A 112132-nucleotide genomic window follows, 5' to 3' on the forward strand; every position below is an offset into this window, starting at 1 on the left:
ATGAGCATTGTGGAGTGCGACGAGGCCCCGCTCACCGACGACGCCGCCGGTGAGGTGACCCCCGAGGGCGCGGCCTGGCTGGTCTCGGCCGCCACGCATCCGCGCAGCACCCTCGCGCTGTGGGAGGCGCGGCCGACCGCCCCGCTCGTGCTGCCCTGCGGCACCGCGTTCGACGTGGTCAGCGCGCCCTCGGTGTTCGGGCGGCGGATGCTCGACCGGCTGTGGTCCCAGGGCGCGGGCGTCGGCCCGGTCGCCCGGCACCGGGGCCGCCTGCTGCTCTTCGCCGCCCCCGGCACCGCCCACCGCCTGCCGTCCCTGCTGCACTGGGAGGAGTGGGCCGCCGTGCCGCCGCTGCTCTGCCACGGCACCGGGGACGCGGTCACCGTCCCCGCGCTCGAACGCTCCGGGCACCCCGAGGCGGCCCGCTGGGTGGTCGCCCCGCACACCCGCGAGCCGTGGCTGCCGGGCCCGGACATCCTGCTCTGGGCGTGCGTACGAGCGGCCCGCGACGCCTCCGCCGGCGGGCGCCGCTTATCGATTTTTCCTCCCGCCGATCAGGATGCTAAGGTCTACGACGTCAGCAGGCGCCGCTAGCTCAGTTGGTTAGAGCAGCTGACTCTTAATCAGCGGGTCCGGGGTTCGAGTCCCTGGCGGCGCACAGACGGAAGAAGCCCTTCGCGCAAGCGGAGGGCTTCTTCGTTTTCCCGCACCGACTTCCCGCACCGGCTTCCCGCACGAGGCTGCCGCGCGAGAGGCTGCCGCGCGGCGTCCCCGTACAAGCCCCCCCCGACCCTCGCGGAGCGGCCCTCACGGAGTGACCCGCACGGTCCACCCCCCCGACCGCGTCCGCCCCGCCACCTCGATCTTGATCTTCTCGCCCGGCACCGTGTACGTCTCGCCGACGCCCAGCGGCGCGTCCGCCAGCGCCGGGTAGACCGAGTGCTCCCAGCACGCCCCCGTGTCCGGATGCGTGTCCAGGACCTCCACGGGGCCGCTGCCGGACGCGGACCCGCTGCGCACCCGGTAGATCAGCACCCCTTCCGTGCAGGTCGACCGGTCGTTGCCGGTCGCGTCCCGTACCTCGATGGCCAGCGCGCTGTCCGCCGACGTACGCACCACCGCCAGCCGCACGCCCTCCCGGCCGACGCGCTCCGGCGGCGCCGAGAGCGACTCCAGCGTCAGCGTGGAGCCGCGCGCGGGCACGCACGCCACCTGCCGCCGGTCCAGCCACCCCAGCTTCCACTTCTGCCAGCCGAACAGATCGGGCGCCATCCCGAACTGGCTGCCCATCACGTCCCAGTCGCCGACGTACGTGTCCCAGTCGCCCTTGCCGTCCACCGGCCGGTGGTAGAGGTCCGGCAGGTCGAAGACGTGCCCGGTCTCGTGGGCCAGGACGTTGCGGTCCGGCGGGTGCTGTTCGAAGACGGTGACGACCCGTTTGATGTCCGTACCGTCGACCCGCAGCGGCTGGTCGAAGTTGACGACCTTCGTGGCGTCCGAGTCGACGCCCGGCGCGTACGGGTCGGCGACCAGGTAGACGATGTCGTACGCGGAGAAGTCCACCGTCGGATCGGCGGCGCCGATCGCGTCGCGCAGGTACTCGGTGCGCTTGTCCGGGTCCCAGTCGCGCTGTATCCGGTACGCCGTGGACGCCTTCGGCATCTTCACCCAGTTCGGCTGCGGATGGGCGGCGAGCTTGAACTTGCCGTACGAGGCCCGGTCGAAGAAGTCGCTGGTCGCCGGGAAGTAGTCGCCCGCCAGCTCCTTCGGCGAGATGGTCGGTGCCGAGTCCGGGAAGGACAGGAAGATCAGCACCGCGTTGAGGGTGTGGACCGGGCGCGGGTAGGCGGAGTTCCAGGTGTCGACGCCGAGCGAGTGGTGGGCGGCGGTGCGGGGCAGCGCGCAGGGCATCGCCGATCCGGCGGCCACGGCGGGGCCCGCCACGAGGGTCGTGGCGGCAACCGCCGTGAGGGAGGTGAGCGCGGCGGCGGCACTGCGCAGCCGGACACGCTCCACTCCCCCGGGTGTCAGCTGACGCTCCACGTCGACCTCCGGGTACGGAATGCGGGACACCTCACCCACCTTGTGCGGGTTTGAGGGATTACGCCCTGTTCCGCTGCCCCAGTCGGGTGAGGGGCCCGACACCAGCCCGACACCCCGATGCCTCACGGAAAGTCACAATTGGTCACATGGGAATCGCCGCTGGCCAGACCCATGCAGAAACGATCGGTCTCGGCGCTCGGGTGCGCATGATCACGGCAGTGGAGCTGGATCGGCTGCTGCGCCTGCCTCTATGATCGGCACACTTTCCTGCGTGGATTCAGCCCGGGCGGCTGTCCTCCACCCGGTCGACGGCCCCGACCACATCTCTGTACGACTCGAATGCACAGCGGGAGCGAGCGGTGAGCGGAACCCCCGAAGGACCGGGATCAGCCCCCGGGACGATCCGGCCGCCGGTCACAGAGCGTCATCCGGAGACCTTCGAGCGGCCCTCGGGACGCCCGCCGGAACGTCACGCGGTCGGCCGTACCACCATCGAGCCGCGCGACCGCACCACGGCGGACCTGCGCGACCTCACCCCGACCGACGTGCGGGACCACCTCGCGCCCGAGGCGCACGACCACCTCACACCCGAGGTGCACCACCACCTCGCGGCCGAGGTACGCGAGTACAGCGCGGCCGAACCGCGCGACTACCGCGCCGCGTTCAACGCCGCGCACCTCGCGATGGCCGTCGTCGACCGGGAGGGCACGGTCATCGCCGCCAACGACGCGCTGGCCGCGCTGCTGGCCGCCGAGCCCGCCGAGCTGTGCGGGCAGGCCGCCGCCGACCTCGTCGACCTCGCCGCCGACGCCCGCACCTGGCACATCTACCGCGAGGTGCTGAACGGCAGCCACTCCCGGTTCCGCTGCACCCGCCGCCTCAAACACCCCGACGGGCACTCCCTTTGGGCCGAGGTGACGGTGGCGCCCGTGCCGGACAGCACCTGTGTGCTGCTCTCGATCACCGACATCAGCGACCGCCGCGAGCTCCAGGCCAGGCTGCGCCACCTCCAGATGCACGACCCGGTGACCCGGCTGCCCAACCGCACCCTGTTCTTCGAGCGGCTCGCGGGCGCCCTGGAGGCCTCGACGTACGGGCGCGGCGGCACCGGCCGGATCGGCATCTGCTATCTCGACCTGGACGGCTTCAAGGCCGTCAACGACACCCTCGGCCACCGCATCGGCGACCGCCTCCTGTCGGCCGTCGCCGCCCGGCTGACCCACTGCGCCGACCAGAGCGGATACGCGCGCAGCGGCGGGCACCTGGTGGCGCGCCTGGGCGGCGACGAGTTCGCGGTCCTGGTCGAGGACTCGACGGGCACCGAGCAGCTGGCGGACCTGGCGAAGTCCGTACTGAGCGCGCTCCAGCAGCCGTTCGACCTGGCCGGGCAGCGGCTGTCGGTCTCGGCGTCGATCGGCGTGGTGGAGCGGGTGGTCGCCGGGACGACCGCGACGGGCCTGATGCAGGACGCCGACACCACGCTGTACTGGGCCAAGGCCGACGGCAAGGCGCGCTGGACGCTCTTCGACCCGGAGCGCAACGCCCACCGCATGACCCGCCAGGCGCTGTCCTCGACGCTGCGACCGGCCGTGGACCGGGGCGAGTTCGGACTCCAGTACCAGCCGCTCGTCAGCATGGCCGACGGAGTCGTACAAGGTGTGGAAGCACTAGTGCGATGGAACCATCCACAGTTCGGCACACTGGCGCCGAATCGGTTCATCGGAATTGCGGAAGAGGACGGCTCCATCGTCCAGCTCGGCCGCTGGGTGCTGCGCACGGCCTGCCGGCAGGCGCGGCGCTGGCAGATCGACCACCCGGGCGTGCCGCCGATCTTCGTGAGCGTCAACGTCGCCGTACGCCAGGTCTGGGACTCCGACCTGGTGGCGGACGTCGCCGAGATCCTGGCCGAGACGGGTCTTGCCCCGCATCTGCTCCAGCTGGAGCTCACCGAGTCGGCGGTCATGGGCTCGGCGGGCCGCCCGCTCCAGGCGCTCCAGGCGCTCTCCGACATGGGCGTACGGATCGCGATCGACGACTTCGGCACCGGGTACTCCAACCTCGCCTACCTCAGCCGGCTCCCGGTCTCCGTACTGAAGCTCGACGGATCGTTCGTGCGGGGCTTCCAGTACGACGAGGGGGGCGCGCACCCCAACCCGGCCGACGAGACGATCGTCGAGGCGATGGTCCAGCTCGCCCACCGCCTCGGCCTCACGGTGACGGCCGAATGCGTCGAAACGGCCCACCAGGCGGAACGCCTGCGCCGCATCGGCTGCGACACGGGCCAGGGCTGGCTGTACTCCCGAGCGATCGCCCCGGAACACATCGGCGTCATGCTGGCGGCGGCTCCGGCGTAGCCGGGAGGTACGGGGTCTTTGCCTGCGGGTCATATCGGGCTGGCCGCGCAGTTCCCCGCGCCCCTAGGAGGGCCCGAAGGGCCCATCTAAGGGGCGCGGGGAACTGCGCGAGCAACCCAGCACGGTCCGCAGAAGAAAACGGGTTCCGGGGCGAAGCCCCGCTACCCACCCACCCGCAGGGGCAGAGCCCACAGCGGGGTGCAGGGGGCGCAGCCCCCGCGAAGGGGTCTGGGGGCGCAGCCCCCGGAGGGGCGGGGTGGGGCAAAGGAGACCGCCCCACCCCCGGCACGGGGTGGGGCGGCTCCGGCTCAGATCGTCGGCATCAGCACGCGCCGAGGTCCTGCCACACACCCCAGTCCCCCGTGGTGCCCGGCTCCTCGCCCTGCGTCCACCACTTGGCCTTCCAGATGTGCCCGTTGTGCGAGACCTGCGTCCCGCCGGTGTAGACCCCGCCCTTGTCCCAGGCCGTCGCCGCGCACCCACCGGCGGGCGGCGTCGTGGGCGGCGTGGTCGGCGGGGTGGTCGGAGGCGTCGTCGGCGGAGTGGTCGGCGGAGTCGTCGGGTCCGGCGTGGACGACGGCGACGAACCGACCGCTGTCACGATCTGGTTGAGCAGCGTGGTCTGGTCGTCGAGCCCGAGCAGCGAGTACATCATCGCCCCCGCGAGCCCCCGGCTGTGCGCGTAATCCGCCCGCGCCTGAACGGACTTCTGGTTCAGGCCGGTGAAGAACTCGCCGTCCTTGTAGAAGTACGACGCCTTCGCCTGGTCGTCCCAGAACGTCGTCGCCGGGTTGTCGACGATGCCGCCGAGCTCCTTGTAGTGCGCGATCCCGGGCTGCTGGCTCAGCGGGCGCGCGGCGGACGGCCCGGTCGCCGTCTGGGCGAGGCCGTTCGCGGAGCCCGCCGGGACGCCCTTCCAGCCCCGGTAGTAGAACTCGTACCCCAGCGTCAGCTTGTTCGCCGGGAACCCGCCCGCGATCCCGTACGCCGCGTTCCCGTCCAGCCAGGAGTCGACCGCGTTGGCGATCGAGTACTTCTGGGTGCCCGGCTTGATGACGTCGGTGGGGTCGTTCGCGCCCGAGTAGAGCGGCGACTGGTGGTAGGTCGGCCCGTTGCCGTTCCAGGCGCCGTGCATGTCGTACGTCATGATGTTGGCGTAGTCGAGGTACTGCCCGACCTTGTCGGTCTCGATGTTCTTGATCTTGTCCTGCCCGGCCGGCATCGCCGCCGTGAGCAGGTACTTCTTGCCGCCGTGCGCGGCCCCGTACTCATCCAGCTGCTTGCGGAACTCGGCGAGCAGCAGCGTGTAGTTCTGCTTGTCCTCGGCCGCGTAGTGGTTGCCGAGGTGGCCGTCGGGCGAGCCGGGGTACTCCCAGTCGATGTCGATGCCGTCGAAGATCCCGGCGGCGGTCCCGGGGCCGCCGAAGCCCTGGTCGGCGGGCAGGTCGCCCTGGATGTACTGCTTGATGCAGGAGGCCACCAGCTTCTTGCGGCTCGCGTCCGTCTTGGCCGCGTCCGAGAAGTACTTGGAGTAGCTCCAGCCGCCGATCGAGATGTTGATCTTCAGCTTGGGGTACTTGGCCTTGAGCTGCTTGAACTGGTTGAAGACGCCGACGATGGGCTGGTTCCAGGTGTCGGCGACCCCGCTGACGCTGTCGGCGGCACTGAAGGACTTCTGGTAGTCGGCGTACGAGTCGCCCGCGCCGTCACCGGCGCTCGCGTTGCTGTCGTCGCCCGCCGCCTTGTTGGCCTCGAAACAGGTGAGGTCGGTGGGGTGGATGTTGCCGAACGAGTAGTTGATGACGTCCAGCTTGCCCGCGATGCCACGGGTGTCGAGCTGCTTGGGGTAGAAGGCGTTCCCGTACACGCTCCACTGGTCGTAGTACGCGATCTTCACGCCACCGGTGGAGGCGGCGACGGTCTGGGCATCCGAGGCGGAGGCGGCGGCCGGGCCGAGGCCCGCGAACGCGGCCAGGGCACCGGCGGCGAGCGTCGCGGTGGTGAGGGCTGCGGCTAGAGGTCTGCGGACGGACACGGACGGGCCTCCGGGGGGTGAGCGGAACGGCGGTTGGAGCAGTGATAGCGATCACGACCGGGACACGTCAATGGTCTGAACCAAATTGAGGACTAGACCAATTTGGGCGCGAAACAGCTCGTCAGGGAGGTGTGCCATACGCACGAACCGCCCGCCACCATCGGTGACGAGCGGTTTAAGGGTGCCTTATGGATCTTGGGCGAGCCGGTGAACGGGCTGGACCACCGATCACCGGAAACCCAGGTTTTACGCCGGCCCGGGCGCCCCGTACACATCCGCGATCAGCTCGTACGAGCGCAGCCGCGCCTCGGGGCCGTGCGCGTTCGCGGTCAGCATCAGCTCGTCCGCGCCGGTCCGCTTCTGCAGCGCGTCGAGCCCGTCGCGCACCTGGTCGGGCGTGCCGGAGACGACGTTGGCGAGCCAGCCGTCGACGAACTCCCGCTCCAGCGGACTGAACGCGTACGCCTCCGCCTCCTCCGGGGTCGGCACGAGACCCGGCCGACCGGTGCGCAGCCGGAGCATCGACAGCGCGTTGGTCCGCGTCTGGCGACGGGCCTCCGCCTCGTCGTCGGCGGCGAGCGCCGAGACGCCGATCAGCGCGTACGGCGCGTCCAGCACCTCGGAGGGCCGGAACGACTCGCGGTAGAGGTCGAGCGCGGGCACCGTGTTGGCCGCCGAGAAGTGGTGCGCGAACGCGAACGGCAGCCCGAGGACACCGGCCAGGCGGGCGCTGAAGCCGGACGAGCCGAGCAGCCAGATCGGCGGCCGCCCGGCCGGGCCCTGCACGGGTCCGGGCACCGCGTGGATGCGGGCGTAGGGGTGCCCGTCGGGGAAGTCGTCGTCCAGGAAACGCGTCAACTCGGCCAGCTGCTGGGGGAATTGGTCGGCGCCCTCATCGAGGTGGTCGGTGCGGCGCAGGGCCGCGGCCGTCGCGCCGTCCGTGCCGGGCGCGCGCCCCAGGCCCAGGTCGATCCGCCCCGGGGCCAGCGCCTCCAGGGTGCCGAACTGCTCGGCGATCACCAGCGGCGCGTGGTTGGGCAGCATGACGCCGCCCGAGCCGAGCCGGATGCGGTCGGTGTGGGCGGCGAGGTGGGCGAGGATCACGGCCGGGGACGAGGAGGCGACGCCGGGCATGGAGTGGTGCTCGGCGACCCAGTGGCGGGTGAAGCCGCGCCGCTCGGCGAGCTTGGAGATCTCCACGCTGGTGCGCAGGGCCCGGGTCGCGGTGTAGCCGCTGCCGACCGTCACCAGGTCCAGTACGGACAGGGGCACGGGCGCGGTCCCGAACGCCGTCCCTCGAATGTCGTCCACGTCCACCGGTCCGCTCCTCCAGTTCGTGCCGTACGGATACGACAGAACGGAACAGGAGGGTGTCTCCGTTTTATTCCCGGCGCCTTTCAATGGCGGCTCCGCGGCCGCTGTCGATCAGCAAACGCGGGTACGAACCCGGTCATGACTGAGCCGACGACAGGCCACGCCGCACTCGCCGATCTGACCGCCCGTCAACTCCTGGACGGATACGGCAAAGGAGACTTCACCCCCGTCGAGGCGACCTCGGCCGTGCTCGACCGGATCGAGGCCGTGCAGCCCCGGATCAACGCGTTCGTCCGCATCGACGTCGAGCAGGCCCTCGCGCAGGCCGAGGCGGCCACCGAGCGGCGCCGGAAAGGGGAGCCACTGGGGCTGCTCGACGGGGTGCCGGTGTCCGTGAAGGACACCCTCCCGACGGCCGGAGGCCCCACCCTGCGGGGCTCCAAGGGGGCGAGCACCAAGGGGAGTTGGGACGTCGACGCGTCCGCCGTGGCACGCCTTCGCGAGCACGGGGCGGTGCTGGTGGGCAAGACCACGACGCCCGAGTTCGGCTGGAAGGCCACCACCGACTCCGAGCTCTCCGGGATCACCCGCAACCCGCACGACCCGAACCGCACGGCGGGCGGCTCCAGCGGCGGCAGCGCGGCGGCGGTGGCGGCCGGGGCGGCGCCGCTCTCGCTGGGCACCGACGGCGGCGGCTCGGTGCGCATCCCGGCCGCGTTCTGCGGGGTCGTCGGGCTGAAGCCGACGTACGGGCGGGTGCCGCTGTTCCCGGCGAGCCCGTTCGGCTCGCTCGCGCACATCGGGCCGCTGGCCCGCAGCGCGGCGGACGCGGCCCTGGTGCTCGACGTGATCGGCGGGGCCGACTGGCGCGACTGGTCGGTGCGGGCGGCCGAGCCCGTCTCGCCGCTGCTCACCGAGGGCGTCAAGGGTCTGCGCATCGCCTACTCGCCGGCCTTCGGCGGCCAGGTGGCGGTGCACCGCGAGGTCGCGGCGGCGGTACGGGCCGCCGCCGCCCGGCTCGCGGGGCTCGGCGCGTACGTGGAGGAGGCCGACCCCGACTTCGCCGACCCGGTCGCCGCCTTCCACACCCTGTGGTTCGCCGGGGCGGCCCGCCTCGCGCACCAGCTGCCGTCCGCCTGGCGGGCCGCGCTGGAACCCGGGCTGCGGGAGATCGCCGATCAGGGCGCGCGCCTGAGCGCCGTGGACTATCTGGCGGCGACCGAGGTGCAGGCCCAGCTCGGCCATCGCATGGCCCGCTTCCACCTCACGTACGACCTGCTGGTCACCCCGACCCTGCCGATCACCGCGTTCGAGGCGGGCGCGGAGGTGCCGAGGGGGTCGGGGCTGCGGCGGTGGACGGGGTGGACCCCGTTCACGTACCCCTTCAACATGACCGGGCAGCCCGCGGTGACCGTCCCGGTCGGCACGGACTCGGCGGGCCTCCCGATCGGCCTCCAGATCGTCGCCGCGCGCCACCGCGACGACCTGGTGCTACGGGCCGCACACGCGCTGGAGCAGTAGAACCCGTACGCAATCAGGCATAGGGGACCCGTACGCATGGTGGCGTGGAAGCCGGGTAGCGGCGCCGCCATGGCTGGAACACGACCGAGAGACCAGATCCGCAGGCGCACGCTCCTCGCCACCGCCGCCGGGGCCGCCGCCACGGCCGCCGTCGGCTGCTCCAGAGTGCCCGGGGGCGACGCGCTCGGGCGGCTCAGATCGCAGGGCACGGTCCGGCTCGGGATCGCCGGTGAGGTTCCGTACGGCTATGTCGACGAGGACGGGAAGTTCACCGGCGAGGCCCCCGAGCTCGCCAAGGTGATCTTCAAGCGGCTCGGCATCGGCCGCGTCCAGCCGGTCGCCACCGACTTCTCCTCGCTGATCCCCGGCCTCAACTCGCAGCAGTTCGACGTGGTCTCGGCCGGGATGTACATCAACAAGGACCGCTGCGCGCAGGTGCTCTTCGCCGATCCCGAGTACCAGATGCTCGACTCCTTCATCGTGCGCAAGGGCAATCCGAAGAACCTGCACACGTACGAGGACGTGGTGCGCAGCCGCGCCCGGTTCGCCACCGGCACCGGCTACGCCGAGATCAAGTACGCGGTCGCCGCCGGGCTCCCGGAGAAGGACATCGTGATCCTCCAGGACCAGGTCGCCGGGTTGAACGCCGTCGAGTCCGGCCGCGTCGACGTCTTCGCCGGGACCGCGCTGACCACCCGGGCGGTGGTCAGGAAGAGCAGCCGGGCCGAGGCCACCACGCCGTTCGCCGCCGTGGTCGACGGAAAGAAGAAGGTCGACGGCGGCGGGTTCGCCTTCCGGCCCACCGACACCGCGCTGCGCGACGCCTTCAACACCGAGATCCACAAGATGCGCGACAGCGGCGAACTCTTCCGGATCCTGCGCCCGTTCGGCTTCACCCGGGCCGAGATGACCACCCTCACCGCCAAGGAGCTGTGCCGATGACGGCGGGACTGTGGCAGCACTGGGTGCTGCCGGGGATATGGATCACGGTCCAGCTGACCGTGTACAGCGCGGCGCTCGCCGCCGCCGTCGCGTTCGGGGTCGGCATGGCCCGTACGCACCGCTCGCGGCTCGTCCGCTTCCTGGCCGCCTGCTACACCGAGGTCTTCCGGGGGATGTCCGCCCTGGTCCTGATGTTCTGGCTGTTCTTCGTGCTGCCCCCGCTGGTGGGCTGGCAGCTGGTGCCGATGTGGGCGGCCGTGCTGGCGCTCGGCCTCTCGTACGGGGCGTACGGCGCCGAGATCGTCCGGGGCGCCCTGAACTCGGTGACGCGCGCGCAGCGCGAGGCGGGCGTCGCGCTCAGTTTCACGCCCTGGCAGCGGATGCGGCTGATCCTGCTGCCGCAGGCCGTACCGGAGATGATCCCGCCGTTCTGCAACCTGCTGGTCGAACTCCTCAAGGGCACCGCGCTCGTCTCGCTGCTCGGCGTCGGCGACGTCTCCTTCGCGGCCTATCTCGTACGCCTCGCCACCCTGGACAGCGCGCAGATCTACAGCGTCACCCTGGTCATCTACTTCGTCCTCGCCTTCGGAATCACCCGTGGCATGAAGGCACTTGAGCGCCGCGCCAAGGCGAACCTGGGGGTGACGGCCAAGTGAGCACCACCGCGCACCACTCGTCCTGGGACTGGTCCGCCGTCTCGGACTTCATGCCGCGCCTGTGGGACGGGATGCTCGTCACCCTCCAGGTCCTGGCGCTCGGCTCGCTGATCTCGTTCTCGCTGGGGCTGGTGTGGGCGCTCGGCCTGCGCTCGCCGGCCCGGCTCGTCCGGTGGCCGGTCGCCGCCGTCACCGAGTTCATCCGCACCACACCGCTGCTGGTGCAGCTCTTCTTCCTGTTCTTCGTGCTGCCCGAGTGGGGGGTGAAGTTCTCCGCCCTGACCACCGGCGTCCTCGCCATCGGGCTGCACTACTCGACGTACACCGCGCAGGTCTACCGGGCCGGGATCGACGCCGTGCCCCGGGGCCAGTGGGAGGCGGCCACCGCGCTCAGCCTGCCCGCGCACCGGACCTGGCTCGCGGTGATCCTGCCGCAGGCGGTCCGCCGAATCGTTCCCGCGCTCGGCAACTACGTCATCTCGATGCTCAAGGACACTCCGCTGCTCGCCGGGATCAGCGTGCTGGAGATGCTCCAGCAGTCGCGCCTCGAAGGGGCGTCGACCTTCCAGTACACCGAGCCGCTGACCGTGGTCGGTGTCGCCTTCGTCCTCATCGCCTACCCGGCATCCCTTCTCGTACGAGCCCTGGAGCGCCGCCTTGCCCGCTGACCGGTCCATCGACCACGCCCCCGCCCCTTCCGCCGACCACTCGCCCGACCGCTCCTCCCCCGATCACCATCCCCTGATCACTTTCGACAACGTCACCAAGAGCTTCGGGGGCACCACGGTCCTGGACGACCTGTGCTTCTCGGTGCGGCCCGGGCGCCATGTCACGCTGATCGGACCGTCCGGTTCCGGCAAGACCACGATCCTGCGGCTGCTGATGACGCTGGAGACGCCCGACTCCGGGACGATCCGGGTCAATGGGGACCGGCTGTTTCCGGCCGCCGAGAAGGAGCGGCGCGAGGCCCGCAAGAAGATCGGGATGGTCTTCCAGCAGTTCAACCTCTTCCCCAACATGACCGTGCTGCGGAACATCACCGAGGCGCCGGTGCGGGTGCTCGGGCTCTCGCCCGACGAGGCCCACGCGCGCGCCAAGGAGCTGCTCGACCTCGTCGGCCTCGGCGACCGGGGCGACGCCAAGCCCGGGCAGCTCTCCGGCGGGCAGCAGCAGCGGGTGGCGATCGCGCGGGCCCTGGCCATGCGCCCCCAGGTGCTGCTTCTCGACGAGGTGACGTCCGCGCTCGACCCGGAGCTGGTGGCCGGGGTGCTCGACGTGCTCCGCGATGTCGCGACGACGACCGACATCACCATGCTGTGCGTCACGCATGAGATGAATTTCGCCAGGGACATCTCGGACGAGGTGATGATGTTCGACTCCGGGAAGGTCATCGAGGCGGGTCCGCCGGAAAAAATCTTTGCGGAAGCAGAGCACGAACGTACGCGCGAGTTCCTGGGTGCGGTGCTCTGACCTCGCATTCCAGCCAAAGACCTTGTCTTTGGCATATGCCAGCGGGATGCGCCCCAGCGCAACGGCCGGGGCGCATCATCAATCTCGTCAACACCCCCACCAGAAAGGGGTCTTGGCGGTTATCGTGGTTGGGCAAGCTTGCGGTCTCGACCTGCTAGGGGGAAACCGTGGCGCTGAAGCCCGAGCCGACCGCGCCGTTCCATTCGGTGCAGTACGCCTTCCGCGTCCTGGAGACGATCTCCAAGCACGCCGGCGGCGTGACGGATGTCCAGATCGCACGAGAGACCGGTCTGCCGACCGCGCATCTCGCCTCACTTCTGCTCATGCTCCGCTGCGAGGGTTACGTGGAGCAGGTCGCCGACGGCGCGTACGTCATCGGCGACTCCACCGTCCTCCTCGGCTCCGGCGCCGTGCGCCAGCAGGCCCTGGAGGCCAAGCTCCAGAGCACACTGACCGAACTGCGCGACTCGGTGGGCGCCGCCGTCTACATCAGCCGGTACATCGACGGCGAGGTGAAGATCACCCAGTACGCGGACGGGCCGCGCGCCCCGAAGGTCAACGAGTGGGTGGACTTCCGCTCGGCGGCCCACGCCAGCGCGGTCGGCAAGTGCCTGCTGACCCAGCTGGACCAGAACGGCCGCCGCGACCACCTCTCGCGCCACAAGATCGCCCGGCTCACGTCCCGGACGATCACCAACGAGCGGATCCTGTTCTCCAAGCTGGACGCCCAGCCGGCGACGGTCCCGGTCCTCGACCTCCAGGAGTACGCGGTGGGCACGGTCTGCGCGGCCGTCCCGCTCACGGCGGGCTCGGCGGTCGGCTGCCTGGCCCTGTCGATGCCGATCGAACACGCCCACCGCCTGCGCTCGGCGGCCGACACCCTGAACCGCCGCGCGGCTCCGGTGGTGCTGTCGCTGGCGATCTAGGCGTGTCGTTTCCCCGCCCCGCGCCCGGTCCGCGCCCAGGGCGGGTCCCGCCTGCGGGTGGTCAGGAGCACCCCCGCGGACCAGGTAGTATTTTCTCTGTCAGCAGGCGCCGCTAGCTCAGTTGGTTAGAGCAGCTGACTCTTAATCAGCGGGTCCGGGGTTCGAGTCCCTGGCGGCGCACAGACAGCAGGAAGCCCCTCGCGAAAGCGAGGGGCTTCCTGCGTTTCCGCGTTCCCCCACGGCGAACACCCTTGGCAAACCGCCGCGCCCGAGCAACGCTGATTACATGATTACAGCCGAACAGCACGAGCAGCTTCGCGGCTGGTTTTCCGGTCGCATACCGGACGATCTCTATGAGCGTCTGGTCGAGGTGGTGGTCGACCGCGAGGAGATCACCGTCATCGGGCGCATCCCCGAGCCCAAGCTCGGCGACGGCGTCTCCGCCGCCGAGCGGGACGCCGCGCTCGACGGGCGCATCCAGGAGTTCCGCGAGCGCACCCGTGACGAGCGGATCGCCGTGGCGCGCGAGGCCGAGCACCGGTACGGGCGCAAGGTGTCCTGGGGGGCGGAGTGCGGTGGGCGACGCGCTCTGTTCACCCATGTCGCGGCCCCCGTCATGACCCGGCTGCGCCAGCCGGAGCGCCAGGTTCTCGACACCCTGGTGGCCGGCGGCGTCGCCCGCAGCCGTAGCGACGCGCTCGCCTGGTGCGTACGACTGGTGCAGAGTCACACCGACGACTGGCTCGGGGATCTGCGCGACTCCCTGGAGAGGGTGCGAGAGGTGCGCGCCCAGGGGCCCGACCGCCAGGCGGAGTCATCGGCACCACCGGCACCACCGGCACAGGAGAGTGAAGACAGCGTATGAGCGACGGCACTCCGGGCACTCCCAGCATCTTCGAGTGGATGGGTGGCCAAGCGGCCCTGGACCGGCTGACCGAGGTGTTCTACGGGCATGTGCACAAGGACCCGGTGCTCGCGCCGGTCTTCGCGGGCGCGCCGCCCGAGCACCCCCACCACGTGGCCGTCTGGCTCGCCGAGGTCTTCGGCGGACCCGCCGACTACACCGCCGCCCACGGCGGCCACGACCACATGGCCGCGCGCCACCTCGGCCGCGGCATCACCGAGGAGCAGCGGCGGCGCTGGATCGCGCTGCTGATGGACGCGGCGGACGAGGTGGGACTCGCGGACGACCCGGAGTTCCGCGCGGTGTTCGCGTACTACATCGAGTGGGGCACCCGGATGGCGCTCCTCTACTCGGGTCCCAACCCGCCCCCGGTGGAGGGGACGGGCGCCCGCGTGCCGCGGTGGGGGTGGAACCAGACCCCTCCGTGGCAGCCGAAGGCGTAACCCCGCCTGAACCCCGCCTGAACTGAACCCCGCCTGCCTCAACTGCCCTGCGTACGGCCCCTTCCCGCACTCCGGAAGGGGCCGTACGCATGTCTTATACATTCGTTCTAGACAACTGTTTTAAACAGCCGTACAGTTCCTGCCATGACGCACTCGCCGAGCACGAACAGCCTCCGCGCGGGCCGCAGGGAATGGACCGCCTTCGTCGTCCTCCTGCTGCCGCTCCTCCTGGTCTCGATGGACGTCTCCGTCCTCTACTTCGCCATCCCGTCGATCACCCGGGAGCTGGACCCGAGCGCCACCCAGCAGCTGTGGATCTTCGACGTGTACGCCTTCGCGCTCGCCGGACTGCTCATCACGATGGGGTCGCTCGGTGACCGGATCGGACGCCGCAGGCTGCTGCTGATCGGGGCGACGGCGTTCGGCCTCGCCTCGGTCACGGCGGCGTACGCGACCAGCGCCGAAATGCTCATCGCGGCCCGCGCCCTGCTGGGCGTCGGCGGGGCGACCCTGATGCCCTCCACCATGGGCCTGGTCCGCAACATGTTCCGCGACGACAAGCAGCGCGGTCAGGCGATCGGCATCTGGTCGGGTGCCATGGCGGGCGGCATCGCGCTCGGCTCGGTGATGAGCGGTGTGATGCTGGAGCACTTCTGGTGGGGCTCGGTGTTCCTGATCAACGTGCCCGCGATGCTGCTTCTGCTGGTCCTCGTCCCGGTCCTGGTCCCCGAGTTCAAGGACCCGGCGCCCGGCAAGTTCGACCTGCTCAGCGTGCCGCTGTCGATGGGCGCGGTGCTGCCGGTGGTGTACGGGCTGAAGGAGTTCGCGGCCGAGGGCTTCAGCTGGGCGCGGCTGCTGTCGGTGGCCGCGGGCCTGGCGATCGGCTGGGTCTTCGTCCGGCGCCAGCGCACCAAGCGCGACGCGATGATCAGCCGTGAGCTCTTCCGCGACCGCGTCTTCGGCGCCGGGATCTCGCTCAACGCCGTCGCCGCCTTCGCGATGATGGGCTCCGCGTACTTCACCACGCAGTACCTCCAGTCGGTCCTCGGCATGGGCACCATGGAGGCGGCCCTGTGGTCGCTGGCCCCCTCGCTCGCGGTGGGCATCGCGGCCCCGACGGCCACGGCGGTCGCGGTGAAGAAGGGCAAGGGCCCGGTCATCGCGACGGGCTTCGTGATCGGCGGCGCGGGCTACGGCATCCTCGCCCTGACCGGCACCGACTCCCTCTGGCTGGTGCTGACCGGCGCCGCGGTGATCGCCAGCGGCATCGTCATGGTGATGGCGCTCGTCTCCGACATGGCCCTGGCCTCGGCCCCGGCCGAGAAGGCGAGTTCGGCGGCCTCGCTCCTGGAGACCGGCCAGGAGTTCGGCGGCGCCCTCGGCATGGCGGTCCTGGGCTCGATCGGCACCGCGGTCTACCGCTCCGACATGCCCGACTCGGCTCCGCCCGCCGCCCGCGAGACCCTGGGCGCGGCTGTCGCGAGCGCCGACCACGCCCTGGTCACCACCGCCCGCGAGGCGTTCGTGCACGGCATGCAGTACGCGGCCGTCGGCGGCACGGTGCTGCTCCTGGGCACGGCGGTCCTGGCGGTGGCCCTGCTGCGCGGCACCCCGGCGGCCGAGCCCGCGCCGGTCGAGGCGACGCCGGCCGACGCGCCGGAGGGCGAACTGGTGGCGTGATCACCCCACGTACGCGATGCGTGCGCGATACGGACCCGATGGCCGGGAAGCTCACCACGAGCCTCCCGGCCATCGCCCGTTCCCGGGATCAGGATCGGAATCAGAACTGGACGTCCGAGCAGGCGTAGAACGCGTTGCCCGTGTCCGCGATCGTCCAGACCGCGAGGATCAGATGGTGGCCCGTCCGGCCGGCGGGGATGGTGCCCTGGTGGGAGAGCGTGGACGGCGGCTGCTGACCATAGAAGGGGACGGTCAGGAACGGCTGCGGGTCGAGCGCGTCGCGGGTGAGCGGTTGGCTCGGGTCCCAGCCCTCTTTGGTGAGGTAGTAACTGAAGTCCGTGGTGGCGTGCCTGGCCGTGAACTGCCAGCGGAAGGTGTACGTCTGACCTGCCGTCAGCTGAGTCGTGGGCCAGCCGGTTCCGCCGCGCGGGTCGTCCAGCTCGGCGAACCGGCTGTTGCCGCCCGCGCAGATCGTGCCGTCGGCGGGACCGTCGTCCGGGAAGCCCTTGGGCCCCTCGACGGACTGCGGCTCCCACTGTATTTCGCCGCAGTCGTGGGCGTCGGCGCACACCTTCTGGCGGCTCAGTGGCTGATCGGTGTACCCGTGGCCGCTCGCGTCGGACGCGGCGAACAGGGAGACCCCCGCCGCCACGAGCGCGACCACGGCCGCGCCCGGCTTCTTCTTTCGCATGCTGACGCTCCTGGAGAACGTGGGGGAGTTCCGGGACCGGGCACGCGCGCGTCCGTGAGAGAGCGTGGCTCAGACTTGGTCTGGACCAACTCCCAGACTATTGAGGGCAGTTGAGCATGTCCAGACCAGTCGCACAGCGGGTTCCCCGCTGCCCCGGGCCCCCTCCGCCCGGGCTCCCTCCTCCTACGCCCCCTCCACCCCACCCCTCCCCGTGTAGAACGCCACCGTCAGGTCCTTGACCAGCGCCCTGCGCTCGTAGTCGTCGAGCTCGACCAGGCCGCGCGAGGTGAGCCGGGTGACCGTGTCCTCGACCGCGTCCACCACCGACGTCAGCACCGTCTCCCGGTGCCGGGCGTCGATCGCCGCGATCCGGCGGCGCCGCATCGCGGCCGCGACCTCGGGCGCGTACTCGATCCCGGTCGGCTGCGCCGAGTACACCTCGATCCCGACCGGCGCCGCCTCCGCCTTCAGCAGCCGGGTCAGCGCGTCCCCGACCGCCTCCGCGTCGCGCAGGGTCGGGGCGTCCTCGTGGAAGGCGTCGGCCGGGAGCTGCGAGAGGACCCGGGCCATCGCCGCCTCCACCTGTTCGCGCAGATAGACGACGTGGTCCTCGACGGCGAGCGCCGCCCGCGCGGTGTCCCTGACCCGCCACACCACCAGGACCACCACCCGCAGCGCGGTGCCGTCCGCGTCGACCGCGGGCATCGGCTCACTGCGCCAGTGCCGCAGCCGTACGTCGACCCGGCGGCGCAGCAGCAGCGGGTTCGTCCACATCAGCCCCGTGCGGCGCACGCTCCCCCGGTAGTCGCCGAAGAGCGACAGCACCCAGGCGTATCCGACCCGGCCCCGCCCGAGCCCGCCGAAGCAGACGACCGCGACAGCCACGCCGAGCACGAGCAGCGCCCAGCGCGTCGGGCCGATCCCCGTACCTCCCTGCGTATACGAGTGCAGGCGCGGCACCCCGGTCAGCGCGGCCGGGAGCACCCGGGCCGACCAGATCACGGCCGCGCACCCGGCGAGCGCGGCGACTCCCGCCCCGACCGCGACCGCCCCGGGCAGCACGGGCCCGGGCCGCTCGACGAGCCCCGGGTCACCGGGCGTCGCGGGCCGAGCGGGCGCGGCCGGCGGCGCGGGCCGGGCCGCACGGCGGGCCGGGACCGGGGCGAGGGGCTGCGGCACCACGGGACCGGTGCCGGTGTCGTCCCGGAAGAGCAGGTGCACGGGGATCTCGGCGGTGGCCTCACCCTTGATCACCGCGACCCGGCGACCCGGGGTACCCCCGGGACCACCGCCGTCGCCGCCGCCGTCCGTCACGTTCGTCGTCTGCTGCTGCTGCTGCATCGATACCTCCGTCATGCGAAGAGCCGTCGCCAGGTCTCGGGGCCGGGGTAGCCGTCGGCCTCGGCGCCGCGCCAGCCCTGGGCACGCTGGAACGCCTCGACGTTGCGGCGGTCGGCCTCTTCCCAGTCGGGTCCGGGGCCGGTTGTGTAGTAGCGGCCGAAGCCCAGCCGCACGAGCCGGCGGCCGAGCTCGGTCACGTACGTACTGGACTGGCCGGGGCGGAAGTACCGCGCGCCGGGGTAGTCCGGCGCGGTCACCAGGGACGCCGGGGTCGCGGTGGCCGGGGTGCGGGCGGCGGGGATGTCCTTGCCCGTGCCCTTGACCAGCAGGCTCCAGGTGTCGGGGCCGGGCAGCCCGTCGGCCTCGGCGCCGCTCCAGCCCTGCGCCCGCTGGAACGCCTCGGTCGCCCGGCGGTCCGCGTCGCCCCAGCGGGGTCCGGGGCCCTCGGTGTAGAAGCGCTTGCCGCCGCGCGCCACGAGCATCTGGCCGAGGCGGGTGACATGGCTGTTGTTCGCGCCCGGCCCGAAGAAGCCCGCGCCCGGGAAGGCCGCGGAGGGCTTGTCCGGGGTTGCTTTGTCCGGGGTTGCTTTGTCCGGGGTTGCTTTGTCCGGGGTTGCTTTGTCCGGGGCGCCGTCCGGCGCGGTGGCCGGGACCGCTCCGGAGGATCCGTTGCTGACGCTCTTGTACCGGTAGGGCAGATAGCGGGTCGAGTTGCTCCAGTACGCGTACGGGGTGGCCTGCTTGCGGGCGTTCGGGGGCGTCTGCTCGTACGCGACGTAATAGGTGTGCGTGTAGTCGGTCCAGCCGCCGAAGAGCACGACGTGCGAGCCCCGGGTCGGGTTGTCGGGGTTGTGGAAGAGCAGCATGTCGCCGGGCTGGAGCTCGTCCTTGGTGATCCGCACCGCGAACGAGGCGAGGCTGCCGGTCCACTCGTTGGTGCCGAGGTTCCAGGCCATGGAGACGAAGCCGGAGCAGTCCTGGCGGTACCCGTCCGACCAGTACTCGTCCATGCTGTACGGGACCTGGGCGGTCACCCACTTCTTGGCCCGGTTGACGATGTCGGCCCGCGTCATCGGCAGGAGCCGGTGCGGCGGCGTCAGCCCGCCGACGCCGCCGGGACTGCCGTGCAGCGCACTGGTCGCACCCTGCGCGGTGACCGGCTCCTCGTCCGCCCCGGTGGCCCCGTCCCCGTCGAGGGAACGGTCATGGGGGGTGGGACCGGGGCGGCCGGGGACGGCATCGGGGGCGCCGACACCGCCCCCCGCGACGGCGGCCCCCGCACCACCGCTCAGCACCACCCCCGCCGCCGTCGCCAGGACGATCGCGCGGCGGGCGCCGTGGGCGGCGGGGTGGCCGCCGGCGCGGAGCGGGGCGGCGGCCGAGCGCCGCCGCTCCGCGCACCCCGGGCACCCGCACGCACCCCCCGGTTCGTACTCCTCGAACTCCGGCAACTCCCGCACCGTCATACGCGTCACCTGCCGCTCTCGGAGATCTCGTGGGCTTTGAAGATCTTTTCTGCGCTTCTGCACGGGCGCCAGCTTTCCAACTGTCCACACAAGTCGCATTTTGACGTATCAAAACGGATGAAACGAACATCTCACCGCGTGGCGCCGGTCAGAACCACCCTTCCGCGTCCGGTAGAGTTCTTTCTGTCAGCAGGCGCCGCTAGCTCAGTTGGTTAGAGCAGCTGACTCTTAATCAGCGGGTCCGGGGTTCGAGTCCCTGGCGGCGCACAGACAGTCGCGACCCCCTCACCATCGGTGAGGGGGTCGCGGTCGTTTCCGGGCGCACGCCCGCGCCTCCGGTGCCGTACGGCGCGTCACACTGTCACGGGAGCTCTACCGAAATCCGCACGCCCTGCACAAGCGCCCCGTAAAGCCCGTGTATGACCGGTAAACAGCTCGTTTCACCCTTGCGATCAAGCCGCTCGACATAGAAACCTGACTGGGGGGCCATCGGCCCCAAGGGGGTGCGCGACTCCACCAGTTGGAGGCTGGGGGAGAGCGCGCGAGCGATTCGGAGGGGAATGTCCCGGTTGCGCGGACCACGGGGTGGGGGCCCCGTTCATGAATCGGTGCCGATGAAGGCATCATGCAACCGGAAGGGTCACGTCCCATGTCTGGAACAGGGGGTGCGGCCCGCCCCTGACTGACCATCAGTACGTCCGCGCCGGTCGAGGGGGACCGACGCGGACGCAGGAACACGACACACACGCAAGCGGACCTTTGCGTGCGGGGGGATGACTCATGACGTCGACGCCGACCGGCGCCCGGCAACACGATGACCCGTCCCAGACCACCCAGCTCCGGATCCCCCCGCATCTGCGGGCCGGAGCGGCGCGGCAGCGGCTGAAGAAGTCGCTGCCCCGATACGACTACGAGCACTACAGCAGGCTCGCCGGGCCGCTCACCCAGCCGGACCCGACGAAGCCGTACCGCGTCCAGTACCGGTCGCTGCTCTCCCAGGAGCCGCACCGGATACGCGCGGCCCTGCTGCTCGGCGCGGCCCCACTGGTCTCGCTCGGTCTGTTCGCCTGGCTGATGCAGCCGGAGCACTGGACCAAGCGCGACCACGCCTCGCAGTCCCTGCTGGTCCTGGACATCGTCATGCTGGTCTCGATCGGTCTGATCGAGCTCTTCCGGACGATGAACGTCCTGTCGAACGCGCACGCGACCCTGGTCGCCCGCGACCCGATTCCCGTGGTGCCCGAGACCGGCACCAAGGTCGCCTTCCTCACCTCCTTCGTGCCCGGCAAGGAGCCGCTGGAGATGGTGACCAAGACCCTTGAGGCGGCGGTGCGCATCCGCCACCGCGGTCTGCTGCACGTCTGGCTGCTCGACGAGGGCGACGACCCGGCGGTCAAGGAGGTCTGCGCGCGCCTGGGGGTGCACCACTTCTCCCGCAAGGGCATATCCCGCTGGAACCAGCCCAAGGGCCCGCACCGCGCCAAGACCAAGCACGGCAACTACAACGCCTGGCTGGAGGCGCACGGCGGCGACTACGACTTCTTCGCCTCGGTCGACACCGACCACGTGCCGCTGCCCAACTACCTGGAGCGGATGCTCGGTTACTTCCGCGACCCGGACGTCGGCTTCGTCATCGGCCCGCAGGTCTACGGCAACTACGACACGTTCGTCACCAAGGCCGCCGAGTCCCAGCAGTTCCTGTTCCACGCGCTGATCCAGCGCGCCGGCAACAAGTACGGCGCGCCCATGTTCGTCGGCACCAGCAACGCGGTGCGCATCAGCGCGCTGAAGCAGATCGGCGGCCTGTACGACTCGATCACCGAGGACATGGCCACCGGCTTCGAGATGCACCGGCACAGCAACCCGGCGACCGGCAACAAGTGGCGCTCGGTCTACACCCCGGACGTGCTGGCCGTCGGCGAGGGCCCGTCCGCCTGGACCGACTTCTTCACCCAGCAGCTGCGCTGGTCCAGAGGCACCTACGAGACGATCCTCAAGCAGTACTGGAAGGGCTTCACCACCCTGCCGTTCGGCAAGCTCTTCAACTACACGATGATGATCATCTTCTACCCGATGTCGGCCCTCAACTGGATCCTGGCGGCGCTCAGTTGCACGCTGTTCCTGGGCCTGGGCGCCTCGGGTGTGCAGATCGACCCCGTCATCTGGATGATGCTGTACGGCAACGCCTCGGCGCTCCAGGTCGGGCTCTACATCTGGAACCGGCGCCACAACGTCTCGCCGCACGAGCCGGAGGGCTCCGGCGGAGTGGCCGGCATGGTGATGTCCGCGCTCTCCGCGCCGATCTACGCACGCTCGCTGATGGACGCCGTGCTGCGCCGCAAGAGCTCCTTCGTGGTGACGCCCAAGGGCGACTCGTCCAGCCCGGACACGCTCTTCGGCACCTTCCGCATCCACCTCTTCTTCATCGTGGTCTTCGGCGGCTCGCTGCTCGCCTCGCTCTTCAACGGCCACAGCCACCCCGCGATGATCACCTGGGCCGCGCTGGCCCTGCTGATCACGGCCGCGCCGATCTTCGGCTGGCGCTGGACCGTACGGGCGGAGAAGAAGAAGCGCGGCAAGCGCCGCCGCTCCGGGCCGCCCGTACCGCCCGCCCAGGCGCAGCCGCCGCATCCGCAGCAGCGCCCGCAGTGGGCCCCGGCCCCCGAGACCCAGGCCGGGCCGCAGACCGGTCCGGGACCGCAGCCGCTCCCGCAGGCCGGGACACCCGCCGGACCGCAGCCGCTCGCGCAGCCCGGACCCGGCGGACCGGTTGACGACCAGACCGTGCAGATCGTTCTTGGGGGACGCAACCCATGAGATACCGTCCGAGCCGCCGTACCCGCCGCTGGGCGATCGGTACGGCGGTGGTCCTCGCGCTCGCGGGCGCCAACGGGCCCTGGCTGTACCGGTTCTCCACGGACCAGTACCACGACTACAAGATCAACCAGCCGGGGTACAAGGCGGACAACGGCCACTGGGACATCGTCGACATGCCCAAGGAGTTCCGCCTCAACACGATCCACGCGGCGCTCCTGCACACCGGCAAGATCCTGCTGGTGGCCGGGTCGGGCAACAACGCCAAGAACTTCGACGCGAAGAAGTTCGACACGGTGCTGTGGGACCCGGAGGAGAACACCTTCAAGAAGATCCACACGCCCAACGACCTGTTCTGCACCGGCCACACCCAGCTGGCCGACGGCAATCTGCTGATCGCGGGCGGCACCAAGCGGTACGAGAAGCTCAAGGGCGACGTCACCAAGGCCGGCGGCCTGATGATCGTCCACAACGAGGACCCGGACAAGCCGATCACGCTGCCCGCGGGCACCCGGTTCACCGGCAAGACCAACGGCAAGACATTCGTCTCCAAGGACCCCGTCCTCGTCTCGCGGGCCAAGAAGATCTTCGACAAGAAGACCGGCAAGTTCCTGCGGACGGAGGCCGGGCTCGGGCGGATCTACGTCGAGGCCGAGGAGTCCGGCACCGAGCACGAGACCGGCACCGAGGACAACTACCGCGTCCAGGGCCTCACCGGCTCCGACACCCGCAACGTCTACGGCATCGCGCAGAAGCTCGCCCTGGACAAGAAGGACTTCCAGGGGATCAGGGACGCGTACGAGTTCGACCCGGTCGCCGAGCGGTACATCACCGTCGACCCGATGAACGAGGCGCGCTGGTACCCGACGCTGACCACGCTGGCCGACGGGAAGGTCCTGGCGCTGTCGGGGCTCGACGACATCGGCCAGCTGGTGCCGGGCAAGAACGAGGTGTACGACCCGAAGACCAAGAAGTGGACGTACACCAAGGGGATCATGCAGTTCCCCACCTACCCGGCGGTGTTCCTGCTCCAGAGCGGCAAGCTGTTCTACTCGGGGTCGAACGCGGGGTACGGGCCGGACAACGTCGGGCGCGACCCGGGCCTCTGGGACTTCGAGACCAACAAGTTCACCAAGATCCCCGGGCTGAGCGACGCGGCCGAGATGGAGACGTCGGGCACGGTCCTGATGCCGCCCGCGCAGGACGAGAAGTACATGGTGATCGGCGGCGGCGGGGTCGGCGAGTCCGAGAAGTCGTCGAAGAAGACGCGGATCGTGGACCTCAAGGATCCCAACCCCCGCTTCGTGGACGGCCCTTCGCTCTCGGACGGCACGCGCTACCCCGAGACCTCGGTGCTGCCCGACGACACCATGCTGATCAGCGGCGGCTCCAAGGACTACCGCGGCCGGGGCGGCTCCAACCTGCACCAGGCCCGTATCTACGACGCCAGGACCGGCACCATGCGGCGGGTCGCGGACCCGGAGGTCGGCCGCAACTACCACTCGGGGTCGATCCTGCTCCCCGACGGGCGCGTGGTCACCTTCGGCGGTGACTCGCTCTTCGCCGACAAGGACGACACCAAGCCGGGCGTCTTCGAGCAGCGCATCGAGATCTACACGCCGCCGTATCTGTACAAGGGCAAGGGCGAGCGGCCCGACCTGGGCGAGGGCCCCAAGTCCCTGGCGCTCGGCGGCAGCGGGGTCTTCAAGTCCAAGGACGCGGCCTCGCTCAAGACGGCCCGCCTGATCCGCCCCAGCGCGACGACGCACGTCACGGACATCGACCAGCGCTCGATAGCCCTGGACCTGACGAAGACCGCGGACGGCGTCCAGGTCACGGTCCCCAAGAGCCGCAACCTGGTCCCGCCGGGCTGGTACATGCTGTTCGTGACGAACGGCGAGGGTGTGCCGTCCAAGGCGGTGTGGGTGGAGGTGCCGTAACGGGCGTGGTGGGCGTGGTGGGCGCTACTTCGTGTTCCGGGCGAGGCCGAGCGCGTACTGTGCCCACCACTCCCCCGCCTTCGGGCCGCCCTTGCAGTCGCCGTCCGACTCGCCGGGGCGCTTGACCCACACGTACGCGTCCACCAGCGGGTCGCCCGTGTGCGTCGTGGGGCGTTCGCCGAGGGCCCGGCCCGGGGGGTTGCACCAGGTCTCCTTCGGGTCGCCGCCGGTGTAGGGGCCGTTGCCGTTGCGGCTGGTGTCGATCACGAAGTGCTTGCCCGAGAGCTTCGCGGACAGCTTGCGGCCGAAGTCCTTGCTGGCCGCCGTCGTCTGGAAGTTGGAGACGTTGACGGCGAAGCCGTCGGCGAGGTCCACGCCCGCCCGCCGCAGCGGCTCGTCCAGCGCGTCCGGCTGCTGCCAGCCCGCGTTGCCCGCGTCCACGTACACCTTCACGCCGGGCTGCCGCTTCAGCCGCTCGACCGCCTTCTTCAGCAGGTCGTAGCGCTCCTCGGCGAACTGCGGCGGGGTGCAGCCGTCCACCAGGTGCAGGACCGCGTCCGGTTCCAGGACCACCGTGGCGCCCCGGTCGCCGATCCCGGCCGCCACCTTGTCCACCCACGCCCGGTACGCGTCCCCGTCCGCCGCGCCGCCCTTGGAGAACTGGCCGCAGTCGCGGTGCGGGATGTTGTAGAGCACGAGCAGCGCCGTGCGGTCCGCCTTCGCCGCCGCCTCGGTGAAGCCCTTCGCCTCCGACTCCGGGTTCTCCGGGCCGATCCACTCCCCGACCGGCTGCTCCGCGATCTTGCCGATCAGCGCGGCGTTGGAGTCGTCGCCGTCCTTGCGGTACGCCGCGACCTGGCGCGAGGCGTTGCCGTCCGGGTTGACCCAGAACGGGTCGACCGACTTGGGCTGCTGCGCCACCGTCGGCTTCTCGCCACCGCCCGACGACGAACAGGCCGTCAGCAGCAGCGCCGCACCCACGGCGACCGCGCCCGCCCGCGCACAGCTCCGGAACATCCGATCCCCCTCATACGTGCTTCCCCGGACGCTTCCCCCGATCCATCGTGGCACACCCAGACGAACCACACCGCCGCGATCCCCACCGAGCGCACACGCAAGGCGACTTGGCGTTATCCGGACCTAGGGCCTCTCCGGTGGATCTGGCCTGGGACGCGGGGGTCTGGCACGCACATCTGCGGCGTTGTCGTCGGTTGCCATGGCTCCGCCATGCCGCCCTCCTCCGCCTTGCAGCATTGGGGTCTCCCCTGCTCGAACGAGGTTGAGAGCTTGGGGAAGCACCAGACCCCCGCTCACCAGCGCCGAAAAGAACCCCGGGCCGAAGGCGGCCAGATCCACCGGAAAGGCCCTAGGCCGAAAGCGCACACCGGTTCTACAGTGGTCGGGTCGGCCCCAGCCCCGGCCGAGTGCGACGCCGTTCCCCTAGAGCCTCCCGTGGCGGCGCCGGGCTTCTCCCGCAGCCCGCGCGCCCACGGTCGAGGACCAGCCCGGCCGGCGGCTCCGGGGGGAGCGGGCCGTCGGCCGGGCCAGGTGCCGGGCACCGAACTGCCCGCGCGTGCTCAGGACTTGGCCGCCGGGCGCGCCCGTACGTCCGTCAGATAGGCGGAGACCACCACGTTCGCCGTGTACGTACGCGCCTTGCGGTCGTACGTGCCCCCGCAGGTGATCAGCCGCAGCTCGGCGCGGCCCGCCTCGCGCGGCCCGTACACCTTGTGCGCGTCGAACCGGTCGCGGGTGAAGACCCGTACGTCGTCGATGGTGAACTCGGCGACCGAGCCGTCCGCCCGGACCACGTCGACCTTCTGGCCGGGGCGGGTGGCGCTCAGGCCGTAGAAGACGGCCGGTTTGCTCTCGGTGTCGACATGGCCGACGAGCAGCGCCGCGCCCGGGGCGCCGGGCTGGGCCCCGGCGCCGTACCAGCCGACCGTGCCCGGCCGGTCGTACGGCGGCGGATCGACCGCGCCCGAGGTGTCGAGGCCGCGCGGCACGACGGGTGCGGCCACCCCTATCGACGGGATCTCGACACGTTGCGGCGCCGCCGCCGTCACCGGGTCGTGCGCGGGCGGCAGGGCCACGCCCAGGGGGCGCCCCACCGCCGCCACATCGCCCGTGGTGGGCGCCGAGCTGCCGCCCGGACCGTCGCTGACCTCGCGGCCCCACAGCCACAGCCCGACCAGCAGGACGGCCCACGCGACCCCGGTGAGCAGCCGCCCGGTGCCGGACGCACGCTCGCTGGACACGGGTCCGCCCGCCTCAGTCGCTACGGCGCCGGCGCCGTACGCCCCGGCCCGCCACGGCGAGGGCCGCGACGGCCGCCAGGGTCAGCCCGATCACGGCGTGCTTGGTGCCCGGCCCCTGCTCGGTGGCCCGCTGGTCCGCCGCGAGCCGCGAGGTGCCGCCGCCGCCCGCGTGGACGGGGGCGTGCGGGGTCGGACGGTCGCGGTGGTCGCCGTCGTGGCCGTCGCGCCCGTCGTGGCGGTTGCCGCCCTGGACGACCGTGACCCGGCCTCTCGCCTGCCCGGCGCTGTCCTTGCAGTTGACCCAGATGTCGTAGTCGCGCGCCTGGGCGTCGGAGCGGATCCGGGCCTGCGCGAAGAGGCCCCCGTCGGCGGCAGGCGCGAAGTTCGCCTGTGCCACGAAGGCCTCCGAGGTCCCGACGGCCTGCCGGCCGCCGCACACGCCGACCCGCAGGTCCACCTCACCGCCCGGCGCGATGGTGGACGGTGTCACCGTCACCGAGCCGTGCGGCTCGGACTCCGCCGTCGCGGCGGACACGGGCATCAGGGCGGCGGCCGCCGCCACGGCCGCACAGAGCGTGACCTGTCGAAAACGCATCGTGAACCTCCTGTAAGGAAGATTCACGCCCGGGGGGTGATTTCGCATCCCGGACGCGCCCGAACGGCGGCATTCAAGGGGTCGCGGGGCCGTGACATTTGCGGCTCCGCCGCGATGGGGGTCCCCCCTGTTCGAGCGGAGCCGAGAACTTGGGGGAGCGACCAGCCCAAGACGGCCGGCAGCGACTAAATGAGCGACACCAGATCGGCGATCGAGTCGACTGTCTTGGACGGCCGGAACGGGAAACTCTCGACGTCCTCGGGCCGAGTGAGCCCGGTCAGCACGAGAAACGTCTGCATCCCCGCCTCCAGTCCGGCCAGGACATCCGTGTCCATCCGGTCCCCGATCATCGCGCTGGTCTCCGAATGCGCCCCGATCGCGTTCAGCCCCGTCCGCATCATCAGCGGATTCGGCTTGCCCGCGAAGTACGGCTTCTTGCCGGTCGCCTTGGTGATCAGCGCGGCGACCGCGCCGGTCGCGGGCAGCGGGCCCTCGGTGGACGGCCCGGTCTCGTCCGGGTTGGTGCAGATGAACCGCGCCCCGCCGTTGATCAGCCGGATCGCCTTGGTCAGCGCCTCGAAGCTGTACGTACGGGTCTCGCCCAGGACCACGTAGTCAGGCTCGTGGTCGGTCAGCACGTACCCGATGTCGTGCAGCGCGGTCGTGAGCCCCGCCTCGCCGATCACGTACGCGGTGCCGCCGGGCCGCTGGTCGTCCAGGAACTTGGCGGTGGCGAGCGCCGAGGTCCAGATGTTCTCGACCGGGACGTGCAGCCCCATCCGGGCGAGCCGGGCCTGGAGGTCGCGCGGGGTGTAGATCGAGTTGTTGGTCAGGACCAGGAAGGGCTTGCCCGACTCCTTCAGCCCCTTGAGGAAGGCGTCCGCACCCGGGATCGGCGTGCCCTCGTGAATGAGGACCCCGTCCATGTCGGTGAGCCAGGATTCGATCGGCTTGCGCTCTGCCATGGGGCGGACTCTCCTGCGGTGTGCGCCGGTGGGCGCTGGGGGCTGGGCGGTGCCGGTCGCACCACAGCGTGCGGTGCCGACAGCGCCCAGCCTAGGGCCTGTCCGGTGGATCTTGCCTGGGCCGCGGGGGTCTGGCACGCACCGAAACGGCGACCCACACCGAAAGCGGCCAGATCCACCGGACAGGCCCTAGTCACGATGCGCGGATTCCGACCTGGTCGATCACCTGGTGGATCGCGCGGGACCCGGATTCACGCGGGACCCGGATTCATCCGGGACCGGGTTCAGCTGCCGGTCGCCGACTTCCACGCGTCCACGTACTCCGGCAGGTGCGTGCTGATGTCGAGCCAGTTCGGATTGAAGATCTCGACGCCCTGCATCAGCTGCGCGAGCGCGGTCGCGTTGGCGTCGGTGGCCTTGACGTCGGTACGGGCCGCGAAGCCGCCGCCGATCGCGCTGACCTCCTGCTGTGCCTGCTCGGTCAGCATGAAGTCGAGCAGCTTCTTGGCGTTGGTGGTGTGCGGGGCCTTCTCGACCAGACCGGCGGCGTACGGCAGGGCGAAGGTGGTGGGCTTGCCGGGGCCGGTCGCCGGGAACCAGATGCCGAGGTTGGGCATGGTCTTGGCCTGGGCGTAGTTCATCTGCACATCGCCGTTGGCGACCAGGAGCTCGCCCTTGTCGACCTTGGGCGCGAGCTTGCCGGTGGAGGCGGACGGGCCGACGTTGTTGGCCTGGAGCTTCTTCAGGTACTCCATGGCGGCCTCCTTGCCGCCGAAGTCGTGCATCGCCTTGATGACGACGGCGGTGCCGTCACCGGCGACGCCCGGGGTGGAGTACTGGAGCTTGTTCTTGTACGTGCCGTCCAGCAGCTCCTCCCAGGTCTTGGGAGCCTGGGAGAGCTCCTTCTTGTCGTAGACGAAGCCGAAGTAGTTGTTGACGACGGCCGTCCACTTGCCCTTGGCGTTCTTCTGCGCGTCCGGGACCTTGTCGGCACCGGCCGGTACGTACGACTGCAACAGGCCCTTGCTGTCGGCCTGCTGGATGAACGGCGGCAGCGTGACCAGCACGTCGGCCTGCGTGTTGGACTTCTCGCGGACGGCGCGCTGCACCATCTCGCCCGAGCCGCCCTCGACGTACTTGACCTTGATGCCGGTCTTCGCCTCGAAGTCCTTGAAGACCTTGTCGTACCAGCCGTCGCCCTTCTCGCCCTTGAGGCCGTCGGCGCTGTAGACGGTGACGACCTTCTCGTCCGCCTTGGAGTCGGCGGAGGAGGAGCCGCCGCAGGCGGAGAGGGTGGCGGCGAGGGCGAGGCTGCCGGTCACGGCGGCGATCGGCTTGAGCGGGCTGGTGCGCATGACGTTTCGAACTCCTGTTGTCTGAAGGCGGTTCTGCGGTCGGTTATCTGAAGGAGGCCTTGGTACGGATACGGGAGACCGCGAGCAGGACGAGCAGCGTCGTCCCCATGAGGACCACGGCGACGGCCGCGCCGGTGAAGAGCGAGCCACGGTCGGTGGCCGCGAAGATCTGTACGGGCAGGGGCGTCCAGTCCGGTGGGTAGAGCATCATCGTGGCGCTCAACTCACCCATGGACAGGGCGAAGCAGAGCCCGGCGGCCGCGGTCAGGGACGGCAGCAGCAGCGGCAGCCTGACCCGCCACAGGACGTACGCGGGCCGGGCGCCGAGGCTGGCCGCGGCCTGCTCGTACATCGGGTCCAGACGCACGATGGCGGCCGAAACCGACTGGTGGGCAAACGCCGTGACAAGAACGGTGTGCGCGAGGATCACGATCCAGCGCGTGCCGTTGAGCAGGACCGGCGGTTTGGAGAACGCGACCAGGATCGCGAGTCCGACGACGACCGAGGGCACGGCGACGGGCAGGACGAACAGCGCGTCCATCGCCCGCTTGCCCCGCTTCCCCAGTGACGCGGCGGCCAGCGCGGCCCACGCCCCGACGGTCAGCGCCAGCAGGCTGGCCGCGACGGCCGTGACCAGGCTGGTGGTGAGCGCGTGGAGCGAGTCGCCGGTGGTGGCCGCGTCGTAGTGGGAGGTGGTGAAGCCGGACGGGAAGGCGCCCGACCAGTTGGTGGCGAACGACGCGGCGACGACGACGAGCAGCGGCAGCGCGAAGATCGGCAGGAACAGGACGAAGAAGACGGCCCAGGTGGCCCAGCGGCCGCCGCGGCTATGCACCAACACGTCGGCTCACCACCCGGTAGAGGCCGTAAAGACCCACGGAGATCGCGATGTTGACGACGGCGACGACACAGGCGGCCGGGTAGTCCGACTCCAGGATCGCCTTGCTGTAGACGAGCATGGGAAGAGTGGTGACCCCTTTCGCCCCGGTGAAGAGCACGATGCCGAACTCGTTGAGGCACATGACGAGGACGAGCGAGCCGCCGGCGGCGAGCGCGGGCAGCGCCTCGGGCAGGATCACCCGCCGCACGATCCGGGCGGGCCGCGCGCCGAGCGACGAGGCCACCTCCAGCTGTGCGGTGTCCAGCTGGGAGAACGCGGCGAGCAGCGGCCGCATCACGAAGGGCGTGAAGTAGGTGATCTCCGCGAGCAGTACGCCCCACGGGGTGGTCAGGAACTGGAACGGCCCCGAGTGCGCGCCGGTCACGTCCGTCCACATCCCGTTGGCCATGCCGACCGTGCCGTAGATGAACAGCAGCGCGAGCGTGATCAGGAAGGACGGGAAGGAGAGGAAGACGTCGATGAACCGGGCGACGGCCTTCCCGCCGGGGAACGGTACGAACGCGATGACCAGCGCGAGGACGAAGCCGAGCACGAGGCAGCCGGCCGTTGCTCCGGCCGCCAGCCACACTGTGGTCGTGAGCGCGTCCCGGAACGCGTGGGACGCGAAGACGTCGGTGTAGGGCGTCAGGGACATCCCGTCGGCGCCGTCGGGGGTCAGCGACTGCTTGACGACGAGTCCGAGGGGATAGAGGAAGACGAGCGCGAGGACCAGGACCGGCGGGAGCGCCCACACCCAACTCGGCCCCGAGCGCCGCGACTTGGCTTCCCGGCCGGTGAGGGCGGCCTCGACCGTTCCACTGGAGAGGCGGTCATCCGGCTGCGGACCGTCTGTGGCTGGTCGCGCAGTTCCCCGCGCCCCTGAAGGGGCCCGGAGCCTAGCCATCGCCGGCCACCCCCGCCCCCAGCAGCACCGCGTCCTCGGACGCGAAGTGGAGCGTGACCTCGTCGCCCAGCGCGGGCGTCGCGCGCAGTTCGCGCAGGTCCGCCTTGATGCGGTGGCCCGCCACGTCCACGTACAGGCGATGCGTGGAGCCGCGCCACTGGACCTCGGCGATCCGCCCGCGCAGGGCGTTGGGGCCGTCGCCAAGACCGACCAGGTGCGGCCGTACGCACAGCGTGGCCGACGCGCCCACCGCGACCTCGTCCGTGGCGACCGCGAGCGCGGTCCCGCCGAACGACACGTACCCCGGCCCCACCCGCACCGGCAGCAGATTGGCGTTGCCGACGAACGACGCCGTGAACTCGGTGCGCGGGCGCCGGTACAGGTCCTGCGGTGTGCCGCAGTCCCGCAGCCGGGCCCGGTCCATCACGGCGATCCGGTCGGCCAGGGTCAGCGCCTCGATCTGGTCATGGGTGACATAGAGGATCGAGACGTCCGGCAACTCGCGGTGCAGCCGGGCGAGTTCGGCGAGCATGCCCGAGCGCAGCTGGGCATCGAGCGCGGACAGCGGTTCGTCGAGGAGCAGGACGCCCGGCCGGATGGCGAGGGCGCGCGCGATGGCGACGCGCTGCTGCTGGCCGCCGGAGAGCTCACGCGGATAGCGCCGCGCGTACGCCGCCATCCCGGTCATCTCCAGCGCCTCGGCCACCCGCCCGGGGATCTCGGCCCGGGGCGCCTTCTGGGCGCGCAGCCCGAACGCGACGTTGTCGGCCACCCGCATGTGCGGGAAGAGCGCGTACTGCTGCACGACCATTCCGATGCCCCGCCGGTGCGGCGGCAGCGCGGTGACGTCCCGGCCGCCGATGAACACCCGCCCGGCGGCGGGCCGCACGAACCCGGCGACCGCCCGCAGCGCGGTGGTCTTGCCGGACCCGGACGGGCCGAGCAGCGCCATGACCTCGCCGGGCTCGACGGTGAGGTCGAGCGAGTCGAGGACGGTGTTCCCGTCGTAGACGACGCTGACCCCGTCGAACCGTATGCCGCCGCCGGTCATGAGGCTTCCGCCCGCGCGATCAGCTCCGGCAGCTCGGCCACCGAGCCGAGCACGTCGCTCGCCCCCGCCGCCCGCAGCGCCTCGGCGTCATGGGCGCCGGTCAGCACCCCGGCGACGATGCCCGCACCGGAGCGCACCCCGCTGAGCATGTCGTACGAGGTGTCACCGGCCACCGCGATCTCCCGCACCCCGTCCACCGCGCCGGTGCGCAGGAACGCCGCCAGCACCATGTCCGGGTACGGCCGCCCCCGGCCCCCCGCGTCGGCCGGGCACAGGGTGAGGTCGACGAGGTCGCGCCAGCCGAGCGCGCCGAGGATGGCGTCCTGGGTGACCCGGGCGAATCCGGTGGTCAGGACGACCGTGCGCCCCTCGGCCCGGAGCCGTTCGATCGCCTCGCGGGCGCCGGGGATCGCGGCGATCCTGCCGTCCGCGACGAGCTCCCCGTACGCCTGCTCGAAGGCGGTGTTCGCGGCCTGTGCCCGCTCCTCCGTGCCGAACAGATGCCGGAAGACGGAGATCTTGGACTCGCCCATGGTGGCGCGGACGTAGTCGACCATCTCGGCCGGATCCTCGCCGAGCCGCCGGGCGGCGGCCGCGAAGGCCTGCTCGACGAGCCCGCCGTCGGCGACGGTGGTCCCCGCCATGTCAAGGACAACCAGCTTGTACGTACGCTCCACAGCGCTCAACTCCTTCACCATCCCAGCTCGTTCGCGGTCCGCTCGGCGATCGCCGGGGAGCAGGTCATCCCGCGCCCGCCCGGCCCGGTCACCAGCCACACGCCGTCGCGCACCTGCTGGCGGTGGACGACGCGGGAGGTGTCGACGCACTGCGCGTACACCCCGGCCCAGCGGTGGCGGACCTTGGGCATCGGGCGGCCGAGGAAGGACTCGACGACCCGGGCCAGATGCTCGTACGGCTCCTCGACGACGTCGAAGGCGAAGGGGTGCTCGTACTCGTGCGTGTCGCCGACGGTCAGCCCGCCGTCCGCGCGCTGCACCATCAGGAGCTGCATCTTGTGCGCGGCGGCCGTCGGGTCCTGCGCCTGGCCCGCGTTGAGCGCGTCCAGCGCGGCGCTCGCGTACGCCGGGTAGTAGCGGAAGCTGTCGGCGTCGGCGACGGACGTGGTCAGGGTCTCGCCCAGCGGCTCGGTCTGCATCATCTGCAGCCGTACGCGGCGGACCGGCAGGTCGGGGACGAGCTCGCGCACGAGCCCGCCGAGCCACGCTCCCGTGCACAGGACGACGGCGTCGCCGGTGTGCGTGTCGCCGTGGTCGTCGCGGACGGCGTTCTGCCCGACGACCTCGCGGACCTCACGACCACCGAGGAAGGTGTACCGCCCGGACGCCAACAGCTCCCGCTTGAGCGCGAGTTGGGCGGTACGGGGCTCGACGGCGGCGTCGCGCTCGCACCACAGGGCGGCGGCGAAGTCCCCGCGCAGCGCCGGGTTGACGGCCCGCGCCTCGTCGGCGGCGAGCAGCCTGTACCCACGGGCGGCGGCATCCTCGCGCGCCAACGCGGCTTCGGCGACGGCCAGTTCGAGATCGTTGCGTACGGGCGTGAGCGAGCCGCAGGCCCGGAACCCCAGCCCGGGCACCCGCTCCCCGACGGCCTCCCACAGCTCCCGGGCCCGCAGCGCGGTGTCCAGCTCCTCGCCCCCGGCGCGGCCGCTGACCCATATCTGCCCGAAGTTGCGCAGAGACGCCCCGCGCGCCTCGCTCTCGCGCTCGATCTGTACGACCTCGTGGCCGCGTTCCACTGCGTGCCAGGCGTGCATGGTTCCCACCACACCGGCTCCAACGACGATGACTCTCACGCCGTGAACAGTCCTCGGGGCGAGTGGACCGCAGGGGGCGGGACAACGACGGGACGGTGAACGCCCCTTCAAGTTTGGCCTAGACCCGTTACTATTCTGTTATCACTTCTTGGCTGCGCCAATGAGCTCCCCGGCTACACCCCGCCCCCCAGACGCGTAGTGAACGAGAACCGATCCCCTCGGTAAAGGGTCCGCACCCGCTCCAGCGGCAACCCACCGGTGTCCCGCGAGACCCGATGAATCAGCAGCATCGGCAGCGCGGGCGGGGTGCCGATGAGCAACGCCTCCCGCGGAGTGGCCAGCACCGTCTCGATCCGCTCATCCGCGTCCCCGAAGGCGATCCCGAGCCGATCGCGCAGATAGGCATAGAACGACGAGTCGGGCTCGAACTCGGCATCAAGCCGCGGCACCCGAGCCACCGCCACATACGTACTCTCAAGCCCCATCCGCTCGTCGTCCGCGAGCAGCACACGCTCCATGTGCCAGACGGGCTCCCCACGTTCGAGACCGGTCTCGGCGGCCAGGGCGGGCGGGCACGGGAAACGGTCCAGGGAGATGAGCGAACGCCCGGGCCGCCGCCCCTGCCGCCGCACCCCCTCCGTATAGCTCGCGAGCGAGAGCGGCTGCTCCAGCTTGGGTCCGGCGACCACCGTGCCGCGCCCCTGCCGCCGCAGCCGCCCTTCGAGCAGCAGCTCGCGCAGCGCCTGCCGCACGGTCTCGCGGGCGACCTCGTACTGTACGGCGAGATCGCGCTCGGTCGGCAGCAGCCCGCCCTCCCCCAACTCGTCGATGAGCGCGGCCACTTGGGCCTTGACGGCGTAGTACTTGGGGATGCGCCCGTGCTCGGGGATGCCGGAGCGGATGGGGGCGCCGGGGGCTTGATCGTTCGGGTAGTCCACGGCGTGATGGTCGCATGCGGGACCGCGCGTCAGCGCCGCCGCAACCGCACCCGCCGCGACCCGATGACCAGCGCCCCGCCGCCGAGAACCAGCGCCCCCGCCGCCCCGGCCGCCCCCGGCCCGAGCGGCGCGCGCGACCCCGAATCGGCCAGCTCACCCAGCTCGTCCAGCTCATCCGGGTCGCCCAGCTCGGCGAGTTGGGACGAAGGCGGCGTCGCCGCGGCCGCGCCCGGCGGGGCGATCCCGAACCGGTAGCCCCCGGACTCCCCGACCCACTCCCCGTTGTCCCCTCGGCGCTGCACGATCGCCGCGTTCACGGTGATCTCGTTGGCCCGGGTGTCGGCGGTGAACCCGAGCCGGACCTTGACCGTGACGGTCTGGCCCGCGCCGATCACGAACCCGGGGAACCCGTCGTCGAAGACCCCGATGTGCTCGTCCTCGTCCGTCCGCTCGAACGGAACGGGGTGCGGGTGCCCGGCCGCCGTGTCGTAGAACTCCATCTTGGCCTGGGAGTTCCTGAGCGTCCGGTCCCGGTCGACGAGGACGACGACGGGGTGGATGTTGCGGCAGGTGCGGGCGGTGGTGTTGGTGAGGTCGACGTACCAGACCTGGGCGCCGTCACCGGGGTGGTACTCGGCCGGCCCGCCGTGGATCCGGGTGGCGAACGGGAAGTCGGGGCTGTTCTTGTCCCCGCAGACCGGCTGATCGGCGGCGAAGAGCGAGGCGTGCCCGTGTCTGCCGCGCGGCTCGCTCTCGTCGGCCGTCGCGGCGGATGTCCCGGACAGGGTCGTGGCCGCGGTCATTCCGATGGCGAGGGCGTTGCGCAGTCGCATGAGGGGCCTTTGCTGGTCGCAGGCGTTCGTGCCTCCGGACCCTGCCACGCGCGCGCGAAGCCCCGCCGCAGCCACGCCCGCCGCCGGGAGATCGGCCCCGCGAATCCATCCGATCAGCCCAATATCGTCCTGTCGGACAGTGTCATGACGTCACCGTCGGGCAGTGTCATGGCGTCACCGCTGCCATGGCGTCACGGTCGTCCTCGCGTCACCGTTACGGCGTCACCATCGCTATCGCGTCACCGCGAGCCGCCGCCCCGGTCCCGCCGCCCCGTGCCCGAACAGCGGCCCCAGGATCAGCCGCGCCGCGCCCTCCGCCACCGCGTGCGGGCCGCCGGGGGTCACCGACACCGGGATCGCGCGGGCGTCGCCGCCGCCTCGACGGGCGCGTTCCTCCAGGACGGCCCGTACCCCGCGTACGAAACTGTCCGGCGCGCCCATGACCGTACGGCCGCCGAGCAGGACGCGGTCGATGTCGAGCAGGCCGACCAGGTTCGCGGCGCCGACGCCCAGGAAGCGGGCGGCGGCCGCGATGTCGCCGCGTGCCACCGACGACAGGCACAGCGCCTCGATACAGCCGCGCGCCCCGCAGCCGCAGGCCGGGCCGCCGAGCAGGATGGTCTGGTGGCCGAACTCGCCCGCGCCCGTCCGCGAGCCGCGCAGCAGGGTGCCGTCGAGGACCAGGCCCGCGCCCAGGCCCGTACCGAGATGCAGATACGCGAAGGAGTCGGCCGGGCCGCGCAGGGCGAGGCCGAGGGCCGCGGCGTTGGTGTCCTTGTCCAGGACGACCGGCAGGCCGAGGCGGTCGGCGAGCGCGTCGCGCAGCGGGAAGCCGTTCCACAGCGGGAAGCCGGTGACGCGGTGGAGCACGCCGGTGTGGTGGTCGAGCGGGCCGGGGCTGGCGACGCCGACGCCCAGCACCCGGCGGCCCCCGATGAGCGATTCGGCCTCGCGGGCGGCGGCCTCGACGACCGTGTCGTGGCCCGCGCCGAGGTCGAGCGGCACGGTCCGCACGCCGACCAGCGTGCCCGCCAGGTCGACCAGGACGGCGGTGAGCTCGTCGCGGTCGAGGTGCAGTCCTATCGCGTGCCCGGCCGACGGCACCAGTTTGAGCACCGTGCGCGGCTTGCCGCCGGTCGAGGCGCGACGGCCCGCCTCGGTCGCCGTGCCCTCCGCCCGCAGCCGTGCGGTGATCTTGCTGACGGCCTGCGGGGTGAGCCCGGTCCGCTCGGCGAGCTCCAGTCTGCTGATCCCGGCGTCCCCGGCCGTACGCAGCAGATCGAGCACCAGCGCGGCGTTGTGGCTGCGCAGGGCCGGCAGATTGGCTCCCGAGGTTCCCGGGGCTCCCGAGTTACTCCTGTTCACACTTCCATTGTCTCCTGCGCTTGCACTTTGGCAACAGCGTTGCTTAAGTGGTGTTCATGAACGCTGGCAATACTGGCCATACCGGCAAGAACGGTGACCTCCGCGTCGGACTCGTGGGCTACGGCCTGGCCGGATCCGTCTTCCACGCCCCGCTGATCGCCGCGACCGAGGGCCTGGTCCTCGACACGGTCGTCACGTCCAGCCCCGAGCGCCGGGCGCAGGCCCGCGCCGAGCACGGCGAGGGGCTGCGGTTCGCGGACTCCCCCGACGACCTCTTCGCCGCGGGCGCGGGCTCCGGGTCGACGGGCCGCGACTCGACGGGCTCGGACGCGGCGGGCTCCGGCTCGGCGGGGCGTGGCTCGGCGGGCTCCGGCTCGGCAGGTGGCGACTCGGCAGGTGGTCGGTCGGCGGGTCCCGGTGCCGGTCTCGATCTGGTGGTGATCGCCTCCCCCAACAAGACCCACGTGCCGATCGCCACAGCCGCGCTCAAGGCGGGCCTGCCCGTCGTGGTCGACAAGCCGGTGGCGGGCACCGCCGCCGAGGCGCGGGGCCTGGCCGCCCTCGCCGAGGAGCGCGGCCTGCTGCTCTCCGTCTTCCAGAACCGCCGCTGGGACAACGACTTCCTGACCCTGCGCGCGCTCCTGGACTCGGGCGAGCTCGGCGAGGTCCAGCGCTTCGAGTCCCGCTTCGAGCGCTGGCGCCCGCAGCCCAAGGGCGGCTGGCGCGAGTCGGGCGACCCGGCGGAGATCGGCGGTCTGCTGTACGACCTGGGCAGCCACGTCGTCGACCAGGCCCTGGCCCTGTTCGGCCCGGCGCTGCGGGTGTACGCGGAGGCGGACGTACGCCGTCCGGGCGCGGCGGCCGACGACGACACGTTCATCGCGATCACGCACGCGGGCGGCGTCCGCTCACACCTGTACGTGAGCGCCACGACCGCCCAACTCGGCCCGCGCATGCGCGTGTTGGGATCGTCGGCGGGATACGTCAAGTACGGGCTCGACCCGCAGGAGGCCGCGCTGCGGGACGGGAAGCGGCCGGTGCCCGGGCAGCCGTGGGGCCGCGAGCCGGAGGCGATGTGGGGCCGGGTCGGCTCCGGAGAGTCCCCGCTGACGGGCGGCGGCCGCCCGGTAGAGAGCGCGCCGGGCGACTACCCCGCGTACTACGCGGCCATCGCGAAGGCCCTGCGCGAGGGCGGCGAACCGCCGGTCACCGCGCACGAGGCGGCGGCGGCCCTCGACGTCCTTGAGGCCGCGCGCACCTCCGCGCGCGAGGGCGTGACGGTGGAGGTGGCGCTGTGACGACGCCCGCCTTCGACCCCGACTTCAGCATGGCCGAACTGGAGGCGCAGGAGGTCGAGTTGACGCTCCCGCGCTTCACCTACGAGGACGCGTGGGCGCTCGGCTCGCTCGTGCGGCAGCTGGCCGTGGCCCGCAGCGCCCCGGTCACGATCGACATCCACCGGGGCACCCAACAGCTCTTCCGCTGCGCCCTGCCGGGCTCGACCCCGGACAACGACGCCTGGATCGACCGCAAACGCCGCGTCACCGAGCGCTACGCGTGCAGCTCCTACCTGGTCGGCGCCCGCTTCCGCGCCAAGGGCACCACATTCGAGGCCTCCTCCCGCCTGGACCCCGCCGTATACGCGGCCCACGGCGGCTCGTTCCCCCTACGGGTGACGGACACCGGCGTCATCGGCACGGTGACGGTCTCGGGCCTCCCGCAGGTGGACGACCATGCGCTGGTGGTGGAGGGGTTGCGGGGGTTTGTGGCGGGCTAAGGGGGCCGTCGGCCGCCTGAGCCGTCAGGCGAGCTCGGAGGTGTCGAGGTCGAATCCGAACGGCTCGGGCAGGGCCAGTTTGGCGCCGAAGGCGGCCGTCGACGCATGCTGGTAGTGCCCGTTCTCCGGGTCCCAGTGCACGACGGCCTCGCCGCGGTGGCGGTCGATGAGGAGGTACACGGGGAGCCCGGCCTGAGCGTACGCATCGCGCTTGTCGATACGGTCGACGTTGGCGTCCTCCTCACTGCCCGAAGTCACCTCCACGACCATCAAGACGCCCGAGGGATCGGACCAGGACGGCTGCCCCTTGAAGTACCCCTCGGGCGCGACCGCACCATCGGCTCTGGCCCTACCGGCGCGGTAGGCCGGGACAGCCAGTCCCCGTTCCTCGTACAGCCATAGATCGGAATGGTGTCGGATGACCTGGCGCGCCACCACGCGTGACGCCTCCGAATGATCACCGTCCGGAGCCGGAGACACCAGGATCCTCCCGGTGATCAGCTCGACGTGGTACCCCTCCGGAGCCGCGGCATCGAACGCCTCGAACTCCTCAAGCGCCACTTCGGTCTGCTCGGGCTCCGCGATGGCCATCGTGCCTCCCTCTGATCGCCAGCCTACGCGTCCTTGAGTTCCTGGCGCTGCCGTCCCAACCCCTCGACCTCCAGTTCTACAACATCCCCCGCCCGCAGATACGGCTTCGGCTCCGGCTGCCCCATGGCGACGCCCGCCGGGGTGCCGGTGTTGATCACGTCGCCCGGGTAGAGCGTCATGAACTGGCTGACATACCGCACGACTTCCGCGACCGGGAAGATCTGGTCCGCCGTCGACCCGTTCTGCTTCAGCTCGCCGTTGACCCACAGCCGCAGCGACAGCGCCTGCGGGTCCGGGATCTCGTCCCGGGTGACCAGCCAGGGGCCCAGCGGGTTGAACGTCTCGCAGTTCTTGCCCTTGTCCCACGTGCCGCCGCGCTCGATCTGGAACTCGCGCTCGGACACGTCGTGCGCGACCGCGTACCCGGCGACGTGCGCCAGCGGGTCCTCGTCGGCCCCGATGTAGCGGGCCGTGCGGCCGATGACGATCGCGAGCTCGACCTCCCAGTCGGTCTTGACCGACTTCCTCGGCACCAGGACCGTGTCGTTCGGCCCGACGACCGTGTCCGCCGCCTTGAAGAAGACGACGGGCTCGGCCGGAATGGCCGCGCCGGTCTCGGCCGCGTGGTCGTGGTAGTTCAGCCCGATGCACACGACCTTGCCGATCCCGGCGACCGGCGGCCCGATCCGCTCCCCGTCCGCGTCCAGCGCGGGCAGCACCCCGGTGTCCGCCGCGGCCCGTATCCGGTCCAGGGCGAACTCGTCGGCGAGCAGCTCGCCGTCGATGTCCGGCACAAGCCCGGACAGGTCCCGCAGGGTCCCGTCGGCGGCGAGCAGCGCGGGGCGCTCACGGCCCGCCGTGCCTACGCGCAGCAGCTTCATGGTCTGTCTCCCTATGGTCGAGCGTGGCCCGGCCGATGGGTAGCGGCCATCGGAGGATCGTTCGATCCTCCAAGGTCGACGTCCACTCCGCAAGACCCCGTTCACAAACTGGACCGTAACCAGGACGGCGTCCGGCTAGGCCGGGCTGAGTGCGCCCGTGCCAGGGTCGGAGCCGGGCGCCGGCGGCCAAGGCGGGCGGCCCGGCCCGGTGCCCCCGGCCGGGCCGCTCGGTCGGGGCCGCTCGGTCAGCCGCGCTCCGTATCAAGCGGCTGGAGCAGGCGCCGGGGTGCGAGCAGGGCGCGGCTGACCGGGTCCTCGGGGTCGGGGTTGAGCCCGTCGCCCGGCCGCATCTCCACGTCCCGCGGCGCCACCGCGACCCCGCACGCCGGGCACTCCCCGTACGCGCCGAGCTCCGTACCGCACTCCGCGTGGTGAAAGCTGCGCATCTGGCGGGTGCCGGGGATGTTCTGGCGCCCCCAGAGCCCGAGCGAACGCAGCACGGGCCACAGGGCGAGGGCGCGGTCGGTCGGGACGTACTCGTCGCGCGGTGGCGACTCCTGATACCGGCGCTTCTCCAGGATCCCGGCGTCCAGGAGCGTCTGGAGGCGCGCGGCCAGCACCGCGCGCGGGATCCGCAGATGGACGAGGAAGTCGTTGTACCTGCGTACGCCGTACAGCGCGTCCCGTACGACCAACAGCGTCCAGCGCTCGCCGACGATCTCCAGCGCGCGGGCGATGGAGCACTCCTGGGCGACGTAGTCCTTGCCGAGAGCCATGGATTCAGTCTACCGAAGAGGGTTCATTGAACGAACCGACCATGCTAGGGTCGCTCACATATGCAAGTTCATTGATTGAACCTACGGATACGCCTGGAGTTCGGGACTCATGACCGGCGAGACAGTGCACATACCGAACGAGACGACTGCGACGACGACGGCCGCGGCGACGACAGCCGGGACCGAAGCTCCCCCGAAGGGGGCGGGCGCGACGCTCGCCGCCACCAGCGCCGCCACCACCATCGCGCTGATGAACTACACCGCCCCGATGCTCACGCTCCCCGGCATGACCGCGTCCTTCGGCACCCCGGTCTCCGCCCAGGCCTGGCTCCTCAACGGCACCCCGCTGGGCCTGGCCGCGCTCCTCCTGGTCGCGGGCAGCCTCGCCGACGACTACGGGCGGCGCCGGATCTTCCTCGCCGGAACGTTCGCCCTGGGCATCACGATCGCGCTCGGCGCCGTCGCGCCCACGACGCTGACGTTCACGCTCGCCCGGGTCGCCCAGGGCGCGGCGAGCGCGGCGATCCTGGCGAGCAGCCTCGGCCTCCTGGTCGCCGCGTTCCCGGCCGGGGCCGCGCGGATCAGGGCGACGGGGGTGTGGGGCGCGTTCGTCAGCGGCGGCATCGCGATGGGCCCGCTGCTCGCGGGCGGCCTGGCGACAATCAATTGGCGCCTGGCGTACGCGGTCCTCGCCGTGGCGGCCCTGATCGCCTTCGCGGCCGCCACGCGCGCGTTGACCGAGTCCCGCGCGCCCCGGAAGGGCGGCCGCCCCGACTGGGCGGGCGCGCTCACCCTCGCGCTCGCGTTCACCTCCCTGATCGGCGCGCTGACCCTGGGCCGAGACGGCTGGCTGCGCGCGCCGGTCGGCGTACTGCTCGCGGCGGCGGTCCTGCTCACGGTCGCCTTCGCGCGCGTGGAGCGCCGCGCGGCCACCCCGACGATCGACCTCGCCCTCTTCCGCCGCCCCGAGTTCCTGGCGTCCTCGGCGGGGGCGCTGTTCACCGGCCTGTCGGTGATCGGCCTGTTCAGCTGCCTGCCGAACCTGCTCCACCAGGTGCGCGGTACGTCACCGATGTCGGCGGCGTGGCTGTTCGTGCTCTGGTCGGGCCTCGCGTTCGTGATCGCGTTGCAGGCCAGGCGGCTCGCGGGCCGGGTCGCCGCGCGCCGCCAACTGGCGATCGGCTTCGCGCTGCACGCGGTGGGCGTCCTGGCGATGCTGGGCGCGGTGCAGCCGACGGGCGGCACGCTGTGGCGGCTGGTGCCCGGCCTGATGGTGGCCGGTGTCGGCAGCGGCCTGCTGAACGCCGCGCTGCCCCGTCTGGCCGTCGAGTCCGTCCCGGCCGACCGCGCGGCGATGGGGTCGGGCGCCAACAACACGGCCCGCTACATCGGTTCCTCGGCGGGGGTGGCCCTGACGATCGCGGTGGCCCAGACCGGGGTGAACGCGACGCTGTGGGTGTCGGCGGCGCTGGCGGTCCCGGGCGCGGTCCTCGCGCTGGTGCTGCGGGAACGTTCCTGACCTGCGCCTCTCGTACTCACCGCAGCCGCATGGAGGCGAGCGTCCCCCACACCGCGAGCCGGTACCGGGACGTGAACTCCGGGGTGCAGGTGGTGAGCGTGACGTAGTACCCGGGTCGGCTGTACCCGTACTCCGTACGGAGACTGCTGCGCGGTACGGGAGCAATAACACCACTGTCGCCGGCGGACGTCTGATTGAGCGTGCTGTCCACCAGATAGGTGAAAACGGCGGTCCGCGTCTCGACGACGACGCGGTCGCCCGGCCGCAGCCGGTTGATGTACCGGAAGGGCTCGCCGTGCGTGTTGCGATGCCCGGCGAGCGCGAAGTTCCCGACCTGGCCGGGCTGGGCGGTGCCGGGGTAGTGCCCCACGTACCCCTTGTCGAGCACCCCGTGCTTGCTGATCCCCTCGGCGATGGGGGCGGTGATGCCGAGGGAGGGGATGCGCAGGACGGCGTACGCCTGGTCGCCCTGGGGGCGGTCGTCGGGGGTGGCCGTGCCGGCGGCGGAGGCGGGTCGATCGTCGGCGCGGGGTGCGGGGGCCGGCGGGGCCGCCTTCTTCGGCGTCCGGGTCGGGGCCCGGGACGCCGGCGGCCCCCACTCCCGCTCCAGGGCGTGCACGGTCTGCCGAGCCTCGGCCCGCGCCTCCCGGTTGGTCCACCACAGCTGATGGGCGACGAGCAGAAGCAGGACGACCCCGAGGGTGACGGCGAGCTCGGCGCCGCCCCAGAGGGCGCGGGCGAGGAGGCGGGGGCGGGTGGCTGACGCCGAGGGCACGCGCGCGGGGCGGTGGGCCGACGCCGGGGGCACGCGCGCGGAGCGGGCAGCTGACGCCGAGGGCACGCGCGCGAGGCGGGCGGCTGGACGTACGTACGCGTAACGCCCCCGCGCCGACACCCGTCGCAAGAACCCGCGCCCATGCACCACGACAGGCACCGCCAAGGGCTCGGGCCTCCGCATCCGCACCCCCCTCCACGTCCGCACGCGCGCACCATAAGGGCTGTCCCGTCAACTCACCAGGGCCGGAACACCCCTCCGCCGGGACCCCGCACAGCAGTACGGTGTCCCTCATGCGCCCCGACACGCCTGCCGATCACACCACCGAAGCCGAGCGTCTGCTGCGCACCGCGACGCAGTACCCGGAGGACCACGAACCGCTGCTCCTCCAGGCCGCGGCCCATCTGGAACTCGCCGGCGACCGCGAGCGCGCCACCGCGCTCTACGACCGCCTGCTGGCATCCGAGCCGGAGCACCCCACCCTGATCAAGGCGTTCAAGGCGGCCAACCTCTGGGAGTACGGGCACGAGGCCGAGGCGCGGGCGATGATCGAGGGCATCCGTATCACGGCCCCCGGGGACCCGGCGCCGTGGGAGATCATCGCGGAGACGCTGGAGACCCATGACGAGCTGGACACGGCCCACACCGTCCTGACGACCGCGCTCGGCCTCTTCCTCCCCGCCGAGGGTCCGGCGGGGGAAATCCCGTACCCCACCCAGTCGTTGCTGACGGCCCGCCACCGCGTACGCCGTCTGCTGGCCCTGGACCACGACACCTGGGACGGCCTCGCGGACCGCCTGCACCGCGCCGAGATCACCCTGGACGAACTCCACGACCCCAAGCGCCTGTGGTCCCTGGGCTCGGAGGACCCGGCGGAACTGAAGGCCGAACTGGCCCGCCTGCGCACGGAGTTGGGCTCCTACCGAGCCGCCCTCTCCCGCCCGTTCCCGGTGGCGGTCCTGCACTGGCCGGCGGACGAACTGGAGGAACTCCTGACGGCGTACCCGGAGCTCCAGTCCGAATACCCCACCCACGCGGCCCACTTGCTGGACATCGAAGCGTCACTACGAGAACTGTCGGCGACAGGCACGGCGAACCTGGGCATCGTGACCGGCACGGTCCCGTCCTATGAGGCCTTCGCAGCCTCGGAATCCTCCTCCCCGTCGAACGCGGACCTGCTCCCGCAGTACGCGACGACCCTTGCGGCCCGGGGGCGCGCGGTGGCTTGGCCGCCGCGACGGGGGGCGGATTGCTGGTGCGGGTCCGGGGTGGCTTATGGGGATTGCCACGGCGGAATGTGACGGCCGCTGTCGGGGATGTCAGTGGTCTTTGTTAGAACTGAGTCGCAACGGAATCGAATGACCCAGCGACCCAGGGAGAGGCCGTGGCGGACTCGGGGGATTTCACGCAGCCGATCACCGGCGTGTACGAGAAGCTGATCACGCAGCAGGTACAGGAACAGATCGACGGCCTCACCACCGACGGGTGGAAGGTCGTCGACGCAGAGGTCAGCCAGGAGTCCTCGCCCCACGTGCTCGCGCGGTTCGTTGCCGCGGCCGTACAGCGGAAGTTGCGAGAGCTTCCGCAGGACAGGCAAGTGGCCGCGGCCAACCACATCATGGCGTCCTTCTCCTCATTCGCCGCCAATGCCGACGAACCCTCGCCACCGGGAGCCGTCGCTCCCGGGGACACGGCGGCGCCGGGCCCGGATCCCGAGGACGTCATCGTCGACGGCCCACGCCAGTTGCTGGCCCTCGCCGAGCAGGAGGCGCCGGGTGTGTACGCGATGCGCCCGCTCACCCCGCTCTCCGAGACGGCTCTCATCACCAACGCACCCGAAGACCCAAGCCTCGGCAGCGAGTTGCGGGCCGAGCTGGCCACGGCGGACCGCGTCGACCTGCTCTGCGCCTTCGTGAAGTGGTACGGGCTTCGCGTGCTGGAAAACTCGTTGCGCGCCGCCAAGGAGCGCGGCGTACCCATCCGGGTCATCACGACGACCTACATGGGCGCCACCGACCGGCACGCGCTCGACAGACTCGTGCGCGAATTCGGCGCCGAGGTCCGCATCAACTACGAGATCCGCTCCACCCGGCTGCACGCCAAGGCGTGGCTGTTCAGACGCAATACCGGCTTCGACACCGCGTACGTGGGCAGCTCCAACCTTTCCAAGGCCGCGCTCCTTGACGGCCTGGAGTGGAACGTACGGCTGTCCTCGGTCGCCACCCGTGACGTCCTCAACAAGTTCGAGTCCACCTTCGACGCGTACTGGAGCAGCAGCGCGTTCGAGCCGTACGACCCGGATACGGACGCCAAACGGTTGGACGAGGCGCTTGGTCTGGCGGGCGGCACCACCAGCTCCGATGAGACGCGGATCAGCCTCTCCGGGCTCGAAGTGCGCCCCTTCGCGCATCAGCGCGACATGCTGGAGCGGCTCACCATCGAGCGGGAGGTCCACGACCGCCATCGCAATCTGCTGGTGGCCGCGACCGGCACCGGCAAGACCGTCATGGCCGCGCTGGACTACCGGGATCTGCTCCGCACCAAGGGCAAGGACCTGCGACTGCTCTTCGTCGCGCACCGCAAGGAGATCCTGAAGCAGTCTCAGCGCACCTATCGCGAGGTCCTGGACGACGCTTCATTCGGGGAACTCCTTCACAACGGCGAGCAGCCGACCGAGTGGAAGCACGTCTTCGCCAGCGTGCAGTCCCTCACCGAGCAGCGCCTGGCGAAGCTGGACCCGGCGCATTTCGACGTCATCGTCATCGACGAGTTTCACCATGCGACGGCGACCACCTATCGGCAGGTGATCGACTACTTCGCCCCCGCGGAACTCCTCGGCCTGACGGCCACGCCCGAGCGCATGGACGGGCTGAACGTCCAGGACGAGTTCTTCGATGGTCGCATCGCCGCCGAGATGCGCCTGTGGGAGGCTCTGGACAACGATCTGCTGTGCCCGTTCCACTACTTCGGCATCCCGGACGGCACCGACCTCAAAGCGCTCTCCTGGCAGAAGGGCTCGTACGACCTTGCCGAGCTGGGTGACGTCTACACCGGCAACCATGCTCGCGCCCGACTGGTCGTGAAGGCCATACAGCAGAAGATCCCCCACCCGGAGTCCATGCGTGCGCTCGGATTCTGCGTGACCAAGGCACACGCCCGCTTCATGGCCGGATTCTTCCGCGACGCAGGTATCAAAGCCGTCGCCCTCGACAGCGACTCGCCGCCCTCCGAGCGCGCTTCCGCGCTGGCCTCTCTGCGCAACGGCCCGCTCCAAGTGATCTTCTCGGTCGACCTGTTCAACGAAGGGCTCGACATCCCGGATGTCGACACTCTGCTGCTCCTGCGGCCGACGAACAGTGCGACGGTCTTCCTCCAGCAGCTCGGTCGCGGCCTGCGCCGCACCCCGGACAAGCCGGTCCTGACCGTCCTCGACTTCATCGGTGAGCACCGCGCCGAATTCCGCTTCGAGGAGCAGTTCCGCGCCCTGACGAGCCTGTCGCGCAACCGCCTGGTCGACAACCTGGAGCGCGACTTCCCGCAGCTCCCTTCCGGCTGCCAGATCATGCTCGAAGGTGTCGCCAAGGACATCGTCCTGAACAACGTCCGTACGCAGCTCAAGGCGAGTATCAAGGTCCTCGCCTCCGAGGTGAAGGATTTCGCCGAGGTCGGCCTGTCGGGCTATCTCACGGAGAGCCGCAGGGAGATCAAGGAGCTCTACAAGGGCTCCAACTCCTGGACGCGGATACTGCGTTACGCGGACCTCATCCCGGAAGACGCGCCGCCCGGCGAGGAACAACTACTCAAGCGCGTCCACGCGTTCCTGCACGCCGACGACGGCGAGCGCGTCGAGGCGTACACCCAGTTGCTGGAAGACGATGCGCCCACGTATGCCGAGCTGGACTCCAAGCGCCAGGGCTACGCCCGCATGCTCTTCTTCAATCTGTGGGACAAGGCGGGGGGATTCTCCAGCTACCAGGAGGGTTTCGACTCCCTGCGCGAGCAGGTCGCGCTGCGCAGTGAGCTCCGCCAGGTGCTGGCGCACATCCACGAGCGCACCGACCACCTCCCGATCGACCTGACGGGGCCCCACCACCAGCTCCCGCTGAAGATCCACAGCTCGTACAACCGCTCGGAGATCCTGGCAGCCCTCGGCGTGGCCCGACTCGGCGGCCAAATGCCGGGCTCGTTCGCGCAAGGCGTGGCGCGGGTGGACGCCCTCAAGACGGACGCGCTGCTGATCACGCTGGAGAAGAACGAGAAGGACTTCTCCCCGTCGATCCGCTACAAGGACTTCGCCCTGAGCCCCACGGAGTTCCACTGGGAGTCGCAGAGCACCACGGCGGCGGACTCGCCCACGGGTCGGCGCTACCAGAGCCACGCCAAGCAGGGCAGCCATGTGATGCTCTTCATGCGTCGCTACAAGGACAACGACATCGGCAAGTCCCAACCGTGGATGCTGCTGGGACCGGCGACGTACGGCGGGCACAAGGGAAGCAAGCCGATGGCCGTAACGTGGCGCCTCCACAATGAACTACCGGCCGACGTCTGGACGTACGCGCATATCGCGGCGGGCTGACGTTAGTAGCAGCCCTGACGTCACGGCGTTTCGGCTTCGCAGCGCACAAGGGCCTGGTCCAATGTGACGCTCGGGTCACAGCCGTGCGCTCGCAACCAGTCGAGGAGGTCAGCGACGATCTGGATCGCGGCCTCCTCGGCCACCGCCACACTGAACGACGTGGCATCTCCTCCGGCCGCGTGGTTGTCCAAGTAGCAGTACAACGACAGCAATTCCTCCGCTGTGTCGACTCCAAGATCCCCGATGTGATCGTCCGCCGATTGGAGCCCGGTGGCGAGATCGCACCACGTCACCTTGGAGTCCGCGCGCAGGGCAACGCCCCAGCGTGCGGCCACCGCGTCCACGAGCGCCATGCCTCTGCCGGACTCCTCCCCCTCCGTGGCCGCGAGGAGGGTCGGCAGGGCCCGTACGTCCGGGTCGGCGACTTCGAGGCGCAGGGAGCCGCCGTTCATGGAAACCGCCAGGGTGGTCGGGGTGCCGGGCCCGACATGTGTGATGACGTTCGTGACCAACTCCGACACACACAACTGGGCGGCATCGATCATGTGCGGAAGCCCCCAGATGCCCAGGTGCAACCGCAGCACGTTCCGCAGCCCCTGCACCTCCTCGGGCTCCGCCAGGAACGACAGGTCCCACGGCTTTCTGCGGACCTTGAACTTGCATCCAGCCACGCCGCCACCTCTCTCGGTCCCGCATCGGTGATGGTGCGAGCATGGCAGCGGAGCCATCCCGATATGCAATTTGCACGAAGAGATTCCCACGATCGGGCGATTGGCAGCACACCCCGCTTCCACGGAGACTGAACGTCCGCTACAGCACTTGGAGTTGACGTGGCCGATTCCCCCACCGCTCGACGCCGCCGACTAGCCATCGAGCTCAAGAAGCTGCGTGAGGTCAGCCGACTGACCTGCAACCAAGTGGGCGAGGCGCTGAGCTGGAGTGGGTCCAAGGTCAACCGTTTGGAGACAGGAAGCGGCCGCGTTCAGCCCTCCGACGTCGATGCCCTGTGCCGCTTCTACGGCACCGGCGACGAGCTACGGGAACTCCTCATGGCGCTTGCCAAGGACTCGAAGTTGCGTGGCTGGTGGCAAGCGCACGGCACCGGGGTCCCACGTTGGTTCGCCGGATACGTCGGGTTCGAGCAGGCCGCGTCGAGCCTGCGTCAATACCAGTGCGAGTTCGTTCCTGGCCTTATGCAAACCCCGGAATACATCGCGGAGTTGCATCTGGTCTCGAACCAGTTGTCTGCGGCGGATCTCGAACGGGCAGTGAAGGTCCGCACCGAGCGGCAGAGTCTCCTCACCAAGGCCTCGGCGCCCGATGCCTGGTTCATCGTGCATGAGAGCGTGCTACGTCACGTCATCGGCGATCGCAAGCTGATGCGAGATCAGCTTGAACGAATCATCGCCGTGAGCGAGTTGGGCAATGTGACGTTGCAGGTGCTGCCGTTCACCGCCGGAAGCTATCCAGCAACCGGCGCCTTCACCATCCTCGGGTTTCCCGAGCAAGAAGATCCCGATCTGGTCTACCGAGACGGTCTGACCGATGCCACCTATCTGGAAACGCAGCATGATGTAGGGCAGTACACCAAGGCCTTTGACAACCTCCGGGCTCTCGCATCGAGCCCGTCTAGTTCAACTGCCTTGATCAGGCGCGTAATGGAGGAGCACTCCCGATGAACACCACACAGTCTCCAAGCAACATGCCGTGTGCGAGCACCAACGAGGGATGGTTCAAGAGCAGCTACAGCAACGGATCCGGCGGCGAGTGCGTGGAGGCGGTGTTCCTCGCGGGTGGGGCGGCCGTGCGCGACTCCAAGCGCCCCCACGGCCCCCGTCTCACCTTCGCCGACCCCGCCTGGGCGGACTTCGTCGGGGCGCTGCGGGCGGGGCGGATGTAGCGCATCCGGGAGCGGACCTAGCGGGCCCGATGGGGTGGACCGGATGCGAGTCGGCGGCGGTGGGCTATTAGCCTCGGAGCGGACAGTCCGTAGAGGCAGGCGCAGGAGGCAGAGATGGCTAAGGTTCCGGCAGCGGCTATAGCGGCGGGTGGGCTCGTCGGGGGGTACGGGGTCGCGCGGTGGACCAAGAAGCGGCAGCTCGGTGGGGTCGCGCTCGCCGCCGCCGGGGTTCTCGCCGCGCGCGAGTGGAAGCAGGCCGCCGGGACCAAGGCGGCCGTCGGGCTCACCACCGCCTACGTCGCCGCGTTCGCCGGGTCGCACCCGCTCGCCAAGAAGGTCGGCGCCTGGCCGTCCGTGTTCGCCGTGGCGGGTGGGGTTGCCGTGGCCTCCTGGGCCGTCACCCGGAAAGCCGCCTAGCCGTACTGGCTGTACTGGCCGCCGCACCGACCGAAACCGGGAAGCCGGTAATCCGAGGGAATCTCGGAAATCGCGGAACCAACTGAACGTCGGATGCGACCCCTACGTACGTAGTGATGCAACTCCCCGCAGGGTGGCTGGGCGCGTGACGGTGCAGAGCAGGGACAGGACTGCGAGCACGCGCCCAGCAAGGCCCCGGAGCTGCCGGGGATCGGGGACGCACCAATCCCGGGTGAGCCCGTGGGCGCCGCCCCGTGGGCCGGGCCAGGCCCACTCAACCGGCGCCACATGCCTCGCCCCAGCCGCACCCCCCGCGCCCGAGGCGCGCCCCGCACCCCCCAAACCCCCCCGCCCCCCCTACCCCCCCACCACCCGCGAAACCGTAAAGATCACCAGCCCCGCCAGCGCCCCCACCACCGTCCCGTTGATGCGGATGAACTGGAGGTCGCGGCCGATGTGGGCCTCGATCTTTCGGGAGGTGTCCGTGGCGTCCCAGGAGCGGACCGTGTCCGTGATCAGGGACGTGATCTCCGCGCGGTACGTCGAGACCACGTACGCCGCCGCGTCCTGGAGCCAGCCGTCGACCTTCTGCTGGAGGCGGGTGTCCGTGGACAGGCGGGCGCCCAGGGAGAGCAGGGACGCGCGCGCCCGCAGGCGCAGCTCGCTGCGTTCGTCCTCCGCCGCCGCGATGATCATCGCGCGGACCGACGACCACGCCGACGCGATCACGTCCTGGACCTCGGGGCGCGCCAGGACGTCCGACTTCAGGCGCTCCACCCTCGCGCGCGTGTCCGTGTCCGACTGGAGGTCCGCCGCGAAGTCCGCCAGGAAGCGGTCCAGGGCCCCGCGCGCCGGGTGCGTCGGCATGTCCCGCATCTCCGTGACGAAGCGGAGCAGCTCCTTGTAGACGCGTTCGCCCACTTTTCGGTCCACGAAACGGGGCGTCCAGCCCGGCGCGCCGCCCTGCACCGCGTCCATCACCGAGTCCCCGTGCAGCACCAGCCAGTCGTGGGCGCGCACGCAGACCAGGTCCACCACCCTGCGGTGGCCGCCGTCCGCGACCACCTTCTCCAGGGTCTTGCCGATGCCCGGGGCGACCTCCGCCGCGTCCGCCCGGCGCGTGATCGCCTCGCCCACCACGGCCTGGACGTCCGAGTCCCGCAGCACCGTCAGCGCGCCGCGCAGCGCCGTCGCCAGCTCCGACGTCACCCGGTCCGCGTGCGCCGGCTCCGCCAGCCACGCCCCCAGCCTGCCGCCGATCCCCAGGGCCCCGAGGCGCGTACGGACCACACTCGGGGAAAGGAAGTTCTCACCCACGAACGCGCCCAGCGACACCCCCAGCTGGTCCTTCTTGTTCGGGATGATCGCCGTGTGCGGGATCGGGACGCCCAGCGGGTGGCGGAACAGGGCCGTCACCGCGAACCAGTCCGCCAGCGCGCCCACCATGCCCGCCTCGGCCGCGGCCGCCACATAGCCCGCCCAGGGCCCCGCGCCCGAGCGGTCCGCCCAGGTCGCCAGGGCGAAGATCAGCGCCACCAGGAGCAGCAGGCCGGTGGCCGTCGCCTTCATCCGGCGCACGCCCCGGCGCTTCTCCTCGTCCGCCTCCGTGTACGAGAACGGGGAGCCCGCCGGTGCGCCGCCACGCGCGCCCGTATCGGCCGGTCCCGGCTCGGCCGACGCCGACGCCGACGCCGATGCCGATTCAGTACGTTCCATCGCTACGTTCCACCGCTCCGCCCGTCCGCGCCGCGCGCACCACCCCGTACGCAATTGTCCCTACCTCAGGGACTCCCGGGACGCACCTGGAGTTCCCGGAGCTCCCACGGCACGTACGCGGCCACGTGCGCGGACACGTGCGCGCAACCGCTGCCGTTAGCCCAGTTCCTTGCGCGGCCCGCCGTCCTCCACCTGGCCCGAACCCGTCCCGCCCGACTCCCTGAGCTGGCGCTTCGCCGCCTTGCGGAGTTTGCGCTCCACCCCGATCCCGCCCATCAGCGCGAATCCGGTGATCGTCACGGTCGGTGAACCCGGCGTGCCCTCCCCCGTCGCCCGGTCGCCGAAACCGCCCATAAGGCCGAAACCGCGGACCCTGACCGTGAGCTCCGGCGGGACCGTCACCCCCATGCCGCCCATGATCGTGAACAGGCGGATCACCGTCTCGCGGGACTCGAAGCGGGCCTCGCGCAGGTCGATCTCGCCGCCGCCCCACATCGCGAACGCGGTGAACTTCGAGGCGATCGTCCACGTACCCCGGCGGCCGAATCCGCCCCAGAACGCGAACGCGCCCCGCGAGGTGGCCGTGCCGCCGATCCTCGACGGCCAGTCGACCTCGGCGGAACCCGCTCCGGAGGACTTGTGCAAGGCCACGGGGGACACCGCCGCCCCGCCGCCCGGCGCCGGCAGGTCCCGTACCAGCGGGGCCAACTCCCCGTGCGTACGCGCCTTGTAGGCCGCCTCCAGGCGCTCCTCGAACTCCTCCATGTCCAGCCGGCCCTCGGCCACCGCCTCCCGCAGCGCCTCGGCCACCCGCTCGCGCTCCGCGTCGGACGCACGCATCTCGGGAAGCCCGGCCCCCGAAGGTTCATTCGTCATATCACCAGCCTAATAAAGGACCTGCCTCATACCTGCCTAGTAGCGGTCCCGATCCGCGTACATCCGGGCGATCACCGACTCGATGTCCGGCTCCCGCACCGACAGGTCCACCAGCGGGTACTCGGCCGCGATCCGCGCCACCAGCGGCGCCGCCGACGCCGCCGCCGGGAACGCCAGCCACTGCCGGGGGCCCTCGACCTTCACCACGCGCGCGTCGGGGACCACGATGGGCGGCAGTTCGCGTTCCAGGTCGACCACCAGCGTCCGCTCGCTCTCCCCCACCTCGTGCAGCCCCGCCAGCGCGCCCTCGTACACCAGACGGCCGTGGTCGATGACCATCACGCGCTTGCAGAGCTGCTCGATGTCGGTGAGGTCATGGGTGGTCAGCAGGACCGTCGTGCCGCGCTCGGCGTTCAGATCGCTCAGGAACTCCCGTACTTTCGCCTTGCTCACCACGTCCAGGCCGATCGTCGGCTCGTCCAGGTAGAGCACGTCCGGGTCGTGCAGCAGCGCGGCCGCGATGTCGCCGCGCATGCGCTGGCCGAGCGAGAGCTGGCGCACCGGCACGTCCAACAGGGCGGACAGGTCGAGGAGTTCGACGCAGCGGTCCAGGTTCTCGCGGAAGCGGGCGTCGGGGATGCGGTACATGCGGTGGGCCAGGCGGTACGAGTCGTACAGCGGCAGGTCCCACCACAGCGTGGTGCGCTGGCCGAAGACCACGCCGATCCGGCGGGCCAGGTGCGTCCGCTCCCGGGACGGGTCCAGGCCCGCCACCCGCACCCGGCCCGCGCTCGGGGTAAGGATGCCGGTGAGCATCTTGATGGTGGTGGACTTGCCCGCGCCGTTCGGGCCGATATAGCCGACCATCTCGCCGCGCGCGACCCGGAAACTGATCCCGTCGACCGCCCTGACCTGCTTCTTCTCCCGCTTCAGCCGCCCGCTCTTGCGACGGACCTCGAAGACCTTCTCGACACCGTCGAGCTCGATGAGATCTGTGCCTACGTCATCTGATGCCATGTCAGCTTCCTGTACTCCGGTACGACCTGAGCCCCGCCCGCCACGCCGCCCCCGCCAGCGCGCAGCACCCCACCGCCACGACCGGCGGTCCGAACGCCAGCCATGTCGGCAGGTCGAGCGGATACGGCCGGTCCAGTACGTACATCGCGGGCAGCCAGTTGACGAAGGCCAGCGGGACCACGAACGTCACGCCGCGCACCATGTCCTTCGCGAACACCGTCGGCGGGTACTGGAGCATCGTGACGCCGCCGTACGTGAAGGAGTTCTGCACCTCGGAGGCGTCCTGCGCGACGAACTGGAACGCCGCGCCCGCCACGAACAGCGCCGCGAAGATGGCCCCGCCGCTCAGCAGCATCAGCGGGATCATCAGCACCCGCAGCGGCGTCCAGTGGATGTCGAGGGTGAGCAGCGCGTAGCCGAGCACCAGGAGCCCCTGGGTGATGCGGCCGAGGCGGCGCAGCGCGAAGCGGTCGGCGGCGACCTGGGCGAGCACCGGCACCGGGCGGACGAGAAGCGTGTCCAGCGTGCCGTCGCGCACCCGGCGGCCGAGCCGGTCCATGGACCCCATCGTCAGGTCCGCCAGGCCGAACGCGGCGCCCGACGCCCCGTACAGGAGCGCCACTTCGGGCAGCGAGTAGCCGCCGAGCGCGTCCACGTGCGAGAACATCAGCAGGATGGCCACGAAGTCGAGGCCGGTCGCGACGAAGTTCGCGAGGGCGGTCATGGCGAAGGATGCCCGGTAGGCCAGCGTGGAGCGGATCCACATCCCGGCGATCAGGCGGTACGCGCGGATGCCGTCGGCGGCGGCGCGCAGACGAGGGCCTTGTGTGCGCCCCGGGCGTACGTCCCCGAGGGGCACCGCACCCCGGCTCTCCTCGCTGATCGTGCGCTCAGCCACCCTGCACCACCACCCTCCTGGTCGCGGTCGCCTGGAGCAGGCGTCCGGCGCCGAGCAGCACCGCCGCCCAGCCCAGCTGGAGTCCGTACGCCGCCACCAGGCCCCAGCCGGTGTGGCGGCCCAGCAGGATGTCGGCCGGGATCTGGAGCAGCGCGGACCACGGCAACGCGCGCGCCACCTCGCCGAGCGTGCCCGGGAAGACGTTGAGCGGCAGCACCAGGCCGGAGAAGAACATCCCGCCGAGCCAGGAGATCTGCGCCACGCCCGCCCCGTCGAGCAGCCAGAACGCGGACAGCGCCACCAGGAAGCGGATCGCGAAGCTGACCACCACGCCCAGGAAGACCGCGCACAGGAACGCGAGCCAGCGCAGAGGGTCGGCCGGGAGCGCGAGGTCGAAGGCGAGCGCCCCGAACGCCATCGGCACCGCGCCCCGTCCCAGGAGGTGGAACGCCGCCCGGCCCACGTCCCCGGCCAGCCACCACAGTTGGAGGTCGGCGGGGCGGTACAGGTCGATCGCGATGTCACCCGTACGGATGCGTTCGATGAGCTCGTCCTCGAAGCCGCCGCCCATCATGGCGACCGTCATGATCAGGGCCTGGCCGAGCCACACATAGGTCAGGGCCTGGGACTGGTCGTAGCCCCCGAGATGCGGGCGGACCTTCCACAGGGCCATATAGGTGTAGGCCACGATGACGCCGAAGACCGTATTGGTGAACACCCCGGCCGCCGTCGCTATGCGGTAGGTCGTGTAGCGCCGGAAGCCACCCGCCGCGACGACCGCGTAGAGCCGCACGTGCCGCCTCCTCACCGAGTCCGTGGTGCCAAAGTGCCCGACCTTAGTTCCCGCGGGGCGTCCACCGCGACGGCTTTTCCCCGGCCGGACGTGCAATATGGGCGTACGACGCGATTCCGACACCGCAGTGGCGAGAGGGACATGAGCGACGACGAGCGGACGGTCCGGCCGAGACATCCCGGCTGGGCCCCTCGGGACCTCACGGCCGGCGGGCCGGACGCGGCGCCCGGCGCCGCGCGGACCGGCCCGGCGGGCCCGGCGAACGGCGGGAAGAACGGGAAGAACGGGAAGAAGCGGACCGGCTGGCGGCGGTTCGTGCCCGGCTGGCGCTGGGTGCTCGGGACCGTCCTGGTCATCGCCCTGCTGCTGATCGGCGGCTTCATGGCCGGGTACACGCTCGTCCACATCCCGCCCGCCAACGCCACCGCGACCGCCCAGTCCAACGTCTTCCTGTACGCGGACGGCAGCCAGCTCGCCCGCGACGGCGAGATCAACCGCGAGAACGTCAAGCTCGCGCAGATCCCGCTCACCGTGCAGCACACCGTGCTCGCCGCCGAGGACCGCGGCTTCTACTCCGAACGGGCCGTCGACCCCAAGGCCATGGTCCGCGCGGCCTGGAACACCTTCACCGGCAAGGGCAAGCAGTCCGGCTCGACCATCACCCAGCAGTACGTGAAGAACTACTACCTGGGGCAGGAGCAGACGATCAGCCGGAAGTGGAAGGAGTTCTTCATCGCCATCAAGCTCAACCGCGAGGTGAGCAAGGCGGACATCCTGGAGGGCTACCTCAACACCAGCTACTTCGGCCGCAACGCCTACGGCATCCAGGCCGCCGCCCAGGCGTACTACGGCAAGGACATCGAGAAGGTCACCACCGCCGAGGGCGCCTACCTCGCCTCGCTGCTCAACGCCCCCAGCGCGTTCGACGTGGTGGCCCACCCCGAGAACAAGGCGAAGGCCCTCGCGCGCTGGAACTACGTGCTCGACGGCATGGTCAAGGAGAACTGGCTGAGCCCGGCCGAACGGGCCGCCGCGACCTTCCCGGCGCCGGGCAAGGCGCGGCCCGCGGCCGGGATGGCCGGCCAGCGCGGCTATGTGGTCGAGGCCGTCAAGGACTACCTCACCACCAACAAGATCATCGACGAGAACACCCTGGCCAAGGGCGGCTACCGGATCACCACCACGCTCCAGCGCGCGAAGGAGGACGCGTTCGTCGCCGCCGTCGACGACAAGGTGATGTCCCAGGTCAGCGCGGACCGCAAGGTGGACCGCAACGTCCGGGTCGGCGGCGCCTCCATCGACCCGGCGAGCGGCAAGGTGCTCGCGATGTACGGGGGCATCGACTACACGAAGCAGTACGTCAACAACGCGACCCGGCGCGACTACCAGGTCGGTTCGACCTTCAAGCCGTTCGTCTTCGCCTCGGCCGTCGAGAACGGCTCCAAGACGCAGGACGGGCGGACCATCACGCCCAACACCATCTACGACGGCACCAACAAGCGCCCGGTGCAGGGCTGGTCGGGACCCACGTTCAATCCCGCCAACGAGGACGACGCCACGTACGGGCCGATCACCGTGCGGACCGCCACCGACAAGTCGGTGAACGCGGTGTACGCGCAGATGGCCGTGGACGTCGGCCCCAAGACGGTCCGGCAGACCGCGGTCTCCCTCGGCATCCCGTCGAGCACGCCCGACATGCCCAACGGCCCGGCGATCGCGCTCGGCACCGCCACCGCGTCCGTCCTGGACATGACCGAGGCGTACGCGACGCTCGCCAACCACGGCAAGCACGGCACGTACACGCTGGTCGAGTCCGTCACCAAGGACGGCGAGAAGGTGGACCTGCCCGCCACGGACGGCAAGCAGGCCGTCAGCCGCGAGGCCGCCGACACCACCACCTCGATCCTGGAGAGCGTCATCGAGGGCGGCACCGGCACGGCCGCGCAGGCCGCGAACCGTACGGCCGCGGGCAAGACCGGCACGGCGGAGGGCGACAAGGCGGCCTGGTTCGCCGCGTACACGCCCGATCTGGCCACTGTGGTCGCGGTGATGGGCCAGGACCCCGACACGGCCGTCCAGAAGCCGCTGTACGGGGCGCTGGGCCTGGACCGCATGAACGGCGGCGGGCCGCCCGCGCAGGTGTGGGCGCAGTACACGGCCGCGGCCCTCAAGGGCACCGAGCCGCAGGACTTCGACCTCCAGCTCCAGGACGGCGCGGCCGTGCCGCCGCCGGTCGAGACGCAGGCGCCGAACCCGAACCAGAACACGCAGGGGCAGATCCAGGGACAGGACCAGGGCCAGACGCAGGGCCAGGACCAGGGGCAGAGCCAAGGTCAGAACCAGGGTCAGGCCCAAGGCCAGACGCAGGGCCAGAGCCAGGGTCAGACGCAAGGCCAGACACAGGGTCAGACCCAGGGCCCCACGCAAGGGCAGACACAGGGCGGGACCACCAACGGCGGCACGACGGGCGGGGGCACGAACGGAGGCACCACCAACGGCGGCACCACCGACGGCGGCACCACGACCACCGGCCCGACCACCGGCGGCACCACGGACGGCGGCACCACCACGGGCGGCACGACAGCGGGCACGGGCGGCACCGGCGGGGCGGCCCAGGGCACGACGGCGGGCACCACGGCGGGCGGCGCGGACCGCCCACGCCGCCAGCCGCGTACCCGCACGGGGTAGCCGTCCGGTCGCCCAGGGCCTGTCGCCTAGTGGCCCGAGGTCGCCTTGAGCCCCACCACGGCCACGAGCAGCAGACAGACGAAGAAGATCCGCGCGGCGGTGGCGGGCTCGCCGAGCACCACCATGCCGAGCACCGCGGCGCCGGCCGCGCCGATGCCGACCCAGACGCCGTAGGCCGTGCCGATGGGCAGGGTCTTGGCGGCCTGCGAGAGCAGCAGCATCGAGGCGACGATCCCGGCGCCGGTCAGGAGGCTCGGCCCGAGCCGGGTGAATCCGTCGGTGTACTTCATCCCGATCGACCAGCCGACTTCGAGCAGACCGGCGACGAGCAGCAGAACCCAGGCCATGACGGGCACCTCCGAGAGACGTTCACGCGCGTACGGGCGTGCGCGCGGGGTGCGTCGTCTTGTCCTGACCCGGTACGACGCGTCTCGTCGGGGTGCTACTAGGTGTGCTCAACGATAGCAAAGGGAAGCTAAAAGGGCTGGTGACGCGGGTCACCAGCCCTTCAGAACCCGGCCTGGAGGTCCTAGAGATAAAGCCCGGTCGAGTCCTCGGAAACCCGCTCCGAGGCGACGGCGTGCAGATCGCGCTCGCGCATCAGTACGTAGGCGATGCCGCGCACCTCGACCTCGGCGCGGTCCTCCGGGTCGTACAGCACCCGGTCGCCGGGCTCCACGGTCCGGACGTTCTGGCCGACCGCGACCACTTCGGCCCAGGCCAGCCGCTTGCCGACGGCGGCGGTGGCGGGGATCAGGATGCCGCCGCCGGAACGCCGTTCGCCCTCGGGAGTGTCGGACCGGACCAGCACGCGGTCGTGGAGCATCCGGATGGGCAGCTTGTCGTGGGTGTTCTCGCTCACGGACTCGAACCTACCTGCCCGTGCACGCGGCGTATGCCGAAGGGCGAACGCAGAGGAGACCGGGACGGGGCGCGCGGAGTCAGCCGCGCTTGTTCTTGCCGGCCTTCGCCGCCCTGGCCGACGACTTCGACGACGACATGGCGAGCAGCCCGACGAGACCGACGGCGAGCAGCGCGACCGGAACGACGCGTTCCATACGGGGTGCGCCGTCCTCGCCCACGAACTGGGCCTTCACGTCCGAGACGGTCTTGTTCACGGCGACGAAGGCCCGGCCCGCGGTCCGGTCCACGGCCGAGGCGACCTTGGCCTTCGCGTCCCCGACGATCGTCGCCGGGTGCAGCCGCACACCGATCTCGTCGAGGGTCACCGCGAGCTGATCCCGCCGGCTCCTGATGTCCGCCTCGATCTGCGCAGGGGTCCTGGCTTCCGACACTGCGCCGCCTCCGTCGCTGTCATGGGTATCCGTCATCGACAGTCTGTCAGCTCTCCCGCCGATGCACTGTCACAGGCCCCCATTAGGCTCTGTCCGAGTACGCCCCACCCTCGGCCCTTCCGGAGGAAGACCCCCATGAGCGAGCGACTCCAGCCCGGCGACACCGCCCCCGCCTTCACCCTGCCCGACGCGGACGGCAACGAGGTCTCGCTGGCGGCGCACAAGGGCCGCAAGGTCATCGTGTACTTCTACCCGGCCGCCCTCACCCCCGGCTGCACCAAGCAGGCGTGCGACTTCACGGACAACCTGGAATTCCTGACCGGCCACGGCTACGACGTGATCGGCGTCTCCCCCGACAAGCCGGAGAAGCTGGCGAAGTTCCGCGAGAAGGAGTCCCTGAAGGTCACCCTCGTCGGCGACCCCTCGAAGGAGGTCCTGGAGGCGTACGGCGCGTACGGCGAGAAGAAGCTGTACGGCAAGACCGTGACCGGCGTGATCCGCTCCACGGTGATCGTGGACGAGGAGGGCAAGGTCGAACGCGCGCTGTACAACGTGAAGGCGACGGGCCATGTAGCCAAGATCATCAAGGATCTGGGGCTCTGACCCTCCCGGGGCCCTCGCCCCTCACCGACAGCCCACGGAACGGCCCGTACCGCGCACTGCCCGGTACGGGCCGTTCCGCATCCCGGGTGTGACTGTCCGGAATTCGGTTCGTTACTCCGTACGAGGCCGCGAACATGCGGCCAGGTGGGAGGGAACCATGGGGACGAGCCCGTACACCCGGGAGCGCCTCGCGGACGCGGCCGCGTCATCGCGGACCTTGTCGGAGGCGTTGGGGAAGCTGGGGGTCGATCCGAAGAGCTCGAAGCGGCGGTACATATGCGACCGGATGAAGAAGCTGGGCGTGCCCACCGGCCACTTCGAGCGTGAGGGAGCCCGCTGGACGAGAGAGGTACTGACCCCTGTGGTCGCGGCCTCGACGAACATGTCCGAGGTGCTGCGCCATCTCGGGCTTGAGGTCGTCGGCGGGCACCACACGCACATCAGCCGACGGATCAAGGCCCTCGGCATCGACACCGCGCACTTTCGGGCACCGTCCCGGCGCGGGGAACCCCGGCGCCCCCGGACGCCGGAGACTCTGCTCGTCCGACAGCCGCCCGCCCACGCCCGGCGCATCCAGGGCGACCGGCTCAGATGGGCGATGGCGGTCCTGGGAGTACCGGAGAGGTGTGCCCTCTGCGGTACGGAACCGATCTGGCGAGGGCGCCCGCTCCCTCTGGAGGTCGATCACATCGACGGCGACTGGCGCGACAACCGCATCGAGAATCTCCGACTGCTCTGCCCCAACTGCCACTCGACGACGGACGGCTACCGGGGGCGCGGCAAGCGCCATGCCAGGGGTGCCCCCTCATGAGCGGCGCAGTTCAGTACACCCGCGAGCGGCTGACGCAGGCGGCCGAGCAGTGCTCGGGCATCGACGAAGTCATCGCCTTCTTCGGTACTCAGTCGTACCCCAGTCTGCGGCGCCACCTGCACCAGCGCTTCGAGCACTTCGGTATCGACATCTCACACTTCACACAGACAGGCCGCAGGCGCGGGAATCTGCCGAGTGAGGACGAGTTGCGCCGCGCCGTCGGTCGATCCACCTCGGTCGCCGAAGCGCTTCGGTGGCTGAATCGCCCGGACAACACCCGGCTGCGTGCGCTGTTCCCTCAGCTGACCGCCATGTACGCCATCGATACCTCGCACTTCCTGGGCCAAGGCCACCAGCGCGGGAAGCCCGGGCCCACACCCTTGAAACGGGCCGAGGAAGTCCTGGTCAAACACAACGGTGACCGGCGGACAAAGACCACACTGCTGCGTCGAGCGCTCCGCGAAATCGGCGTACCCGAGCAGTGTGCCGAGTGCGGGGTCGGCTCCGAGTGGCTGGGGAAACCCATGACGCTGGAAGTCGACCACATCAACGGGGACTGGAACGACGACCGGCGCGAGAACCTGCGGTTGCTGTGCCCCAACTGCCACGCGGTCACGAGCACCTGGTGCCGAGGCGGACGACGACGATCGCCGTAGTGGGCCTCTCCCCACCAGGAGTCGACTTCGCCCAGTAGAGTGGGTCACGGTACGCGCCTGTACGCCAAGGGCTGAGCGGCGATCTTTAGGTGGTCGTGTCTGTCGGTTCGAATCCGACCGGGCGCACCGGACGAGCACGGCGTGATTCCCCCGTCGACAACGCGGGGGAATCACGCCGTCCTCACCTCAGCCCAACAGCTCCCGCACCACCGGCACCAGCGCCCGGAACGCCTTGCCGCGGTGGCTGATCGCGTTCTTTTCCGCTGCCGTCAGCTCCGCGCACGTGCGGGTCTCGCCGTCCGGCTGGAGGATCGGGTCGTAGCCGAAGCCGCCCGTGCCGGCGGGCTCGTGGCGCAGGGTGCCGAGGAGGCGGCCTTCGACCACGCGCTCCGTGCCGTCAGGGAGGGCCAGGGCGGCCGCGCAGGCGAAGTGGGCGGCGCGGTGTTCGTCGGCGATGTCGCCGAGCTGGGCCAGGAGCAGGTCCAGGTTGGCCTTGTCGTCGCCGTGGGTGCCGGCCCAGCGGGCGGAGAAGATGCCGGGCGCGCCGTTCAGTACGTCCACGCACAGGCCCGAGTCGTCGGCGACGGCGGGCAGGCCGGTCGCCCGGGCCAGGGCGTGGGCCTTCAGGAGGGCGTTCTCGGCGAAGGTGACGCCGGTTTCCTTGACGTCGGGGATCTCCGGATAGGCGTCGGCGCCGACGAGTTCATGGGGCAGCCCGGCGTCGGCGAGGATCGCGCGGAGCTCGGTGATTTTGCCGGTGTTACGGGTGGCGAGGATCAGGCGGGTCATGTCCTCCAGTATCGGGGGCGGGGAGTTCGCCCCGGCCCCCGACCGGCGATCACGGGGTGCAGACCTTGCCCACTTCCTTCGCCGCGTCCCGCACCGGGCCGATGTCCGGTGTGTTGTCGCCGTTCTTGATCGCTGAACGGACGTTCGCGACCGCCTTGTTGAGGTTGTCGACCGCCTTGGAGAGGTCGGCGTCGCCCGTCTTGCCCTTCAGCGACGACAGTTCCTTGTCGATGTCGTCGAGCGCCTTGTCCGCCTGGGCCGGGTTGTCGGTCGCGTTCGCCACGGCGCGGCCGAGGTTGTCGACGCTGGAGGCGATCGCGTCGGCCGTCCGGACGCAGTCGATCGCCTTGTCCACCGCGCCACACCCCACCACGGAGAGGGTGAGGGCCGCGGTGGCGGTGGCCAGGGCGATGCTGCTGCGGCGGCGCATGGGCGTCCTCCCCGAGGTGCGGACGGGCGCACGGTTCGGCCCGTACGCCCGTATGGGTGGGGACGCGCGCAGGCGTCCCCGGGTTGCCCCCCGTTACTCGCCGAGCGTGCGGCCCAGCGCCTCGACCTGGAGCGCGGCCAGGTCGGCGCAGCCGCCGGTCGCGAGGTCGAGCAGCGCGTTGAGCTCCTTGCGGTCGAACGGCTCGGCCTCGGCCGTGCCCTGGACCTCGACGAAGCGGCCGTCGCCGGTGCAGACGACGTTCATGTCGGTCTCGGCGCGCACGTCCTCCTCGTAGCAGAGGTCGAGGAGCGGGGCGCCGTCGACGATGCCCACGGAGACCGCGCTCACCGTGCCGGTCAGCGGCTGGCGGTTCGCCTTGACCAGCTTCTTGGCCTGGGCCCAGGTCACCGCGTCGGCGAGCGCCACGTACGCGCCGGTGATCGCGGCGGTGCGGGTGCCGCCGTCGGCCTGGAGGACGTCGCAGTCCAGGACGATGGTGTTCTCGCCGAGGGCCTTGTAGTCGATGACGGCGCGCAGCGAGCGGCCGATGAGGCGGGAGATCTCGTGCGTACGGCCGCCGATCTTGCCGCGTACGGACTCGCGGTCGCCGCGGGTGTTGGTGGAGCGCGGCAGCATCGAGTACTCGGCGGTGACCCAGCCCTCGCCGCTGCCCTTGCGCCAGCGGGGGACGCCCTCCGTGACGGAGGCGGTGCAGAAGACCTTCGTGTCGCCGAAGGAGATGAGGACGGAGCCCTCGGCGTGCTTGCTCCATCCGCGTTCGATGGTTACGGGGCGGAGCTGTTCGGGAGTGCGGCCGTCGATACGAGACATGCCCCGAGCGTAGCTCGTGGGCGTCTCGCTCCTGGGGGCGTGCCCCCCGGCCCCCCTCCGGGGCTTCGCCCCATGCCCCGTTCCCGGGGGCTTCGCCCCGGGCCTCTTTTGTCTGCGGACCGTGCCGGGCTGGTCGCGCAGTTCCCCGCGCCCCTAGATGCGCCCCTGCGGGGAACTGCGCGAGCAGCCACCTGCGGTCCGCAGACGAAAAGGGCCCCTCCCTGGTCGGGAAAGGCCCCTCTCAACGACTCGCGTCGCTCACATCATGTCTTCGATGTCCGCCGCGATCGGGTCCGCGTCCGTGCCGATCACGACCTGGATCGCGGTGCCCATCTTGACGACGCCGTGCGCGCCCGCGGCCTTCAGCGCGGCCTCGTCGACCTTGCTCGGGTCGATGACCTCGGTGCGCAGGCGGGTGATGCAGCCCTCGACCTCTTCGATGTTCTCGATACCGCCGAGCCCGGCGACGATCTTCTCAGCCTTGCTGGCCATGTCTGTCTCCCAGTTCTTTCAAAGACCGTTGTGGCGGCGCACCGCAGGTACTTCCGCTTTGTCACCGTAACGCACGTTTGGCCCAGTTACGCGAGCGAGCCCCCGCACCCTGGCCAAGGATGACGATCACCGGTACCGCGCCCGTGCGGCCAGGCTCCGGACGATACCGCAACTGGTCTACACCAGTACGCAACGCATCCCGGAACTGGCTTGTTCCGGCGGGACGGACGGGACGGAGGGTCGCCGATGAGCGCGCAGAGCGCGACAGTGGACCGGCCGAAGTGGTGGAACGGCGCCTTCCAGAACCTCCAGAAGATGGGCCGCAGCCTCCAGTTGCCGATCGCCGTGCTGCCCGCCGCCGGCATCCTCAACCGCCTCGGCCAGCCGGACGTGTTCGGCAAGGACGGCCTCGGCTGGACCGATGTCGCCAAGGTCATGGCGGGCGCGGGCGGCGCGCTGCTCGACGCCAACATCGGCCTGCCGCTGCTGTTCTGCATCGGCGTCGCGATCGGCATGGCCAAGAAGGCGGACGGCTCCACCGCGCTCGCCGCCGTGGCCGGATTCCTCGTCTACTACAACGTGCTGCACCAGTTCCCCAAGGACTGCCTCGCCGGGGCGAAGGTGATCGCGGCCGGGTGCCAGGCGAACGACGGCACCGTGGCGCCCTTCACGTACCAGAACCCGGGGGTCTTCGGCGGCATCGTCATGGGCCTGCTCGCCGCCTGGTTCTGGCAGCGCTACCACCGGGTCAAGCTGGTCGACTGGCTCGGCTTCTTCAACGGCCGCCGGCTCGTCCCGATCATCATGTCGTTCGTGGCGATCGGCTTCGCCGCGCTCTGCCTGTGGGTCTGGCCGCCGATCGGCGACGGCCTGGAGCACTTCAGCGACTGGCTGCGGGGTCGCGGCGCCGTGGGCTCGGGCATCTTCGGCGTCGCCAACCGCGCATTGCTCGTCATCGGTCTGCACCAGTTCCTGAACGTGCCCATCTGGTTCCAGTTCGGCAGCTACACCAAGCCGGACGGGACCGTGGTGCACGGCGACATCAGCATGTTCCTGGCGGGCGACCCGAACGCGGGCCAGTTCACCACCGGCTTCTTCCCGATCATGATGTTCGCGCTGCCGGGCGCGGCGCTCGCCATCGCGCACTGCGCCAGGCCGCACCGCCGCAAGCAGGTCGCGGGCCTGATGCTGTCGGTCGGCCTGACCTCGCTCGTCACCGGTATCACCGAGCCGATCGAGTACTCGTTCCTGTTCATCGCCCCGCTGCTGTACGCGATCCACGCCGTGCTCACGGGTGTCTCGATGGCGGTGACCTGGGCGCTCGGCGTGAAGGACGGCTTCAGTTTCTCGGCCGGTCTGATCGACTACGTCATCAACTGGAATCTGGCGACCAAGCCGTGGCTGATCATTCCGATCGGTCTGTGCTTCGCCGTCGTCTACTACGCGCTCTTCCGATTCGCGATCATCAAGTTCGATCTCCCGACGCCCGGCCGTGAGCCGGAGGAGCTGGAAGAGGAGATGGAACGGGACGTCACGAAGGCGTGAGCCCGCACCGGACCGGCCCCGATACGCATCGCTGTACGTACGAATACACAAGGTCACTTCATAACGACGGCGTCGCGCCGCAATAACGGCGGCATAACCGAAGAGCCCTTAAACAAAGGCCTTGGACCCTGCGGTCCGGGGCCTTTGTCCGGCTTGCCGGAATGTATGGCCCACCCCACAAAAATTGCAGGTTCCTTATCTAACCCTCACCGTGCTACAACTGGTCTACACCACTCAATGGTGTAGACCACGCGGGCTTGACCGCGTTCCCCCCTGAGACGCCGCCGTCCCCCCGTATGTCCATGTCCCCCGGGCGGCGCCTTGCCTACTGGAGGAAGTTGATGAGTACGGCAACCGCCAAGGCGGCGCCCGCGAAGAAGCGGGGTGCCGGCCTGTTCCAGGGTCTGCAGAAGGTCGGTCGGAGCCTGCAGCTGCCGATCGCCGTGCTGCCGGCCGCGGGCATTCTGCTCCGCCTCGGTCAGGACGATGTCTTCGGCAAGGACGGCCTCGGCTGGGGCAAGGTCGCCACGGTCTTCGCGACCGCCGGTGACGCCGTCTTCTCCAACCTGCCGCTGCTCTTCTGCGTCGGCATCGCGATCGGCTTCGCCAAGAAGGCCGACGGCTCGACCGCGCTCGCGGCCCTGGTCGGCTTCCTGGTCTACAAGAACGTGCTCACCGCGTTCCCGGTGACCGACGCCGTCGTGAACACCACCGCCAACAAGGGTGTCGACGTCCCCGCGACGTACAACGACCCCAAGGTCTTCGGCGGCATCATCATGGGTCTGCTGGCCGCCGTCATCTGGCAGCGGTACCACCGCACCAAGCTGGTCGACTGGCTCGGCTTCTTCAACGGCCGCCGCCTGGTCCCGATCCTCATGGCCTTCGTCGGCACCGCCATGGGTGTGCTGTTCGGCCTGGTCTGGGAGCCGATCGGCCACGTCATCACGAACTTCGGCGAGTGGATGACCGGCCTCGGCGCCGTCGGCGCGGGCATCTTCGGTGTCGTCAACCGCGCGCTGCTGCCGATCGGTATGCACCAGTTCGTGAACACGGTCGCCTGGCAGGAGATCGGCGACTTCAAGGACTCCAGCGGTGCCATGTGGCACGGCGACCTGCCGCGCTTCTTCCACGGCGACCCGACCGCCGGCCAGTTCATGTCGGGCTTCTTCCCGATCATGATGTTCGCGCTGCCGGCCGCCGCCCTGGCGATCACGCACTGCGCCCGCCCCGAGCGCCGCAAGGCCGTCGGCGGCATGATGATCTCGCTCGCGCTGACCTCGTTCGTCACCGGCATCACCGAGCCGATCGAGTTCGCGTTCATGTTCATCGCGCCGGTCCTGTACGTGATCCACGCGATCCTGACCGCCGTCTCCATGGCCGTCACCTGGGCGCTGGGCGTGCACCACGGCTTCAGCTTCTCCGCCGGTGCGATCGACTACGTACTGAACTGGAACCTGGCGACCAAGCCATGGATGATCATCCCGATCGGTCTGGTCTTCGCGGCGATCTACTACTTCGTGTTCCGCTTCGCGATCATCAAGTTCAACCTCACCACCCCGGGCCGTGAGCCCGAGGAAGAGGTCGAGGACCTGACGAAGGCGTAAGCCGTCCAGGTGTTACGGGAAAGGCCCCCGGAATCGAACGCGATTCCGGGGGCCTTCCGCATGCCTACAGCTCGTACACCGCGCCCGGCACCGCGAGCTCCACCGGCCCGTCGTACGCCCCACGGGCGTCCGCCAGGTTGACGTCGCCGTCCGTCCACGGCGGGATGTGGGTCAGGACCAGGCGGCCCGCCCCGGCGCGGGCGGCGTGTTCGCCGGCCTCGCGGCCGTTGAGGTGCAGGGCCGGGATGTCCTCCTTGCCGTGCGTGAAGGACGCCTCGCAGAGGAAGAGGTCGGTGCCGTCGGCCAGCTCGTGCAGCGCCTCGCAGACGCCGGTGTCGCCGGAGTACGTGAGGGAGGCGCCGCCGTGCTCGATGCGGATGCCGTACGCCTCGACGGGGTGGCAGACCCGTTCCGTGCGGACCGCGAACGGGCCGATGTCGAACGAGCCGGACTTCAGCGTGTGGAAGTCGAACACCTCGCTCATGGAGGAGGCGGAGGGCGTGTCGGCGTACGCCGTGGTCAGTCGCTGCTCGGCGCCCTCCGGCGCGTACACCGGCAGGGGGGCGCAGCGGCCGCCCTCGTGGCGGTAGTAGCGGGCCACGAAGTAGCCGCACATGTCGATGCAGTGGTCGGCGTGGAGGTGGCTGAGGAAGATCGCGTCGAGGTCGTAGAGACCGATGTGGCGCTGCAGCTCACCGAGGGCGCCGTTGCCCATGTCGAGGAGCAGCCGGAAGCCGTCGGCCTCGACGAGGTAGCTCGAACAGGCCGATTCCGCGGACGGGAACGACCCGGAGCAGCCGACGACGGTGAGCTTCATGGAGCGTGAACCTCCGGGAGCGGCAAGGGGGACGAGGAGGGCGGCGGGAGGTCGTGCGGTCCGTCGAGCGTAAGGCGCCACGCTCCCGGTCGCTCCTCAGTGGCGGGCCGTTGTGGGGGAACTCACCTGCGCTGTCACCGGTTCGGGCGGTGTGTGGGCGGGGCGCGCGCGGTGGGGTGGGCGCCGGTAACGTCTGCGGTATGGACACGTCTTGGTGGCTCGCGGTGATCGCCGTCGTGGTGGTCGCGCTGGGGGCCGCCGTGGTGGACGGGCGGGGGCGCTCGCGGGCGCGGCCGCGGCCGCGGCCTTCTCGGCCCGGGGGGCGGTTGCGGCCGCCGGGGCGCCCCGGGCCGCGCCGGGCGCGCTCTCCCCTGCCGGGGGAGATCTGGTGGGCGGACGTTCCGTACGAGGACGGGCCCGGGTCGAAGGACCGGCCCTGTCTCGTGCTGTCCGTACGGGGTGACCGTGCGCTCGTCGCGAAGATCACCAGCAAGTTCCACGAGGAGCAGGCGGGGGTGATTCCGCTGCCGCCGGGCACGGTCGGGGATGCGCAGGGGCGGCCGAGCTTTCTGGAGACGGATGAGCTGCGGGATGTCTGGGTGGGGGAGTTCCGGCGGCGGGTGGGGGTGGTGGATCCGGTGGTGTGGGACCAGGTGCGGTACCTGGCGGGCTGAGGTGTGGTGCCCGGGGCCTGCGGCCCGCCACGGGGCTCCGCCCCGGACCCCTCTCGGGGCTTCGCCCCGGAACCCGTTCGTCTGCGGCCCGGTGGGGGCTGGTCGCCGGCACCGGGCCGCAGGCGCAATCCGCGCCCCCGGAAGGGGCTACGCCCAGAGTTGGCCCTGTAGCGTCGCGATCGCTTCCTCCGTCGTTTCCGCCGTGTAGACGCCCGTCGACAGATACTTCCAGCCGCCGTCCGCGACCACGAAGGCGATGTCCGCCGGGGTGCCCGCCTTCAGGGCCTTCCTGCCCACGCCGATCGCCGCGTGCAGGGCCGCGCCCGTGGAGACGCCCGCGAAGATGCCCTCCTCACGCAGGAGTTCCCGGGTGCGGGTCACCGCGTCGGCCGAGCCGACCGAGAAGCGGCTGGTCAGGACCGACGCGTCGTACAGCTCGGGGACGAAGCCCTCGTCGAGGTTGCGCAGGCCGTAGACCAGGTCGTCGTAGCGGGGCTCCGCCGCGACGATCTGGACGCCGGGCACGTGCTCGCGCAGGTACCGGCCCACGCCCATCAGCGTGCCCGTCGTCCCGAGGCCCGCCACGAAGTGGGTGATCGAGGGGAGGTCGGCCAGGATCTCCGGGCCCGTCGTCGCGTAGTGCGCGCCCGCGTTGTCGGGGTTGCCGTACTGGTAGAGCATCACCCACGACGGGTTCTCGGCCGCCAGCTCCTTGGCCACCCGTACCGCCGTGTTGGACCCGCCCGCCGCGGGCGACGGGATGATCTGCGCGCCCCACATCTTCAGCAGGTCGCGGCGCTCCTGGGAGGTGTTCTCGGGCATCACGCAGACCATGCGGTAGCCCTTCAGTTTCGCCGCCATCGCCAGCGAGATGCCCGTGTTGCCGCTGGTCGGCTCCAGGATGGTGCAGCCGGGCGTCAACCGGCCCGCCTTCTCGGCCTGTTCGATCATATGGAGCGCGGGGCGGTCCTTGACCGAGCCGGTCGGGTTGCGGTCCTCCAGCTTGGCCCAGATACGGACGTCGTCCGACGGGGAGAGCCGGGGCAGCAGGACCAGCGGCGTGTTGCCGACGGCGGCGAGCGCGGAGTCGTAGCGCATGGCGGCGTTCGGCCTCAGACCATGCCGCCGGCCACGGCCGGCAGGATCGTGACGCTGTCGCCGTCGGACAGCTCGGTGGAGATGCCCGCCAGGAAGCGGACGTCCTCGTCGTTGAGGTAGACGTTCACGAAACGGCGCAGCTCGCCGGATTCGACGATCCGCTCCTGGATGCCCTGGTGGCGCGTCTCCAGGTCGGCGAAGAGCTCGGCGAGGGTCGCCCCGCTGCCTTCGACCGCCTTGGCGCCGTCGGTGTAGGTGCGGAGGATGGTCGGGATGCGGACCTCGATGGCCATGGCGTGGGCTCCTGTCGGGAGAGGTCGTAAGAGGAGGGAACGGAAGGGAAAGGAAGGCAAGAGTCACGCGGGCGGCGCGGGTGCTGCGGAAGTGCGGGCGTACGGGTGGTACGGGTGCGGCCGCGGCTCAGGCCGCGGGCGGGCGCGGACACATCGCGCTCGCCAGGCGGCACAGGTCGACGTGCAGGCGCGCCACGAGCAGCGGGCTGCTCGGCTTCTCTTCGCTCACGTCGTGGGGAACCATGCGGTCATCGTATCGATTCCCGGTCCGCTTCCCGGAATGTGATCTCAGCTGGCGGACGGCTTCCGCTCAGGATGTGAGCGGGTCGGCACCCCGCCCCTCCCCCGCCCGCCCCCCGTCAGTACGCCGCCACCACCTTCACCTCTTCCTCGGTGATCACACCGTCCACGATCCGGTACGAGCGGAACTGGAAGTCGCCCGCGCCGTCCGTGTCCGCCGTGGAGACCAGGACGTAGTGCGCGCCGGGCTCGTTCGCGTACGTCACGTCCGTACGGGACGGGTACGCCTCGGTCGCCGTGTGGGAGTGGTAGACGATCACCGGCTCCTCGTCGCGGTCGTCCATCTCGCGGTAGAGCTTCAGCAGGTCCTGCGAGTCGAACTCGTAGAACGTGGGCGAGCGGGCCGCGTTGAGCATCGGGATGAAACGCTCGGGGCGGTCGCCGCCGGCCGGGCCGGCGACCACACCGCACGCCTCGTCGGGGTGGTCGGCGCGGGCGTGCGCGACGATCCGGTCGTACAGCGCCTGGGTGAGGGTCAGCATGAGCGCAAGGATAAACAGACGGGCCGTCCCGTACCGAGGCTTGGTACGGAACGGCCCGAATGCTGAGAAGCGACCGGTTACGAGCGCTTGGCGAACGCCTTGTTGTCGGGGTTGCGCGCCTTGAGTACCAGATACGAGACGCCCAGGATCAGGCCCCACAGCGGGGCGCAGTACAGCGAGACCCGGGAGTCCTTGTCGATGCCCATCATCACGATCACCATGAAGATGAACAGCAGCGCGAACCAGCTGGTGTACGGGGCGCCCGGGGCCCGGAAGGTGGACTGGGGCAGCTCGCCGCGGTCGGCCTTGGCGCGGTAGCGGATCTGGCAGACCAGGATCATGATCCAGGCCCACATGCCGGAGATGGTGGCGAAGGAGACGACGTAGTCGAACGCCTTGCCCGGCGCCTTGTAGTTGATCCAGACGCCGACCAGCATCAGCGCGGCCGAGACCGTGGTGCCGACCAGCGGGGTGCCGCTCTTGGTGAGCTTGGTGAAGAACTTCGGGCCCTGGCCGTTGAGCGCGAGGTCGCGCAGCATACGGCCGGTGGAGTACATGCCCGAGTTGCAGGAGGACAGGGCGGCCGTCAGGACGACGAAGTTGACGATCGCGGCGCCGACGCCGAGGCCCATCTTCTCGAAGGCCGCGACGAAGGGGCTCACGCCCGGCTTGAACTCGTGCCACGGGACGACCGAGAGGATCATGATCAGGGCGCCGATGTAGAAGACGGCGATACGCCACGGCACGGTGTTGATGGCCTTGGGGAGCGTCTTCTCGGGGTCCTTGGACTCGCCCGCGGTCACACCGACCAGCTCGACGGCGAGGAAGGCGAACATCACGATCTGCAGGGTCATCAGCGTGCCGCCGATGCCCTTGGGGAAGAAGCCGCCGTCGTTCCAGAGGTTGGAGACGGTGGCGGTGTCCGCGGCGTCCGAGAAGCCGACGGTGAGGATGCCGGCGCAGATCAGGATCATGCCGACGATGGCCGTGACCTTGACCATCGAGAACCAGAACTCCAGCTCGCCGAAGAGCTTCACGGAGATGAGGTTCACGGCGTACAGGATGAGCGTGAAGACCAGCGCGTACAGCCACTGCGGGACGTCGTTGTGCGTCCAGAAGGCCATGTACTGCGCGGCCGCGGTGACCTCGGTGATGCCGGTGACGACCCAGAAGAGCCAGTACGTCCAGCCGGTGACGTAACCCCAGAACGGGCCCACGAACTCACGGGCGTACTCCGAGAAGGAGCCCGAGACCGGGCGGTACATCAGCAGCTCGCCGAGCGCGCGCATGATGAAGAAGATGACCAGGCCCGCGATCGCATAGGCCAGGATCAGGCTGGGGCCGGCCTTCGAGATGGCCTTGCCCGCGCCGAGGAAGAGCCCGGTGCCGATCGCTCCGCCGATCGCGATCATCTGGATCTGGCGGGCGCCGAGGCCCCGCTGGTATCCCTCGCCCTCGTCGGCGCCGTGGGCGGTCCCCACGGCCTCATTGCCGGAGCGGTCGTCCTGCTTGTCGACCTGCACTGAGGTCATGGTGGTGCGCCTTTCTCCATGCTGACCCGCCCGCTTCGGTCGTCGAAGCCGCGGATCAGGTCCTGATCCCCCCGGATGTGGATGGAGTGCCACCGGCGATCAGCCGGTCGAAGCGCCCCCGGGGACATGGGTGGCGTCCCTGGGTGGTCGTGAAGATTTATCACGGCTTTACCGGTGATCCACAGAGGGGGTTGTGGCGCACACCACAGGAAGAACCGGACAAAGGTGAACATCCGCCAGCAAAATATGCCGTTGCGGTAATCGGATCGTTATGCGGATTTGAGCGTCCGCTGAGCGAACAGCGGGGAAACAGCCGCCGTCGGCCATACCCCGAGTGGGCGATCAGGCCATCAGCGTCTCGACGAGCGTCTCCTGGAGGCCGCCGAGCCAGAGGTACGCCATGACCATCGGCTTGCGCGGGTCCTCGTCCGGCAGCCGGTAGAGCTCGCCGCCCTCGTCCTCGTCGGTGACCTCAAGGCGCGTGCCGATCGTGAGGCGCAGATCGTTGAGCGCGCCCAGCCAGCGCTTCGAGTCGTCGGCGGAGAGCTTGAGGACCGCGCCGCCGTCCCCCTTGGGCGTCAGCGAGTCCAGGGCGCGCACGACCGCGAGGGCGTCGTCGCGCTTGCGGGCGCGCAGGTCCTTCTCGGTGAACCGTCTGAACTCGGCGGCCGACTCCCGCAGTTCATCGCTCTCACCGCTGTCGTACGCGTCCGGGAAGAGCCGGGCGAGCGCCGGGTCGGCGGGCGGTTCGCTGGGACCCTCGGCGAAGAGCGCGGCCAGCGGGTCCTCGCCCTCCATCGGTTCGTCGCCGGGGCCGATGAGCTCCAGGAGCTGTACGGACAGGGAGCGCAGGATGGCGATCTCGACCTCGTCCAGCGCGACGGCCGCGCCGCCGCCCGGGAGCTTTTCGAAGAGGCCGGCCATTAGTTGCGGTCCTGCGTGAGCGTCGCCCACAGCCCGTAGCCGTGCATGGCCTGCACGTCGCGTTCCATCTCCTCGCGGCTGCCGCTGGAGACCACGGCCCTGCCCTTGTGGTGCACGTCGAGCATCAGCTTGCGGGCCTTGTCCTTGGGATAGCCGAAGTACGACTGGAAGACGTACTGCACGTAGCTCATGAGATTGACCGGGTCGTTGTGGACGAGCGTCACCCAGGGCACATCGGGTTCGGGGACGGCGAAGGTCTCCTCCGCCGACTCGGGCCGTTCGATCTCTACAGGAGCCACACTCACTTACCTAATGCTGCCACCTCGAAGTCGCAGTCGCACAAACGGGTCCCCGAAATCGTCACTCTGACGTTAAAGGAGTAACATCCCGCCCATGAACACTGCGGACCTCGGGTTGCCGGTGGACGTGCCGTCGACCGCGCTCTTCACGGACCAGTACGAGCTGACGATGCTCCAGGCGGCACTGCGCGGCGGTACCGCCGACCGGCGCTCCGTCTTCGAGGTCTTCACCCGGCGGCTGCCGGACGGGCGCCGCTACGGCGTGGTCGCGGGCACCGGGCGGGTCCTGGACGCCGTCGAGAACTTCCGCTTCGACGCCGCCGTGCTCGGCTTCCTGCGCGAGCGCGGCATCGTCGACGAGCCCACCCTCGAATGGCTCGCCTCCTACCGCTTCTCCGGCGACATCTGGGGCTACCCCGAGGGCGAGGTCTACTTCCCGGGCTCGCCGATCCTGCGGGTCGAGGGGTCGTTCGCCGAGTGCGTGCTGCTTGAGACCGTGATCCTCTCCATCCTCAACCACGACTCGGCGATCGCCGCCGCGGCGTCCCGGATGTCGGCCGCCGCGGCCGGCCGCCCGCTGATCGAGATGGGCGCCCGGCGCACCCACGAGCTGGCCGCGGTGGCCTCCGCCCGGGCCGCGTACGTGGGCGGCTTCGCCACCACCTCGGACCTGGCGGCCGGGTTCCGCTACGGCATCCCGACCGTCGGCACCAGTGCGCACGCCTTCACCCTGCTGCACGACAGCGAGCGGGACGCCTTCCGGGCCCAGGTGGACTCGCTGGGGCGGGGCACGACCCTCCTGGTGGACACCTACGACGTGGCCGAGGCGGTCCGTACCGCCGTCGACATCACCGGTCCCGAGCTCGGCGCGGTCCGGATCGACTCCGGCGACCTGCTGCTCGTCGCCCACCGGGTGCGCCAGCAGCTCGACGAGCTGGGCGCCACCAAGACGAAGATCGTGGTCACCTCCGACCTGGACGAGTACGCCATCGCCTCGCTCGCGGCCGCGCCCGTCGACGCGTACGGAGTCGGCACCCAGCTCGTCACCGGCAGCGGGCACCCCACCTGCTCCATGGTCTACAAGCTGGTCGCCCGCGCGCAGAGCGCGGACCCCAAGGCCCCGCTGGTGCCGGTGGCGAAGAAGTCGAGCGGCGGCAAGACGTCGATCGGCGGCCGCAAGTGGGCCGCGCGGCGGGCCGACGCGGACGGGGTCGCCGAGGCCGAGGTCGTCGGCACCGGGCCGGTCCCGGACGGGCTGGCCGACCGGCAGCTGCTGGTCGAGCTGGTCAAGGGCGGCGAAGTAGTGGCCCGGGAGCCGCTGGACGCCGCCCGCGAGCGGCACATCGCGGCGCGCGCCGCGCTGCCGATGTCCGCGATCCAGCTCTCGCGCGGGGAGCCGGTGCTTCCCACGGAGTACGCGTGAGGATACGAGTGCGGGTGCGGGTACGGGTGCGGTCGTGCACTCGGGCCTTTGCACCCCAATTGCCCCCTGCCGTACCGGGGGCGGAGTCTCTACGCTCGTAGAACAGCCACCTTGACCGAAGGACAGCCGACATGCACCGCGCGTTGATCGTCGTAGATGTTCAGAACGACTTCTGCGAGGGCGGCAGCCTCGCGGTCACCGGTGGCTCCGACGTGGCCGCCGCCGTCACCGACCTGATCGGCCAGGCGGCCGGGTCCGTCTACCGCCATGTGGTGGCCACCCGCGATCACCACGTCTCCCCGGGCGGCCACTTCTCGGCGCACCCGGACTACGTCGACTCCTGGCCCGCGCACTGCGTGGCCGGGACGGAGGGCGTGGGCTTCCACCCCAACTTCGCCCCGGCCGTCGCCTGCGGGGCGATCGACGCGGTCTTCGACAAGGGCGCGTACGCGGCCGCGTACAGCGGGTTCGAGGGGCGCGACGAGAACGGGGTGCCGCTGGCGGACTGGCTGCGGGCGCGGTCGGTGACCGAGGTGGATGTGGTCGGGATCGCCACGGATCACTGCGTGCGGGCGACGGCGCTGGACGCGGTGCGGGAGGGGTTTGCGACGCATGTCCTGCTCGATCTGACCGCCGGGGTCGCCGAGGATACGACTTCTCGGGCCATCGAGGAGATGCGGGCCGCTGGTGCGGAGCTGTCCGGGAAGCCGGTCTGCTGACGCGTTGTGGCTGTGCCTTTGGCTGCGGACCGTGCTGGGCTGGTCGCGCAGTTCCCCGCGCCCCTGAATGCGCCCTGCGGGCGCCCCTCAAGGCGCAGCCCTCACGGCGCAGCCCCCTACGGCCTCAGTAGCGCTCGTATCGGGTGCCAGAGCTCGTCCGCCTCGTCCTGGGGGGCCGTGCGCCACAGTAGGCCGTCCGGGTGGTGGAGCACGGCTGTGATCTCGTCCGGGGTCGGTGGCTCGGTGTTGCCGCGCAGGTAGACCGCGCGCAGCCCCAGGTTCCGCAGCCTGGTCAGGGCGCGGGCCCGGTTGGCCGCGTGGACGAGCACGCGCACCTTGCGGCCGTCCCCGGCCGGGGACGGCAAAGTGAGCGCGACGATGACGCTGCCGTTCGGCAGCTTGCTGAAACCTCCGCCAGGCATGGCGTACCGCTCCCCCGTGAGACGTCGTGTCAATAAGGACTGGTAAGACGCACCTAAACACGATCGGCCGCCGCCCGCTAGAGGGCGACGGCCGATCATGGTTTGACCTGCGGTTTTTAAAACTACTTGGTCGACGGACCAACCTTCACGGTGATCGTCGAACCGTCCTTGGGCTGCTGGACGATCGTGATCCGGGTGTTGGTGTCAGGAACCTGCACGCTTCCCGTGGGGTTCTCCTGGTACCAGTAGGTGCCCCGGTGGTCGTCGAACATCGGCACGCCCGGCTGCGAGCGGACCGTGGTCGCCACGTCCGCCTTGTGCAGGGTGAGCGCCTGCGTCGGGTACCAGCTGAAGGCCGCGTCGAACGGCGTGATCTTGTTGCGCATGAGCGTGCCGTCGGCCCACTTCAGCGGCTTGGCGTGGGCGTCGATCGGCAGGATCTGGCCGTGGCCCGGGTGGGCCGAGACGTTGTTGTCCTTCTGGGACAGGTCCCAGAGCCACATGACCAGACCGGGCTGGTACGCGTAGTGCTCGACCCAGCTCGGGCGGGACTTCGCGAAGCCGAAGTTGTACGGGCCGGTCTTCAGCGTCGTGTCGGACGACACGTACTGGCGGTTCTCGGCGATGTAGTACTGCGGGTAGTCCTTGGTGAACGACTCGCCGATGCGCGTGAAGTTCTTCGAGGTCCAGCCGTTGTCGCCGCCCTCGGCGCCGTCGGTGAAGAGCACGGTGCCGTCCGCCGTCACGGAGATGGCGTCGGCCGTGAAGCCCTTGCCGCCCGCGCCGCCGTCCGTCTGGTAGCGGAACCGGATGTCGATCTTCTTGCCCGCGTAGGCGTCCAGCGGGTACGAGAGCTTCTTGTACGTGCCCGAGGCATCGGTCAGGGCCGGCTTGTCGCTGCCGTCACGGGTGATCGGCTGACCGTCGGCGGTGCCGTCGAGCGCGGTCCAGGTGGCGCCGCCGTCCGTGGAGGCCTCGGCGTACGCGAAGTCGTAGTCCTTCTCGATGTCCCACCAGGCCGAAAGGTCCAGGGACGCCTTGGACTTGCCGGTCAGGTCGACCGAGCGGGTCAGGGTGTTGTTGAGGTTGTCACCCATGCCGCTCCACCACTGCTTCGTGCCCTCGGCGGGCTTCACGACAGAGGTGGTGACGGGCTTCTGCGGCAGCTCGACGACGAGCGCCTGCTTGTTGTCGGTGTTGTACTCCGAGACGCCGAGCTTGACCGTCGAGTTCGTCGCGGCCTTGGCCTTGGCGTAGTCGAGCCAGCCGAGCTGGAGCTTGTCCCAGGCGGTCATGTCGCCCGGCAGGTCGCCGATCGAGTCCTTGCCCGCGCCGAGCCAGGAGCCGGCCGACATCAGGGACCAGAAACCGACCGAGTTCTCAGCGGTGTTGGTGGTGTCGTAGAGGTCCGGCAGACCGAGGTCGTGGCCGTACTCGTGGGCGAAGACGCCGAGGCCGCCGTTCTCCGGCTGCATCGTGTAGTCGCCGACCCAGATGCCGGTGTCACCGATCTGCGTACCGCCGGCCTTGTTGTTCGCCGGGCCGGTCTTGCCCGCGTCCGTGCCGTAGGCGTACCCGCGGTGCGCCCACAGGGCGTCGGTCTTCTGCGCGCCGCCGCCGGCCGACTCGTCCTCGCCCGCGTGGACGATCTGGAAGTGGTCGATGTAGCCGTCGGGCTCGTTGAAGTTGCCGTTGTTGTTGTAGTCGTTGCGGTCCCACTGGTCGTACTGGGACAGCGTCGCCTTGATCTGCTCGGCGGTCTGGCCCTTGGCCTTCTGGTCGGCGACCCAGGCGTTGACGCCGTCGCGGACCAGGTCCATCACGTTGGAGCAGTTGGACTGGCCGCAGTAGTTCGAGCCGTAGCGGGCCTCGTTCCACGGGACCCGGACCCAGTCGGTGACCTGGCCGTCGACGGAGTAACGCCCCGAGGACGTCTTCTCGTAGTACGTCTTCAGCGAGTGCTTCTCGGTGCCGTCGGCGTTCTTGCCGGTGCCGAAGTACAGGTCCTGGAAGTGCTCCCGGCTGTAGTCCTTCTGCCAGGCCGTGGAGTTGTCCTTGGCGCGGTCCGGCTGGGCGATCGTGTTGTGCGCCGGGCCGGGGGTGCCGCCGTACTTGACGACGGGCGGCTTGGGGCCGGGGCCGTCCGGGTCGTACATCGTGGTGTTGTCGACCTGGTCGCCGAAGTCCACCAGGATCGTGAAGATCTTGTCGGTCTTCTCCCGGGCGAGCTCCACGTACTTCTTGTCGTCGAGCTGGACGACCTTGGAGGCGCCGCGCTGCTGGACCTTCTTCTCGCCCGAGATGGCCTTCTCCAGGGCCACCTCGCGCTGCTGCTCGCGCTGCGCGGTGAACGGGCCCGGCACGTTGTCGATGTGCTTCACGGCAGGGGCACCCGGGTCCTGGCGCTGCACGGCCACCGGGGCCTTGGCGGCCGGAGCCTTCGAGTCGGCCTGGGCGGTGGCGAACGCCGAGCCTATGGCGCCGGTCGTGGCTATGGCCACGAGTACGGCGGCAGCTCTGAGCGCCGCCTTGTTGCTGGTCACTTGATGATGTCCTCCCCCGCGGCCGCAAGCACGGACCGGGGGTGAGGGGTCAGGTCTCCGGTGCGCGGCACGCGTCTCAAGTGACGACATTGGACCGGAGTTGCCAAAGAAAAGACAGATCTTGACTTGTCTTGGGTAATTACATTATGCAGACGGGGAGTTCCGGTATCCGGATGCTTCCGATGTGCTACCCAACCCGGGCAACGGGTGCGCCTGTCCCGCCAGTCGGACCGGGTGAATGACTCCGTGCGCCCCCTGTGCACCGGCACCGTGGGTTAGGTCACGCTTACCAACGGTTCCGTCAGGGCAAGCACCGTCGTAGAGTCGCTTGACAGTGCGATCCGGTTGCCCGGTCGAGAGACCCGCCCCATCCGATGCCTTCCCCCGAGGACGGATACCGCCATGCCGCGTCCGACTGCAGCACAGCTCGCCTACGGTTCGGCCACCGTCGTGTTCTCGACCGTGGCCATGATTCTGCTCTCCCAGACCGACTCGGGTGTCGGAGTGGGCGTGATAGTGCTCGCGGCGCTGCTGCTCGGGCTCCTGGTCGCCGTGACGGTGCCCATCCCGAAAGCGGCGCGCACGGTCCGTATGAACCGTGCCGCCGCCGTGGGTGAGCGCGCCGAGCCGGGGGTGCGGGTGCCGGCCGACTCAGTACGCGGCTGAGGCCGGGCGGGCCCACGGGGCCGACGTCAGTGGGCTGTTGAGACCACCACCGTCTTCCCGGCCTTGTCGTGCAGGCCCTGTTTGTAGGGCTTGTCGGTGACGATCGTGATGATGAGGATGATCTGCCAGATACACGGGCAGCACAGCAGCGCCGGCACCCAGAGCACGGCGGTGCGCGTCAGGGCGGCGCTCGTGGTGGGCACACTGCCGTCGTTGAGCATCGCGACCCGCAGGTTCAGCAGCTTCTTGCCGACGGTCTGGCCGTCCCGCTTCAGCATCAGGGTGTCGTAGCCGAGGTAGACCACGATCCCGATCAGGGTCCACGCCAGACCGCTGCCGGTGTACGCCTTGGAGACGACGTCGGACGTGCTGTCGCCGTTCTTCGTCTCGTACATGTACCGGCCGGAGGTCGCCCACTCCAGCAGACCGAGCGGGATCGCGACGATCAGGGCGTCGATGATGCGGGCGAGCAGGCGCCTGCCGAGGTCGGCGAGCGGCGGCATCCCGCTGAGCGGATCGGGACCGCCGTACTGGTTCCCGCCGCCGTACGCGTCGTACGGCGGCGGGGCGCCATAGGGCGAGCCGGGGGGTGGCGTGCCGTACGGGCCGCCGGGGGGAGGGTTTCCGTACGGGCCGCCGCCGGGGGGAGGGGCGCCGCCGCCCGGAGGTGGGGTACCGCCTCCGGGCGGGGTGCCGCCGGCGCCTTCGCCCCCGAAGGGCGGTGTCGGCTCCTGTGGCTTCTTGAGGAACGGGTCGTTCTCAGGCGGCTCACCGGGCGGCGGTTCGTTGCTCATGTCCGCAGTGCACCGCGCGGGATGGGGCGCCGCAACGGTACGGGGCCCGTTCGGGTGTCCCGCGCCGAGCTCTTGTCAGGTGCCCGCGACGAACGTACGGGCCGCCTTGTCGTGCCAGCACTGCCGCCACGGACGGTCGAACAGGCACCACAGGACATTGACGACGCCGACCGCGAGCACACCGAGCACGCCGTACACCAGCCAGCGGCGCAGCGCGGCGCCGAACGACGGCGGCTCGTGCGACTCGATGTCGCGCACCTGGAGCCGCAGCAGCCGCTTGCCGAGCGTGCGGCCCCACTTGGCGGTGGGCAGCGCCTCGTAGAGCAGGCCGAGCACCAGGAACGCGCCGAGGATGATGCCGAGGTAGCCGGCGGTGGTGCCGTCCAGGAAGTAGATGGTCACGGTCTCGCCGGACAGCTTCGCCGTGTCGATCTTCTCCTGGATGTGGTCGGCGGCCTGCACGCCCAGCGGCACCGCGAGCCCGGCGACGGCCACGCCCAGCACGGCGGTGTCGACGAGCCGTGCGGCGAGGCGCCGCCCGGGCCCCGCGGGCCGGGCCTCGGCCTGCGCCCGGGCGGCCCGCAGGAACGGGTCCTCCACCGGCGGCTTCCACGGCACGACGGGCTCCCCCGCCCCCTGCCGCTCGTCGGGCCGCGCCAGCTGATGCACCTGCTGCGCCCAGGAGGCCGCGCCACCCCCGGGCCCGGTGGTCATCGGGGACGCGGCGGGCTGGGGGGCGGCGTGCTGAGCGGGCGCGGGCTGCTGCGGGGGTGCCGTGTGCTGCGGGGGCGCGTGGTGTGCGGGCGTCACCGGGGGCGACGGCAGGGCGGCGCGGGACGGGGCGGGGTCCCCGGCCGCCGGGCGTACGTCGGGCTCGGCCCGGCGCGGATCGCCCGCCGTACGGGGATCCACCGGCTGCATGGGCGCCGGCTGCTGCGCGGGCAGGGGCTGCGCGGGCAGCGGCTGAAGCGGCAGCGGCTGGACGGGCTGCGACTGGACGGGAAGCGACTGCGGTCCCGAAACCGGCGTCCGGGAAGGGGAAGGGGCCGGGCCCGGCTGGGCCTGCCCAAGCGCGCCCCGGGGGTCGGGCTGCCCCCAGGACACCCGGCGTGCCGCGTCGTCCCCGAACCCCGACTGGTGCGCCACGTCGGCCTGCCAGACCGGGGCCGGGCCGGGCCGCATCCCGTGCGGGGGGACCGGCTCGGGCTCGGGCTCGTCGAGGAAGACCGGGCCGGTCTCCTCCACCGCCGGGAGCGGGAGCGGGGCCGGGGCGGGCATCGGGGTCGGCGGGGCCGAGGCCAGGGCGGGCGCCGCCGGGGCCGCGCCGGGCGGCGGCACGGGCACGGCTTCGCCGTCGACCGGGGCGGGCCGGCTCGTTCCGGGCACCCAGGCGGCGCCGTTCCAGTACCGGACGTATCCGGGGATGGACGGATCGGGGTAGAAGCCGGCGACAGGGGTGCCGTCGCCGGTGGCCGGGGTGGGGGCGCTCATCACCGTGGTCCCGTATCTGCTCGTGGGCCTCGTCAATACAAGGGTCCACATCTACCAGACGGGCGACCACCCCCGGGCGGGTCCGTCCGTACCGACCACCATTCGGTCATCGGACGAACGGGAAATCTCCCCGAAAAAAGTCCCCGAAGTCGCGTCATAGTCGCGTGCCACCCCGCTCCCACCTTGTACGGGACCGCTCCCGGGCCCGTACGAGGAAAGGAAACAGAACGTCATGCACACCGTGGTGGAACGCGAGCTGGAGCTCAAACTCGTCCTGTCGCCCGAGCGCAGCGTCCCGGTGCCGGCCCGGCTGGCCTACCGCACCGACGACCCGTACGCCGTGCACATCACCTTCCACATCGGCTCCGATCACCCGGTGAACTGGACGTTCGCCCGGGAACTCCTCGTCGAGGGGGTGTTCCGCCCGTGCGGCCACGGCGACGTACGGATCTGGCCGACGAAGGTGGACGGGCGCAGCGTGATCCTGGTCGCGCTGAGCTCGCCGGACGGGGACGCGCTGCTCGAAGCGCCGTCCGCGCAGGTGTCGGCGTGGCTGGAGCGCACCCTGCGGGTGGTCCCGCCCGGCTCCGAGACCGAGCAGCTCGGCATCGACGACGGCCTGGCCGAGCTGCTCGCGACGACGACCGGCCGCAGCCGCGCCGAGGAGCTGTACCTCAACGACCCGTGGCCCTCGGACGAGTCCCGGCCGGAAGAGGGCGCGTGAGGCGGGCGGGAGGTGGCGTAACGGTTGTTCAGAACAGCTTGCCGGGATTCAGCAGACCCAGCGGGTCGAAGGTCCGCTTCACCGCGCGCTGCATCTCCACGCCCACCGGCCCCAGTTCGCGCGCCAGCCACTCCTTCTTGAGCACACCCACGCCGTGCTCACCGGTGATCGTGCCGCCGAGTTCCAGACCGAGCGCCATGATCTCGTCGAAGGACTCCCGGGCGCGGCGCGACTCGTCCTCGTCGGCGGCGTCGAAGCAGACGACCGGGTGGGTGTTGCCGTCGCCCGCGTGCGCGCAGACGCCGATGGTCAGGTCGTACTTGGCGGCGATGGCCGAGGTGCCGTCCAGCATCGCGGCGAGCCGCGAGCGCGGCACGCAGACGTCGTCGATCATCGTGGCCGTCTTGATGGTCTCCAGCGCCGTGAGCGCCAACCGCCGCGCCTGGAGCAGCAGTTCGGACTCGGCGGCCGACTCGGCGGGCACCACCTCGGTGGCTCCGGCGGCGGTGCACAGCTCGCCGACGGCGGCCAGGTCGGCGGCGGGGTCCGGGGTGTCGAAGGCGCAGAGCAGCAGCGCCTCGGTGCTGTCCGGCAGACCCATGTGCGCCATGCGGTTGACGGCCCGTACCGTCGTACGGTCCATGAGTTCGAGCAGCGACGGCGTGTGGCCGCGCTCCATGATCGCGCAGACGGCCTCGCAGGCGGCGGCCGCGGAGGGGAACTCGGCGGCGAGCGCGAGCTGTTCGGGCGGCGCGGGCCGCAGCGCGAGAACGGCCTTCACGACGATGCCGAGGCTGCCCTCGGACCCGACGAAGAGCCGGGTCAGGTCGTACCCGGCGACGCCCTTGGCGGTGCGGCGGCCGGTCTCCAGGAGGCGGCCGTCGGCGAGGACGACGTCCAGACCGAGCACGTACTCGGCGGTCACCCCGTACTTCACACAGCACAGGCCGCCGGACGCGGTGCCGATGTTCCCGCCGATGGTGCACTGCTCCCAACTGGAGGGATCCGGCGGGTAGTAGAGCCCGTGTTCCATGACTTTGCGGGAGAGCACGGCGTTGACGACGCCGGGCTCGACGACCGCGACCCGGTCGACCGGGCTGATCTCCAGGATGCGGTCCATCCTGACCAGGGACAGCACGACGCAGCCCTCGGACGCGTTGGCCCCGCCCGACAGGCCCGTACGGGCGCCCTGCGGCACGACCGGGACGCGCAGCTCGGTGGCGGTGCGCATGACGTGCTGCACCTGCTCGACCGTGCGCGGCAGCACGACCACGGCCGGGGCCCCGGCGGCGCAGAAGCTCGCCATGTCGTGGGCGTACGAGGCGGTGACGTCCGGGTCGGTGATCAGCGCGTCGGCGGGCAGACCCGCGCGCAGCCGTACGAGAAGGTCCTGGGACGCGACGGGCTCGGCTCCAGCGTTCATGATCCCAGCGTGGCACCCGGGGCCATCGGTGTGAACCCCGCGTGGTCCGGCGGGCGCACGCCGGATGTGCTCTTCCTATGGACGCACAGTGATCGGCATGGAGACCGAACAGGAATGGCCGCCGAGCACGCGGACCCTGACGCTGCCGCCGCCCCCCAGGCCGACACCGCTGGAGCCCGCCGGGCCGCCGCCGGGCGGGGCCGCGCGGCGCACCATGATCGGCGCGGCGGTGGCCGCGCTGCTGACCGCCGGGGTCCTGGTGGTCCTGCCGCGCCTGGCCGCCGACCGCGTGGACGCGCCGCCGCCCGCCCCCGGGCCCGCCGCGCGGGCGCTCACCGCCGTCGGCGCGGGGGCGCCCGCCGCGGCCGCCGACCTGACGGCGCTGATCGCGGACCGGCGGGCGTGGGTGCGCACCCATCCGGCCGACGACGCCTCCTGGGCCGTGCTCGGCTCCGCCTACCTCGGGCGCGGGCTGCGCGGCGCGGACTCCTCGTACTACCCGCGCGCCGAGTGGGCGCTGCGCCGCTCGCTCGCGGTGCGGACCGCCGCGCGGGGCAACCTGGAGGCGCAGACGGGCCTCGCCGCGCTCGCCAACGCGCGGCACGACTACGCGGCAGCCCGGACGCTGGGCGAGGCGGTGCGGCGGCAGCAGCCGAAGCGCTGGACGGTGTATCCGGTGCTGATCGAGGCGTACGCGGGGGTCGGCGATCTCAAGGCCGCGAGCAAGTCGGTGGAGCAGCTGCTCGATCTGCGCGGCGGGTCGGTGGCGCTGGCACAGGCGGGCGCGGTGTACCGGGAGCGGGGGTGGCGGGAGGACGCGGCCGCGTCGCTGACCGAGGCCGCCGCGTACGCCTCGACGCCGGTCCAGAAGGCGGACTGCCTGCGGCAGTTGGGGGACCTGGCGTGGGACCGGGGCGAGCCCGCTCAGGCGCTGGCGCAGTACGAGGCGGCGCTGCGCACGGATCCGGGCGCGCACGCGGCGCTGGCCGGCAAGGCCCGGGCGGAGCTCGCGCTCGGGCGCGCCACGGCCGCGCGGCACGACTACGCGACGGCGGTCGCGCGGCTGCCCCGGCCCGAATACCTCCTTGAACTGGGCGAGTTGTACGAGACGCAGGGGCTCGGCGCCGATGCCCGCGCGACGTACGAGCGGCTGCGCGTGCGGGCCGCCGCCGACGACGGGCACGGGGTGAGCGACACGCTCGTCCTGGCCCGCTTCGAGACCGACCACGGGTCGCCGGAGGCGGCGGTGGAGCGGCTGCGGGCCGAGTGGAAGCGCGCCCCGAGCGCGGCGGTGGCGGACGCGCTGGGGTGGGCGCTGTACCGGGCCGGGGACACGGAGGAGGCGCTCGGTTACGCGAAGAAGGCGGCGGAGAAGGGGGCGCGGACGGCGGCGTCCTCGTACCACCGGGGGCTGATCGAGCGCGACCTCGGGCAGGCAGGTCCGGCCCGGCGCGACCTGGACGAGGCGCTGCGCACCAACCCGTACTTCTCGCCGCTGGCCGCGGCGAAGGCCCGCGAGGCCCTGGACGCCCTGGGCGACCCGCCCGACGGCGGCCCGAAGGACATGTACGGGTCGACACCGGAGACTCCGCCGAGGACGGGGTCGTCGGAGCCGTCGGGGCCGGGCAACACGGGAACGGGTGCGGGGACGGGAACGGGTTCAGGTTCGGGGACGAGCTCCAACTCCGGCTCAGGAGCGCAGAAGCCGACCGGCTCCGGCCCGGGCAAGCCCCCCAGGCGCAAGCCGTAGATTCCCCCACCCCGCCCCTTCCCGAAAGCCCTGCGGGCAGCCGGGTAGGGAGGTGGGGGCTTCGCCCCCGGACCCCGGCGGGGCTGCCGCCCCTGCGCCCCGCTCAGACGTGCTGCGGGGAAGGCAGGGTCGCCCCCCTTCAAAACATGCTGCGACCCCCACGGGTCAGGTCCGTGGCGGTCGCAGGGTATTGACGGTACTTCAACTACCGCAGATGCAAGGCGAGTTGTGGGTCACAGGTTGCCGCGCTTCTCCTGCTCGCGCTCGATCGCCTCGAAGAGGGCCTTGAAGTTGCCCTTGCCGAAGCCCATCGAACCATGGCGTTCGATCATCTCGAAGAAGACCGTCGGGCGGTCCTGGACCGGCTTGGTGAAGATCTGGAGGAGGTAGCCGTCCTCGTCCCGGTCCACCAGGATCTTCAGCTCGCGCAGGGTCTCGACGGGCACGCGGGTCTCGCCCGCCCACTCCCCCAGCGTGTCGTAGTACGAGTCCGGGGTGTCCAGGAACGCCACGCCCGCCGCGCGCATCGCCCGTACCGTCGCGACGATGTCGTTCGTGGCGAGCGCGATGTGCTGGACGCCCGCGCCGCCGTAGAACTCCAGGTACTCGTCGATCTGGGACTTCTTCTTGGCGATGGCCGGTTCGTTGATCGGGAACTTGACCTTGAGCGTGCCGTCCGCGACCACCTTCGACATCAGCGCCGAGTACTCCGTCGCGATGTCGTCGCCCACGAACTCCTTCATGTTCGTGAAGCCCATGACCTTGTTGTAGAAGGCCACCCACTCGTTCATCCTGCCGAGCTCGACGTTGCCCACGCAGTGGTCGATGGCCTGGAAGGTGCGCTTGGCCGGCGGCTCGACGATCGGGGCGGCCTCGACGAAGCCGGGCAGGTACGGGCCGGTGTAGCCGGACCGGTCGACCAGGGTGTGCCGGGTCTTGCCGTACGTGGCGATCGCGGCCAGCACGACCGTGCCGTGCTCGTCCTTCAGCTCGTACGGCTCGGTGAGCCCGGTCGCGCCGTGCGCGGTGGCGTACGCGTACGCCGCGCGCGCGTCCGGGACCTCGATGGCGAGGTCGACGACGCCGTCACCGTGCTCGGCGACGTGGTCGGCCAGGAAGCGGCCGTGGTCGGTGGACGCCTTGATGACGGAGGTGAACACGAACCGGGCGGCGCCGTTCGTCAGGACGTACGAAGCGGTCTCGCGGGTGCCGTTCTCCGGTCCGGAGTAGGCGACCAGCTTCATGCCGAAGGCGGTCGAGTAGTAGTGCGCGGCCTGCTTGGCGTTGCCGACGGCGAAGACGACCGCGTCCATTCCCTTGACCGGGAAGGGGTCGGCCTGCCGGGCGGTTTCGGGTGTGGGATCGATAGTCAACGAGTTCTCTGCCATAGCGGCAGGCTCCCCCTGTGCCGCAAGGTGCGCAATAGTTTGTGTATCCGCTGGTCATAGTGACCAGCGACTGGCCAGTATGTGCGGGCGTTCTGTACATCATGACCATCGGGAGGGCGTCATGGCGATCGATCATCTGGACGGGCGGCTCATCGTGCTCCTGGCGCGGGAGCCGCGTATCGGGGTCCTTGAGGCGTCCCGGCGCCTGGGGGTGGCGCGCGGCACCGTGCAGGCGCGGCTCGACCGGCTTCAGTCGAATGGAGTCATCCGGGGATTCGGCCCGGACGTCGACCCTGCGGCGCTCGGCTACCCCGTCACCGCGTTCGCGACCCTGGAGATCAAACAGGGCCAGGGCGCCGACGTACGGGCACACTTGGCCACCGTGCCGGAGGTCCTGGAACTGCACACCACCACCGGCCACGGCGACATGCTCTGCCGCCTGGTGGCCCGCTCCAACGCCGATCTCCAGCGGGTGATCGACCGCGTCGTCGGTTTTGATGGCATCGTCCGGGCCTCCACGGCGATCGTCATGGAGAACCCCGTTCCGCTGCGGTTCATCCCGCTGGTGGAGCAGGCCGCGGAGGACTCCGTCAGGGGCTGAGGGCTCCGGGGCCGAGGGCTCCGCCGGAGCCGGGACTCCGTCCGAGGCCGAGGTCAGGTGGCGCGCTATGAGCTTCTGGAGCTATCTGTCCAGCCGCCATCAGCAGCTGCTCACCGACGCCTTCCAGCACGCGAGCGCCGTCTTGCAGTGCATGGTGATCGCGACCGTGCTCGGGGTCCTGATCGGCGTGCTCACGTATCGCAGCGGCTGGGCGGGCACGCTCGCCGTCACCTCCACCTCGACGGTGCTCACCATCCCCTCGCTCGCCCTGATCGGCCTGCTGATCCCGCTGGTGGGTCTCGGCGTCGCGCCCACGGTCATCGCGCTGACGCTGTACGGGCTGCTGCCGATCGTCCGCAACGCGATCGTCGGCCTGCGCGGGGTCGACCCCGCGCTCGTCGACGCGGCCAAGGGCATCGGCATGTCCCGGCCCGCCCGGCTGGTCCGGGTCGAGCTCCCGCTGGGCGGGCCGCTGTGCAGCTTGTTCAAGATCGACTGGAGCGGGTCGTCGACGGTGACGGTCGGCACGTCGGCCGGCCCCGGAACTGCACTCCGCCACGTTCACCAAGTACCCGGTGATCGCGGACCTGTTGAACCCGGTGACCGCCAAGCTGACGACGGCGGTGGCGCAGGACCTGAACGCCAAGGTCGACGTGGACGGCCGGGATCCGCACGACGTGGCGAAGGAGTGGCTGGTGGAACAGGGGTTCATCCGGAAGGGGTGAGGGGCGCGGGCCCAGGCGGGGCCCGGGCGCGGGGTGGGTCCAGGCGCGGGGCGCATCCGAAGGGCCGCGCAAAGAACTGGTTGCAAAGAAACCCTTGCAACGTCTCCTTTGCAAGGTTACGGTCCCGTCATGACGGAATCCGACACCGCGTCCGCACCCGATTCGCCCCACCCCCAGCCCCGCGAGCGCACCCTCGACGCACGCGCGCTGCGCGGCCTGGCCCACCCCCTGCGCATCCGCCTGCTCGGCGCGCTGCGGCACGACGGGCCCGCCACCGCCTCCCAACTGGCCGAAAAACTGGGCGAGTCCAGCGGGGCCACCAGCTACCATCTGCGCCAGCTCGCCGCCCACGGCTTCGTCGAGGACGACCCCGAGCGCGGCAAGGGCCGCGAGCGCTGGTGGAAGGCGGCGCACGGCGGCACCAGCATGCGCGACGACCTGCGCACCAGCTCCGACCCGGAGGTGCGCGGCGCCGCCGACCTCTTCCTGCACGAGGTCGCCACCATCCACACCCAGGAGCTGTCGACCTGGCTGGGCACCTCGCGGGACTGGCCCGAGGACTGGACCCTCAGCTCGGACCTGAGCGACTTCACTCTGCGGCTCACCGCCGGGCAGCTGCGCGAGCTGACCGAGAAGGCGCACCGGCTGGTCGAGAGCTACTACGACGTGGCGCACACGGACGACGAGGACACCGCCCAGGTCCGCGTCCACCTCCACGCCTTCCCCCGCAGGAGCCGCTGACCATGAGCGGCGACGGGGGAAACGAAAAGGGCGACCGGGAACGGATACCGCTGGCGGCCGTGCTGACCGCCAACACCATTTCCACGGCGGGCAGTTCGCTGACCCTGATCGGCGTCCCGTGGTTCGTGCTCCAGACCACCGGGAGCGCCGGGCGCGCCGGGGTCGTGGCGTTCTGCGCGACCCTGCCGATCGTCGTCTCGGCCGTGATCGGCGGCCCGGTCATCGACCGGCTCGGGCGGCGGCGGGTCAGCGTCGGCTCCGACCTGGTCTGCGCCCTCGCGATCGGCGCGATCCCGCTGCTCCACTACGCGGACGCGCTGCGGTTCTGGATGCTGTGCGCCCTGATGGCGCTGCACGGACTGGCCGCCACCCCCGGCCGTACCGCCCGCTATGTCCTGGTCCCCGACCTCGCCGAGCGCGCCGGTACGACCCTGACCCGCGCCGCGAGCCTCTTCGACGCGGTGTCGCGCGGGGCGCGGATGACGGGGGCGGCGCTGGCCGGAGTGCTGATCGCGCTGGTGGGCGCGGAGTCCGTACTGCTCCTGGACGCGCTGACGTTCGGCGCGTCCGCGCTGCTCGTGGCGCTCGGGATCCGGGGAATCCGCGCGGCCGATCCGGTACGGGACAAGGCGCCCGTCTCCCTGGCCACCTACAAGGCCGAACTCCGCGAGGGATACGCCTACTTGTTCCGCACCCCCCTGCTCCTCGGGGTCGTCCTGATGGTGATGATCACCAACGGCCTCGACCAGGGCTGGAACGCGGTCCTGCTGCCCGTGCACACCGAACGCGAACTGGGCGGCGCCACCCAACTCGGCCTGCTCACCGCCGCGTTCGGTGCGGGCGGCCTGCTCGGCGCGCTGCTGTACGGGGTGGTGGGCCACCGTTTCCCCAGGCGTACGGTGTTCACCGGGTGCTTCCTGCTGTGCGGCGCACCCCGCTTCGTGGTCGCCGCGCTGACCGGCTCGACGGCGCCGCTCGCCGTGACCATGGCGCTCGGCGGACTGGCGGGCGGGATGCTCAACCCGATCCTGACGACCGTGATCTACGAACGCGTCCCGCAGGAGCTGCGCAGCCGCGTCTCGGGAGCGATGACCGCGGGCTGCGAGGCGACGATGCCGCTCGGCGGCCTGGTGTCCGGACTCCTGGTCGACGGCGCGGGGGTGCGGACGGCGCTGCTGCTGGTGGGCGGGGTGTATCTGGCGACGACGCTGAGCCCGCTGGTGTTCCCGGCGTGGCGGACGATGGACGGACAACCTCCGGACACAGAGCCGCAGTTGACGAGAGCGGCGGCCCCTGTCAGCAGCTAGGGACGTCCCCGCCCTTGTCCAGGGCCTTGAGGGCCTGGACCGCGCCCGACAGGGTCGTGACGGGGACAAGGCGCAGCCCGTGCGGCAGCTCGGCCTTGGCGTCCGCGCACTCGGCCTTCGGTACGAGGAAGACGGTCGCCCCGTCCCGCCGGGCCGCCTGCGTCTTGAGCGAGACGCCGCCGACCGCGCCGACGGTGCCGTCGGCGTCGATCGTGCCCGTACCGGCGATGACCCTGCCGCCGGTGAGCTCGCCGCCGGAGCCGTCGCCGTCGAGCTTGTCGATGATCCCGAGCGAGAAGAGCAGCCCGGCGCTGGGCCCGCCGACGTCGGCGAGGTTGAGGGAGACCTTGACCTGGCCGGCGCCGAGGTGGAGCTGGTTCAGGGCGGCCGCGGTGGCGCTGTCCTGGGACTGCTTCATCTCGGCCTGGTTGTGCTCGGTGATCTCCTTGTCGCTGCCGCCGCTCGGATAGACCGAGTCATGGGGCATGACGGCCCGGTCGGTGCGGAACCACGCCCGTACGACGTCCGAGAGCCCGACGTCGGCGGACGGCCCGGTCGCCTCGATGGTCGTCATGCGCAGCTCACCGGTGGTGTGCCGGGCCGGTCTGCCCTCGATGGTGATCACCGGGGTGCCCTTGTCGTCACCGAGCACGTTCGCGGTCAGCCCCGGCTGCGCCACCGAGAACGGCAGCGGCGCGAAGCCGGCGACGGCCAGCAGCGCGACGACGGGGGCGGAGCCGATGGCGAGGTTGCGGAGGCGTGAGTGACGGGGGTGCACGGATCCAATGTATCGGGCGAGGTCGGGGACGCAGGGGGGCCGGGGGCGGGGGCCCGGGGCGGGGCCCGCCGAGTGCTCCGCTGGAGGTGCGGTCATTCGGCTGCGGGCCGCGTGTGGCTGGTCGCTCCCCCAAGTTCTCGGCTCCGCTCGAACAGGGGGGACCCCCATCGCGGCGGAGCCGCATATGTCAGAGCCCCGCGCCCCTCATGACGTCACCTCAGCGCGTCCGCCACTTCTCGGGCCGCGTCCACCACTCTCGGGCCGACCCGCTCGGGGACCGCGTCCGCGAGCATCACCACGCCGACACTTCCCTCTATGCCCGTCACCCCGACGAGCGGCGCCGCGGCCCCGCTGGCTCCGGCCTCCAGTTCGCCGTGGGTGAGGGTGAAGCCCGGGTCGACGAGGCCGCCGGCCTGGCGGGCGGAGAGGATGGCCCGGCCCGCCGCGCCCCGGTCGAGGGGGTGGCGGAACCCGGCCCGGTACGCCACGTGGTAGTCGGTCCAGGTCGGCTCGACGACCGCGACGGCGAGTGCGTCGGACCCGTCGACCAGGGTGAGGTGCGCGGTCGCCCCGATGTCCTCGGCGAGCGAGCGCAGCGCGGGCAGGGCCGCTTCCCGTACGAGCGGATGGACCTGCCGGCCGAGCCGCAGGACCCCGAGTCCGACCCGGGCGCGACCGCCCAGATCACGTCGTACGAGGGAGTGCTGTTCCAGTGTGGCGAGCAGACGGTAGACCACCGTCCGGTTGACGCCGAGTTTGTTGGACAACTCGGTGACGGTCAGGCCGTGGTCGGTGTCGGCGAGCAGCTTGAGGACACGCAGTCCCCGGTCGAGCGTCTGGGAGGTCTCCGCGGTCACGACGCCCACTCCTTATGGTGAGTCGTCGGCGGCCCTCTACGGAAATCGCGACACCGGTCCCGCGGCGTCGCGCACAGAGGCCGCCGGCAGGCCATGGCACCGGCTGCGCTCCGCGGCGGCGCTGCCACGGGGCGTTTGCATGGCGGGACAGTAGCGATCGGTCCCGCTCAGCGGAAGCCCTCGTCCAGAATCCGGGCGCGACCTTTGACAAGCCGGGGTATTGATCCCGGTTCGGGACCAAAGTCCAGGGCGCGCGGGACGTTGGTCCGCGCCGGGGACTTTGCCTTCCCATTACTGTGGCGAGTGTGCGGGGGCCGACCGTGGGGGCCGGACCCTCGCCGCCGCCCCCGTCCCCACGGGCGAAGAGCGGCGGGGCCCGGAGTCGCACCCGGGCCCCGCCGCCAGGACGGCCGGAAGTCCCTTTGGACGCAAGGGAGTTGCCCTCTGTGGACTCTGCGGACTCTGCGGACTCTGCGGACTCTGCGGACTCTGCGGACTCTGCGGACAGGGTCAGCCCGCGTCCGTCACTTCATCCGGGTGGCCCACTCCTGCACCTTCTTGATCCGCTCGCGGATCTGCCCGGCCGTGGCCTCGGCGCTCGGCGGACCGCCGCACACGCGCCGCAGTTCGGTGTGGATGACACCGTGCGGCTTGCCGCTCTGGTGGACGTACGCGCCGACCATCGTGTTCAACTGCTTGCGCAGTTCCAGGAGTTCCTTGTGGGAGACCACGGGACGGCGCTCGGCGGGCACCTCCAGCAGATCGGCCTCGGCGGCCGGCTTCTGGCGGCTGTGCGCGATCTGCCGGGCCTGCCGCTTCTGGAGCAGCAGCTGCACCTGGTCGGGTTCGAGGAGCCCGGGGATCCCGAGGTAGTCCTGCTCCTCCTCGCTCCCCGGGTGCGCCTGCATGCCGAACTCGGCGCCGTCGTACAGGACCCGGTCGAAGACGGCGTCCGACTCCAGGGCCTCGAAGGGGAGCATGTCCTGCTCGCCGGTGTCCTCGTCCTGCTGCTTCTCGGCCTCGGCGAGGAGCTTGTCCTCTTCGGCGTACGGGTCCTCTTCCCCATCCTTCTTCGGCTTGTCGAGCACGTGGTCGCGCTCGACCTCCATCTCGGAGGCGAAGCCGAGGAGGGTGGGGATGGTGGGCACGAAGACGGAGGCGGTCTCGCCGCGCCGCCGCGACCGTACGAAACGGCCGACGGCCTGGGCGAAGAAGAGGGGCGTGGAGATCGTGGTGGCGTACACGCCGACGGCGAGCCGGGGCACGTCGACGCCTTCGGACACCATACGGACGGCGACCATCCAGCGATCGTCGCTGTGGCTGAACTCGTCGATCTTCTTCGAGGCCCCGTTGTCGTCGGAGAGAACGACGGTCGCCTTGTTGCCGGTGATCTCCCGGATGAGCTTGGCGTAGGCGCGGGCGGAGTCCTGGTCGGAGGCGATGACGAGGGCTCCCGCGTCCGGGATGCCCTTGCGGACCTCGGTCAGCCGCTGGTCGGCGGCGCGCAGCACGTTCGGCATCCAGTCGCCGCGCGGGTCGAGCGCGGTGCGCCAGGCCTGCGAGACGGCGTCCTTGGTGAGCGGCTCCCCGAGCCGCGCCTCGATCTCGTCACCGGCCTTGGTGCGCCAGCGCATGTTGCCGCTGTAGGAGAGAAAGATGACGGGCCGCACGACGCCGTCGCCGAGGGCGTTGCCGTAGCCGTAGGTGTAGTCGGCGGAGGAGCGCCGAATCCCGTCGTTCCCTTCCTCGTACGTGACGAAGGGAATGGGATTGGTGTCGGACCGGAAGGGGGTGCCGGTGAGGGCGAGCCGCCGCGTGGCCGGGTCGAACGCCTCCAGACAGGCCTCGCCCCAGGACTTCGAGTCCCCCGCGTGGTGGATCTCGTCGAGGATGACGAGGGTCTTGCGCTGCTCGCACCGGTTGCGGTGGAGCATGGGCCGCACGCCGACGCCGGCGTACGTCACGGCGACCCCGTGGTAGTCCTTGCTCAACGGCCCCGCGCTGTAGTCCGGATCGAGCCGGATGCCTATCCGCGCCGCCGCCTCCGCCCACTGCTTCTTCAGGTGCTCGGTCGGCGCGACGACGGTGATCTGCTGCACGACATGGTGGTGCAGCAGCCACGACGCGAGCGTCAGCGCGAACGTCGTCTTGCCGGCGCCGGGCGTGGCGACGGCGAGGAAGTCGCGGGGCTGCTCCTGGACGTACTTCTCCAGCGCCCCCTGCTGCCAGGCACGCAGCTTGTTGGCGGTGCCCCAGGGGGCGCGGCCGGGAAAGGCGGGTGAGAGGTGGTGGGAGGCGGTAGTAGTCACGGTCTCCGGTTCGTGCGGTCGGGGCGGGCGGGGCGGGGTGCGGTGCTTTGCGGGCCGGTTGTACGTCGGCTGTACGTCGGCGTTACGTGGGTCGGCGTTACGTACGACAACCGGGCCACCTTACCGGTGGGGCGGTCTTGATCCGGGGTCGGCGGGGCGGGTGGGGGGCGGGGTGAGAGCGGCTTCACATACGGGGGGCTGCGCCCCCGGACCCCCGAAGCGGGGTGCAGGGGCGGAGCCCCGCCCGGGGGTCCGGGGGGCGGAGCCCCCGAGGGGGTGCAGGGGCGCAGCCCCGCCCGGGGGTCCGGGGGCGGAGCCCCCGGGGAACCGCCCCGCCCCCCGGGCGCCCCCCCCCCCCCCCCCGCGGGGGGGCCGGGGGGCGGGGGGGGGGGGGGCCCCCCCCGCCCCCCCCCCCCCCCCCCCCGCCCCCCCCCCGCCCCCGCGCCCCTGAAGGAGGGCCCGAAGGGCCCATCCAAGGGGCGCGGGGAACTGCGCGACCAGCCCCCACCGGGCCGCAGACGAAACGACAACCCCCGGAGGGTTTAGGGAAGGGGCGGGGTGGGGGAAAACGGGCGTCAGCCCCCACCGGCCCGCAGACGAACCCCGGGCCCAAAACCCGTCACGCCCCCTCCCGGAACCGCGTAGTCCGATGCACCGGATCCGTGTCGATCTTCGGGATCACATGCTCCCCGATCAGCCGGATCGTGTTCATGGTGTCCGCGTACGGCACACCGATCGGCAGCCCGAAGGACAGCTGGTCCGCCCCCGCCTGCTCCCACCGCTTGCACTGCGCCGTGACCTCGTCCGGATCGCCGCAGATCATCAGCTCCTCCGCGATGAGGAGTTCGATGATCTCCGTGGTGTACTCGGGCAGCAGCTCGGGCCACTCCGGCACGCCCTCGGGCCGAGGGAACGTGTCGTGGTAACGGAACACCAACGACTGGAGCCGGTTCAGACCGCCCGCCGCCGCGATCGCCACCGCCTCGTCGTGGGTCTCCGCACAGATCGCCGTCGACGTCACCATCACGTTGTCGTTCACGAAGTCCGCGATCGGCTCCGCCTCCCGTATCGCCGTCTTGTACTGCTCCAGGACCCACTCCATGTCCGAGACCTTCTGGACGGAGAAGCCGAGGACGCCCAGGCCCTTCTTCGCGGCCATGGCGTACGAGGAGGGGGACCCTGCGGCGTACCACATCGCGGGGTGCGACTTCCCGTACGGCTTGGGCAGGACCTTGCGCGGGGGCAGCGACCAGTGCTTGCCCTGGAACCCCACGTACTCGTCCTGGAGCCACATCTTGGGGAACTCGGCGATCGTCTCCTCCCAGATCTCCTTGGTGTGGTTCATGTCGGTGACGCCCGGCATGAACCCCAGGATCTCGTGGGAGCCCGCACCCCGCCCGGACCCGAACTCGAAGCGGCCTTCGCTGAGGTGGTCCAGCATCGCGACCTTCTCCGCGACCTTGACCGGGTGGTTCACCGCCGCCAGCGGGTTGAAGATGCCCGAGCCGAGGTGGATGCGCTCGGTGGCGTGGGCGAGGTAGCCGAGGAAGACCTCGTTGGCCGACAGGTGCGAGTACTCCTCCAGGAAGTGGTGCTCGGAGGCCCAGGCGTACTTGAAGCCGGACTTGTCCGCCTGGATGACGTATTCGGTCTCCTCCATCAGCGCCTTGTGCTCCGCCTGGGGATCGACCGACGAGCGTGCCACGGGCACGTATCCCTGTACAAACAGTCCGAATTCCAAGGAGGTTCACCGTCCCTGTCAGCGTTTCCCGACATAGTTTCTGACGCATCGTCAGGTCTGTGCGATACGGCGACTGTTCCACCGGCGTCCGGCGCCGTCAATACCTGACACTGAGTCAGAAAAGGCTCACCCCGGCGAGCCAGCCACCGTCGATGACGAACGGCTGGCCGGTGATGTACGCGGAGTCCTCGCTGGTCAGGAAGAGCGCCAGCGCCGCGACCTCCTCCGGCCGCCCGATCCGCCCGAGCGGCACCAGCTTCTTGTAGAGCTCGGCCACCGCCTCCTTGGCCGCCTCGGGGTCGGCGGCCGGGTCCAGGGCCGCCGGGTTGGTCATCGGGGTGTCCACCGCCCCCGGGCACACCGCGTTCACCCGGATCCCCTTGGCCGCGAGCTCCACGGCCGCGACGCGGGTGAGGCCGAGGATGGCGTGCTTGGTGGCGGCGTACGCGCCGACGTACGCCATGCCCGTCAGGGCCGTGTAGGAGGCGGTGTTGACGATGGTGCCGCCCCCGGCCGCCTCGATCTCGGGCGCCACGTGCTTGATGCCGAGGAAGGCGCCGACCTGGTTGACCTGGATGATCGCCTGGAACTCGTCGAGCGGGGTCGACACGAGCTCGTTGAAGCGGAGGATGCCCGCGTTGTTGACCAGTCCGTCGATGTGCCCGAAGGCGTCTTTGGCCGATGCGACCGCGGCCGTCCACTGCTCCTCGTCCGAGACGTCCAGGTGCACGAACCTGGCCGTCTCCGGGCCCAGTTCCTTGGCCACCGCCTCGCCCTGCTCGTCCAGGACGTCCGAGAGGACGACCTTGGCGCCCTCGGCCGCGAACAGCCGCGCCTCCTGCTCGCCCTGTCCGCGCGCCGCGCCGGTGACCAGGATGACCCGCCCGTCGAGCTTGCCCATGCCGTACTCCCTAGGTGGTGAGGTGTGGAGCCACGTCGGCGGCGAACGCCGCGATCTGGTCGATGAGTTCGGTACGGCTACGGGAGCGGAAGCGCAGCTGGATCTGCTGGACGCCGAGGGCGGCGTACTCGCGCAGGGAGTCGGCGAGGGCGTCGGGCTTGCCGCTGAGGGTGCGCCGCCCCAGGTTCCACCGGGCCTCGCCGACGTACAGGGGCTCGGCGATGGCCCCGATGACGATCGGCCGCTCGACGCCGTGCCGCTCGCGCAGCTCCCGTATCCGCGCGATCTGCTCGGGCAGCCGGTCGCGCGGGTCGCCCTGCGGCAGCCACCCGTCACCGCGCAGGGCGGCACGCCGCACGGCGGCGGGCGAGGAGCCGCCGACCCAGATGGGCACGTTCGCCTGGACGGGCCGGGGCCGCTGCCCGAGGTCCGCGAAGTCGAACCGGTCGCCGTGGAACTCGGGGTACTCCTCGGGCCCGAGCGCCGCCCGCAGCGCGTCGACGGTCTCGTCGAGTACGGCTCCGCGCCCCGCGAAGTCGACCCCGAGCGCCTCGAACTCCTCCTGTACGTGCCCGGCCCCGACCCCGAGGATCAGCCGGCCGCCGCTGAGGTGGTCGAGGGTCGCGTACTGCTTCGCCGTGAGCAGGGGGTGGCGCAGGCCGACGACCGCGACGTGGCTGAGCAGCCGGACGCGGGTGGTGATCGCGGCGAGGTAGGCGAGGGTGGCGACCGGGTCGTACCAGGTGGTGCTCATCGCGGCCGCCAGGCGGCGCGGGACGGCGACGTGGTCGCAGGTGGCGAGGTAGTGGAACCCGGCGCGGTCGGCGGCCCGGGCCACCTCGGCGAGATCGTCCGGGGTGGCACCGGCTTCCCAGGGTTCGGCGAACAGGGTGCTCTGGGACTGGATGGGGAGCTGCATCCCGTGGACGAGCCCGTGCTCCGCCGCCGCTGCTGCCGTCATGCCGCCCGCCTCCACCGATCTGACGATCCGTCAGTCATGCGCTGACGCGCCCATGGTGATAGCTGACGGATCGTCACGCAAGGGGGTGGGCGGGGGGCCGGGATGCCCGGGAGGTGGCCGGGCCCGGGTTCAGCCCAGCAAGGCGTACACGGTGGAGGCCCGGGCCACGACCGCGTCGTCCACCGTGAGACCGATCTCGGCGAACGCCATCCGCTTGACGAGCTTGACGACCCGGGCGTCGATGAGGACGTCGGCGTCGACGACGGGCCGCAGGAACGAGGTCGACTGCTGCACGGTGGTCATCGGCCCGTACGCCCCCCGGGCCGCCGAGATCGCGATCACCGTGGCCGTGTCGGCCCCGGCCATCATCACCTGCCCCGAGAGCCCGCCCCCGTCCCGGGCCAGCTGCGCGTCCCACGGCAGCCGCAGCAGGGCGTGCTCGGCGTCCACTTCGACGACGCTCAGCCCGAGATCGAGCACCCAGGGCGCGAAGTTGTCGGCGAGGATCTTGTCGGCTTCGGCGGGGGTGATGGTGTGGGAAGTCATGAGGGGATGGTGGCGGGGGCGGGGGCGCGGTACAAGACCGTCGGGGCGGCCCGGGCAGGCCGTTGGCGCGGGGCGTCACGCGTACCGCGGGGAACCCGGCGCCCCGCCGCGCGGGGCCGGACCGATCGCCCGGCACGTCACGCGCCCCGCCGGGCAGGGCCGGGCCGGGCATCACCCCGCGCGGCCCCGGCGCCCCGCCGGACGTCACCCCCGCGCAGCCCGTGCCCGATGTCGCCTCACCCCGCCCACAGCCCCTCCCCCGTCAACCCCAGCAGCTCGATCGCGTTGCCCCGCACGATCCGCTCCACCACGTCCGGGCGCAGGTGGGCCATCTGGGACTCGCCGACCTCCTTCGACTTCGGCCAGGTGGAGTCGGAGTGCGGGTAGTCCGTCTCGTACAGGACGTTGCCGATGCCGATCGCCCCCAGGTTGCGCAGGCCGAACGCGTCGTCGAAGAAGCAGCCGTAGACGTGCTCCGCGAAGAGTTCGGACGGGGGACGGTGGACCTTGTCGGCGACTCCGCCCCAGCCCCGGTTCTCCTCCCAGACCACGTCCGCGCGTTCCAGGATGTACGGGATCCACCCGATCTGGCCCTCCGCGTACATCACCCGCAGCCGGGGGAAGCGCTCGAACTTGCCGCTCATCAGCCAGTCGACCATCGAGTAGCAGCAGTTGGCGAACGTGATCGTCGAGCCGACGGCCGGCGGGGCGTCGGCCGACGTCGACGGCATCCTCGACGACGAGCCGATGTGCATCGCGATGACCGTGCCCGTCTCGTCGCACGCCGCCAGGAACGGGTCCCACTCGTCGGTGTGGACGGAGGGCAGCCCGAGGTGCGGGGGTATCTCCGAGAACGCCACCGCCCGCACCCCCCGCGCCGCGTTGCGCCGGACCTCCGCCGCCGCGAGCTCCGCGTCCCAGAGCGGGATGAGGGTGAGCGGGATGAGCCGCCCCTCGGCCGTCGGGCCGCACCACTCCTCCACCATCCAGTCGTTGTACGCCCGCACCGAAAGGAGTCCCAGCTCCCGGTCCGCCGCCTCGGTGAACGTCTGGCCGCAGAAGCGGGGGAACGTCGGGAAGCACAGCGCCGACTGGACATGGTTGACGTCCATGTCCGCCAGCCGATCCGGGACGCTGTACGAGCCCGGCCGCATCTGTTCGTACGTGATCACTTCGAGGCGTATCTCGTCCCTCGCGTATCCGACCGCCGTGTCCAGCCGCGTCAGCGGGCGGTGCAGGTCCTCGTACACCCACCAGTCGCCGATCGGGCCCTCGTCGCCCGGGGCGCCCATGACGGGGGCGAACTTCCCACCGAGGAACGTCATCTCCTTGAGCGGGGCGCGGACCACCCGCGGGCCGATGTCGCGGTACTTCGACGGGAGCCGGTCCTGCCAGACGTGCGCGGGCTCCACCGTGTGGTCGTCCACCGAGATGATCTTCGGGAAGGTCTCCTCCCCGACCTCCCCACCGGCATCCGTACCCGTCCCCGTAGCGGTCTGCGTACCGTTCGTCATGGCCGTCTCCGTCGCCGTGTCCGTGACGTTCTCCATAAATCTTCACGGTAGCCCTGATCTGACGATCCGTCAGCTACTCGCGCACAACCGCCACCGCCGTCCCGGCCTCGCCCCGGCCCGATCCGCACAACACCCCCGTAACCCCCCGCACCGGTCGCACCTCGGCCACTCGCCCGTCACTCCTCGGCCATTCGTCCCGCCCTTCCCGGCCCACCACGGCTGTCCATCCCCTGGACCGCGCTGTCGACAGGCGCCCTCAACGTGTAACGACTGTGTGCAGAGGCCTTGTGCAGAGCGTCACCCGTAGCTGACGCGCATGCCATGGACAGGGCAGACTGGCACGGGCATTACCAGCGCTACGGGGGCACAGGGGGTCGCTATGGACCGAAACGGCGAGCCGCGCATTCCGGAGCAGAGGACTCCGGTCCCGGCAGCGGACACCGGCCAGGCCGAGGAGGAGGGCCTGCGCTTCGGCGTGCTCGGACCCGTGCGCGCCTGGCGCGGCACCGAGGCACTGCCGTCCGGCGCGCCGCAGCAGCGCGCGCTGCTCGCCGCGCTGCTGCTGCGCGACGGCCGCACCGCCACCGCCGCCGAGCTGATCGACGCCATCTGGGGCGACGAGCCGCCGTCGCAGGCGCTGGCCGCTGTACGCACGTACGCCTCCAGGCTGCGCAAGACGCTGGGCCCGGGCGTCCTGGTCAGCGAGTCGGGCGGGTACGCCATCCGGCTCGCCTCCGGGGTCCTCGACCTCGCGAGCGCCCAGGAGCTGGCCGCCGAGGCCGAGAAGGCGCGGGCGGGCGGGGACCCATGCCGGGCCCGCGAGCTGCTGAAGAGCTCGCTGGCGATCTGGACCGGCGAACCGCTCGCCGGCATCCCCGGCCCCAACGCCGACACCGAGCGGACCCGGCTCGCCGAGTGGCGCCTCCAGCTCATCGAGGCGCGGCTCGACATGGAGCTGGACGCCGGGTGCCACGCCGAGGCCGTCTCCGAGCTGACCGCGCTCACCGCCGCGCACCCGCTGCGCGAGCGGCTGCGGGAGCTGCTGATGCTCGCGCTGTACCGCAGCGGGCGCCAGGCCGAGGCCCTCGCCGTGTACGCGGACACCCGCAGGCTGCTCGCCGACGAACTCGGCGTCGACCCCCGCCCCGAGCTCGCGCGCCTGCAGCAGCGCATCCTCCAGGCCGACGAGGACCTGGCCCGCCCCGCCGAGGCCCCGGCCGCGCCCGCGCCGGTCAAGGTGGCCCAGCTCCCGGCCTCCGTGCCAGACTTCACCGGTCGCGCCTCCTTCGTCCAGGAGCTCTCCGCGCGGCTGGCCGCCGCCGACACCACCGTGATGGCCGTCTCCGCGCTCGCGGGCATCGGCGGCGTGGGCAAGACGACGCTCGCCGTGCACGTGGCCCACGCGGCCCGCCCGCACTTCCCCGACGGCCAGCTCTACGTCGACCTCCAGGGCACCGCGCCGCGCGCCAGCGAGCCGGAGACCGTGCTCGGCTCGTTCCTGCGCGCGCTCGGCACCCCGGACCGGGCCATCCCCGACTCGCTGGAGGAGCGCGCGGCCCTGTTCCGCTCGACGCTCGACGGCCGCCGGGTCCTGGTCCTGCTCGACAACGCGCGCGACGCGGCCCAGGTGCGTCCGCTGCTGCCCGGCACGGCGGGCTGCGCGGCCCTCGTCACCAGCCGCATCCGCATGCTGGACCTGGCCGGGGCGCATCTGGTCGACCTGGACGTGATGTCCCCGGACGAGGCGCTGCAGCTCTTCACGAAGATCGTCGGGGAGGAACGGGTCGGCGCGGAGCGGCAGTCGGCGCTCGACGTCGTCGCCGCCTGCGGCTTCCTCCCGCTGGCCATCCGTATCGCCGCCTCCCGGCTCGCCTCGCGCCGCACCTGGACCGTCTCCGTCCTCGCCGCGAAGCTCGCCGACGAACGCCGCCGCCTGGACGAGCTCCAGGCCGGCGACCTCGCGGTCAAGGCCACCTTCGAACTCGGCTACGGCCAGCTGGAGCCCGCCCAGGCCCGCGCGTTCCGGCTGCTCGGCCTGCCCGACGGGCCGGACATCTCGCTGGCCGCGGCCGCCGCCGTACTCGACCTGCCCCGGCAGGAGACCGAGGACCTGCTCGAATCCCTCGTCGACACCAGCCTGGTGGAGTCCGCGGCCCCCGGCCGCTACCGCTACCACGATCTCGTACGGCTCTACGCGCGTGCATGCGCCGAACGCGACGAGGAGCCGCCGTCCGAGCGGGCCGCCGCGATGTCCCGGCTGCTCGACTTCTACCTGTCGACGGCGGCCCGGGTGTACGCGATCGAGCGGCCGGGCGACCGGCTGGTGGAGCACCTGGCGCCCACCCGCTACCCCGGCCTCGCCTTCGCCGACGGCCACGAGGCCGTCGACTGGCTGTACGCCGAGGCCAACTGCCTGCTGGCGTGCGTCCACCAGTGCGCGGGCGACCCGGCGATGCTGCGGCGCGCGGTGGACCTGCTGTGGGCCGCGAAGGACCTCGCCGAGTCGGGGGCCAACTCGCGGCAGTACGAGACCACGGCGGCCGCGATCCGCGACACCGCCCACGCGGCGGGCGACGCGGGCGCCGAGGGGCGGGCGCGGCTCGCGCTCTCCACGGTCCTGCTCGTCTCCGGCCGCTTCGAGCAGGCCGACGAGGAGGCCCGGGTCTCCTCGCTGCTCGCCAAGGAGGCCGGTGACCCGATGCCCGCCGGGGTGGCGCCCAACGACCGCGGGATCATCGCGTTCTACCAGAACCGGCACGCCGACGGTGAGCGCTTCCTCCAGGAGGCGATCGACAACTACCGCGCGGACGGCAACCGGCCGGGCGAGGCCAGCGCGCTGTGCAACCTCTCCCGTATCCACGTGAACATGGGCCGTACGTCCAGCGCGGTCGAACTCGCCCAGCGCGGCCTCGACATCTTCAACGAGATGGGCTTCGCGCTGCGGGTCGCCAACGCCCGCTTCGCGCTCGGCATCGCGCTGACCCGGGCGGGCCGCCTGGACGAGGCGCTCGCCCAACTCGGCGAATCGCTGCGCGTCTTCCAGGACAACCGCCAGCGCCTGTGGGAGGGCACCACCCACTTCCGCATCGCCGAGGCCCACTTCGCCGCGCGCCGCCCCGCCCGCGCCGCCCAGCACGCCGAACAGGCGCTCGCGCTGCGGTGCATCGGGGGCGAGTGGATGCGGGGCAACGTCCTGACGACCCTGGGCCGCGCCCTCGACCAACTCGGCCAGGCCGACCGCGCCCGGGCCTGCTGGCGCGAGGCGCTGGCGATCTACGAGTCGACGGGCGCGGCGGAGGCGAAGGACGTACGGCAGCTGCTGAGCCCGATGGCGGCGGCGTAGTCGGCGGGTCGGTTCCGGCACCGCGAACGGTCCGGCGACGGCCCGGCAGCAGTCCGGCAGGGGGCGGCTCATCGTCCCCTGCCGGAGCCGTTTAGCCATCGTTTATCGACCCTCGGCACTCTCTTACTCAACGATCCGCCGCGTCGGGGGGCAGGCGGATCTGCGGTGGGCCTCCCCGCTACTGTGGACGGCCCTTAAGTGCCCGCCCGGCGACCCTCGGGGGAGCCGCCGGGCGGGCACCGGTTCACACCAGCACGACATGCAGGAAACTCAGGGGAGCTGAACACGATGAGTGACGCGAAGAAGACCGAGATCGGTGACATCACCACGCAGGAGAACCACGCCGGGAACCCGGGTTCCGGCACGGGCTCCGGCACGGTCCGCCCGCTGGAGAACCACGCGGGCCTGCTCGGCGACGGTGGCACCGTCAAGCCGATGGAGAACCACGCGGGACTCGTCGGCGGCGGCGTCGTGAGGCCCCTTGAGAACCACGCCGGACTGCTCGGCGACGACGGCACGATGAAGCCGATGGAGAACCACGCCGGCCTCATCGGCGGCGGCCCGGTCAAGCCCATGGAGAACCACGCGGGCCTGATCGGCACGGCGGTCCTCAAGCCCGACGAGAACCACGCGGGCTCCGAGGAAGCGTAGCCACCGCGAGCGGGGGTCGGCCGCGGCGACCCGGAGGGGGGAGCCGCCGCGGCCGAACGCCCACGGGGGGAAAACGGGGGCGTACGGGGGACGTACGGGGGCCCCACCGGAGAGGACGTACGGGGGAACGTACGGGGGAGTCCTCTCCGGGGGGAACGTACGGGGGAATCGGGGGACAACGGGGGAACTCGGGGGAACGGGGGACTCAGAGAAACGGGGGAACTCGGGGGACAACGGGGGAACGCCAAAGGAATAGGCCTCGGGGGAGGCCGGGGGCGCGCATTTGGGGATGCGCGCCCCCAACGGGGGACCAAGCGCCCCGCGGCCGGACGTGCCGCGGGGCGCTGGTTTGTGTCCGGGATGCACCGCTGGTGGGTCGATCGGGACTGTCGCCAGGCGCCCGCACCGCCATCACGGCAGCCGAGTCCCACGATGATTCAAGGCCCACGCCATCTCAACTCGTGCTTCAGCATGCCGCCAGGCGGTCGCGCCGGCTACTTCGCGAAGGTCACCATCAAGGCGAAGCGCCCAGGGTTCGGGGCCGGAGGCCAAAGCGAGGCGCGGGGGCGAGCCCGACCCACCCCGGACCGGGGTGCAGGGGGCGCGGCCCCCGCCAGGGAGACCCGGGGGCACAGCATTCAGGGGTGCGGCGGCGTAGCCCTGCCCGGGGGTACGGGGGCAGCGCCCCCGAGCGGGGTGCAGGGGCCGCAGGCCCCGCTGGGGGTTCGGGGGCGCAGCCCCGCTGCCCGCCCGCCCTCAGCCGGAGTTCCGGGCGTAGCCCCGGAGCGGGGTGCAGGGGGCGCAGCCCCCGCCCGGGGCCCCCGGGGGCGGAGCCCCCGGGGGCCCCTCCCCCCACCCGCCCCCGGAGGGTTCAGGTAACGGGCGGGGTGGGGGATCTCAGGGCTCGTTTCAGGACCTTTCCGCTCGCGTTCCGCGGTAGCTCCCCCACCCACTCCACCTCCCGCGGCACCTTGTAGTTCGCCAGCTCCCGCCGCGCCCACGCGATCAGCTCGTCGGACGTCAGCGGAGAGTCGGGGCGGGGCACCACGTACGCCTTGCCGACCTCCCCTAGGCGCGGGTCCGGGACTCCGATCACCGCGACCTCGGCCACCCCGGGGTGCAGGCCGAGCACCTGCTCGATCTCGGCGGGGTACGCGTTGAAGCCGCCGACGATGAACATGTCCTTGATCCGGTCGGTGATCCGCAGGTTCCCGGACGCGTCCAGGACACCCACGTCCCCCGTCCGCAACCATCCGTCGGCCGTCATCGCGGACGCCGTCGCCGCCTCGTCCTCGAAGTACCCGCCCATCACGTTGAATCCGCGCACCTGGATCTCGCCCGGCGAGCCGAGCGGAGCCTGCGAGCCCGACGCCGCCAGTACCCGTACCTCCGTACCCGGTATCGCCCGTCCCGACGTCGAGGCGATCACCTCCGCCGCATCCCCCCGGCGGCACATCGTGACGATCCCGCTCGCCTCCGACAGCCCGTACGCCGTGAGCACCGTCCCGATGCCCAGCTCGGACCGGAGGCGTTCGACCAGGCGCAAGGGAACGACCGCCGCCCCCGTCACCACCAGCCGCAGCGCCGACAAGTCGTGGGCGGTGCGCGCCGGGTGGTCGAGGAGCTGCTGGTGGAGGGTGGGCGGGCCGGGCAGGACCGAGATGCGCTCGGCCGCGATGTTCGCCAGCACCGCGCCGACGTCGAACACCGGCTGCGGCACCATCGTCGCACCCCGCGTCAGACAGGCGATGATCCCCGCCTTGTACCCGAAGGTGTGGAAGAACGGGTTGACGATCAGGTACCGGTCGCCCTCCCGCAGGCCCGCCAGCTCGCTCCAGATGTCGTAGCACCGCAGCGTCTGCGCATGGGTGATCACCGCCCCCTTGGGGCGTCCCGTCGTCCCGGACGTGTAGATGATGTCCGAGGCGGCGGACGGGTCGACCGCATCGGCACGACGCCGCACATCCGCCGTCGCCACCGACTCCCCCTGCGCCAGGAAGTCCTTCCACGCCCGGAAGTCGTCCGGCGCGTCCTCCGCCAGCACCACCACCTGCTCCAGGTGGGGAAGGCCGGGCAGCGGGCCGCAGGAACCGGCTCCCTCGGCGGCCGCACGCCGCAACATGGCAACGTACGACGTCCCCAGGAACGTTCCCGTCACGAACAGCACCTTCGCCCGGCTGCGCGCCAGTACGTACGCCGCCTCCGCCCCCTTGAACCGGGTGTTCAGCGGCACGAGCACCGCCCCGGCCGTGACCGCGCCCAGCGCGCTGACGATCCAGTCGAGCGTGTTCGGCGCCCACACCGCGACCCGGTCGCCCGGCTCGACCCCGGCCGCCATGCACGCGGCCGCCGCCCGTTCGACCCGCTCGCCCAGCTCCGCGTACGAGAGGCGGGTGCGGCCCTCGACGACCGCCTCGCGCCGCCCGTACCGCTCGGCCGCGCTCCGCACGAGCCTCCCGACGGAGCCCCACTCCAGGTCGCCCCGGGTGCCCGAGCCCCGGGTGCCCGCGTCCCGCCCGTCCAGGTCCTCCCGCATGGCAAGCCCTCCCACCGCGCTAGCTGACTACCCGTCAGATTAGCTGTAGCCTTCCTCGCTGTCAGCAGCGGTGCACCGCGGGCAGCACGGCGGTGGCGTACGGCGATCGCGGAGGTGGCGGATGTCGATACTCAAGGACGCGACGGCAATAGCCGGGATCGGGCAGACGAGGTTCGCCCGCCAACTGCCCGAATCCGAGAAGGCGTTGGCCTGCCGGGCCATCCTCGCCGCGCTCGACGACGCCGGGATCTCCCCGTCCGAGGTGGACGCGTTGGCCTCGTACACGATGGAGGAGACCGACGAGGTCGAGATCGCCAAGTCGATCGGGGCGGGCGACCTCACCTTCTTCGGCAAGGTCGGGTTCGGCGGCGGTGGCTCGTGCGCGACCGTGGCCCATCTCGCCTCCGCCGTCGCCACCGGACAGGCCGGCGTCGGGGTCGCCTGGCGCTCGCGCAAGCGCGGCAGCGGACCGCGCCCGTGGAAGAACACCGCGGTCCAACTCCCCACCCCCGCCCAGTGGACGCGCCCCTTCGGGCTGCTCAGACCCGCCGACGAGATCGGCATGCTGGCCCGCCGCTATATGCACGAGTACGGCGCCACCCGCGACCACCTCTTCAACGTCGCCCTCGCCTGCCGCAACCGCGCCAACCAGAACCCGGCCGCGATCATGTACGAACGCCCGCTCACCCGCGACATGTATATGACCTCCCGCTGGATCAGCGAGCCGCTCTGCCTCTTCGACAACTGCCTGGAGACGGACGGCGCGCTGGCCTGCGTGATCGTCTCCGCCGACCGCGCCCGCGACTGCCGGCACCGGCCCGTCTACGTGCACTCCGCCGCCCAGGGCCTGCCCGCCCAGCACCACGGCATGGTCAACTACTGGAACGAGGACCCGCTCACCGGGCCCGCCTGGACCGCCGCCCGACACCTGTGGAAACAGGCCGACTTCGGGCCCGAGGACGTCGACGTCGCCCAGATCTACGACGCCTTCACCCCCCTCATCCCGCTCTCCCTGGAGGGCTACGGCTTCTGCGGCCGGGGCGAGGGCGCCGCCTTCACCGAGGGGGGCGCCCTGGAGATCAGCGGGCGGCTGCCGCTGAACACCGGCGGCGGCGGGCTCAGCGAGGCGTACGTCCATGGCTTCAACCTCATCAACGAGGGCGTGAAGCAGCTGCGCGGCACCTCCACCGCGCAGGTGCCCGACGCCACCACCTGCCTGGTCACGGCCGGTGAGGGCGTGCCCACCTCGGCCCTACTGCTCAGGAGTTGAGATGCCGTCCCCCCTGCCCGCGCCCCTCCTCAACCCCGTCCCGGACGACGACGGCGAGCCCTTCTGGACGTACGCGGCCCGGGGCGAACTCCGCGTCCAGGCCTGCGCCGCCCCCGAGTGCGGGCGGCTGCGCTTCCCGCCCCGGCCGTGCTGCCCGCACTGCCACTCCTTCGACAGCGAGTGGCGGCTGATGTCGGGACGCGGCCGCATCTGGTCGTACGTCCTGCCCCATCCGCCGCTCCTGCCCGCCTACGCCGCCCAGGCCCCGTACAACGCCGTCGTCGTCGAACTCGCCGAGGACCCGCTGATCCGGCTCGTCGGCAATGTGGTCGCGGCGCCTAACGCGCCGCTGGACTCGGTGGACCCGGCCCGGCTGCGGATCGGCGCGCGCGTGCAGGTCGCGTTCACCGAGACCGACGGCGTCACCGTGCCGCGCTGGCTCCTGGAGCGCTCATGACACTGCGCACCGAGCGGGACAAGGAGACCGGCGTCGCGGTCGTCACCCTCGACCGCCCCGAGAAGCACAACGCCATCGATCTGGCGACCGCCGCCGAACTGGCCGCCGTCTGGCGGGAGTTCCGCTACGACGACGAGGTACGGGCGATCGTCCTGACGGGCGCGGGCGAGAAGGCGTTCTGCACCGGCATCGACCGCTCGGCCGTCGTCCCGCAGCCGTCGTCCCCGTACTCGGTCGACGATCCGCTGATCGCGGTCGGGCCGAAGGCGAACGACCTGTGGAAACCGGTGATCGCGGCGGTGCGCGGGATGGCATGCGGCGGGGCGTTCTATCTCCTCGGCGAGGCCGACTTCGTGATCGCCGCCGAGGACGCGACGTTCTTCGACCCGCATACGACGTACGGGATGGTCAGCGCGTACGAGTCGGTCCACCTCGCACTGCGCATGCCGCCCGGCGAGGTGGCCCGGCTCGCCCTGATGGGCACGGCCGAGCGGGTCTCGGCCCGCCGGGCGTACGAGACGGGCCTGGTCAGCGAGGTGACTGCGCCCGGGGAGGAGGTGGCGGCGGCGGTGCGGTGCGCGGAGGTCGTCGCGGGGTACCCGACGGAGGCGGTGCAGGGCACGGTGCGGGCCGTGTGGTCGGCCCACGAGCCCGCCCGCACCCAGGCTTTCGCCCGGGCCCCCCACCTGATAGCACTGGGGAACCTTCCCCCGGACGCCCAGGCGGGGCTGTTCGGGGCGCGGCAGGGCGGGGGGTTCCGGGTGCGCTGAGTTTCGGCTGCGGACCGTGCTGGGTTGCTCGCGCCCACCGACCCGCAGCCAAACAACCACGCCCCCCGTCACCGAGAGGACGTCGCCGTCCCCTTCACCGCGTCCAGCGCGTACACACACCGGTCCTTGCTGCACGCGTACACCACACCGCCCCGGGCCACCGGCGAGCCCGTGATCTCGCCGCCCGTGGCCAGCTTCCAGCGGAGCTGGCCGCCCGCCGCGTCCAGGGTGTAGAGGCAGTGGTCGGCCGAGCCGAAGTGGATGCGGCCGTCGGCGACCACCGGCGTGCCCACCACCTCCCCGCCCGCCGCGAAGCGCCACTTCGGGGTGGAGGTGACCGCGTCCAGGGTGTAGAGCGCGCTGCCGCTGCCCACATGGATGTTGCCGTCGACGACCAGGACCGGCTCGACGGACTGGCGCGACTCGGTCGCGATGCGCCAGCGGTCCTTGCCGGTGGTCGCGTCGAGCGCGTACACCGTGCCGAGGTAGTCCGCCAGGTACACCCCGCCGCCCGCGACCGCCGGGCCCGGCGCGAAGGTCGGCGGGCAGAGGAAGACGGCCGGGGCCTCGAAGTGCCAGCGGACATGGCCGCTGGCGATGTCGATGGACAGCACCCTGGTGCCCGCCGAGACGTAGACGTAGCCGTCCTGCGCGGGCGCGAGGCGGACCGGGACGCCGCCGCACGAGGCCGCGTCGCCGACCGGGTACGACCAGCGCTCGACGCCGGTGCGCGCGTCCAGGGCGCGCAGCCGCGCGTCCTGCCACACGTACACCGTGCCCTCGTGGATGACCGGGCCGGCCTCGGGGGTCTCGAAGTCGGTCTGGGCGCCGGTGATGTCCCACAGCTTCTCGCCGTTGGCGGCCTCCCAGGCCTGTACGCCGCCGCCGCGCGTGGAGGTGACGACCGTGCCCCGGTCGGTGCGCAGGGCGTACACCCAGGCGTCGGTGGGCAGGCGCCACAGCTCGCGGCCGTCCGCCGCGTCCAGCGCGTACAGCGTCGGGCCGTCGGAGGCGTGGATGCGGCCCGCCTCCACGGCCATCGCCCAGGCCACGTCACGGGTCTTGAACTGGCGCCGCCCGCTGGCCACGTCCAGCGCGTGCACCTCGAAGGAGGTGACGTAGAGCAGATCGCCCGCGACCGCCGGGGTGCCCCACACGTCGTTGGACATGCGGAACCGCCAGGGGCGCCAGCGGCCCGGCCCGTCGGGGGCGTGGGCCGGGGCCGGGACGGGCGGGGCGGTGGTGGCGGGCGCGCCGTTCGCCACCGGGAGGTCGGGTCTGCCGTGGGCCTGGCCGGCCGGGACCCTGACCCATCCGGTCGCGGGGCTGGCCTCGGCCACCGCGCGCGCCGCGTCCGCGACCCGGGGGCCCGGGCCGATCGGCACCTTCGCGCCCGCGAGCCGCACCGGCCCGTCCGGCACCGAGAGCGCGGACGGCTGCGGCACCCGGGAGGGCTGCGGCGGCTCGTACGCGGGCCTGGGCGGCGGCGAGGGGTCCACCGGGACCGGCACGGGCTTGGGCCGGCCGCCGCCGCGGCGCTGCTCGATCATCGCCACCGAGCGGTCCGGCAGCCAGGCCGACGCCGTGCCGCTGTCGTCGGAGCCGCCGAACAGATGCGGGGCCAGCTGCGCCTGAAGGTCCTCGGGCGAGGGCCGCAGCGCGGCCTCCATCTGCATACAGGACTCGATGAGCGGACGCAGCTCGTCCGGCAGCCCCGTCACGTCCGGGCCCTCGCGCAGCAGCATGAAGACGGTCTCGACGGGGTTGGCGCCGTGGAAGGGGGCGTGCCCGGTCGCCGCGAAGACCAGCGTCGAGCCGAGCGAGAAGACATCGCTGGCGCCGGTCACGCTGCGGGAGTCCTTGGCCTGCTCCGGCGACATGTACGCGGGCGTGCCCACGGCCACGTTCGTCATGGTGAGGCGGGTGTTGGAGACACCGGACGCGATACCGAAGTCGATCACGCGCGGGCCGTCCTCGACCACCAGCACGTTCGACGGCTTCAGGTCGCGGTGGACCAGGCCCGCCCCGTGGATGGACTGCAGCGCCTCGGCGATGCCGGCCGCCAGCCAGCGCACCGCCTGGGCCGGCAGCGGCCCGCACTCATTCACTATTTCCTCTAGCGAGGGCGCCGGTACGTAGGCGGTGGCCAGCCACGGCACGGCCGCGCGCGGGTCGGCGTCGACCACGGCCGCCGTGTAGAAGCCGCTGACGGCCCGGGCCGCCTCCACCTCACGGGTGAACCGGACCCGGAACAGCTGGTCCTCGGCGAGCTCCGTGCGCACCGTCTTGATCGCCACGCGGCGGCCGGACGCCGAGCGCGCCAGATAGACCAGCCCCATGCCGCCGGCACCGAGCCGTCCCAGCACCTCGAAGGGGCCGATCCGCCTCGGGTCGTGCTGCGTCAGCTGCTCCACTTGCCTGCCACCTCCCCGTACGGGCCTTAAGTAAAGAAATCAACGCGTCACAACAAGGCCCCGTGCAGCGTCTCACGCGGCACCCCGATTCTTCCTGCTGGTGGTCCCCGGTGGCCAACCCGTGCCCTGATCGGGATGTCTCCCCCCGTTCCGGACACCCTTCGACCGCTTACGGAACGGTCCGGTCCTGCTGGAGGATCGCGAACCTCGCGCCCTGGTCGTCGCTGACCACGG

The 112132-nt window shown here is 71.1% G+C and carries 102 protein-coding genes, 4 tRNA genes, 2 pseudogenes and 1 riboswitch (1 of these 109 running past the window's edge); of the genes and pseudogenes, 47 read left to right on the forward strand and 61 right to left on the reverse strand.

Annotation, left to right across the window (positions count from 1 at the left end; translation table 11 throughout):
- Window positions 1-594, forward strand: a complete 594-nt coding sequence (locus ACGFRG_RS13025; protein ID WP_393263563.1) for a bifunctional DNA primase/polymerase — start codon at window positions 1-3, stop codon at window positions 592-594.
- A tRNA-Lys gene (locus tag ACGFRG_RS13030) sits at window positions 585-658 on the forward strand. Before ACGFRG_RS13025 ends, ACGFRG_RS13030 begins: the two co-directional genes overlap by 10 nt.
- 149 nt (window positions 659-807) lie before the next feature.
- Here ACGFRG_RS13030 and ACGFRG_RS13035 read toward each other — a convergent pair.
- Entirely contained in the window at window positions 808-2073 is a 1266-nt protein-coding gene (locus ACGFRG_RS13035) for a M6 family metalloprotease domain-containing protein (RefSeq protein ID WP_361427875.1), read from the reverse strand.
- Window positions 2074-2402: 329 nt separating this feature from the next.
- Here ACGFRG_RS13035 and ACGFRG_RS13040 point away from each other — a divergent pair, with 329 nt between their 5' ends.
- Window positions 2403-4397, forward strand: a complete 1995-nt coding sequence (locus ACGFRG_RS13040) for a putative bifunctional diguanylate cyclase/phosphodiesterase (protein ID WP_393263565.1) — start codon at window positions 2403-2405, stop codon at window positions 4395-4397.
- 322 nt (window positions 4398-4719) lie between these two features.
- Here ACGFRG_RS13040 and ACGFRG_RS13045 read toward each other — a convergent pair whose 3' ends face one another.
- Both ACGFRG_RS13045 and ACGFRG_RS13050 read right to left on the reverse strand, forming a co-directional pair.
- Complete coding sequence (locus ACGFRG_RS13045; RefSeq protein WP_361427873.1) at window positions 4720-6432, reverse strand: glycosyl hydrolase family 18 protein; 1713 nt, start codon at window positions 6430-6432, stop codon at window positions 4720-4722.
- Between the two features lie 246 nt (window positions 6433-6678).
- A complete protein-coding gene (locus ACGFRG_RS13050; protein WP_393263567.1) occupies window positions 6679-7743 on the reverse strand; it encodes an LLM class flavin-dependent oxidoreductase in 1065 nt (354 codons plus the stop codon).
- A gap of 141 nt (window positions 7744-7884) precedes the next feature.
- Between ACGFRG_RS13050 and ACGFRG_RS13055 the strand changes: the two genes are divergently transcribed.
- The 10 genes from ACGFRG_RS13055 to ACGFRG_RS13100 all read left to right on the forward strand — a co-directional run bounded on the left by ACGFRG_RS13055 (window position 7885) and on the right by ACGFRG_RS13100 (window position 16288).
- The gene (locus ACGFRG_RS13055; protein WP_393263569.1) at window positions 7885-9267 is read left to right on the forward strand and encodes an amidase; all 1383 of its coding nucleotides are present in this window, start codon (window positions 7885-7887) and stop codon (window positions 9265-9267) included.
- Between the two features lie 69 nt (window positions 9268-9336).
- A complete protein-coding gene (gene ehuB, locus ACGFRG_RS13060; protein WP_361427867.1) occupies window positions 9337-10209 on the forward strand; it encodes an ectoine/hydroxyectoine ABC transporter substrate-binding protein EhuB in 873 nt (290 codons plus the stop codon).
- Window positions 10206-10865 carry an ectoine/hydroxyectoine ABC transporter permease subunit EhuC gene (ehuC, locus tag ACGFRG_RS13065; protein ID WP_393263571.1) on the forward strand — a complete coding sequence of 220 codons (660 nt, stop codon included), beginning with the start codon at window positions 10206-10208 and terminating at the stop codon, window positions 10863-10865. Before ehuB ends, ehuC begins: the two co-directional genes overlap by 4 nt.
- Before the next feature lie 50 nt (window positions 10866-10915).
- Complete coding sequence (gene ehuD, locus ACGFRG_RS13070) at window positions 10916-11533, forward strand: ectoine/hydroxyectoine ABC transporter permease subunit EhuD (RefSeq protein WP_361427945.1); 618 nt, start codon at window positions 10916-10918, stop codon at window positions 11531-11533.
- A 73-nt stretch (window positions 11534-11606) separates the two neighbouring features.
- Window positions 11607-12335 carry an amino acid ABC transporter ATP-binding protein gene (locus ACGFRG_RS13075; RefSeq protein ID WP_361427943.1) on the forward strand — a complete coding sequence of 243 codons (729 nt, stop codon included), beginning with the start codon at window positions 11607-11609 and terminating at the stop codon, window positions 12333-12335.
- 167 nt (window positions 12336-12502) lie between these two features.
- A complete protein-coding gene (locus tag ACGFRG_RS13080; RefSeq protein ID WP_188278241.1) occupies window positions 12503-13261 on the forward strand; it encodes an IclR family transcriptional regulator C-terminal domain-containing protein in 759 nt (252 codons plus the stop codon).
- Window positions 13262-13367: 106 nt separating this feature from the next.
- A tRNA-Lys gene (locus ACGFRG_RS13085) sits at window positions 13368-13441 on the forward strand.
- A 106-nt stretch (window positions 13442-13547) separates the two neighbouring features.
- Window positions 13548-14126 (forward strand): hypothetical protein, encoded by a 579-nt coding sequence (locus ACGFRG_RS13090; RefSeq protein WP_393263573.1) that lies wholly within the window; start codon window positions 13548-13550, stop codon window positions 14124-14126.
- On the forward strand, window positions 14123-14608 hold the full coding sequence (locus tag ACGFRG_RS13095; RefSeq protein ID WP_361427861.1) for a group II truncated hemoglobin: 486 nt from the start codon (window positions 14123-14125) through the stop codon (window positions 14606-14608). The genes ACGFRG_RS13090 and ACGFRG_RS13095 overlap by 4 nt, the downstream gene beginning before the upstream one ends.
- 144 nt (window positions 14609-14752) lie before the next feature.
- Entirely contained in the window at window positions 14753-16288 is a 1536-nt protein-coding gene (locus ACGFRG_RS13100) for an MFS transporter (RefSeq protein WP_393263575.1), read from the forward strand.
- A gap of 100 nt (window positions 16289-16388) precedes the next feature.
- Here the strand turns inward: ACGFRG_RS13100 and ACGFRG_RS13105 are convergent, their stop codons facing one another.
- From ACGFRG_RS13105 to ACGFRG_RS13115, 3 genes are all read right to left on the reverse strand, one after another.
- Window positions 16389-16979, reverse strand: coding sequence for a lytic polysaccharide monooxygenase (locus ACGFRG_RS13105; protein WP_393263577.1), 591 nt, complete (start codon window positions 16977-16979; stop codon window positions 16389-16391).
- Between the two features lie 183 nt (window positions 16980-17162).
- Complete coding sequence (locus tag ACGFRG_RS13110; protein ID WP_393263579.1) at window positions 17163-18335, reverse strand: SPFH domain-containing protein; 1173 nt, start codon at window positions 18333-18335, stop codon at window positions 17163-17165.
- Window positions 18332-19786, reverse strand: coding sequence for a peptidoglycan-binding protein (locus ACGFRG_RS13115; protein WP_393263581.1), 1455 nt, complete (start codon window positions 19784-19786; stop codon window positions 18332-18334). The genes ACGFRG_RS13110 and ACGFRG_RS13115 overlap by 4 nt, the downstream gene beginning before the upstream one ends.
- A gap of 193 nt (window positions 19787-19979) precedes the next feature.
- On the opposite strand from ACGFRG_RS13115, the gene ACGFRG_RS13120 reads away from it, so the two are divergent.
- From ACGFRG_RS13120 to ACGFRG_RS13130, 3 genes are all read left to right on the forward strand, one after another.
- Window positions 19980-20053 (forward strand) — tRNA-Lys (locus ACGFRG_RS13120).
- Window positions 20054-20566: 513 nt separating this feature from the next.
- Complete coding sequence (locus ACGFRG_RS13125) at window positions 20567-22603, forward strand: glycosyltransferase family 2 protein (protein WP_361427853.1); 2037 nt, start codon at window positions 20567-20569, stop codon at window positions 22601-22603.
- On the forward strand, window positions 22600-24540 hold the full coding sequence (locus ACGFRG_RS13130) for a galactose oxidase-like domain-containing protein (protein WP_393263584.1): 1941 nt from the start codon (window positions 22600-22602) through the stop codon (window positions 24538-24540). Before ACGFRG_RS13125 ends, ACGFRG_RS13130 begins: the two co-directional genes overlap by 4 nt.
- A 24-nt stretch (window positions 24541-24564) precedes the next feature.
- Here the strand turns inward: ACGFRG_RS13130 and ACGFRG_RS13135 are convergent, their stop codons facing one another.
- The 13 genes from ACGFRG_RS13135 to ACGFRG_RS13195 form a co-directional block, all read right to left on the reverse strand.
- Window positions 24565-25557 (reverse strand): glycoside hydrolase family 6 protein, encoded by a 993-nt coding sequence (locus tag ACGFRG_RS13135; protein ID WP_361427849.1) that lies wholly within the window; start codon window positions 25555-25557, stop codon window positions 24565-24567.
- 560 nt (window positions 25558-26117) lie between these two features.
- Window positions 26118-26798: a class F sortase gene (locus ACGFRG_RS13140; RefSeq protein WP_361427847.1), complete on the reverse strand. Its 681-nt coding sequence runs from the start codon at window positions 26796-26798 to the stop codon at window positions 26118-26120.
- 13 nt (window positions 26799-26811) lie between these two features.
- Window positions 26812-27393 (reverse strand): hypothetical protein, encoded by a 582-nt coding sequence (locus ACGFRG_RS13145; protein ID WP_393263586.1) that lies wholly within the window; start codon window positions 27391-27393, stop codon window positions 26812-26814.
- A 185-nt stretch (window positions 27394-27578) separates the two neighbouring features.
- Window positions 27579-28358, reverse strand: a complete 780-nt coding sequence (locus ACGFRG_RS13150; protein WP_361427843.1) for an HAD-IIA family hydrolase — start codon at window positions 28356-28358, stop codon at window positions 27579-27581.
- A 284-nt stretch (window positions 28359-28642) separates the two neighbouring features.
- Window positions 28643-29713 (reverse strand): 2-aminoethylphosphonate ABC transporter substrate-binding protein, encoded by a 1071-nt coding sequence (locus ACGFRG_RS13155; protein WP_361427841.1) that lies wholly within the window; start codon window positions 29711-29713, stop codon window positions 28643-28645.
- Window positions 29714-29756: 43 nt separating this feature from the next.
- Complete coding sequence (locus ACGFRG_RS13160; RefSeq protein WP_393263589.1) at window positions 29757-30554, reverse strand: ABC transporter permease; 798 nt, start codon at window positions 30552-30554, stop codon at window positions 29757-29759.
- Window positions 30541-31497, reverse strand: a complete 957-nt coding sequence (locus ACGFRG_RS13165; protein WP_393263591.1) for a 2-aminoethylphosphonate ABC transporter permease subunit — start codon at window positions 31495-31497, stop codon at window positions 30541-30543. The genes ACGFRG_RS13160 and ACGFRG_RS13165 overlap by 14 nt, the downstream gene beginning before the upstream one ends.
- Window positions 31490-32548, reverse strand: coding sequence for an ABC transporter ATP-binding protein (locus ACGFRG_RS13170; RefSeq protein ID WP_361427835.1), 1059 nt, complete (start codon window positions 32546-32548; stop codon window positions 31490-31492). Before ACGFRG_RS13170 ends, ACGFRG_RS13165 begins: the two co-directional genes overlap by 8 nt.
- Complete coding sequence (locus ACGFRG_RS13175) at window positions 32545-33234, reverse strand: phosphonatase-like hydrolase (RefSeq protein WP_393263593.1); 690 nt, start codon at window positions 33232-33234, stop codon at window positions 32545-32547. The genes ACGFRG_RS13170 and ACGFRG_RS13175 overlap by 4 nt, the downstream gene beginning before the upstream one ends.
- Before the next feature lie 5 nt (window positions 33235-33239).
- Window positions 33240-34361 (reverse strand): TIGR03364 family FAD-dependent oxidoreductase, encoded by a 1122-nt coding sequence (locus ACGFRG_RS13180; protein WP_361427831.1) that lies wholly within the window; start codon window positions 34359-34361, stop codon window positions 33240-33242.
- A gap of 134 nt (window positions 34362-34495) precedes the next feature.
- Window positions 34496-35260 carry a GntR family transcriptional regulator gene (locus ACGFRG_RS13185; protein ID WP_361427829.1) on the reverse strand — a complete coding sequence of 255 codons (765 nt, stop codon included), beginning with the start codon at window positions 35258-35260 and terminating at the stop codon, window positions 34496-34498.
- 29 nt (window positions 35261-35289) lie between these two features.
- The gene (locus tag ACGFRG_RS13190; protein WP_393263596.1) at window positions 35290-36093 is read right to left on the reverse strand and encodes a hypothetical protein; all 804 of its coding nucleotides are present in this window, start codon (window positions 36091-36093) and stop codon (window positions 35290-35292) included.
- 231 nt (window positions 36094-36324) lie between these two features.
- Window positions 36325-37458 (reverse strand): ROK family transcriptional regulator, encoded by a 1134-nt coding sequence (locus ACGFRG_RS13195; protein ID WP_361427825.1) that lies wholly within the window; start codon window positions 37456-37458, stop codon window positions 36325-36327.
- Window positions 37459-37514: 56 nt separating this feature from the next.
- Between ACGFRG_RS13195 and ACGFRG_RS13200 the strand changes: the two genes are divergently transcribed.
- Together ACGFRG_RS13200 and ACGFRG_RS13205 are read left to right on the forward strand one after the other, a co-directional pair.
- Window positions 37515-38756, forward strand: a complete 1242-nt coding sequence (locus ACGFRG_RS13200; RefSeq protein ID WP_393263598.1) for a Gfo/Idh/MocA family oxidoreductase — start codon at window positions 37515-37517, stop codon at window positions 38754-38756.
- 29 nt (window positions 38757-38785) lie between these two features.
- Window positions 38786-39235, forward strand: a complete 450-nt coding sequence (locus ACGFRG_RS13205) for a heme-degrading domain-containing protein (protein WP_393263767.1) — start codon at window positions 38786-38788, stop codon at window positions 39233-39235.
- Between the two features lie 24 nt (window positions 39236-39259).
- On the opposite strand, the gene ACGFRG_RS13210 is transcribed toward ACGFRG_RS13205, so the two are convergent.
- From ACGFRG_RS13210 to ACGFRG_RS13220, 3 genes are all read right to left on the reverse strand, one after another.
- Complete coding sequence (locus tag ACGFRG_RS13210; protein ID WP_393263600.1) at window positions 39260-39826, reverse strand: Uma2 family endonuclease; 567 nt, start codon at window positions 39824-39826, stop codon at window positions 39260-39262.
- Window positions 39827-39849: 23 nt separating this feature from the next.
- Entirely contained in the window at window positions 39850-40707 is an 858-nt protein-coding gene (locus tag ACGFRG_RS13215) for a fumarylacetoacetate hydrolase family protein (RefSeq protein WP_393263602.1), read from the reverse strand.
- Between the two features lie 245 nt (window positions 40708-40952).
- Window positions 40953-41483 (reverse strand): winged helix-turn-helix transcriptional regulator, encoded by a 531-nt coding sequence (locus ACGFRG_RS13220; RefSeq protein WP_393263604.1) that lies wholly within the window; start codon window positions 41481-41483, stop codon window positions 40953-40955.
- A gap of 109 nt (window positions 41484-41592) precedes the next feature.
- Between ACGFRG_RS13220 and ACGFRG_RS13225 the strand changes: the two genes are divergently transcribed.
- Entirely contained in the window at window positions 41593-43002 is a 1410-nt protein-coding gene (locus tag ACGFRG_RS13225) for an MFS transporter (protein ID WP_393263606.1), read from the forward strand.
- Between the two features lie 16 nt (window positions 43003-43018).
- Here ACGFRG_RS13225 and ACGFRG_RS13230 read toward each other — a convergent pair whose 3' ends face one another.
- On the reverse strand, window positions 43019-43777 hold the full coding sequence (locus ACGFRG_RS13230) for a class E sortase (protein WP_393263608.1): 759 nt from the start codon (window positions 43775-43777) through the stop codon (window positions 43019-43021).
- 293 nt (window positions 43778-44070) lie between these two features.
- Here ACGFRG_RS13230 and ACGFRG_RS13235 point away from each other — a divergent pair, with 293 nt between their 5' ends.
- On the forward strand, window positions 44071-45078 hold the full coding sequence (locus ACGFRG_RS13235) for an SEC-C metal-binding domain-containing protein (protein ID WP_393263610.1): 1008 nt from the start codon (window positions 44071-44073) through the stop codon (window positions 45076-45078).
- An 83-nt stretch (window positions 45079-45161) separates the two neighbouring features.
- Window positions 45162-48353 (forward strand): DUF3427 domain-containing protein, encoded by a 3192-nt coding sequence (locus tag ACGFRG_RS13240; RefSeq protein WP_393263612.1) that lies wholly within the window; start codon window positions 45162-45164, stop codon window positions 48351-48353.
- Window positions 48354-48373: 20 nt separating this feature from the next.
- Here the strand turns inward: ACGFRG_RS13240 and ACGFRG_RS13245 are convergent, their stop codons facing one another.
- Complete coding sequence (locus tag ACGFRG_RS13245; RefSeq protein ID WP_393263614.1) at window positions 48374-49024, reverse strand: ATP-binding protein; 651 nt, start codon at window positions 49022-49024, stop codon at window positions 48374-48376.
- A gap of 159 nt (window positions 49025-49183) precedes the next feature.
- On the opposite strand from ACGFRG_RS13245, the gene ACGFRG_RS13250 reads away from it, so the two are divergent.
- The 3 genes from ACGFRG_RS13250 to ACGFRG_RS13260 all read left to right on the forward strand — a co-directional run bounded on the left by ACGFRG_RS13250 (window position 49184) and on the right by ACGFRG_RS13260 (window position 50670).
- Window positions 49184-50032 (forward strand): helix-turn-helix domain-containing protein, encoded by an 849-nt coding sequence (locus ACGFRG_RS13250; protein ID WP_393263616.1) that lies wholly within the window; start codon window positions 49184-49186, stop codon window positions 50030-50032.
- On the forward strand, window positions 50029-50253 hold the full coding sequence (locus ACGFRG_RS13255) for a DUF397 domain-containing protein (RefSeq protein ID WP_393263618.1): 225 nt from the start codon (window positions 50029-50031) through the stop codon (window positions 50251-50253). The genes ACGFRG_RS13250 and ACGFRG_RS13255 overlap by 4 nt, the downstream gene beginning before the upstream one ends.
- Window positions 50254-50367: 114 nt before the next feature.
- Window positions 50368-50670: a hypothetical protein gene (locus ACGFRG_RS13260; RefSeq protein ID WP_393263620.1), complete on the forward strand. Its 303-nt coding sequence runs from the start codon at window positions 50368-50370 to the stop codon at window positions 50668-50670.
- A 357-nt stretch (window positions 50671-51027) separates the two neighbouring features.
- On the opposite strand, the gene ACGFRG_RS13265 is transcribed toward ACGFRG_RS13260, so the two are convergent.
- The 5 genes from ACGFRG_RS13265 to ACGFRG_RS13285 form a co-directional block, all read right to left on the reverse strand.
- Entirely contained in the window at window positions 51028-52386 is a 1359-nt protein-coding gene (locus ACGFRG_RS13265) for a DUF445 domain-containing protein (RefSeq protein WP_393263622.1), read from the reverse strand.
- 156 nt (window positions 52387-52542) lie between these two features.
- Entirely contained in the window at window positions 52543-53226 is a 684-nt protein-coding gene (locus ACGFRG_RS13270) for a DUF1707 domain-containing protein (protein ID WP_393263769.1), read from the reverse strand.
- Between the two features lie 72 nt (window positions 53227-53298).
- Complete coding sequence (locus ACGFRG_RS13275) at window positions 53299-54279, reverse strand: ATP-binding cassette domain-containing protein (protein ID WP_393263624.1); 981 nt, start codon at window positions 54277-54279, stop codon at window positions 53299-53301.
- Between the two features lies 1 nt (window position 54280).
- Window positions 54281-55138, reverse strand: a complete 858-nt coding sequence (locus ACGFRG_RS13280) for an ABC transporter permease (protein ID WP_393263770.1) — start codon at window positions 55136-55138, stop codon at window positions 54281-54283.
- A gap of 31 nt (window positions 55139-55169) precedes the next feature.
- Window positions 55170-55970, reverse strand: a complete 801-nt coding sequence (locus tag ACGFRG_RS13285; RefSeq protein WP_361427782.1) for an ABC-2 family transporter protein — start codon at window positions 55968-55970, stop codon at window positions 55170-55172.
- A 141-nt stretch (window positions 55971-56111) separates the two neighbouring features.
- Here ACGFRG_RS13285 and ACGFRG_RS13290 point away from each other — a divergent pair, with 141 nt between their 5' ends.
- Complete coding sequence (locus tag ACGFRG_RS13290) at window positions 56112-58658, forward strand: transglycosylase domain-containing protein (protein ID WP_393263626.1); 2547 nt, start codon at window positions 56112-56114, stop codon at window positions 58656-58658.
- Window positions 58659-58684: 26 nt separating this feature from the next.
- Here the strand turns inward: ACGFRG_RS13290 and ACGFRG_RS13295 are convergent, their stop codons facing one another.
- From ACGFRG_RS13295 to ACGFRG_RS13305, 3 genes are all read right to left on the reverse strand, one after another.
- Window positions 58685-59005 (reverse strand): multidrug efflux SMR transporter, encoded by a 321-nt coding sequence (locus ACGFRG_RS13295; RefSeq protein ID WP_067159467.1) that lies wholly within the window; start codon window positions 59003-59005, stop codon window positions 58685-58687.
- 48 nt (window positions 59006-59053) lie between these two features.
- Window positions 59054-59118, reverse strand: a riboswitch (guanidine-III (ykkC-III) riboswitch).
- A 69-nt stretch (window positions 59119-59187) separates the two neighbouring features.
- Window positions 59188-59520 carry a co-chaperone GroES gene (locus ACGFRG_RS13300; protein WP_067159470.1) on the reverse strand — a complete coding sequence of 111 codons (333 nt, stop codon included), beginning with the start codon at window positions 59518-59520 and terminating at the stop codon, window positions 59188-59190.
- A 79-nt stretch (window positions 59521-59599) separates the two neighbouring features.
- Window positions 59600-59953: a DUF3618 domain-containing protein gene (locus tag ACGFRG_RS13305; RefSeq protein WP_393263629.1), complete on the reverse strand. Its 354-nt coding sequence runs from the start codon at window positions 59951-59953 to the stop codon at window positions 59600-59602.
- A 135-nt stretch (window positions 59954-60088) separates the two neighbouring features.
- Between ACGFRG_RS13305 and bcp the strand changes: the two genes are divergently transcribed.
- The 4 genes from bcp to ACGFRG_RS13325 all read left to right on the forward strand — a co-directional run bounded on the left by bcp (window position 60089) and on the right by ACGFRG_RS13325 (window position 62149).
- Window positions 60089-60556 carry a thioredoxin-dependent thiol peroxidase gene (bcp, locus tag ACGFRG_RS13310; protein ID WP_361427770.1) on the forward strand — a complete coding sequence of 156 codons (468 nt, stop codon included), beginning with the start codon at window positions 60089-60091 and terminating at the stop codon, window positions 60554-60556.
- A 157-nt stretch (window positions 60557-60713) separates the two neighbouring features.
- Window positions 60714-61367: an HNH endonuclease signature motif containing protein gene (locus ACGFRG_RS13315; protein ID WP_361427767.1), complete on the forward strand. Its 654-nt coding sequence runs from the start codon at window positions 60714-60716 to the stop codon at window positions 61365-61367.
- On the forward strand, window positions 61364-62023 hold the full coding sequence (locus ACGFRG_RS13320; RefSeq protein WP_361427764.1) for an HNH endonuclease signature motif containing protein: 660 nt from the start codon (window positions 61364-61366) through the stop codon (window positions 62021-62023). Before ACGFRG_RS13315 ends, ACGFRG_RS13320 begins: the two co-directional genes overlap by 4 nt.
- A gap of 53 nt (window positions 62024-62076) precedes the next feature.
- Window positions 62077-62149 (forward strand) — tRNA-Leu (locus ACGFRG_RS13325).
- Window positions 62150-62209: 60 nt separating this feature from the next.
- On the opposite strand, the gene rdgB is transcribed toward ACGFRG_RS13325, so the two are convergent.
- From rdgB to ACGFRG_RS13345, 4 genes are all read right to left on the reverse strand, one after another.
- Window positions 62210-62812, reverse strand: coding sequence for an RdgB/HAM1 family non-canonical purine NTP pyrophosphatase (gene rdgB / locus ACGFRG_RS13330; RefSeq protein WP_393263632.1), 603 nt, complete (start codon window positions 62810-62812; stop codon window positions 62210-62212).
- A 49-nt stretch (window positions 62813-62861) separates the two neighbouring features.
- Window positions 62862-63242 carry a hypothetical protein gene (locus ACGFRG_RS13335; protein ID WP_361427758.1) on the reverse strand — a complete coding sequence of 127 codons (381 nt, stop codon included), beginning with the start codon at window positions 63240-63242 and terminating at the stop codon, window positions 62862-62864.
- A 93-nt stretch (window positions 63243-63335) separates the two neighbouring features.
- Window positions 63336-64073 carry a ribonuclease PH gene (rph, locus tag ACGFRG_RS13340; RefSeq protein ID WP_361427755.1) on the reverse strand — a complete coding sequence of 246 codons (738 nt, stop codon included), beginning with the start codon at window positions 64071-64073 and terminating at the stop codon, window positions 63336-63338.
- Between the two features lie 258 nt (window positions 64074-64331).
- A complete protein-coding gene (locus ACGFRG_RS13345) occupies window positions 64332-64565 on the reverse strand; it encodes a glucose PTS transporter subunit EIIB (RefSeq protein ID WP_018517946.1) in 234 nt (77 codons plus the stop codon).
- A 246-nt stretch (window positions 64566-64811) separates the two neighbouring features.
- On the opposite strand from ACGFRG_RS13345, the gene ACGFRG_RS13350 reads away from it, so the two are divergent.
- Window positions 64812-66110, forward strand: coding sequence for a PTS transporter subunit EIIC (locus ACGFRG_RS13350; RefSeq protein ID WP_361427752.1), 1299 nt, complete (start codon window positions 64812-64814; stop codon window positions 66108-66110).
- 341 nt (window positions 66111-66451) lie between these two features.
- On the forward strand, window positions 66452-67714 hold the full coding sequence (locus ACGFRG_RS13355) for a PTS transporter subunit EIIC (RefSeq protein WP_361427749.1): 1263 nt from the start codon (window positions 66452-66454) through the stop codon (window positions 67712-67714).
- Between the two features lie 64 nt (window positions 67715-67778).
- Here the strand turns inward: ACGFRG_RS13355 and ACGFRG_RS13360 are convergent, their stop codons facing one another.
- Window positions 67779-68531, reverse strand: coding sequence for an MBL fold metallo-hydrolase (locus ACGFRG_RS13360; protein WP_361427746.1), 753 nt, complete (start codon window positions 68529-68531; stop codon window positions 67779-67781).
- 200 nt (window positions 68532-68731) lie between these two features.
- On the opposite strand from ACGFRG_RS13360, the gene ACGFRG_RS13365 reads away from it, so the two are divergent.
- A complete protein-coding gene (locus ACGFRG_RS13365; protein WP_361427743.1) occupies window positions 68732-69205 on the forward strand; it encodes a type II toxin-antitoxin system PemK/MazF family toxin in 474 nt (157 codons plus the stop codon).
- 147 nt (window positions 69206-69352) lie between these two features.
- Here the strand turns inward: ACGFRG_RS13365 and ACGFRG_RS13370 are convergent, their stop codons facing one another.
- The 7 genes from ACGFRG_RS13370 to clpS form a co-directional block, all read right to left on the reverse strand.
- Window positions 69353-70303: a cysteine synthase gene (locus ACGFRG_RS13370; protein ID WP_361427740.1), complete on the reverse strand. Its 951-nt coding sequence runs from the start codon at window positions 70301-70303 to the stop codon at window positions 69353-69355.
- 14 nt (window positions 70304-70317) lie between these two features.
- Window positions 70318-70596 carry a MoaD/ThiS family protein gene (locus ACGFRG_RS13375; protein WP_361427737.1) on the reverse strand — a complete coding sequence of 93 codons (279 nt, stop codon included), beginning with the start codon at window positions 70594-70596 and terminating at the stop codon, window positions 70318-70320.
- Window positions 70597-70723: 127 nt separating this feature from the next.
- A complete protein-coding gene (locus ACGFRG_RS13380; RefSeq protein WP_361427734.1) occupies window positions 70724-70840 on the reverse strand; it encodes a putative leader peptide in 117 nt (38 codons plus the stop codon).
- A gap of 115 nt (window positions 70841-70955) precedes the next feature.
- Window positions 70956-71378 carry a M67 family metallopeptidase gene (locus tag ACGFRG_RS13385; protein ID WP_361427731.1) on the reverse strand — a complete coding sequence of 141 codons (423 nt, stop codon included), beginning with the start codon at window positions 71376-71378 and terminating at the stop codon, window positions 70956-70958.
- 77 nt (window positions 71379-71455) lie between these two features.
- Complete coding sequence (locus ACGFRG_RS13390) at window positions 71456-72910, reverse strand: amino acid permease (protein ID WP_361427728.1); 1455 nt, start codon at window positions 72908-72910, stop codon at window positions 71456-71458.
- Window positions 72911-73252: 342 nt separating this feature from the next.
- Window positions 73253-73834 (reverse strand): DUF2017 domain-containing protein, encoded by a 582-nt coding sequence (locus ACGFRG_RS13395; RefSeq protein ID WP_393263637.1) that lies wholly within the window; start codon window positions 73832-73834, stop codon window positions 73253-73255.
- Window positions 73834-74139 carry an ATP-dependent Clp protease adapter ClpS gene (gene clpS, locus ACGFRG_RS13400; protein WP_188278297.1) on the reverse strand — a complete coding sequence of 102 codons (306 nt, stop codon included), beginning with the start codon at window positions 74137-74139 and terminating at the stop codon, window positions 73834-73836. The genes ACGFRG_RS13395 and clpS overlap by 1 nt, the downstream gene beginning before the upstream one ends.
- An 88-nt stretch (window positions 74140-74227) precedes the next feature.
- On the opposite strand from clpS, the gene ACGFRG_RS13405 reads away from it, so the two are divergent.
- Together ACGFRG_RS13405 and ACGFRG_RS13410 are read left to right on the forward strand one after the other, a co-directional pair.
- Complete coding sequence (locus ACGFRG_RS13405) at window positions 74228-75556, forward strand: nicotinate phosphoribosyltransferase (protein WP_393263639.1); 1329 nt, start codon at window positions 74228-74230, stop codon at window positions 75554-75556.
- A gap of 131 nt (window positions 75557-75687) precedes the next feature.
- Window positions 75688-76275, forward strand: coding sequence for an isochorismatase family protein (locus ACGFRG_RS13410; RefSeq protein WP_361427718.1), 588 nt, complete (start codon window positions 75688-75690; stop codon window positions 76273-76275).
- A gap of 116 nt (window positions 76276-76391) precedes the next feature.
- On the opposite strand, the gene ACGFRG_RS13415 is transcribed toward ACGFRG_RS13410, so the two are convergent.
- The gene (locus ACGFRG_RS13415) at window positions 76392-76697 is read right to left on the reverse strand and encodes a hypothetical protein (protein ID WP_188278300.1); all 306 of its coding nucleotides are present in this window, start codon (window positions 76695-76697) and stop codon (window positions 76392-76394) included.
- 122 nt (window positions 76698-76819) lie between these two features.
- On the reverse strand, window positions 76820-79240 hold the full coding sequence (locus ACGFRG_RS13420; RefSeq protein ID WP_393263642.1) for an immune inhibitor A domain-containing protein: 2421 nt from the start codon (window positions 79238-79240) through the stop codon (window positions 76820-76822).
- Window positions 79241-79642: 402 nt separating this feature from the next.
- Here ACGFRG_RS13420 and ACGFRG_RS13425 point away from each other — a divergent pair, with 402 nt between their 5' ends.
- Complete coding sequence (locus ACGFRG_RS13425; protein WP_361427712.1) at window positions 79643-79906, forward strand: hypothetical protein; 264 nt, start codon at window positions 79643-79645, stop codon at window positions 79904-79906.
- Between the two features lie 26 nt (window positions 79907-79932).
- On the opposite strand, the gene ACGFRG_RS13430 is transcribed toward ACGFRG_RS13425, so the two are convergent.
- Both ACGFRG_RS13430 and ACGFRG_RS13435 read right to left on the reverse strand, forming a co-directional pair.
- On the reverse strand, window positions 79933-80700 hold the full coding sequence (locus ACGFRG_RS13430; protein WP_361427709.1) for an RDD family protein: 768 nt from the start codon (window positions 80698-80700) through the stop codon (window positions 79933-79935).
- A gap of 75 nt (window positions 80701-80775) precedes the next feature.
- Window positions 80776-82191, reverse strand: coding sequence for an RDD family protein (locus ACGFRG_RS13435; protein ID WP_393263644.1), 1416 nt, complete (start codon window positions 82189-82191; stop codon window positions 80776-80778).
- A 232-nt stretch (window positions 82192-82423) separates the two neighbouring features.
- Between ACGFRG_RS13435 and ACGFRG_RS13440 the strand changes: the two genes are divergently transcribed.
- Entirely contained in the window at window positions 82424-82915 is a 492-nt protein-coding gene (locus ACGFRG_RS13440) for an SsgA family sporulation/cell division regulator (RefSeq protein WP_361427703.1), read from the forward strand.
- Window positions 82916-82943: 28 nt separating this feature from the next.
- Here the strand turns inward: ACGFRG_RS13440 and ACGFRG_RS13445 are convergent, their stop codons facing one another.
- The gene (locus ACGFRG_RS13445; RefSeq protein ID WP_393263646.1) at window positions 82944-84338 is read right to left on the reverse strand and encodes an FAD-binding oxidoreductase; all 1395 of its coding nucleotides are present in this window, start codon (window positions 84336-84338) and stop codon (window positions 82944-82946) included.
- Between the two features lie 97 nt (window positions 84339-84435).
- Between ACGFRG_RS13445 and ACGFRG_RS13450 the strand changes: the two genes are divergently transcribed.
- Window positions 84436-86088 carry a tetratricopeptide repeat protein gene (locus ACGFRG_RS13450; RefSeq protein WP_393263648.1) on the forward strand — a complete coding sequence of 551 codons (1653 nt, stop codon included), beginning with the start codon at window positions 84436-84438 and terminating at the stop codon, window positions 86086-86088.
- Between the two features lie 233 nt (window positions 86089-86321).
- Here ACGFRG_RS13450 and hppD read toward each other — a convergent pair whose 3' ends face one another.
- On the reverse strand, window positions 86322-87476 hold the full coding sequence (gene hppD / locus ACGFRG_RS13455; RefSeq protein WP_361427694.1) for a 4-hydroxyphenylpyruvate dioxygenase: 1155 nt from the start codon (window positions 87474-87476) through the stop codon (window positions 86322-86324).
- Window positions 87477-87597: 121 nt separating this feature from the next.
- On the opposite strand from hppD, the gene ACGFRG_RS13460 reads away from it, so the two are divergent.
- The 5 genes and pseudogenes from ACGFRG_RS13460 to ACGFRG_RS13480 all read left to right on the forward strand — a co-directional run bounded on the left by ACGFRG_RS13460 (window position 87598) and on the right by ACGFRG_RS13480 (window position 90850).
- Complete coding sequence (locus tag ACGFRG_RS13460; protein WP_188273919.1) at window positions 87598-88077, forward strand: Lrp/AsnC family transcriptional regulator; 480 nt, start codon at window positions 87598-87600, stop codon at window positions 88075-88077.
- Between the two features lie 67 nt (window positions 88078-88144).
- Window positions 88145-88549, forward strand: a pseudogene (locus ACGFRG_RS13465) (ABC transporter permease); the annotation flags it as partial.
- Window positions 88550-88613: 64 nt separating this feature from the next.
- Window positions 88614-88802: pseudogene (locus ACGFRG_RS13470) on the forward strand (glycine betaine ABC transporter substrate-binding protein); the annotation flags it as partial.
- A gap of 129 nt (window positions 88803-88931) precedes the next feature.
- Complete coding sequence (locus ACGFRG_RS13475; protein ID WP_393263651.1) at window positions 88932-89543, forward strand: ArsR/SmtB family transcription factor; 612 nt, start codon at window positions 88932-88934, stop codon at window positions 89541-89543.
- Between the two features lie 2 nt (window positions 89544-89545).
- Window positions 89546-90850, forward strand: coding sequence for an MFS transporter (locus ACGFRG_RS13480; RefSeq protein WP_393263772.1), 1305 nt, complete (start codon window positions 89546-89548; stop codon window positions 90848-90850).
- Here ACGFRG_RS13480 and ACGFRG_RS13485 read toward each other — a convergent pair.
- The 8 genes from ACGFRG_RS13485 to ACGFRG_RS13520 form a co-directional block, all read right to left on the reverse strand.
- Complete coding sequence (locus ACGFRG_RS13485; RefSeq protein WP_361427688.1) at window positions 90840-91628, reverse strand: S16 family serine protease; 789 nt, start codon at window positions 91626-91628, stop codon at window positions 90840-90842. The two genes, ACGFRG_RS13480 and ACGFRG_RS13485, sit on opposite strands and share 11 nt — an antisense overlap.
- Before the next feature lie 212 nt (window positions 91629-91840).
- Window positions 91841-92485: a helix-turn-helix domain-containing protein gene (locus tag ACGFRG_RS13490; RefSeq protein ID WP_361427685.1), complete on the reverse strand. Its 645-nt coding sequence runs from the start codon at window positions 92483-92485 to the stop codon at window positions 91841-91843.
- A gap of 524 nt (window positions 92486-93009) precedes the next feature.
- Entirely contained in the window at window positions 93010-94794 is a 1785-nt protein-coding gene (locus tag ACGFRG_RS13495; RefSeq protein ID WP_361427682.1) for a DEAD/DEAH box helicase, read from the reverse strand.
- Between the two features lie 619 nt (window positions 94795-95413).
- Window positions 95414-96535, reverse strand: coding sequence for an LLM class flavin-dependent oxidoreductase (locus ACGFRG_RS13500; protein WP_361433058.1), 1122 nt, complete (start codon window positions 96533-96535; stop codon window positions 95414-95416).
- Between the two features lie 115 nt (window positions 96536-96650).
- Window positions 96651-97436 carry an SDR family NAD(P)-dependent oxidoreductase gene (locus ACGFRG_RS13505; RefSeq protein ID WP_393263654.1) on the reverse strand — a complete coding sequence of 262 codons (786 nt, stop codon included), beginning with the start codon at window positions 97434-97436 and terminating at the stop codon, window positions 96651-96653.
- Between the two features lie 10 nt (window positions 97437-97446).
- Complete coding sequence (locus tag ACGFRG_RS13510; protein WP_393263656.1) at window positions 97447-98397, reverse strand: LLM class F420-dependent oxidoreductase; 951 nt, start codon at window positions 98395-98397, stop codon at window positions 97447-97449.
- 129 nt (window positions 98398-98526) lie between these two features.
- Entirely contained in the window at window positions 98527-98943 is a 417-nt protein-coding gene (locus ACGFRG_RS13515) for a PaaI family thioesterase (RefSeq protein WP_393263658.1), read from the reverse strand.
- A gap of 236 nt (window positions 98944-99179) precedes the next feature.
- On the reverse strand, window positions 99180-100493 hold the full coding sequence (locus ACGFRG_RS13520; RefSeq protein ID WP_393263660.1) for an amidohydrolase family protein: 1314 nt from the start codon (window positions 100491-100493) through the stop codon (window positions 99180-99182).
- Window positions 100494-100836: 343 nt separating this feature from the next.
- On the opposite strand from ACGFRG_RS13520, the gene ACGFRG_RS13525 reads away from it, so the two are divergent.
- Window positions 100837-103800: a BTAD domain-containing putative transcriptional regulator gene (locus ACGFRG_RS13525; RefSeq protein WP_393263662.1), complete on the forward strand. Its 2964-nt coding sequence runs from the start codon at window positions 100837-100839 to the stop codon at window positions 103798-103800.
- A gap of 288 nt (window positions 103801-104088) precedes the next feature.
- Window positions 104089-104451, forward strand: coding sequence for a hypothetical protein (locus tag ACGFRG_RS13530; protein ID WP_361433043.1), 363 nt, complete (start codon window positions 104089-104091; stop codon window positions 104449-104451).
- An 871-nt stretch (window positions 104452-105322) separates the two neighbouring features.
- Here ACGFRG_RS13530 and ACGFRG_RS13535 read toward each other — a convergent pair.
- Window positions 105323-106987, reverse strand: a complete 1665-nt coding sequence (locus ACGFRG_RS13535) for a FadD3 family acyl-CoA ligase (RefSeq protein ID WP_361433038.1) — start codon at window positions 106985-106987, stop codon at window positions 105323-105325.
- Between the two features lie 121 nt (window positions 106988-107108).
- Here ACGFRG_RS13535 and ACGFRG_RS13540 point away from each other — a divergent pair, with 121 nt between their 5' ends.
- From ACGFRG_RS13540 to ACGFRG_RS13550, 3 genes are read left to right on the forward strand one after another with little or no spacing between them, the layout of a single operon-like run.
- Window positions 107109-108257, forward strand: coding sequence for a lipid-transfer protein (locus tag ACGFRG_RS13540; RefSeq protein ID WP_393263664.1), 1149 nt, complete (start codon window positions 107109-107111; stop codon window positions 108255-108257).
- A 1-nt stretch (window position 108258) separates the two neighbouring features.
- The gene (locus tag ACGFRG_RS13545; protein ID WP_361433034.1) at window positions 108259-108714 is read left to right on the forward strand and encodes an OB-fold domain-containing protein; all 456 of its coding nucleotides are present in this window, start codon (window positions 108259-108261) and stop codon (window positions 108712-108714) included.
- A complete protein-coding gene (locus ACGFRG_RS13550; protein ID WP_393263666.1) occupies window positions 108711-109484 on the forward strand; it encodes an enoyl-CoA hydratase/isomerase family protein in 774 nt (257 codons plus the stop codon). Before ACGFRG_RS13545 ends, ACGFRG_RS13550 begins: the two co-directional genes overlap by 4 nt.
- A gap of 68 nt (window positions 109485-109552) precedes the next feature.
- Here ACGFRG_RS13550 and ACGFRG_RS13555 read toward each other — a convergent pair whose 3' ends face one another.
- Both ACGFRG_RS13555 and ACGFRG_RS13560 read right to left on the reverse strand, forming a co-directional pair.
- Window positions 109553-111898 (reverse strand): PQQ-binding-like beta-propeller repeat protein, encoded by a 2346-nt coding sequence (locus ACGFRG_RS13555; protein ID WP_393263668.1) that lies wholly within the window; start codon window positions 111896-111898, stop codon window positions 109553-109555.
- 169 nt (window positions 111899-112067) lie between these two features.
- Window positions 112068-112132 carry the end of a VOC family protein gene (locus tag ACGFRG_RS13560; protein ID WP_361433027.1) on the reverse strand. The gene runs 724 nt beyond the window's last position, so 65 of the gene's 789 nt are visible here — the last part of the coding sequence; the start codon falls outside the window, past its right edge; the stop codon is at window positions 112068-112070.

It is taken from the genome of Streptomyces sp. NPDC048696 (assembly GCF_043198895.1).
Lineage (GTDB): Bacteria > Actinomycetota > Actinomycetes > Streptomycetales > Streptomycetaceae > Streptomyces.

Excerpts from the sequence above, each read along its gene's own strand:
- ACGFRG_RS13220 (WP_393263604.1), bottom strand. The coding sequence starts at position 41,483 with ATGGCTCTCGGCAAGGACTACGTCGCCCAGGAGTGCTCCATCGCCCGC.
- ACGFRG_RS13345 (WP_018517946.1), bottom strand. The coding sequence starts at position 64,565 with ATGGCCAGCAAGGCTGAGAAGATCGTCGCCGGGCTCGGCGGTATCGAG.
- ACGFRG_RS13260 (WP_393263620.1), top strand. The coding sequence starts at position 50,368 with ATGGCTAAGGTTCCGGCAGCGGCTATAGCGGCGGGTGGGCTCGTCGGG.
- ACGFRG_RS13355 (WP_361427749.1), top strand. The coding sequence starts at position 66,452 with ATGAGTACGGCAACCGCCAAGGCGGCGCCCGCGAAGAAGCGGGGTGCC.
- ACGFRG_RS13110 (WP_393263579.1), bottom strand. The coding sequence starts at position 18,335 with ATGACGGAGGTATCGATGCAGCAGCAGCAGCAGACGACGAACGTGACG.
- ACGFRG_RS13165 (WP_393263591.1), bottom strand. The coding sequence starts at position 31,497 with ATGGCTAGGCTCCGGGCCCCTTCAGGGGCGCGGGGAACTGCGCGACCA.
- ACGFRG_RS13370 (WP_361427740.1), bottom strand. The coding sequence starts at position 70,303 with ATGCGCTACGACTCCGCGCTCGCCGCCGTCGGCAACACGCCGCTGGTC.
- ACGFRG_RS13395 (WP_393263637.1), bottom strand. The coding sequence starts at position 73,834 with ATGGCCGGCCTCTTCGAAAAGCTCCCGGGCGGCGGCGCGGCCGTCGCG.
- ACGFRG_RS13520 (WP_393263660.1), bottom strand. The coding sequence starts at position 100,493 with ATGGAGAACGTCACGGACACGGCGACGGAGACGGCCATGACGAACGGT.
- rph (WP_361427755.1), bottom strand. The coding sequence starts at position 64,073 with ATGTCTCGTATCGACGGCCGCACTCCCGAACAGCTCCGCCCCGTAACC.
- ACGFRG_RS13295 (WP_067159467.1), bottom strand. The coding sequence starts at position 59,005 with ATGGCCTGGGTTCTGCTGCTCGTCGCCGGTCTGCTCGAAGTCGGCTGG.
- ACGFRG_RS13535 (WP_361433038.1), bottom strand. The coding sequence starts at position 106,987 with ATGCGGGAGGACCTGGACGGGCGGGACGCGGGCACCCGGGGCTCGGGC.
- ACGFRG_RS13480 (WP_393263772.1), top strand. The coding sequence starts at position 89,546 with ATGAGCGGCGACGGGGGAAACGAAAAGGGCGACCGGGAACGGATACCG.
- ACGFRG_RS13290 (WP_393263626.1), top strand. The coding sequence starts at position 56,112 with ATGAGCGACGACGAGCGGACGGTCCGGCCGAGACATCCCGGCTGGGCC.
- ACGFRG_RS13390 (WP_361427728.1), bottom strand. The coding sequence starts at position 72,910 with ATGACCTCAGTGCAGGTCGACAAGCAGGACGACCGCTCCGGCAATGAG.
- ACGFRG_RS13130 (WP_393263584.1), top strand. The coding sequence starts at position 22,600 with ATGAGATACCGTCCGAGCCGCCGTACCCGCCGCTGGGCGATCGGTACG.
- ACGFRG_RS13210 (WP_393263600.1), bottom strand. The coding sequence starts at position 39,826 with ATGGCCATCGCGGAGCCCGAGCAGACCGAAGTGGCGCTTGAGGAGTTC.
- ACGFRG_RS13460 (WP_188273919.1), top strand. The coding sequence starts at position 87,598 with ATGGCGATCGATCATCTGGACGGGCGGCTCATCGTGCTCCTGGCGCGG.
- ACGFRG_RS13415 (WP_188278300.1), bottom strand. The coding sequence starts at position 76,697 with ATGCCTGGCGGAGGTTTCAGCAAGCTGCCGAACGGCAGCGTCATCGTC.
- ACGFRG_RS13380 (WP_361427734.1), bottom strand. The coding sequence starts at position 70,840 with ATGGTTCCCCACGACGTGAGCGAAGAGAAGCCGAGCAGCCCGCTGCTC.
- ACGFRG_RS13350 (WP_361427752.1), top strand. The coding sequence starts at position 64,812 with ATGAGCGCGCAGAGCGCGACAGTGGACCGGCCGAAGTGGTGGAACGGC.
- ACGFRG_RS13190 (WP_393263596.1), bottom strand. The coding sequence starts at position 36,093 with ATGCGACTGCGCAACGCCCTCGCCATCGGAATGACCGCGGCCACGACC.
- ACGFRG_RS13435 (WP_393263644.1), bottom strand. The coding sequence starts at position 82,191 with ATGAGCGCCCCCACCCCGGCCACCGGCGACGGCACCCCTGTCGCCGGC.
- ACGFRG_RS13440 (WP_361427703.1), top strand. The coding sequence starts at position 82,424 with ATGCACACCGTGGTGGAACGCGAGCTGGAGCTCAAACTCGTCCTGTCG.
- ACGFRG_RS13215 (WP_393263602.1), bottom strand. The coding sequence starts at position 40,707 with ATGAAGCTGCTGCGCGTAGGCACGGCGGGCCGTGAGCGCCCCGCGCTG.
- bcp (WP_361427770.1), top strand. The coding sequence starts at position 60,089 with ATGAGCGAGCGACTCCAGCCCGGCGACACCGCCCCCGCCTTCACCCTG.
- ACGFRG_RS13205 (WP_393263767.1), top strand. The coding sequence starts at position 38,786 with ATGGCCGAACTGGAGGCGCAGGAGGTCGAGTTGACGCTCCCGCGCTTC.
- ACGFRG_RS13505 (WP_393263654.1), bottom strand. The coding sequence starts at position 97,436 with ATGGGCAAGCTCGACGGGCGGGTCATCCTGGTCACCGGCGCGGCGCGC.
- ACGFRG_RS13115 (WP_393263581.1), bottom strand. The coding sequence starts at position 19,786 with ATGACGGTGCGGGAGTTGCCGGAGTTCGAGGAGTACGAACCGGGGGGT.
- ehuC (WP_393263571.1), top strand. The coding sequence starts at position 10,206 with ATGACGGCGGGACTGTGGCAGCACTGGGTGCTGCCGGGGATATGGATC.
- ACGFRG_RS13170 (WP_361427835.1), bottom strand. The coding sequence starts at position 32,548 with ATGACCGGCGGCGGCATACGGTTCGACGGGGTCAGCGTCGTCTACGAC.
- ACGFRG_RS13055 (WP_393263569.1), top strand. The coding sequence starts at position 7,885 with ATGACTGAGCCGACGACAGGCCACGCCGCACTCGCCGATCTGACCGCC.
- ACGFRG_RS13360 (WP_361427746.1), bottom strand. The coding sequence starts at position 68,531 with ATGAAGCTCACCGTCGTCGGCTGCTCCGGGTCGTTCCCGTCCGCGGAA.
- ACGFRG_RS13545 (WP_361433034.1), top strand. The coding sequence starts at position 108,259 with ATGCCGTCCCCCCTGCCCGCGCCCCTCCTCAACCCCGTCCCGGACGAC.
- ehuD (WP_361427945.1), top strand. The coding sequence starts at position 10,916 with ATGCCGCGCCTGTGGGACGGGATGCTCGTCACCCTCCAGGTCCTGGCG.
- ACGFRG_RS13145 (WP_393263586.1), bottom strand. The coding sequence starts at position 27,393 with ATGCGTTTTCGACAGGTCACGCTCTGTGCGGCCGTGGCGGCGGCCGCC.
- ACGFRG_RS13410 (WP_361427718.1), top strand. The coding sequence starts at position 75,688 with ATGCACCGCGCGTTGATCGTCGTAGATGTTCAGAACGACTTCTGCGAG.
- ACGFRG_RS13315 (WP_361427767.1), top strand. The coding sequence starts at position 60,714 with ATGGGGACGAGCCCGTACACCCGGGAGCGCCTCGCGGACGCGGCCGCG.
- ACGFRG_RS13525 (WP_393263662.1), top strand. The coding sequence starts at position 100,837 with ATGGACCGAAACGGCGAGCCGCGCATTCCGGAGCAGAGGACTCCGGTC.
- ACGFRG_RS13540 (WP_393263664.1), top strand. The coding sequence starts at position 107,109 with ATGTCGATACTCAAGGACGCGACGGCAATAGCCGGGATCGGGCAGACG.
- ACGFRG_RS13375 (WP_361427737.1), bottom strand. The coding sequence starts at position 70,596 with ATGGCCATCGAGGTCCGCATCCCGACCATCCTCCGCACCTACACCGAC.
- hppD (WP_361427694.1), bottom strand. The coding sequence starts at position 87,476 with ATGGCAGAGAACTCGTTGACTATCGATCCCACACCCGAAACCGCCCGG.
- ACGFRG_RS13275 (WP_393263624.1), bottom strand. The coding sequence starts at position 54,279 with ATGGCATCAGATGACGTAGGCACAGATCTCATCGAGCTCGACGGTGTC.
- ACGFRG_RS13150 (WP_361427843.1), bottom strand. The coding sequence starts at position 28,358 with ATGGCAGAGCGCAAGCCGATCGAATCCTGGCTCACCGACATGGACGGG.
- ACGFRG_RS13100 (WP_393263575.1), top strand. The coding sequence starts at position 14,753 with ATGACGCACTCGCCGAGCACGAACAGCCTCCGCGCGGGCCGCAGGGAA.
- ACGFRG_RS13235 (WP_393263610.1), top strand. The coding sequence starts at position 44,071 with ATGCGCCCCGACACGCCTGCCGATCACACCACCGAAGCCGAGCGTCTG.
- rdgB (WP_393263632.1), bottom strand. The coding sequence starts at position 62,812 with ATGACCCGCCTGATCCTCGCCACCCGTAACACCGGCAAAATCACCGAG.
- ACGFRG_RS13200 (WP_393263598.1), top strand. The coding sequence starts at position 37,515 with ATGAACGCTGGCAATACTGGCCATACCGGCAAGAACGGTGACCTCCGC.
- ACGFRG_RS13445 (WP_393263646.1), bottom strand. The coding sequence starts at position 84,338 with ATGAACGCTGGAGCCGAGCCCGTCGCGTCCCAGGACCTTCTCGTACGG.
- ACGFRG_RS13530 (WP_361433043.1), top strand. The coding sequence starts at position 104,089 with ATGAGTGACGCGAAGAAGACCGAGATCGGTGACATCACCACGCAGGAG.
- ACGFRG_RS13335 (WP_361427758.1), bottom strand. The coding sequence starts at position 63,242 with ATGCGCCGCCGCAGCAGCATCGCCCTGGCCACCGCCACCGCGGCCCTC.
- ACGFRG_RS13105 (WP_393263577.1), bottom strand. The coding sequence starts at position 16,979 with ATGCGAAAGAAGAAGCCGGGCGCGGCCGTGGTCGCGCTCGTGGCGGCG.
- ACGFRG_RS13425 (WP_361427712.1), top strand. The coding sequence starts at position 79,643 with ATGCCGCGTCCGACTGCAGCACAGCTCGCCTACGGTTCGGCCACCGTC.
- ACGFRG_RS13125 (WP_361427853.1), top strand. The coding sequence starts at position 20,567 with ATGACGTCGACGCCGACCGGCGCCCGGCAACACGATGACCCGTCCCAG.
- ACGFRG_RS13265 (WP_393263622.1), bottom strand. The coding sequence starts at position 52,386 with ATGGAACGTACTGAATCGGCATCGGCGTCGGCGTCGGCGTCGGCCGAG.
- ACGFRG_RS13025 (WP_393263563.1), top strand. The coding sequence starts at position 1 with ATGAGCATTGTGGAGTGCGACGAGGCCCCGCTCACCGACGACGCCGCC.
- ACGFRG_RS13550 (WP_393263666.1), top strand. The coding sequence starts at position 108,711 with ATGACACTGCGCACCGAGCGGGACAAGGAGACCGGCGTCGCGGTCGTC.
- ACGFRG_RS13405 (WP_393263639.1), top strand. The coding sequence starts at position 74,228 with ATGAACACTGCGGACCTCGGGTTGCCGGTGGACGTGCCGTCGACCGCG.
- ACGFRG_RS13430 (WP_361427709.1), bottom strand. The coding sequence starts at position 80,700 with ATGAGCAACGAACCGCCGCCCGGTGAGCCGCCTGAGAACGACCCGTTC.
- ACGFRG_RS13365 (WP_361427743.1), top strand. The coding sequence starts at position 68,732 with ATGGACACGTCTTGGTGGCTCGCGGTGATCGCCGTCGTGGTGGTCGCG.
- ACGFRG_RS13385 (WP_361427731.1), bottom strand. The coding sequence starts at position 71,378 with ATGCTGACCCTCACCCAGGCGCTGTACGACCGGATCGTCGCGCACGCC.
- ACGFRG_RS13270 (WP_393263769.1), bottom strand. The coding sequence starts at position 53,226 with ATGCGTGCGTCCGACGCGGAGCGCGAGCGGGTGGCCGAGGCGCTGCGG.
- ACGFRG_RS13135 (WP_361427849.1), bottom strand. The coding sequence starts at position 25,557 with ATGTTCCGGAGCTGTGCGCGGGCGGGCGCGGTCGCCGTGGGTGCGGCG.
- ACGFRG_RS13450 (WP_393263648.1), top strand. The coding sequence starts at position 84,436 with ATGGAGACCGAACAGGAATGGCCGCCGAGCACGCGGACCCTGACGCTG.
- ACGFRG_RS13155 (WP_361427841.1), bottom strand. The coding sequence starts at position 29,713 with ATGCGCACCAGCCCGCTCAAGCCGATCGCCGCCGTGACCGGCAGCCTC.
- ACGFRG_RS13475 (WP_393263651.1), top strand. The coding sequence starts at position 88,932 with ATGACGGAATCCGACACCGCGTCCGCACCCGATTCGCCCCACCCCCAG.
- ACGFRG_RS13225 (WP_393263606.1), top strand. The coding sequence starts at position 41,593 with ATGACCGGCGAGACAGTGCACATACCGAACGAGACGACTGCGACGACG.
- ACGFRG_RS13515 (WP_393263658.1), bottom strand. The coding sequence starts at position 98,943 with ATGACTTCCCACACCATCACCCCCGCCGAAGCCGACAAGATCCTCGCC.
- ACGFRG_RS13320 (WP_361427764.1), top strand. The coding sequence starts at position 61,364 with ATGAGCGGCGCAGTTCAGTACACCCGCGAGCGGCTGACGCAGGCGGCC.
- ACGFRG_RS13255 (WP_393263618.1), top strand. The coding sequence starts at position 50,029 with ATGAACACCACACAGTCTCCAAGCAACATGCCGTGTGCGAGCACCAAC.
- ACGFRG_RS13510 (WP_393263656.1), bottom strand. The coding sequence starts at position 98,397 with ATGACGGCAGCAGCGGCGGCGGAGCACGGGCTCGTCCACGGGATGCAG.
- ehuB (WP_361427867.1), top strand. The coding sequence starts at position 9,337 with ATGGCTGGAACACGACCGAGAGACCAGATCCGCAGGCGCACGCTCCTC.
- ACGFRG_RS13095 (WP_361427861.1), top strand. The coding sequence starts at position 14,123 with ATGAGCGACGGCACTCCGGGCACTCCCAGCATCTTCGAGTGGATGGGT.
- ACGFRG_RS13090 (WP_393263573.1), top strand. The coding sequence starts at position 13,548 with ATGATTACAGCCGAACAGCACGAGCAGCTTCGCGGCTGGTTTTCCGGT.